This is a genomic window from Kitasatospora sp. NPDC048662, from assembly GCF_055587065.1.
On sequence record NZ_JBVJHA010000003.1, the window covers coordinates 73,616 to 183,581 of the forward strand.

The following is a 109,966-nucleotide window of genomic DNA, read 5'->3' on the forward strand; positions in this document are numbered from 1 at the left end:
GGGCCGCCGCAAGCTGGCAGAGTCGGGCATCGCCCCGCCGACTCCCGGGGGCCTCCTGACGCTCGGCCCGACCCGGCTGGCCGTGCCCTGCCCGCAGTGCGGTTCCACCGACACCGAGGAGCTCTCCCGGTTCGGCTCCACCGCCTGCAAGTCGCTGTGGCGGTGCCGCAGTTGCCGCGAACCCTTCGACCGGATCAAGGAGATCTGATGGCCGCCCGCCGCCCGCAGTTCCACCCGCTGCCGATCGGCAACCTGGAACGGCTCTGCGAGGACGCCGTCGCGGTGACCTTCGACGTACCGCCCGCGCTGGCCGAGGAGTTCACGTTCAAGCCCGGCCAGACGCTGACGCTGCGCCGGATCGTCGACGGGGTGGACGAGCGCCGCTCGTACTCGCTGTGCTCGCCGGTCGGCGGGCCACTGCGGATCGCCGTCCGCGAGGTGCCCGGCGGGCTGTTCTCGCACTGGCTGGTCGGCGAGGCCGCGATCGGCGAGATGGTCGAAGTCCTGCCGCCCAGCGGGGCGTTCACCGCCGACCCGGCCGAACCCGGCGAGCACGTGCTGATCGCCGCGGGCTCCGGCATCACCCCGATGCTGTCCATCGCCGGCTCCGTGCTGGCCGGCCACCCCGACTCGCGGGTCACCCTGCTGTACGGCAACCGGCGCAGCGACACGGTGATGTTCGCCGACGAGCTGGCCGATCTGAAGGACCGCTACCTGGGCCGGTTCCAGCTGGTGCACGTGCTGTCCCGGGAAAGCCGGGACGCCGAACTGCTCAGCGGCCGGCTCGACCCCGACCGGGTCAAGGCGCTGCTGGAGGCGCTGGTGGACGTCCCCGCCGTGGACCACTGGTGGCTGTGCGGGCCGTTCGGCCTGGTGGCGGACGCCAAGGCCCTGCTGGCCGAACTCGGCGTCCCCGCCGGGCGGGTGCACCAGGAACTGTTCCACGCCGAGGACGAGCGGGCCGAGGAACGCCACCTGGAACCCGTCCCCGACGCCGGGGCCAGCGAGGTCACGCTCGTGCTCGACGGCCGCTCCAGCACCCTCGCCCTGCCGCGCGACCGCTCCATCCTGGACGGTGCCCAACGCGCCCGCCCCGACCTGCCGTTCGCGTGCAAGGGCGGTGTCTGCGGCACCTGCCGCGCCCTGCTGTGCGAGGGCAAGGTCGAGATGCGGCGCAACTTCGCGCTGGAGGAGTCCGAACTGGCCGCCGGCTACGTCCTCACCTGCCAGGCCCGCCCGGTCTCCGACCAGGTCACCGTGGACTACGACCGGTAACTGCCGTCAGACGGCCGCGGATTGAGTGGCCGGTTGGGCGGCGGGTTGAGTGGCCGGTTGGGCGGCGGGTTGAGCCGCCGCTCGGTCGCGCAGCAGGTGGACGACCTCGTTGACCGCTGCGCGGCCGGCCCGGTTGGCGCCGACGGTGGACGCCGAAGGCCCGTAGCCGAGCAGGTGGATACGCGGGTCGTCGGTGACGCGGGTGCCGGTCATCCGGATGCCGCCACCCGGGCCGCGCAGGGCGAGCGGCGCAAGATGGGTGAGCTCGGCGCGGAAGCCCGTCGCCCAGATGATCACGTCCACCGCCAACTCCCGGTCGCCCCAAGCGACTCCGTGCTCGGTGAGGCGGTCGAACATCGGGCGGCGGTTCAGCACACCCAGCGCCTCGGCCCGGCGGTAGGCGACGCTCGGGCCGAGACCGGTGACCGAGACCACGCTGCGCACCGGCAGGCCCGCAGCCACCCGCTCCGCCACCTTGGCGACCACCTCGCGGCCGAACTCCGGGGTGAACGGCCCCTGGTGGACCACCGGCGGGGTACGCGTCACCCACACCGTCTCCGCGACCTCGCCCACCTCGGACAGCACCTGGATCGCCGAGGCCCCGCCACCGACCACCAGCACCCGCTGCCCGGCGAACTCCGCCGGGCCCCGGTAGTCCGCGTAGTGCAGCTGCCGGCCCGCGAAGTGCCCCGGATAGCGCGGCAGGAACGGCCGCGTCCAGGTACCGGTGGCGTTCAGCAGAGCTTGGGTGACCCAGCTGCCGGAGTCGGTCTCCACCAGCAGCCGCCCGTCCGGCCGGTCACGCACCGCCAGGACCTTCACCGGGCGCACCACGGGCAGGGCGTGCTGCGCCTCGTACGCGGCGAAGTAGCCGGGTACGGCGACCCGGGCCGGGGTGGCCGGGTCGGTGGCGGGCAGTTCGAAATCCGGCAGGTCGTGGAAGCCGTGCACGGTGGCCATCGTCAGCGACGGGGAGCGGTGCGCCCAGGCGCCGCCCGGGGCGTCGTCCGCGTCCAGCACCACGAAGCCGGTGTACGGGGCGAAGCCGCGACGGTGCAGGTGGTAGGCGGCGGACAGGCCGGCCTGGCCCGCGCCGATCACCAGCGCGTCCACCTCGCGGGGTTCAGCGGCGGGGGGCTCGGTCGTTGCACCTTGAACAGTCACGACCGTGAAACATCGCCCCGCGGCCGGGTGTTCCCGTTCCCGGGCAGCAGGCGCAGGGCGGCGGCGACCAGCGCCTCGGGGCCGTCCGGGCGCAGGTCCAGGAACAGCCGGGGCTCGGTGAGTTCGAGCTCGATCAGCGCGGGCGAGCCGTCCGGCAGGCGCACCACGTCGACCCGTGCGTAGAGCAGCTCCGCGCGCTGCGGGACCGCCGCCAGCACCTGCTCGGCGAGGGCGAGTTGGTCCTCGGCAGGCTCGCGGGCGACATCGGCGAAGCCGCCGCCGAGCATCGGGCCGCGGCGCACCGCGTGGCTGAACTCCCCGCCCAGGTACAGCAGCGAGGTCTCGCCCTCGTCCTCGACCATCGGCAGGTACGGCTGCACCATTGCGGTGCGGCCGACCGCGGTGAGGGCGGCGACGTGCGCGTGCGCCTCGGCGCGGTCGGTGGTGCGCAGGGTGTCGCGGGCGCCGGAGGAGACGGTCGGCTTCACCACCAGCTCCGGCCAGTCGGCGCCGGTGAGTTCCTCGCCCGGGGCGACCCAGACGGTGGGGACGATCGGCACCGCGGCGCCTGCGAGATCGCGCAGGTAGGTCTTGTCGGTGTTGTGCTCCAGCACCGGCACCGGATTGGCCAGCCGGGTCAGCGCGGCCGTCCGGCGGGACCAGGCGAGGAAGGCGTCGCGGTACAGGATGTAGTCCCAGACGCTGCGGATCAGCACCAGTTCGTAGCCGCTCCAGTCGACCGCCGGATCGTCCCAGACCGCCGCCTCCGCGGGCACCCCCGCCCGGGCGAACGCGGCCAGCACGGGAAGCATTTCGACGTCGTCCACGCCCCGGCAGGTGGCGTACGCGACCCTCGCCGGGCCGGGGTGTGCGGGAACGGGAGGCAGAGGGGTGCTCACGGGTGCTCCATGCGGTGCGGGGACGGACCGGCAGCGAGGCTCTTACGCACCCGTGAGCAGTGTCAACCGTATTACCGACTGTCAGGCAATATGACCACTCTGTGGCTGAGTTGGGCCGGTGGTCGAGCGGCTCGACGACCGACCCGGGTCGATGACCGAGCGGCTCGACGGTTGACTCGGGTCGGTGGTCGAGCGGCCCGATGGTCGAGTCGGGTCAGTGGCCGGACGGGATCCGGTCGAGTCGGGTCAGTGGTCGAGTGGCTCGATGACCGCCGCAGTGCCGTACGCGCACACCTCCGTGCCCACGTCGGCAGCCTCCGTGACATCGAAGCGCATCATCAGGACGGCGTTGCCGCCGCGCGCCCTGGTCTGCTCCACCAGCCGCTCCATCGCCTGGTTCCGGGTCTCCACCAGCGTCTTGGTGAGGCCCTTCAACTCGCCGCCCATCAGCGACTTCAGGCCCGCGCCGATCTGCGAGCCGAGGTGCCGCGAACGCACCGTCAGGCCGAACACCTCGCCGATCACCCGGACCACCTTGAAGCCGGGCACATCATTCGTGGTGACCACCAGCACGCCGCCGGACGGGTCCTGCCCGCCGCCGAAATCGTTCAGTTCACTCATGATTCCCACCTTCTGTCACGCTTCGGTCGGAACGCCAGCACGGCACACCGGGAAAACGCTTTCCCCGCCATCTCGGCAGGCCGCCAGGCCGCAGGATCGATCGGGATCGGGAGAGCCGATGGACATCGGACCCCCTGGTTTGTCAACCTGGTGCCATGGGCGAGCGAAGCGATCATCCACACGGGCCTGGCGCGGCGGAGGACTCCGGCGCGCAGGAGATCGAGGCCACCGTGGTGCTGGGCATCCGGATCACCGACTGGCCGGCGCTGCGGGCCGCCGCACAAGCGGCCGTCGAGGACCTGGACTTCGCCGGGATCGACCCCGAGGACCAGCGCCGCCAACTGTTGCGGGAAGTCACCGAAGACCCCAACGCGGCCCTCGGCGCCCTGCTCCACCCCGACCGGCTGGTCGCCTCCATCCCCGGCATCGAAGCCCTCGGCGGCACGCTGGAGATCAGCGTCACCGACGACTTCGCGCCCGACTTCGCCGAACTCTTCCCCCTGGACGACGCCGGCGACACCGGCGACTGGACCCTCACCCCGCGCACCGCGTGCCTGCTGCACACCCAGCTGATCGGCCTCTCCGACGCCGCCTACGAAGACCTCGACGAACACGGCGACGACCCCGTCACCGTCGTCGACGAAGCCGACTGGAGCGTCTTCGGCCGCCTCCAGCAACGCACCTGGAACCTGCACCGCGGCTGGCGGCGCGCCTTCGCCCGGGCCTTCGACGACCTCGCCGACGACCTCGCCCTCGGCGAATGGCCACTGCCCCGCAGCCTCGCGGAGGACGTCGCGCTGCGCCTCGCGCTCGCCGAAGCCCGCGCGCTGCTCGGCTCCCAACCGGAGTCCGTGGCCGACATGATGGGCGACCTGCCCGCCGACCTGTACGACTACGACTGGGACGGTTGCACCGACGAACTCTTCGGCGTCTACGGCCCGGAGGAGACCTCCGACGACCTGGACGCCGGGCAGCGGATCGACCAACTCCTCGCCGCCACGCACCCCGAGGGCTGGTTCCTCGGCTACCAGGACGCCGAGGAACGCGACCCCGGGCGGGGCTACCGGCGCTGAACTGGCATGCTGGTGGGGTGAGCTCACCCATCGACGTGCCCGGCGAACTTCCCTCGTCCGCTCCCGCTGTTCTGCCTGCGGTCGGCGGGCACGCGGAGGACCGCGACTCCCACGAGCAGTACGTGCTGCCGCTGGTGGTCCGGCTGGAGAAGGCCGAACCGCCCGGCCGGACGGACGCGCTGGAGACCTCGGCGCGGGCCGTGCTCACCCTGCTGTCCGACCCGCGGGTCACGGCCGGCGACGGCGAGTGGGCGGAGCGGGTCAAGGCCTGGGAGGACGCCCGGATCCGCAAGGTGGTGCGGCGGGCCCGCGGCGGCGAGTGGCGCAAGGCGAACGACCTGCCCGGCATCACCGTCACCGGCGAGAGCGCCGAGGTACGGGTCTTCCCGCCGATCCCGCTGGACGGCTGGCCCAAGGAACTCGCCAAACTCCAGGTCTCCGGCACCGAACTCGACGACACCACCCCGCCCGGCCCCGCACCCGAGGGCGTCCCCGTGCTGTGGCTCAACCCCGAGTTGCGGATGAGCGCCGGCAAGACCATGGCACAGACCGGCCACGCCGCCCAGCTCGCCTGGTGGGAGCTGGACGACGCACAGCGCAAGGAGTGGGCGGAAAGCGGTTTCCCGTTGGCGGTCAGGATCGCCACCCCCGCCGACTGGCCCGCCCTCACGGACGGCCGGCTCCCGGTCGTCCGCGACGCCGGCTTCACCGAGATCGCCCCCGGCAGCTGCACCGTGGCCTTCGAAGGCGGCGAACGCTACTGCCCCACCCCGCGCCTCCGGCGCCCGTGAGCGCACCACGCTGACCCCAACACGGCACTGTGGCGGGTGAACCGTGCGTGTTTCCGGAAGTCACGTGTCTCCGGCGGGACTTGAGGGGTCGGGATGAGGTTCCCTACGTCAGGCAAGAGGGGCGGTTGTCCCTACAGCGGCGTGCCGGCAAGCGTCGGCGCCCGGCTGGAGGCGGAGGCTGGTTGTTCCCGTCGCCAAGGTTGTGGCGCCCCAGTTGGGACCATCCCCGTGCGTGGGGAGCAGGGAATGTGGACCGGTCGTCTGCCCTGACGGGGGGCCGGGCAGACGGAGCAGCGGGGCCTCAGGTGTCGAGCTCGCGGGTGATCTTCGAGCGGGCGGGGGCCCAGATGCCGTCCGGCAGGAAGCCCTCCTCGCCGACCCGGTCCAACTGCATCGCGACGTAGTGCGCCGAAGCGTCGCAGTCGTCGTCCGCCTCGTCGAAGAACGTGATGCTGTCGGGAGCCAGGTGGAAGTTCCAGTCCGGGTTGTGGTCCGACTTCTCTGCGACGACTCGTCCCTGGACGTGGACTTTCGACGTCTCGAGTCCCGCCAGGACGGCCCGGGCCTGCTTGATCTTCTGCTCGTCGTCGAGTCGGAACACGAACTCGTCGTCGTTCGGTGCTGCTTGGAGACCGAAGCGGGAAGCCGCCATGGTGTGCCCCTCCGAGAGTTTGAATCAGCCGTATTCCGCGACGACGGTGGCCGGGACACCGGCCATGTCCGCGCCGATCCGCGGGCTTCGTCGGACGGGCAGGACGTTCCCGGTCCGGTTCGTCCCGGTGGCGGACTGCCGTCGGACCCGGACACTAATGCAGCGGAGGTCCCGGGATCGCTCATTGGCCCAGAACATCACCCGGAAGGCGGCGCCGAGAAACGGGGCCATCGGAATCCGGAATGCCGCCGGTCGGCCCGGCACAGTCACGGGACCGACCGCAACGCCTGTGCGGCTCCCAGGAGTACGGGGTTCAACGCCGCGCAGCGTGCGTCATGTGCCCGGGGCGTGAGCCGAGGCCCATCAGGTCGAGAGGTTGGTTCACCGACCGCACCACGCTGTCACCGGCTTTCGGCAGCAGCATGTGCTCAGGTGATTCGAACGGGGCGGCCCCGCGCGTCGGTTGGCGATCCGGCCGGATGAGGCCGGTCAGGATTGACCGGCCTCGTTGCCCGGTCAGCCGGTCTTGGCCGGTCGCGACTCGGCGATTGCGAGGGCGGCGATGGCCACGAGCATCAGCAGTGTGCCGATGACCGTGGCCGTGGTGAGTTGCTCACCGAGGAACAGCACGGCGAGTGCCGCCGCGCTGACCGGCTCGATGAGCATCACCACCGAGGCGGTAGCGGCCCGCACAGCGGCCGCTCCGGCGAAGTACAGCGGGTACGCGAGTGCGGTGGTGACGGTGGCGATGTAGAGCATCAGCAGCACGACGTGGCCCGGGTGGGCGGTGTGCGGTACGAGACCCTCGGCCTGGGCGAACGGCAGCATGGCGGCGGCACCGACGGCGAATGACCCCACCGTGAGGGTGCAGGGGTCCTCGCCACCGCCCTGACGTCCGGTCCACCGGCCCAGGATGGTGGAGACGGCGTACCCGGCGGCGGACAGCAGCGCCATTCCCACGCCGACGGGGTGGACGGCCCCGGCCTGGTTGCCCAGGACCAGGATCGTCAGGCCGGCCAGCGCGCCGGCGACGGCGAGCAGCCCGGCACGTCCGATGCGCTCGCCCAGGAACAGGCGCCCGCCGGCGGTGGTGAACACCGGGGCGGCCCCCAGCGTGACGATGGTGCCCACCGCCAGGCCCGTGTCCTTCACGGCGGCGAAGTAGGCGGTCTGGAAGACGGCCAGGCCGATGCCGGTGCCCACGAACAGCAGGGCGCGGCGGCCCGGCGGTTGCGGGGTCCGCGGTGTCTTGAGCGCAGGACGGAAGGCACGGGCCGCGAGCAGCAGCACCACGCCGGTCAGGAAGCGCCAGAACGAGACGGCCATGGGCCCGAAGTCGCTGGATTGGTAGACGACTTCCACGGCGGCCCCGGTAGTACCCCAGGTGACGCCGGCGAATGCCAGACAGGAAAGGCCGCGGCGCACGGATCGGGGCGCCATCACGGGGGCAGAGGTCGTTGCGACAGCAGTTTTCGACACGAAGGATCTCCGGAGGGAGCGGATGGTCGTGGTCTCGCGTCTGCGGGCACAACCAATCAGCGCGTCGCGGCCGTTGGCCCAGCTACGCGCCGGTGTCGATGGCGACCCGCCTCAGAGGACGGGCGGCGAGAGAACTGCTGCGAAAGACATGGCCTCCACGTTACGGCACCGCAGGTAGGCCTCTGCACCAGTTGCGGCCACACCGCCGTATCACCGCAGTACCGGGCCGGAATCGAAGACAGGGCGGCCGGAATGGTGAGGTCGGCGGTTCACCTCACGAGATCGGCCTGCCTGGCGAGGGACGATGGGGTGTTGCGGTACTGGCCCGGTGCGGTGTCGAACTCGCGCTTGAATGCCTTGGCGAAGGCGTACTCGGAGGTGTAGCCGGCACGTTCGGCGACCGAGCGCAGGGGCAGGGCGGTCTCGCGCAGGGTCCGGGCCGCCGTGGTCAGCCGCCACCAGGTGAGGTAGGCGAGAGGCGGGGAACCTACCGTTGCGGTGAAGCGCTGGGCGAAGGAGGAGCGGGACAGGCCCGCGTGTGCGGCGAGGGACTGGACGGTCCAGGGGTGTGCGGGATCGCGGTGGATGGCGCGCAGCGCGGCGGCGACCGCTGGATCGCGCAGGGCCGCTCCCCAGCCGGTGCCGGTGTGCTGGGTCTGCTCGTCGTGCCAGGTTCGCAGGATCAGCAGGAGCAGGACCTCCAGGAGTGCGGAGACGACCGAGGAGCTTCCCGGCAGCGGTTCGGTGGTGAGTTCGCGGTCCAGGAGGTTGACGGCGCCGCGCAGTGAGGCGTTCGCTCCGGCGTGTGCCCGCAGGTGGACGACGTCGGGCATTTCGGCGAGGAGGGGGTGGATGCGGGACCGGTCGAGGCGGTAGGCGCCGCAGAGCATGGTGGTGCCGATGCCCCGGAGTGCGGGTTCGGTGTCGCGGGTGACGGGTTCGGCCGGGCGTGCTGGGCCGGCGGCGGTCGGGGGCGTGTGCCGGGTGTCCGTGATGGCGTGCCCGAGTTCGCGAGGCAGGAAGGCGATGTCGCCGGAGTCGAGCCGGATCGGTTCGCCGCGTGCCGGGAGCAGCCAGCAGGAGCCCTGGAGAATCGCGTGGAAGCCCGCACCGTCCTGCGGCTGGAAGCGGGTGCCCCAGGGTGGGGTCAGGTGGGTGCGTGATGCGTGGGGGACGCCGGTACGCATAGCGGCCACGGCGTCGCTCAGTACGTCCATCGTCTCAACGTACCGGCCGACTTGGCCGGGTCGGTCCGGCTGGACGATCGGACATCGAGTGCGGATCTTCGAGCATGGGAACGTGCCCCGCGGGTTCCTACCGTGGTCGTCGAGCGGACAGGCCGTCCGCTCGGCATGAACGCGGGAACAGAATGTGGGGCAGGTGGCATGAGGATTGCCGTGTACGGTGCGAGCGGGTTCACCGGAGGACTGGTCGTCGCCGAGCTGTACCGCCGGGGCATCACACCGGTACCGGTGGGCCGCAGTCGGGAACGTCTTGACGCCGCGGTGGTGAAGGCCGGCGCCGAGGGGGCCGAGGTCAGGATCGCCGATCTGGCTGACCACGATGCGCTGGTCGCCGCGTTCGCCGACTGCGACGCCGTGGTCAACTGCGCGGGCCCGTTCACGCCGTGGGGAGAGCCGGTGGTCAGGGCAGCGATCGCCGCCGGGACCGCGTATGTGGACACCACGGGCGAACAGGGCTATCTGAAGCGGGTTTTCGACGAGCTGGGCCCGGTCGCCGAACGTGCCGGGGTGAGCGTGGTCCCCGCGATGGCCGATGACGGTGGTCCCGGCGACCTGATCGCCCGTCTGACAGCGGCCCGCGTGAGCGGCCCGATCGACGGCCTGTTGGTCGCCGACCTGCGCCGGGCCGGCGGCGAGGCCTCGCGCGGGACGGCCCGTTCGATGGCTTCGGTCTTCGCCCAGGGGCCGCTGGAGTATGCCGACGGCGTCTGGCGGCCGGCCGCCGGCTGCCCGGTGGAGTCGGTCGTGCCGCCGGGCGAGACCGTGGCCGTACCCGTGACGGCCTTCGCGCTGCCGGGTGTGGTCACCGTTCCCCGCCATGTGACCGCCCGTCGGGTCCACAGCGCCATCCGGGCCGACGTGGCCGCGCTGTTCGCCTCGCTGACCCCGGAGGTGATCGACAGCGTTCCGGAGATGGTCTCGGACGAGGCCAGGGCGAACGGCCGGTGGCTGATGATGGCCGAGGCCACCGGCCGTGACGGAGAGATCGCCAGGGGATGGGTGACCGGCCCCGACGGGTACGGCCTCACCGCGGTGATCGCCGCCGAGGGTGCCCGCCGTCTCGCCGCGGGAGGTACGCCTCCGGGCGTGCTGGCACCCGCGCAGGCCTACGACGCGGCAGACTTCCTCGACTTCCTGGCGCCTTACGGGGTCGGCTGGCAACTGACCTGAGTGTCGGCGGGGTTTGGTGCCCAGAAGTGGGTGCGGTGTTCGTTCAGGAAGGCATCGAGCGTGCGGGGCGGCCGGCCGAGGATATCGGTGACGGTGCTTGTGGGGAACTCGGGCCGGGCGATGGCGAGTTGTTGGATCTCCACGACGTGGTCGGCGAGCCAGCCGGGCAGGCCGGCCTGGTGGACGAGATTGTCGCGCAGCTCGTCCGGAGCGAGGTCGATGTACTGGATCCGGCGGCCGGTCAGTTCGGTCAGCCGGGCGGCGAGGTCGGGGTGGGAGACGGCTTTCGGTCCGGTCAGCGTGTAGGTGCCGCCCGCGAGGTGGCGCCGGGTGAGCACGGCGGCCGCGACATCGCCGATGTCGCGGCAGTCGATGTAGTTGCAGGGCGCGTCCCGCATGGCGCCGAGGACGAATCCCTGGGCCACGGCGGGCGCGAGGCGCAGCAGGTTCTGCATGAACGCGTAGGGGCGCAGCACGGTGCCGGTGAGTCCGGAGGCGTGCAGGTGTTCCTCGACGGCGTGGTGTCCGCGGGATATCGCGACGGGTGACCCGGGCTCGGCGGCGGGGGCGGAGAGCTTGACGATGTGTCCGATTCCGCTGTGGGCGGCGATGTCGATGACGCGGGTTTCGAGTTCGACCTGTGCGGGGCTGTTGGCCATGGCAAGGAAGAGCTGGTCGGCGCCCGAGAAGGCGGTGCGCAGCGAGTCGGGGTCGCCGGCGTCGGCGTACCGGACCTCGACGTGCCGGTCGTGCGGGCCGGCGGCGCCGGGGAGCGGTCGGTGCGGGGTGCGGGTGAGGGCGCGGACGGGGACCTCGAGGGCGCGCAGGCTGTGGAGCAGGGCGGTCCCGGTGGTTCCGGTCGCTCCCATGACAACGATCATCGGGTGTCTCCTCGGTGCTTGGTGGCGTCTGCGGCAGCCGGTGCCGCCGGGGTGGGGTCGGTGCGTTCGGGCGCCGGTGCCCGGGTGTCGGGGCCGGTCACGGCCGGGCTTTCGCGAGGGTGCCGCGCCAGCGCAGGGTGACGATGGTGGTGGCGAGGACGGCGGAGACGGGCAGGTCGATGCGCAGTCGCCGCAGCCAGGGGGCGGCGTGGACCGAGGTGCGGGCGGGCAGCCACTCGGCGGCGAACCATCCCAGCGCTGCCGCCACACCGGTGGTCGCACCGACGAGCAGCGCGGTCAGGACGACGCGCGGCAGGGTCGTGGTCCAGCGTCGCGGCTGCCCGCCGTGCCGCAGCCAGGCGCCGACCAGGAACGCCACCACCGCGGAAGTGCCGGCGATGGAGGTGCAGGCCGCCACTGTCAGGTCCGCCTGTCCGGTGACGACTCCCGCGGTACCTGCCATCAGGGCGGGGGCGGCGTAGGCGGTCACCACCTCGCGCCACAGCGTGAACGGCCGGGCGGCCGCCCGGCTCGGGCCGGTTCTGTCGTTCGTTGCGGGCATCTTGGCCTCTTCATCTCGTTGGAGTCCGAAAGGCGAAAGGTGTGGCCGGGTCGTTGACGGGCCTTTCGCGGCAGGGTAATTAGTTGGCTAATTACTGCCTCGTGAAAAGGGCTCCCGTCCACGGGACGGGAGCCCGGGCCCGGTGGTCGGCCGGGTCAGTCGGCGGTCAGGGCCGAACTGCCGCGCACGACACGCGCGAGCAGGTCCAGGAACACCGTGCGTTCCTCGACGGTGAGCCCTGCGACCATCGCCTCCAGTCGCCCGAAATGCTCGGGCGCCATGTCGCGCAGGCGCTGCGCACCGCGCGCGGTCAGGACCGCGACCGTGCCGCGCCCGTCCTCGGTGGACGGGCGCCTGGCGATCAGGCCCTCGCGCTCCAGGCCGTCCAGCAGGCCGGTGACCGTGGCCCTGGAGACATCGAGGTCGGCCGCAAGTTGCGAGGGGGACTTCTCTCCGCCGTGGCCTTCGAGGTCCGAGAGCAGCCGGTAGCGGCCCGTCGACAGCCCGAACCTGGCGAAGTGGGCCTCGGCCGCCCGGCCGACCCTCGCACCCGCGGAGATCAGCCGCACCGCGACCAGTACCGCCTGCGGGTCCGTCTCCAGGCCGTAGTGCCGCAGCTGCCATCCGGCCTGCTCCAGTGTGGGCTGCTCGCCGTCGGCCTCGTTCCTCGTCATGCAAGTAATATGGCGGCTAATGACTTGAGGTGTCAAGGCGCTGCGATCCCCAGGCGGATGGTGGGGCGATCGGCAGACGAGGGCGAGGGCCGCGCGCTGCGGGGAGGAGGGGACGTCGACACCGCGGTTGCTCCTGGCCCGGAGTGCGCATGGGCGTGGGGAGGGATGCCAACGCCCGATCATCGGGGGCGAGTTGTGTCCCATCGATGGGTGTGGCGCCCGGTGTTCTGGCACTCTGGTGCACGGCATGTCCGAACCGGTCCGGTCAGGAGAGTGTTCGATGGCAGCGAGGGAGCAGGAACCCGCCCAGTACGACGCCATCGGCGAGCGGTACGCCGACTTCAAGCGCAACCACGGCGGCTCGCCCGAGGAGCCCGCGGTACGCGCCCTGCTCGGGGATCTCGCGGGAGCCCGGGTCCTCGACCTGGCCTGCGGGTTCGGCCGCTACACCCGGCTGGCCAAGGAGCTCGGTGCCGCGCACGCCGAGGGGGTGGACGTCTCCGCGGAGATGGTGGCGCTGGCCCGGGGAGAAGAGGCGCGGAGCCCTGTGGGGGTCGTGTACCACCAGTACGACGCGGCCGCGCTGCCGGTGCTGGGCGTTTTTGACGCGGCGGTGGCCGTCTGGCTGTTCAACTACGCCGAGGACCCCGGGCGGATGGCCGACATGTTCAGCGGCATCCGCGCCAACCTCGCCCCCGGCGGCCGCCTGGTCGCGGTGACGGTCCACCCCGGTTACGACCCGGCCGACCCGGACCGGCAGCCCGTCGGGGCGTGTGTGACGGCGGCCCGGCCCGTACCGAGGGGCACCGCTCTCGTCCTGGAGTTCCCGGTCGAGCCACCGGTCGTGCTGGCGTTCACCCGCTGGGACGCGGACGTCTACGAGAAGTCCGCCCGCCAGGCCGGTTTCACCGACCTGACCTGGCACCCCGTCCGGAATCCGGCGTCGGAGCTGCCGGGAGGGGAGGATCCGTTCATCGTCGCCCTGGTCTGCGCCTGACCGGACGGGCGGGCGGCTGCGGCCTGTGCTCACGGGGCCTGTGCTCATCGGCAGGGGGGCAGGGTGGGGCGGTCCTCGGTGCGGACGGCGGGGAGCCAGGGGCAGCCTGGCTCAGGCGCCGGACTGCGCCAACGGATTTGATGCGCCCGCGAATCCGGGCGCGGGGCGGGCGGGCAGCGGAGGGGCGGGCAGTGGCGGGGCGTCAGATCAGGGGCGGGCGGCCGAGGCGGGTGAGGTGCCACACGGTGTGCCAGCGCATGGGGCGGCGGGGTGGGCAGGAGGTGCGGAGGCCCTCGGCGAAGCCGGCGAACCAGGAGGCCAGGCCGGGGAGGGAGCGGGTGCGGGCGAGGGTGAGCAGCAGCCAGGTGGCGAGGTAGAGGGGGACGAGGGCGGCGGGGAGGCGGCGCTTGGCGAGCCAGACGCGGTTGCGGGCCGTGTAGCGGTAGTAGACGGCGTGCCGGGCCGGGGAGGTCTTCGGGTGCTGGAGGACCACCTGCGGGTCGTAGTGGATGGTCCAGCCGTCGTCCAGGGCGCGCCAGGCGAGGTCGGTCTCCTCGTGGCCGAAGCGGAACTCGCCCGCCCACAGGCCGGTTCGGCGCAGCATCGGCACCGAGAGGGCGTGGCCGCCGCCGAGGAACGCGGTGACCAGGCCGGCCCGCATCGGGTCGGACGCCCGCAGGCGGGGGACGTGGCGGCGCTGGGTCTCGCCGTGCTCGTCCGCGATCCGGAACGCGACGATCCCCAACTGCGGCTGCGCGGCGTACCGTTCGGCGACGCGCCGGAAGACGTCGTCGGCGATCAGCAGCCCGTCGTCGTCCAGCTCGATCACCACGTCGATGTCGCCGGCGTCCAGCAGCGCCTGGAGGCCGACGTTGCGCGCCCCCGGGCAGCCCGGGTTGTCGGTGAGGGGGAGTTTCTCGATCCCCGGCCGCACGACCTCGGTGAGCGGGCAGGCGCTGCCGACCAGCACGACCCGCTGCGCGGGGAGGGTCTGGCGGTCCACCGAGTCGAGCAGGGCGGCGAGTTCGCGCGGGCGGTTGCCCATGGTGACGATCACGACGCCGATCCGTGGTGCGCTCATCAGCTGGACTCCGGTGCGGGGCGGGCAGGTTCGGCCCCGATGGTAGCGCGGTGCGGGAAGGGCGATCAGTCGTCGAACGCGCTTGCGGAGGTGAGCTGTTCGAGGAAGGTGCGGAGGTCGGGGGCGAGGGCGAGTTCGGTGCCGTCCTCGGCGTCGAGCCAGGTGACGGAGGGTTCGCCGTGCGGGCCGCAGACGCGGTAGTCGAGGGCGATCCAGTAGTGGCCGTCGCCGCACAGCAGGACCACGGGCGAGGGCAGCTCCCACTCGTCGATCAGGTACGGGGTGTCGAGCAGCGAGAGCGCGTCCGGCCGGTGGCCGATGCCGAGCAGGTGGTCGAACGGGACGTGGTCGGTGCTCCAGGAGGTGGGTCGCCGGGTCGGGAAGGCGGCGAACGCGTCCGCGATGCCGCCGCCGTTGCGATGGCGCAGCAGGGCGAGCAGCTCGGCGGGCAGGGTGACGCCGAGCAGGTGTTGTGCGTCGGCGACGGCGTCCTCGGTGAGCGGGGGCTGGGTGAGGGCGAGGGAGTTGTCCGAGAAGAGGTGCACCGGGGCAGGATCTCAGGCCGGGTACGCGTGGGTCCGGGTGGCCTTGACGGCGGCCCAGACGCGGGTGCCGGGGGTGAGGTCGAGGTCGGCGGCGGCGGTGGGGGTGAGGTCGGCGGCGAGGGGGAGCGGGCCGGTGAGGTCGACGCGGAAGCGGTCGCCGTGGAGGTCGAGGCCGGCGACGGTGCAGGGGTAGAGGTTGCGGGCGCTGGTCTCGGGGCGGTGGCGGTGCAGGGTGACCGCGTCGGGCGGGAAGGCGACGAACGCGGGGCCGGTCAACTCCTCGTCAGTGGTGAGGACTTGGCCCTCGGGGAGGGTGACGTGGCGGCCGTCGGCGGTGCCCTGGTACAGGTTGAGGCCGACCAGGCGGGCGATGTAGTCGGTGCGCGGCCGGCGGGCGACCTCCGCGGGGCGGCCGGTCTGGACGACCTGGCCGGCCTCGATGACGACGAGGCGGTCGGCGAGCACCATCGCGTCCAGCGGGTCGTGCGTGACGAGGACCGCGACGGCGTCGAACTCGGCCAGGTGGCGGCGGAGTTCGGCGCGGACGTCGAGCCTGGTGCGGGCGTCGAGGGCGGCCAGCGGCTCGTCCAGCAGCAGCAGGCGGGGGCGGACGGCGAGAGCGCGGGCGAGGGCGACGCGCTGGGCCTGGCCGCCGGAGAGCTTCGCGGGGCGGCGCCCGGCGTGCTCGGCGAGGCCCATGCGTTCGAGCCAGGGCAGTGCCTCGGCGCGGGCGGCGGCGCGGCGAAGTCCCTTGCAGCGCAGGCCGAAGGCGACGTTGTCGAGTGCGGACAGGTGGGGGAACAGCAGGTAGTCCTGGAAGACCACGCCGATCGGACGCTGCTCGGCGGGAAGGAAGACGCCGGCGGCGGGGGAGTCCCACTCCGAGCCGTCGAGGGCGAGCCGGCCGGAGGTGAGCGGGAGCAGCCCGGCGAGGGCGCGCAGCGCGGTGGACTTGCCGGCGCCGTTCGGGCCGAGCAGGGCGAGGACTTCGCCGGGCTGCGCGGAGAACGCGACGTCGAGGGTGAAGGTGTCACGGGCGACGCACAGGCGGGCGTCCAGAGCGGCGGTCACGGGGTGGACATCCAGCGGTTGCGCAGTCCGGCGAGGACGGCGACGGAAACGGTGAGCAGGATCAGGCTGAGCGCGATCGCCGCCTCCGGATCCGACTCCATGGCGAGGTACACGGCCAGCGGCATGGTCTGGGTGCGGCCCGGGAAGTTGCCGGCGAAGGTGATGGTCGCGCCGAACTCGCCGAGCGCGCGCGCCCAGGCGAGCACCGCGCCCGCGCCGATGCCGGGGGCGACCAGCGGCAGGGTGACCCGGCGGAAGGCGGTGAGCCGGGACGCCCCGAGGGTGGCGGCGGCCTCCTCGTAGCGCGGGTCGGCGGCGCGCAGCGCGCCCTCCACGCTGATCACCAGGAACGGCATGGCGACGAAGGTCTCGGCGACCACCACGCCCGCGGTGGTGAACGGGAGGGTGATGCCGGTCGCCGAGTCCAGCCAGCGGCCGACGATGCCGTTGCGCCCGAGCACCAGCAGCAGCGCGACGCCGCCGACCACCGGCGGCAGCACCAGGGGCAGGGTGACCAGGGCGCGCAGCAGCCGGCGGCCGGGGAACTCGGTGCGGGCCAGCAGCCAGGCCAGCGGGACGCCGAGCAGCAGCGAGACGCCGGTGGCGGCGGTCGCGGAGATCAGCGACAGCCGCAGCGCCTGCCAGACCTCGGGGCCGGTGAGCAGCGCGGGCAGCGCGCTCCACGGGGCGCGGATCAGCAGCCCGAGCAGCGGCAGGACGAGGAAGGCGAGGCCGAGCAGCGCGGGCAGCAGCAGCGCGGCGGGGGGACGAGTGGTCCCCCGGGGCCGCCGCCGGCCCCGGGGGTGTGGTGCGGTGGTGGTTCGGGGAGTGCTCACGGCACCTGGAAGCCGGCCTCGGTGAGCACCCGGCGGGCGTCCATGGAGTTCAGGTAGCCGAGGAACGCCGCCGCGCCGTTGGCGTTGGGCGCCTTGCCGAGGGCGACGACCGGATAGTCGTTGACGGCCTGCGCGGCCTCGGGGAACTCCACGCCGTCGATCTTCGCGGCGTCCGCCTTCACGTCGGTGCGGTACACCAGCGAGGCGTCCACCTCGCCGAGTTCGACCTTGGTGAGCGCGCCCTTGACGTCCTGCTCGTAGGTGGCCGGGGTGAGTTCCACCCCGGCGGCCTTCAGCGCGGTGGCGGCGGCCTCGCCGCACGGCACCTCCTTGGCGCACAGCGCGGTCTTCGCGCCGCCGAGGTCCTTCAGACCGGCGATGTGCTTCGGGTTGCCCTTGGCGACGGCGATCTCCAGCGTGTTGCGCACGAACACCCTCGGGTCCTCGCCGGTCAGCTTGGCGTCCGTGACGGTCTTCATGGTGGCGGGGCTGGCCGCGGCGAACACGTCCGCGGGCGCGCCGGAGACGATGCTCCGGGCGAGAGCCGAGGAGCCGCCGAAGTTGAAGCTCACCTTGGTGCCCGGGTAGGCGGCCTCGAAGCGCTTGCCGAGCTCGGTGAAGGACTCCTTGAGCGAGGCCGCCGCGAACACCGTCACCGTGCCCCCGACCTTGGGGGCGTTCTGCGCCGAGTTGTTCGACGGGGAGTTGTTGGCGGTGCACGCGGTCAGCGCCGCCGCGAGGGCGAGCACGGCGGTGGCGGCGAGGAGACTTCGGGCGCTGCGCATGAGTGGATTCCCCTGCTGGTGAGGCGGTGGCGGCGACGGTCGGGGGCCGATCAGCCGATCATAGTGCCGCAACTGCGGGGCTCAACAGGCGGACCCCCTCGCACCAGCGAGCACAAGCCGAACTCAAGGGCCGCATGTGCCACACCTCATGCGCCATGTCCGGCCAGTGATCACGACTCTCGCCATGTTCCGCCGCCCGGGAGATACTGACGAAGTGTCAGCGAACCCCTGCCGTCCGGGGTTCGCCCGCCGACGGAGGGGGAAATCCATGACCGCGACCACCCGCGTGCCCGGCCCGGCCGGACTGCCGCTGATCGGCTCGTTGCTCGACCTCAAGCGCAACCCGCTCGCCACCTACGTCGCCGCCCAGCGCGACCACGGCGACGTGGTGCGCATCCAGGCCGGCCCGCCCGGGCTGCGCGGCGAGTTCTACCTGGTCACCTCGCCCGAGGGCGCCCAGCAGGTGCTGGCCACCGAAGCGGCCAACTTCCGCAAGGACAACGTCTTCTACGGCGAGATCCGGGGCAGCTTCGGCAACGGCCTGCTCACCTCCCAGGACGAGGACTACCTGCGCCAGCGCCGCCTGGTCCAGCCGCTGTTCACCCGCCGCCGGGTCGACCGGTACGCGGACGCCATCGGCATCGAGGCCGAATCGCTGGTGCGGCGCTGGGCCGCCGCCCCCGGCGCGACGGTGGACGCCGCCGACGAGATGTCCCGCTTCGCGCTGCGCACGGTGGCCCGCATCCTGTTCGGCCAGGACGTCGAGCAGGCCGTGGAGACCGTCCACCACGCCTTCCCGATCCTCGGCGCGTTCGTCCGCGACCGCGGCTTCGCCCCCGTCCGGCTGCCCCGCGAATGGCCACTGCCCGGCCACCGCAGGGCACTTGAGGCCGAACGTGCGCTGTACGCGGTGTGCGACGGGATCATCGCCCGGCGCGCCGCGGAGGGCGACACCGAGGAGCGGGACGGGGAGGACCTGCTCGGCCTGCTCGCCAAGGCCCGCGACGAGGACGGCAACCAGCTCGACGCCACCGAACTGCGCGAACAGGTGCTGATCTTCCTGCTGGCCGGACACGAGACCACCGCCACCTCGCTGACCTTCGCCCTGCACCTGCTCGGCAAGCACCCCCAGCAGCAGCGCCTCGCCCATCAGGAGGCCGCCGAGCTGCTCGCCGACGGGCGCCGCCCCACCGCTGCCGACTACACCCAACTCCCGTACATGACACGGGCGTTGAAGGAGGCGATGCGCCTCTACCCGGCCGCGCCCTCGGTCGGCCGGCGGGCCGTCAAGTCCGCCGTGGTCGGCGGCGTCGAGATCCCGGCCGGCGCGGACGTGCTGATCGCCCCGTACGTGACGCACCGCCACCCCGGCCACTGGGAGGACCCCGAGCGCTTCGACCCCGACCGGTTCACCCCCGAGCGTGAGGCCGCCCGTCACCGCTACGCCTGGTACCCGTTCGGCGGCGGCCCGCGGGCCTGCATCGGCCAGCACTTCTCGATGCTGGAGTCGGTGCTCGCGCTGGCCGTGCTGCTGCGGGAGTTCGAGATCACCGCCGTGGACACCGAGGTTCCGCTCGGCCAGGGCATCACCCTGGAGGCGCGCGGCCCGGTGCGGCTGAAGCTGACGCCGCGCGGCTGACCGACGCGGGACCGCCCGCCCCCGGCAAGACGCGGGGGCGGGCGGTCCGAAGGCCGGGTGGGGTCAGACGGAGTTGTGCAGCGCCACCAGGCAGAGGGTGACGGGGTGGGCGCCGCTGTCCCGGACGAGCCGGTTGTCGCTCTCGGGGTAGGCGTCGCAGGCGTCATCAGCGGTCGAGGTGGATCGGCCGACCACCTTGGAGTCCGCGTTCGCGGCACGGCAGTCGACCACGACGATGAAGGCGCGGGTGGAACTGCCGGCCTGGTGCAGGCAGTCGCCGACCTTCACGTTCGCCGGGTCGGCGGCGCTGGAGGTGGGGGCCGGGTAGGGGCTGACGTTCACCCGGGTCGGGGCGGGGCCGGAGCCCGTGTCGCGCCAGGAGTGGCCGCCGTTCCAGACCAGCGCGGAGACCAGCAGCACCGGCAGCAGCAGGCCGAGGATCTCCACCCGCTGCCACAGCGGACGGCCCACCGGCATCGGGGTGCGCGGCGCGCCCGGCAGCGGCGCGGGCAGCCGGCGGACCGCGGACCAGGCCCCCAGGTTGCTCAGCATGGTGATCGGGTTGATCAGCAGCGAGCCGATGCCCCACCAGCCCTGCCACAGGCTCTTCGAGGTCATCCGACGCACCGTCGCCAGTCCGCAGTCGCGGCAGAACGGGCCCCGCAGCTTGAGGAAGCGCATGAGCACCACGAAGCCCTGGTGGCCACGGACCGTGGTCTCCACGGCCGGGACCGAGCCACAGAAGCAGCAGAACGGGCCGTGGAGCTGCGCCAGCGGGGCGGAAGCGGTCTCGGCACCCGGAGCGGCGAACGCGGGAGCGGCGAACGCGTCGGTCGGCGGGGGCGGGACGGGATTGGACACGTAGATCCTCGAATTGATGTTCCAACTGGAAAGTACGCGGAGAGTAGCGGGTCGGGCCGACAGCCCGCACCTCGGAAAGGTTTCGGCGCCGCCGGACCGTGCTGCGGGCATAGGCCGCGGGCCCATTCGAGCACATCGCACCCACGGCGCGTGGTGCTTTTCAGATCTTCTGGTGACCATCTATCAACTCTGGGTAGCGTCCAGCGTCCCCGGATCAACAAGAGCCCTGGCACCCAGGAGCCCCGGACCAACAAGAGCGCGGGCGAGCGCCGCCGGGCACTCGCGGGAGGCAACCCATGGGATCGATGGACCACTTCAGTGTCGGCTGGCTCACCCCAGTCCTCTCCTACGCGATGGCCTGCGTCGGCGCGGCCCTCGGCCTGCGCTGCACCCTGCGCGCGCTGTCCGCCACCGGCACCTCCCGCCGCAACTGGCTGCTCACCGCCGCTGCCGCGATCGGCTCCGGCATCTGGACCATGCACTTCGTCGCCATGTTCGGCTTCGCCGTGGACGGCACCGAACTGCGCTACGACGTACCGCTGACGGTGCTCAGCCTGCTGGTCGCGATCGCCGTGGTCGGCCTCGGCGTGTTCCTCGTCGGCCACGGCCGCCACCGCGGCCGCAGCCTGCTGCTCGGCGGCCTCACCACCGGCCTCGGCGTCGCCGCCATGCACTACCTCGGCATGGCCGCCGTCCGCATCCACGGCGAACTGCGCTACCAGTTCGGCACCGTGGCGCTCTCCGTGCTGATCGCCGTCGCCGCCGCCACCGCCGCGCTCTGGGCCGCCGTCACCATCCGCAACATGTACGCCGCCGCCGCTGCCTCGATGGTCATGGGCATCGCCGTCAGCTGCATGCACTACACCGGCATGGCCGCCGTGCACGTCCACATGGAACCCGCGCGCACCGGCCTCGGCGGCGCCACCGCGATGCAGTTCGTCTTCCCGCTGGCCGTCGGACTCGGCTCGTTCCTGTTCCTCACCGCCGCCTTCGTCGCACTCTCCCCGACCGCCCAGGAACGCGCCGCCTACCGCGAGGCCGGCGAACTCGCCGTCGAGGAACTCGGCGCCGACGAACTCGGCCGCGCCGCCTGATCGGCCGCCAGCGCCACCCCTCAGCCCAACGCGACGTCCCCGGACCCCGAAAGGCCGCCCCATCCATGCGCCCACCCCGAGGCACCTCCCGCAGCGGACCACCCGCCCCCGGCGCCCCCCGCCGGCCCGCCCGCAACCGTTCCGGTGCGCCCCGGCGCGGCGCCCACGCCGGACCGCCCGCCGACGAAACGCCGCTGCCCGCCGCCCCGTTCACTCGCCCCGGCCTGCGCCCGCGCACCGTCCGGGCCAGGATCGTCGCCGTCCTGATGCTCCCCGTGGTCGCGCTGATGGCCCTGTGGTCGTTCGCCACCGTCAGCACCGCGGGCGACGTCTGGGACCTGCTGCGGATCAAGAACATCGAGACCACCCTGCGCGCCCCCCTCGACCGCACCGTCACCGCCCTGCAGGCCGAACGCGCCGCCGCGGGCCAACTCCTTGCCACCCCGGGCCCCGACGCCGTCCGTGACAGCGAACTGCGGGCCGCCGCCCAGAACACCGACAACGCCGCCGCCCCGCTCACCCTCGCCCCCGGCTACAACCGCGCCGACGCCGAAGGGCTCGGCAGCGAAACCGCCGACCGCCTCGACACCCTGGCCCGCGCTGTCGCCGCCCTCCCCGCGCTGCGCCGGCAGATCCTCGGCCACGGCGCCCGCTGGGACGACACGTACAGCACCTACACCACCGCCGTGGACAACGCCCTCGCGGTGGCCGGCTCGCTCACCGCCCTGCAGGACCACCGGGTCGCCGCCGACGCCCGCGCGCTGCTCGAATTCGCCCGCTCCCGCGAACAACTCGCCCGCGAGGACGCCCTGTTGCGCGCCGCCACCCGGGCCGGGCGACTCGAGGACACCCAGTACCGCACGGTGCTGCAGGCCGCCTACGCCCGCGCCCAGTTCGAGCAGGCCGCCGCGCCCGACCTGCGCCCCGCCGACCGGGCCGCCCTGGCCACCGTCACCAACGGCACCGACTACCAGGAACTGCGCCGCTACGAGGAAGCCGTCACCGCCGCCGGCGATCCGCGCGCCGCGCTCGCCGCCGTCCCCGCCGAGCGCTGGAGCACCGTCGCCGCCACCACCGCGCACGAACTCGCCGCCGTCGAACAGCAGGCCGGGGAGACCGCCGCCGGACGCTCCGACCCCTACGCCCTCGGCCTGTTCACCACCTCCGGCGCCACCGTGCTGCTCGGCCTGCTCGCCGTCCTCGCCTCACTGCTGATCTCCGTCCAGATCGGCCGCGGCCTGGTCGCCGAACTGCACGCCCTGCGCAACTCCGCCCTCGAACTCGCCGGACGCAAACTCCCCGCCACCATGCGGAGGCTGAGGTCCGGCGACGAGGTCGACGTGGACACCGAGGCGCCGCTGCGGGAACACGGCGGCGACGAGATCGGCCAGGTCCACCAGGCCCTCGACACCGTCCAGCGGGCCGCCGTCACCGCCGCCGTCGAACGCGCCGAAGTGCTCTCCGGCGTCTCCGGCGTCTTCGTGAACCTCGCCCGCCGCAGCCAGGTCCTGGTGCACCGCCAACTCACCCTGCTGGACGCCATGGAGCGCCGCACCGAGGACCCCGCCGAACTCGACGACCTGTTCCGGCTCGACCACCTCACCACCCGGATGCGCCGCCACGCCGAAGGCCTGATCATCCTCTCCGGCGCCACCCCCGGCCGCGCCTGGCGCAAACCCGTCCCGCTCACCGACGTGGTCCGCGCCGCCGTCGCCGAAGTCGAGGAGTACGCCCGGATCGACGTCCACCGCCTCCCGCACGCCGCCGTCACCGGCCCCGCCGTCGCCGACCTCACCCACCTGCTCGCCGAACTCGTCGAGAACGCCACCGGATTCTCGCCCCCGCACACCAAAATCCACATCCGCGGCGAACAGGTCGGCACCGGCTACGTGGTGGAGATCGAGGACCGCGGCCTCGGCATGGGCCCCGAAGCCCTCGCCGACGCCAACCGGCGGATCGCCGCCAGCGACCAGGTCGACCTGTTCGACAGCGACCGGCTCGGCCTGTTCGTGGTCAGCCGGCTCGCCAAGCGGCACGGCGTCAAGGTCGCGCTCCGGCCGTCCGCGTACGGCGGCACCACCGCCGTTGTGCTGCTGCCGACCGAGCTGCTCGACCTGCGCGCCGCCGAAGCGGACCACCTCGCGCCCGACGGATTCGCCGAAGTGGCCTATCCCGCACGGCCGTTGATCCCGCCGTCGGTGCCCGTGCCCGGGCCCGGGCGGGCCGCCGCCACCGCGCTCGCCGAACCGCCCACGCCCGCGCCGTTGTTGCCGCCCGCGCCACAGCTGCCGTCCGCGCCGTCGCCGGCGCTGTCCGCCGACGGGGACGACCAACTCCCGCGCCGGGTACGGCAGGCCAGCCTCGCACCCCAACTGCGCGAGGCCCCCGAAGCGGCCCGGCCCGGGCTGCGCCCCGCCGCACCCGCCGAACGTGACCCCGAGCAGGCCCGCACCGCGATGGCCGCGTTCCAGCGCGGCTGGGCCCGCGGCAGCGCCCCCGACCCCCGTCCCTTTGAGCGAGGAGACCGTTCCCGATGATCGGCACCGCCCACCACACCGGCGAACTCAACTGGCTGCTCGACGAGTTGGTCACCCGAACCGCCCAGGTCAAGTTCGCCGTGATGCTCTCCGCCGACGGCCTGTCGATGGGCAACTCCACCGGCCTGGCCCGCGAGGACACCGAGCACCTCGCCGCCGTCGCCTCCGGCTTCCACAGCCTCGCCAAGGGTGCCGGCCGACACTTCGACGCCGGTCAAGTCCGGCAGACCATGGTCGAGTTGGAACGCGGCTACCTGCTCGTCGCCGCCGCCGGCCAGTCCTCCTGCCTCGCCGTCTTCGCCGGCCCGGACGCCGATCTCGGCCTGGTCGCCTACGAGATGGCCCGCCTGGTGCGCCGGGTCGGCGAACACCTGCACGCCGCCCCACGTGAACTCCGGGAAGGGTGAACCGAGTTGGCCTACCCCCCGCGCCACTACCTGCCCGGCTCCCGGTTCGGCTACCCGCCGCCGCCCGACCGCCCCGTCCAGTGGTACGACGAGGCCGCCGGTCCGATGGTCCGCCCCTACGCGCTCACCAAAGGCCGCACCCGCCCCGGCCAGCCCTTCGACCTGATCGCCCTGGTCGTCACCGACGTCCCCGACCCGGCCGCCTTGCCGATCGGACCCGAACAGACCGCCATCCTCCACCTGTGCCGGGGCAACGCGCTGTCCGTCGCCGAGATCGCCGCCGACCTCGACCTGCCGCTCGGCGTGGTCAGGGTCCTGCTCGGCGACCTCCTCGACGCCGAACACATCCGGGTCAGCCGCCCCGTCCCCCCGGCCCTGCTCCCGCACGAGCACATCCTTCAGGAGGTCATCCATGGACTTCGCGCGCTCTGACACCGACCTCGCCCTGAAGATCCTGGTCGCGGGCGGTTTCGGTGTGGGCAAGACCACCCTGGTCGGTGCCGTCAGCGAGATCAAACCGCTGCGCACCGAAGAACAGCTGACCGCCGCCGGCACCCACATCGACGACCTCGGCGGCGTCGAGGGCAAGACCACCACCACCGTCGCCATGGACTTCGGCCGGATCACCATCCGCGAGGGCCTGTCCGTCTACCTCTTCGGCACCCCCGGCCAGGACCGCTTCTGGTTCCTCTGGGACGAACTCGCCCAGGGTGCGCTCGGCGCCGTGGTCCTCGCCGACACCCGCCGCCTCACCGACTGCTTCCCCGCCGTCGACTTCTTCGAGCACCGGGGCATCCCGTTCGTGGTCGCCGTCAACCACTTCGACGGCACCCGCGCCTTCCACCCCGAGGAGGTCGCGCGGGCGCTCGATCTCGATTCCGGCACCCCGGTGGTGCTGTGCGACGCGCGCGAGCGGGGATCCGGAAAGACGGTGCTGATCAACCTCGTTGAGCACGCCGGGAAGGTGCACGCGGCCAGAGTGCTGGCGCAGACCGGTAGTTGAGACCCCGGTCGGCCGGGTGGGTGTCGCACCGGGGCCGGTTCGATTCGCGGGGACCTCGCCGCGGGGCCACCCTGGACGAGGGGCACAACGCCGTAGCGCGGGCCGCGACTTCCGCGGACGTGCACCGAATAACCGGCTGTAACCAGGAGGACGGCATGACCAAGGCCAAGGACATCATGCATCCGGGTGCTCACTGGATCACCAAGAGCGACAATCTCCTGCACGCCGCCCAGCTGATGCGCCAGCTGAACGTGGGTGCGCTGCCCGTGGGCGACGAGACGAACAGCGAACGGCTGTGCGGGATCATCACCGACCGTGACATCGTGGTGAAATGCGTCTCGCAGGGCCTCAACCCGGCCGACTGCAAGGCGTCCGAGATCATCGAGGGCACCCCGCGCTGGATCGACGCGGACGCGGGAATCGACGAGGTCCTGCGCGAGATGGAGAGCCACCGCATCCGCCGGCTCCCCGTGATCGACAACAAGCGGATGGTCGGCATGATCAGCGAGGCGGACCTGGCCAGGCACCTTCCGGAGAACCAACTCGCCGAGTTCGCCGAGCGCATCTACGCGGCGAGCGCGGGGTAGCGGCTGCGGCGACCCATGCGGCGGCGGGGCGCCGGTGACACGGCGCTCGCCGCCGCTGGGTGGTTCCTCGACTTCGGGGGCGGGCCGGGTGCTCCCGCCCTCGTGGACTGCCTGAACGTGAGGTAATTCGTGGACGGCGGCCGGGGCCTGTGGGCTAGCATGACCGCCATGTTCCTCATCCGTGACTAGGACCCCGCACGGCGACCGCCCACCACGATCGGTGGCGCGGTGCCTTCGGCGTCCCTGTTCACCGGCGTGCTTCTGCGGTGCGCCAGGCTCTTTCGAGGAACTTCACGATGTCTTCGTCCTATGGGGCTGTTTTGCGCACCCCCGGCGCGGCCCGGCTGTTCGGCGCGGCCCTGATCGGCCGGCTCTCCTACGGCACCGTTTCGCTGTCCCTGCTGCTCGCCGTCGCCGCCACCACCGGCTCGTACGCGCGGGCCGGTTGGGTGATGGCGGTGTTCTCCACCGTCAGCGTCCTGCTGTTCCCGGCCCGGGCGGGAATGGTCGACCGGTACGGGCCGCGTCGTGTGCTGCCGCCGATGGCCGCCGGGTACGCGCTCACCCTGCTCGGACTGGCCGCCGCGACGTGGCAGTCCGGCACCCCGTACCCCGTCCTGCTGGTACTGGCCGCGGCGGCGGGCGTGTTCGCCCCGCCGCTCGGGCCGGTCACCCGCGCACAGTGGAGCCGGTTGGTGACCGACCCCGAACTGCGGCGCCGGGCCTACAGTTTGGACACCGTCGCGGAGGAACTCCTGTACGTCACCGGCCCGTTGCTGGCCGGTGTGCTCGCGACGGCAGCACGCCCGGCCGTCGGCGTGCTGCTCAGCGCGGCGCTCGTCCTCGGCGGGACGCTCGCGCTGGCGGTGTCCGTCCCGCGTGAGACGGCGGCCGCCGGTGATGCCAACTCGACGGCTGTGGAGGGGAGTTCGCACACCCGTGGCCTGCTGTCCCGGGCCCGCCAGCCGCTGGCGGCCGCCGCCGGGGCCGGGGCGGGGCTCGGGGCGTTCGGCCTGCTGGCCGTGGTCTTCGCCGGCCGGCACGGGCGGGACGCGGACGTCGCGTGGGTGGAGGCCGCGCTCGCTGCGGGAAGCGCGGTCGGCGGTCTCGCCCTGGGCGCCGTCAACTGGCGTGCGACGTCCGGGAACCGGCTGACCATCCTGACCGCCGTCCTCGGCACCGCGCTCGCCCTCGCCGCGCTCGCCCCCTCCGTCCCCGTCCTGGCGGTCATTGCCGCGATCGCCGGACTGGCCGTCGCCCCGACCCTCACCACCGCCTACCTGCTCACCGACGAGATCGCCCCGCCCGAGCAGCGCACCCGGGCCGGCGCCTGGGTCAACACCGCATTCAACGCGGGCGGTTCGGCGTCCACCGCACTGGTCGGCCTGCTCACCGAGCGGCTCCCGCTGCCCGTCTGCCTGCTGCTCGCAGCCGCGCCCGTGCTGGCCGCACTGGTCGCGGCCCCGTCCTGGCGGGTGTTCGGCAGCGGGCGCACGGTGCCGGTGGAGGGCTGACCGTCCGGCAGTGCCGGAGGGGGCAGTATCGGAGAGGGCGGTACCGGAGGCGGCAGGGGCGGAGTTCGGCACAGCCGGTCCCGGCCGTGAGGCGTTCGCCGGTCTCGTGGCTCTCGCCCGGCCTCTGCTGCCTGACCAGCAGGGCCGTCTCCCCGGGTTCGCACCCTCGGAGACGGCCCTTGCGGTGGGTCCGGCCGGTCGAGCAGCTGCGATCGGGCCGCAGGATGGTCCGGCCCGGCACGGGTTTCGGCGAAGTGACAAGTAGCAGGCGGGGCCGGGGACTTCGCCGGTTTGGCGGGCGGCGAAGTCGGCGGGGGCCTTCTCGGCAGCTTCGGGGTGCGCCTCGCGTTCGGCGTGCTCGGCCAGTGCCCGGTAGATGCTGGCCACCGAGGGGTTGCGCCGCTTGCGCTTGCCGGTGGGGATGATCAGGGCGGGCTGGACCTGCTCGACGGACTCGCCGTTCGCGCGGCGAGGCAGCACGGTGTGCAGCATGTCGTCGGTGATGACCGGCGGTCGGCCGCCGTGATTGCCCTTGCGAGAGGCGGTATCGAGCCCTTCCAGCGTGGACTCCCGGATGTTCTCCCGCTCGGCGCCCTGCGGGGAAAGGCAGTTCAGCCGGCGCGCGGAGTCCACTCCGGTGGCGTCCACAACCGGGCCTTGGCGCTGCCGACCTGGATCAGGGTTCCGGTGTGTCGATCCTGACGGGCCGGGCGGAATCCGTCGATCGTGAACACCTGCTGTCCGCTGGTGATGTCGACGGCCTGCAGGCCGGTCTCGTCGGCGATCAGCAGGTGCTCTCCGTCGGTGAAGAAGCCGAAATCGCCGACCGGCCAGGGGAACGTCGCGACCGCCTTGATCCATCGGACGTCCGGCGAGCGCGGTTCGATCGAGGTGGGGTCGAGGACGTGGACGGTGCCGCTGCCGGCATTGTTCCGGTCATACACCGCGATCCGCCCGTTGTTGATCCACACCACCGGCCAGTTCCACTCCGAGACCTCGGGATACACCGCGTAGCTGGGCCCGTCCTCGCACTCATACGGGTTGTCGTGCAGCCAGGCGGCCAGGCTCCACACCGCCGGCATCCCCCAGGGCTGCCACACCCAGCCGCCGTCGTAGACACGAGTCCCGTCAGGACTCAGCGACAGCGCGCCGTGGAAGTAATCGTGGTCGTACTCCGCATCTTCCTCATCTCTGCCCGGGCTGTCCCGTGCCGTAAGCACCTCGCCGGACGCGAGATCGGTGACATCCAACCGGTTCCAGTCAGTGCGATGGACGACAACCGGCCGGCCACCGTGTTCGGCGAACGCCAACGCGAACGGGACGGTTTCACAGCCGTAATCCCCGCCGTCCAACGTCAACGCCGGCGCACCGGTGGTGAGATCGACGACGGTGCCGTACCGGCCGCGGTCCTGAACCACCGCCGCCCAACGGCCACATCGAGACACATGAAGCCGCAGTCGAACGCCGCCACCGTATGCGGACGCCGGCCTCTCCTCCCGACACCGGGCCACGTCCTGCACCTCGCCGGTCATCGGCGTCCACCGCGCCAGCCGTCCGTCCCCGGACAGCACCAGCCACGCCGGCCCCGCGTCACCGAGGGCCGCCGGCAACGCCGCCACATCCACGACCGGCCGCAGCGCGTCGGGAACTGCCACGTCCACCGTGATCGCCGCCATACTGATCCCCTCCGTGCGCCCGTGTGACCCCCTGCGGCAACGTGAACAGCAGTGATACGGCACCGTATTGGCAAAGTCGGTGAGCGCCGCGATGCCGGTCTCGGCGGTGACGTCGGCACGGATCTGGTCCATGTCGGGCTCATTCTCGCGCAGGTCCGCCTCGGTGCCGCCAGCGGGAAGCCCCCTTCCGGTCCTCAAGAGTCCGCCCTGGCGTCCTTTCTCGACAAGGGCCGCACGTGCCGCAGGAAGGCGTCAGCCGTTCTCATCTGCGACCTGCCGCAACGATCACGACAGCCGCGGACATGCGGGGAGGAACCCCAGGTCACCCGGTGCGATGCACCGCCACACCACACTCGCTGACGCCCGGGAGAACGGCAGAAGTGCACGCCGCTCCGGTGAACGTCCGTCCTCCCAGGCAAAGGCGCTTTGGCGCCGTACTGGCGGGAGGCCGAGGCATCGCACCTGACAAACCCGGCGACGCCGGCGGTCGTCGCCGGGATACTGGGCGCCCATGGATGAAGTCGAAGTCGTCGTCGCCCATTCCGAGCGGGTGACTCTGCGCGTCGGTGAGGTGTTCCTGAAGGTGGACGCCGATCAGGCGCGCATCGACGCCGAGGTCGAGGCGATGTCTCTCGCGCCCGTCCCGACCCCGGAGATCCTGTGGCGCAGGCCGCCCGTGCTCGCGCTGGCTGCTCTTCCGGGGAGGACGCTCGGGCGTCTCGGCGGGCCGTCCACCGGGTCGCGGGCGGCGTGGGCCGCGGCGGGTGCCGCCATCCGGACGCTGCACGACGCGCCGCTGCCGCCGAGACCGGGGCGGGCCGGGCGGAGCGTCGTCGCGCTGGCAGCGGAACTCGACGCCGAGTGCGAGTCGCTTGTGACGAACGGCGTTCTGCCCGCCGACCTGGTCACCCGCAACCGCCGGGTCGCCGAGGCCGCGCTCCGGCCGTGGACTCCGGCGTTCACGCACGGCGACCTGCAGATCGCGCACGTCTTCGTCGAGGGCGAGGAGGTCACGGGCATCATCGACTGGTCCGAGGCGGGCCGGGGCGATGCCCTGTACGACCTCGCGACCTTCACGCTCGGACACGAGGAACACCTCGACGACGTCCTCGCCGGCTACGGCACCGACGTCAATCGCGAAGTGATCCAGGCGTGGTGGTCGTTGCGGAGCCTGCTGGTGGTCCGCTGGCTGATCGAGCACGGCTTCGACCCCTTCGCGCCGGGCTGCGAGGTCGACGTACTGAGATCCCGGGTGTGAGACCGTGCCGTACCGCCTCCACGCTCGATCCGTGTGCCGAAACGCTCGATTCGATCGTCCCGGCCCGCACTTCCCGTACCGCGCGCATCACCCCGGCCGAGGCCGAACTTCTCGCCGCCACGCAGCTCGGCACAGCCGGGTGTGCCGAGCCACTGGGCAGCCAGCAGGACGCCAACTTCCTTCTGCGCGACCCGCGCGACCCGCGCGACCCGCGCGACCCGCATGACTCGCATGACCCGCGCGACCCGCACGGAGCCGTCCTCGGCGTTCTGAAGATCGCCAACCCGGCTTTCGGCACCGTCGAGGTCGAGGCCCAGGACGCCGCCGCCGAGCTGATAGCCGGGGCGCACCCCGAGCTGCGCGTGGCCACCGTGCTGCGCCACCCCGACGGCGCCCCGCGCCGCGCCGTGGTGGACGCCGGGGGCGGGACGGTCACGGCCCGGGTGCTGCGGCATCTGCCCGGCGGGGCGCTGTCCGGCCCGCGGCACCTGTCGGCGGCGACCGTCGCGGCGATGGGTGCGATCGCCGGGAAGGTCAGCACCACGCTGCGGGACTTCCGGCACCCCGGCCTCGACCGCGTTCTGCAGTGGGACCTGCGGCATGCCGACCGGGTGGTGGCCCGGCTCGCCGGGCACATCGCGGAGCCGGAGCGGCGGGCCGCCGTGCTGGCGGCGACCGCCGAGGCGTGGTCGCGGGTCGAGGCGGTGGCCGCCGAACTGCCGGTGCAGGCCGTGCACCTGGACCTCACCGACGACAACCTGATCCGCCGCCCCGACAGTCGCCTGCCGATGCCCGACGGGATCATCGACTTCGGTGACCTGACCACGAGTTGGGCGGTCGGCGAACTCGCCGTCCAGCTCTCCTCGATGCTCCACCACGACGGCGTCGAACCCCACCAGGTGCTGCCCGCGGTCCGGGCCTTCCACGCGGTCCGGCCGCTGTCCGCCGCCGAGGCCGGGGCGCTGTGGCCGCTGGTGGTGCTGCGCACGGCCGTTCTGGTGGTGAGTGGGCGGCAGCAGGCGGCCGTTGACGCGGACAACGCCTACGCCACGGCCGCGCTCGACCGGGAGTGGCGGATGTTCGAGCAGGCCACCAGCCTGCCGCCGGCCGTGATGACCAACCTGGTGCAGGACGCGACGGGCTTCGCCCACCGGCCCGTCCCGGTGGCCCCGCCGACGCACCAACTGCTGGGCGGAATCGACGACTTCACCGTCCTCGACCTGTCCACCGACGCCGATGCGATGGACGGCGGCGCCTGGCTCGAAGCCGGGGCCGAGGACCGGGCGGCAGCCGCCGCGCTGACCCGGGGTGCGGCGGCCGTCCGCACTCCGTGGGGCGGCGCACGGCTCTCCCGGACGCCCGCGCTGTCCGCCGTCTCCCCGGCCACCGTCGCCACCGGCGTGGACCTGTGGCTCGGCCGGACCGCCGTCGCGCAGGCGCCCGAGGCCGGTCGGGTGCTGGAAGCCGGGCCGGGCAGGCTCGAACTCGCCTACGGGCAGCGGGTGTTGGCGCTGTCCTTCGCCGCAGGCGTCCATCCGCTGGTGACCGCGGGCGCGGAGGTCGGCGCGGGTGAGGAGCTCGTCCAGCTGCCGGCCCGCGCCGCCGTCCACCTCGCGCTGTCCGAGGCCGAAGGACCGGCCGTTCCGCCGCTGGTGCGCCCCGAGTACGCTGCGGGCTGGTTGCCGCTCACCGCCGACCCCGCCCCGCTGCTGGGCCTGGCCCCCGAGCCGACAGCCGAGCGGAGCGACCTGTTGGAGCGGCGCGGCGAGGTGTTCGCGACGGTGCAGGAGCACTACTACGCCGCGCCGCCCCGGATCGAACGCGGCTGGCGCCACCACCTGCTGTCCACCGACGGCCGCTCGTACCTCGACATCGTCAACAACGTCACCCCGCTGGGCCATGCGCACCCCCGGGTCGAGCAGGCGGTGGCCCGGCAGTTGCGGCGGCTGAACACCAACTCGCGGTTCCACTACGCCTCGGTGGTGGAGTTCACCGAGCGTCTCGCCGCTCTGCTGCCCGCGCCGCTGGACACGGTGTTCCTGGTCAACTCCGGCTCCGAAGCGGTCGATCTGGGCCTGCGACTGGCCATCGGCGCCACCGGGCAGCCCGATGTGATCGCTCTCCGCGAGGCCTACCACGGGTGGACGTACGCCTCCGACGCGGTGTCCACCTCCCTCCAGGACAACCCGAACGCCCTTGCCACCCGGCCGAGTTGGGTCCACACGGTGGACTCGCCGAACCCCTACCGGGGCCGTCACCGAGGGGCCGACGCGGCCCGCTACGCCCCCGGGGCGGCGGCGGTGATCGACGGCCTGGCTGCTGCCGGGCGCCCGGCCGGGGCGTTCGTCAGCGAGACCTTCTACGGCAACGCCGGGGGAGTGGCGCTGCCGGACGGCTACCTCGCCGAGGTGTACGCGGCGGTCCGCCGGCACGGCGGCCTGGCCGTCGCCGACGAGGTGCAGGCCGGGTACGGCCGGCTCGGGCACTGGTTCTGGGGGTTCGAGCAGCAGCAGGTCGTTCCCGACATCGTCTGCGTCGCCAAGGCGATGGGCAACGGGCACCCGCTCGGCGCGGTCGTCACCACCCGGGCGATCGCCGAACGGTACCGCGAGCAGGGCTACTTCTTCTCCTCCACCGGTGGCAGCCCGGTCTCCAGCGTCGTCGGACTGACCGTCCTGGACGCGCTGCGCGACGAGGACCTCCAGGGCAACGCCGTCCGCGTCGGAGGCCACCTGAAGCGCCGGCTCCAGGCGCTGGCCGACCGTCACGGGATCGTCGGCGCGGTGCACGGCTCGGGCCTCTACCTCGGTCTCGAACTGGTCCGCGACCGTGGCACCTTGGAGCCCGCCACCGAGGAGACCGCCGAGCTCTGCGAGCGCATGCTCGACCTCGGCGTCGTCGTCCAACCCACCGGCGACCACCTCAACATCCTGAAGATCAAGCCTCCGTTGTGCCTGGACACCGCCGCCGCGGACTTCTTCGCCGACGCCCTGGACCTGGCCTCACCCAGCTCGGCCACGCGGGCTGACCCCCACCCTCAACCCCCGCCCTCCCCGAACTCCCTGGAACGGTACAGATGTTGGACACGATCGTCGTCGGCGCGGGAATCGCCGGCCTCACCGCCGCCCGGCTGCTGCACGCCGCAGGACAGCGGGTGGTCGTGCTCGAAGCCCGGGACGATCGCGTTCACGCCCGCCCTGCCGGACGCCGTCGCCGGACCGATCGCCCGGCTCGGCATGGGCGCGTTCAACAAGGTCTTCCTCCGCTTCCCGGAGCGGTTCTGGCCGGAGGGCGTGCACGCGATCCGGCAGCACGGCCGGGCCGGCGTCCCCTGGCACTCCTGGTACGACGTCTCCGCGGTGAGCGGCGAGCCGATGCTGCTGACCTTCGCCGGCGGCGACTGGGCCCGGGAGATCGAGCAGCGGACCGACGAGGAGATCGTCGCCTCGGTGCTCGACGCCCTGCGCGGGATCCACGGCGACGGCGTCCCCGACCCCGTCGGGCACTGGATCACCCGCTGGGCCTCCGACCCGCTCGCCCTCGGCTCGTACTCCTACGTGGCCGTCGGCTCCCGCCACGAGGACCACGACGCGATGGCCGAACCCGTCGACGGCGTCCTCCACTTCGCCGGAGAGGCCACCTACGGCCACGAACCGGCCACCGTCCACGGCGCCCTGCTCTCGGGCCACCGCGCCGCCGAACGCATCCTCGGCACCGAGCTCCCGCTGACCGGCCTCACCCGCGCCCTCCGTCCCGTTCCACCTGGCGACCCGGCGGCCGTCGCTGCCCGCCGCGAAGGACGATCGGCCCGCCCGACCACCGAGCCGGGCCCGGCGTGACGCTCCGTCACCGTCGCGTCGGCGGGCCGGGCTCCGGGAGCGGTCGTACATTGAGCGGATGATTGTCGACAACGGGACGGGGCCGGTGCGGCCGGCGCGGTACGGGTGGGGGCCGTCCGGGCAGTGGCTGGCCGCGCGGGGGTGCTGGGGGGAGCTGCTGGAACGGTTCCGGCTGGCCAGGGCGCTCGGCGATGCGCTGGCGGGGCCGCTCGGGCACCTGGTGGCGTACGGTGCGCCCGCCACGGTCGCGGCGCGGCTGTTCGACCCCGACGGCGGGCCCGGTGCGGCGGCGACGGAGGGCGACCACGATGCCGGGCCGCTGTGGGAGGTGCTCGCCACCCGCCACCCCTGGCCGGTGCTGGCCGCGCTGCCGCTGCCGCCCGCGATCCGCCGCCTGGCCGCGCACACCCGCGCCCTGCTCGGGGACGAGACGCCCGGCGGGGACACGGGAGTGCCGTACCGGCTGCGCCCGTGGGAGGACAGCGGGTGGGAGCGGGACACCCGGGTCCGCGAGTACCTGCCCGGCGGCGGCGCCCGGCGCGCCCTGCACCTGGCGCCGCCCACCCGGGAAGGTCTCGGCGTCCTCGAACTCCCGTCCCCCGGCGCCCGGTTGACCGGGCTCCCGGCAACCGCTCTGCTCGCCGGACTGTCCGACTGGACCACCGCCGTGTGCGTGCGCGGCCGCGCCACCGACGCCGCCGCGCAACTCGCCGCCGGGCCGGACGTCACCGGCGGGCCGCTGCCGTTCGCCGCGCTGTACCCGGCGCTGGTCCATCTCGGGTCCGCCCACCCCGACCGAGGGGCGGCCCAAGGGCGGCTCGCCGTATGGGAGTTGCTCACCGCCATGAGCGGCCCGGGCGTGGCCGGCATCGACGCGCTGGTGGCCCGCCTGCACTGCCTGGCCTGGACCGAACCGGGCGACGACCTCCGCCATCTGCACCTCGCCCTGGAAGACCCCGCCACCGGCCTCGCCTGGGCCCTCTCCGGCACCACCCCCGACCCGGCCTGACCTGCCGCCCGGCCTGACCTGCCGCCCGGCCCGTGGTCGGGCCCGCAGACGGCGACGCCCCCGCCGAGTCCGGGCGAACCCGGAACCCCGGCGGGGGCGAACGGTGCGAAAGGCGTCGGCCGTCAGACGGCCGGCTCCGCCAACGGGGCCTGCGCCTGGGCGGGCAGGTGGGCGGTCTCGGGCGCGCCCGCGTTCTCCTCGTAGGGGAGCGCGCCGGTCAGGACGGCGTTCATCCGCTCGCGGTCGAGTTCGCCGGTCCAGTGTCCGATCAGGACGGTCGCGGCGGCGTTGCCCGCGAAGTTGGTGAGGGCGCGGGCCTCGGACATGAAGCGGTCGATGCCGACGATCAGGCCGACGCCGTCGACCAGCGCGGGCTTGTGGGACTGGAGACCACCGGCCAGGGTGGCCAGGCCGGCGCCGGTGACGCCCGCCGCGCCCTTGGAGGCGATCACCATGAACACCAGCAGGGAGAGCTGCTCGCCGATCGACATCGGCTTGTCCATCGCCTCGGAGATGAAGATCGAGGCCATGGTGAGGTAGATCGCGGTGCCGTCGAGGTTGAAGCTGTAGCCGGTCGGCACGGTGATGCCGACGACCGGGCGGCTCACTCCGAGGTGCTCCATCTTGGAGATCAGCCGGGGCAGCGCGCTCTCGGAGGAGGAGGTGGACAGGATGAGCAGGAACTCCCGGCCCAGGTAGCGCAGCAGGCTGAAGATGTTCACCCCGGCGGCCAGCCGGAGCAGCAGGCCGAGGACGACGACCACGAACAGCACGCAGGTCACGTAGAAGCCGATCATGATCACGGCGAGGCTCTTCAGCGCGGCCGTGCCGGTCGCGCCGACCACCGCGGCCATCGCGCCGAACGCGCCGATCGGCGCGACCCACATGATCATCGACATCACCCGGAACACCAGCTTCTGCAGGTGCTCGACGCCGCGCAGGATCGGCGCGCCCGCCGGGCCCATGCCCTGCAGCGCGAAGCCGACCAGCAGCGCCACCAGCAGGGTCTGCAGGACCTGGCCCTGGGTCAGCGAGGACACCAGGGTGGTGGGGATGATCCCGAGCAGGAAGTCGGTGCTGGACGAGGCGCCCGCCGCGGCCTGCGCGTGACCGGACTTCGCCAGCGCCGACGTCAGGTGCAGCCCGCTGCCCGGCTCCAGCAGGTTGCCCACCAGCAGACCGATACCGAGCGCCACCGTCGAGGTCAGCAGGAAGTAGCCGAGCGCCAGGCCGCCGACCCGGCCGACCTTCGCCGCCTTGGTGACCGAGCCCACACCCAGCACGATGGTGCAGAAGATGACCGGGGAGATCATCATCTTGATCAGGTTGACGAAGCCGGTGCCGACCGGCTTCAGCTCCACCGCGAACTTCGGCGCGACCAGACCCACCACGATCGCCGCGATCACGGCCGCGATCACCGCCAGGTACAGGTAGTGGGTCCGGTCCGCTCTTCTGGTCTGCTTCCCGTTCGTGGTGGGGGTCATCCGCTCGGCTCCTTCGCCGTAGGCTCGTTCTCGTCGCGCCACCGGGGGGAGCGGACGCGACCGGCCCGTTGGGTGGCGGGCCGCGCACGACTATTCGCTCCGCCGTGAGGGACGTCACGATTGCGGTCATAGAGTTCATGGGTAACCCCCACAAGCGTCGCGACAAGCCCGTGACCGGGCACACTGGTCGGCATGCGCCCGAACAGCCCGCCCGCCCCCGCGGCCCGCGCCGCCCGCCCCCGCCGGCTCCGCAGCCTGGCCGGACGGCTGTTCGCGATCCAGGTGGTCATCGTCGGGGCCGTGGTCGCCGGCGGTGCCGTGCTCGCCTACCTGTTCACCGCCGCCCGGGCCGAGGACACCGCCCGCCACGAGGCCACCGCCGTCGCCCAGTCCGTCGCCGACGCCCCCGCCGTCCGCGCGGCCGCCCTCGGGCCCGACCCCAGCGCCGTCCTCCAGCCGTTCGCCGAGCAGGTCCGCGCCGACACCGACGTGGACTTCGTCACCGTCATGGACCCGCAGGGTATCCGCTGGACCCACCCCGACCCGGCGCAGATCGGCCGCCCCTTCCTCGGCCACATCGACCAGGCCCAGCAGGGCCGCCTCCAGCAGGAGACCTACACCGGCACCCTCGGCCCGTCCGTCCGCGTGGTCGCCCCCGTCCAGGACGACCAGCACCACGTGGTCGCCCTGGTCAGCGCGGGCATCACCGTCGACAACATCTCCGCCCGGCTGCGCACCCCCCTGCTCGCCCTCACCGGCATCGCGGCCGGCGCCCTCGCCCTCGGCGCCACCGCCAGCTACCTGGTCGCCGCCCGGCTGCGCCGCCACACCCACGGCATGGACGCCGAGGAACTCGCCCACCTGTACGACTACCACCAGGCGACGCTGCACTCGGTGCGCGAAGGACTGGTGCTGCTCGACCGCGACCACCGCGTGCTGCTGTGCAACGACGCCGCCCGCGAACTGCTCCAACTCGACGAGGATGCGGGTGAACTGACGTTGCGTCAGCTCGGTCTGCCGACTTCACTGACGCAGGCACTGGAGTCCGCCGAACCGGTGCGCGACGAGGTGCACCTGACCGCCGAACGCGTACTGCTGGTCAACACCTCGCCGATCGGACCCGGAATCGGCAGCGTGATCACCCTCCGAGACCACACCGAACTCCAGGGCCTCACCGGCGAGTTGGACACCGTCAAGGGCATCGCCGCAGCGCTCGACGCACAGGCTCACGAAGCCGCGAACCGGCTGCACGCCGTGGTCTCGCTGATCGAACTCGGCCGCCACCGCGAGGCCGTGGAGTTCGCCACCACCGAACTCGCCCTCGCCCAACGGCTCACCGACCAGGTGGTCGGCGCGGTCGGCGAACCCGTGCTCGCCGCCCTGCTGCTCGGCAAGGCCGCGCAGGCCTCCGAACGCGGCGTCGAACTCCACCTCACCGAGGACAGCCGGATCGACGACGGCGTCCTGCCCGACCGGCTCACCCCGCGCGACCTGGTCACCCTGCTCGGCAACCTGATCGACAACGCCGTGGACGCCGCCATCGAGAACGCCGCCCACGCCGCCCCCGAGGTACGCGTCACCGCCCGCACCGACGACGGCCACCTGCTGCTCCGGGTCGCCGACACCGGCGCCGGTGTGGACCCCGCCGCCGCCGACGAGGTGTTCCGGCGCGGCTGGACCACCAAGCAGCACGGCCGCGGCCTCGGCCTCGCCCTGGTCGCCCAGACCGCCCGCCGCAACGGCGGCGACGTCCGGCTCGGCGAGGCGACCACACACGACGGCGAGGACGTCCACCCCGGCCACCAGGACATCCACCCCGGCGAGCCGTGCGGCGGCGCCGTGCTCACCGTCCGGATCCCGCTCCAGCGCCCGGCGGTGAACGCGTGACCGGCCACCTCGGGCAGCGGCCGATCCGCGTACTGGTGGTCGAGGACGACCCGGTCGCCGCCGACGCGCACGCCCGCTACGTCGCCCGCACCCCCGGCTTCACCGTCACCGCCACCGCACACTCCCGCGCCGAAGCCGTCCGCGCCCTCGACCGCGCCCGGGAGGTCGGCAGCCCCGTCGATCTGATCCTGCTCGACCTCTACCTCCCCGACGGCCACGGCCTGCACCTGTGCGCCACGCTGCGCGCCGCCGGTCACAGCGCCGACATCATCGCCGTCACCTCCGCCCGCGACCTCGCCACCGTCCGGCAGGCCGTCACCGCCGGCGTCGTCCAGTACCTGCTGAAACCGTTCGGCGCCGCCGCCCTCGGCGACCGCCTCGGCCAGTACGCCCGCTACCGGGCCAGCCTTGGCCGCGAGGGCGAGGCCCTCGGGCAGGAGGAGGTCGACCGGGCGCTCGCCCTGCTGCGCGGCACCGACCGCACCAGCCTCCCCAAGGGGCTGACCGCCACCACACTGGAGACCGTCGCGGCCGCGCTGCGCACCGCCCCCGAGGGCCTGTCCGCCGGCGCCGCCGCCGAGGCCACCGGCGTCTCCCGGATCACCGCCCGCCGCTACCTCGAACACCTGGTCACCACCGGCCACGCCACCCGCGAACCGCGCTACGGCCAGGTCGGCCGCCCCGAGCTCGGCTACCGCTGGAAGAGCGAACAGCCGTAGGGGTCAGGCGAGTCCAGGTCAGGCGATTTCGGGTCAGGCGCGTTCGGGTCGGGCGCGTTCAGATCAGGCGCGTTCGGGTCGGGCGCGTTCGGCGAGGACCAGGAAGCGGTCCGGGTCGTCGGTGTAGGACAGCGGGTTCCAGCCGGCGGAGGTGAGCAGGGGGAAGAGCCTGTCGCGGGCCCGGAGGTCGTCGGGGGTGAGGGCGCGGCCGTGCCGGGCGGCGAGGGCGGTGCGGCCGACGGGGTGGTACAGGGCGAGCCGGCCGCCCGGGCGGGTGACGCGGGCGAGTTCGCGCAGGCCGGTCGCCGGGCCCGGCAGGTGGGAGATCAGGCCGGCCCCGAAGACCAGGTCGGCCACGGCGTCCGGGAACGGGAGCCGGGTGCAGTCGGCCTGCAACAGGGCGGCGTTGGCGCGGTGCGCGGTGGCCTGCGCCAGCATCTCCGGCGTGAGGTCAAGGCCGAGGACGGTTCCCGACGGCCCGACAGCCGCGCGCAGCAGTGGCAGCGCGCGGCCGGTGCCGCAGCCCGCGTCGATGACGAACTGGCCCTCCGCCAGGCCGGTTTCGGCGATCGCGGCGGCGTAGCGCGGACTGTCGTCCGGGAACTTGCCGTCCCAGCCGACGGCGCGCTCGGCGAAGAAGGCGCGGGTGGCGGCGAGTTCGCGGGCATGGGCGTCACGCTTCGGAGTCTCCATGGCGGCAGGGTACGTGGGGCGTACTCGGGTGGCGGCCGTGACCCGGGGGCGGGCGGGCTCGTTGACATGGCGGGTGCGGAAAGCGGTACGTGCTCACTCGGACGGGTGATCAGAAGGCCTTGCGGGCCGTTCGGTGGAGCCCCGGGAGTAAAGTTAGGCTTACCTAACCATCCAAAGGGAGCTTCGCTGTGACCCTCACCGTCGGCACCTCCGCCGCGCCCGCCGGCGACGCGATCCTGCGCCGCCAGCGCATCCGCGAGTCGGCCGCCCGCACCTACGCGCGGTCCTTCCCGATCGTCCCGGTGCGCGCGAACGGCATGACCGTGGAGGGCGCCGACGGCCGCCGCTACCTGGACTGCCTCTCCGGCGCCGGCACCCTCGCCCTCGGCCATAATCACCCCGTGGTGCTCGAAGCGATCCGCCGCACGCTGGACAGCGGCGCCCCGCTCCACCTGCTCGACCTCGCCACCGCCGAGAAGGACGACTTCACCACCGCGCTGTTCGAGAGCCTCCCCGAGAAGTTCGCCGCCAAGGCCCGGATCCACTTCTGCGGCCCGGCCGGCACCGACGCCGTCGAGGCCGCCCTCAAGCTCATGCAGACCGCCACCGGCCGCCGCGGCGCACTCGCCTTCACCGGCGCCTACCACGGCATGACCGCCGGCGCCCTCGCCCTCACCGGCAACACCGCCGTCAAGTCTCCGCTGCCCAGCGCCGGCGAGGTCACCCGGCTGCCCTACCCCTACGCCTACCGCTGCCCGTTCGGCATCGGCGGCGAGCGCGGCGCGGAGCTGGCCGCGGCCTACACCGAGCGGCTGCTCGACGACCCGTCGGGCGGCGTGCTCCCGGCCGCCGCGATGATCCTCGAACCCGTCCAGGGCGAGGGCGGCGTCGTCCCCGCCCCCGACGGCTGGCTGCGCGAGATGCGCCGGATCACCGCCGAACGCGGCATCCCGCTGATCGTCGACGAGGTGCAGACGGGTGTCGGCCGCACCGGACGGATGTGGGCGGTGGAGCACAGCGGCATCGAACCGGACGCGATGGTGCTGTCCAAGGCGATCGGCGGCAGCCTCCCGCTCGCGGTGGTCATCTACCGCGAGGAGTACGACAGTTGGCGGCCCGGCGCCCACACCGGCACCTTCCGCGGCAACACCCTTGCGATGGCGGCCGGCGCGGCGACGCTCCGGTACGTCGCCGCCAACGGGCTGGCCGCCCGTGCCGAGACGGTCGGCGCCCGGATCGCCGCCCGCCTCGACGGCGCCCGTGACCGCCTCCCGGTGATCGGCGACGTACGCGGCCGCGGCCTGATGACCGGCGTCGAACTCGTCGACCCCGCAGGGGAGCCGGACAGCTGCGGCGCCCGCCCCGCGAACCCCGGCCTCGCCGTCCGGGTGCGCGAAGCCTGCCTCGCCCGCGGCCTGATCGTCGAACTCGGCGGCCGCCACGACGCCGTCCTGCGGCTGCTCCCGCCGCTCACCATCACCGACGAGCAGGCCGACGCCGTCCTCGAACGGCTCTGCGACGCCATCGAGTTCGCCATGCGAGAGCCCGCCGTCGCGCGTGGGTAGTTGATCTCGCATCACGTTCTGTTGCTGGTCGATCGGTTGGAAGTGGAAGAGAAGTGAGTGGGTTAACCGAACTCTCCGGCGGCGTGGCCGGGCCCGAGGCGCTGCGGCCGCTGCTCGCACAGGTGTTGGCGGCGCTGACCGCCGGAGCGGTGCGGCGGGGCGGGCCGGTGGTGGCGGGCGAGCCGATGGCGGTGGGGGAGGTGGTGCGGGAGGCGCTGGCCCGGGCCCACGGGCCGGGCGCACTCGGGCAGTTGGTCGAGCTGCTGGCGCACGGCGCGGCCGACCCGGCCGACCCGGCCTGCGCGGCACACCTGCACTGCCCGCCGCTGGCCGTCGCGGTGGCCGCCGACCTCGCGGTCAGCGCCCTCAACCCGTCCCAGGACTCCTGGGACCAGGCTCCGGCAGCCACCACCCTGGAGAGCGAACTCCTCGCCGAACTCGCCCAGTTGGTCGGATTCCGGCCCGATCGCGCGGCCGGCGTGCTGACCACCGGCGGCACCGAGTCCAACCTGATGGGCCTGATGCTGGCCCGCGACCAACGCCTCGGCCCGGACGTCGAGTTGAACGGCATCCCGCGCGGCGTCCGGCCCCGGATCCTGGCCTCCGAGGTCGCCCACTTCTCCGTCCAGCGCGCCGCCGCACTGCTCGGCCTCGGCGAACGCGCCGTCCGCGCCGTCCCCGTGGACCGTCAACTGCGCATGGAACCCGAGGCGTTGGCCGACGCGTTCGCCGAGGCCGGCTGGGAGGGCGCCACCCCGATCGCCGTGGTCGCCACCGCCGGCACCACCGACACCGGCGCCATCGACCCGCTGCACGAGGTCGCCGACCTCGCCGCCCGCCACGGCACCTGGCTGCACGTGGATGCCGCGTACGGCGGCGGCGCACTGTTCTCCGACCGGCTCGCCCCGCTGCTCGACGGGATCGACCGCGCCGACTCGATCTCCCTCGACTGGCACAAACTCGGCTGGCAACCCGCCGCCGCCGGCGTCTTCCTGGTCCGCGACGCCCGCACCTACGCCTCGCTCGCCCGCCGCGCCGTCTACCTCAACCCCGCCGACGACGAGGACGCCGGCTACCCCAGCCTGCTCGGCCAGTCGCTGCGCACCACCCGCCGACCCGACGCCTTCAAACTCGCCGTCACCCTGCGGACGCTGGGCCGGGACGGGCTCGGCGCACTGGTCGACCGCTGCCACGACCTGGCCCTGCGGGCCGCCGAACTCGTCCGCGCGAACCCCGAGTTGGAGCTGCACTGCGAACCGGTCCTGACCACCGTGGTGTTCCGCTACGCGGCCGCGGACAGCGACCACGTCAACGCGGAACTGCGCCGCCACCTGCTGCGCACCGGCCGGGCCGTCGTCGGCCGCACCGAACTCCCGGGCACCGGCCCCGGCCGGGTGCGGCTGAAACTGACCCTGCTCAACCCGCACACCACCGAACGGGAGCTCGATTCGCTGCTGGCGGCCGTGGTCGAGAGCGGACGGGCGGTGCAGAAGCGGTAGGGCGGGTCAGAAGCCCTTCAGCAGGATCCCCCGCAGCGTCTCCCACTGCTCCGGATCCGCCGCCACCAGCAGGCCGTTGGTGCCACCGGGCGGCTCGGGCAGGTACGGGGAGCCGTCGAAACGGGCGGAGCGGCCGCCGGCCTCGGTGATCAGCAGCGAACCGGGGGCGTGGTCCCAGGGGAGAGTGCGCCAGTACAGGAGGAAGTCGCGCTCACCGGTGGCGACCAGCGGATACTCGATGCCGGCGGCTCTGCGCCCGGGATCGAGCGGGCCGAGCGCGCGGGCGTTGTCGAGCAGGTGGTGGCTGGTCGGCGGAGCGAAGTAGCGCGTCTTCAGGATGCCCGTCCACGCCTCCGGCGCGGTGGTGACCTTCTCCCGCACCAGCCGCTCCCCGTTCCGCCAGGCCCCCGCGCCGAGTTCGGCGGTGTACGCGGTGCCGGAGCAGGGCTGCCAGATCCAGGACGCGACGGCCTGTCCGCTCCGCACCAGCGAGGCCATCACCGCGAACGCGGGTTCCCCGGCGACGAAGTTCTTGGTCCCGTCCACCGGGTCCACCAGCCAGACGGCGGGCTCCTCCAGCAGCGCCCGGGCCAGCGCCGGATCGGCCGCCACGGCCTCTTCCCCGACCACCGGGACGGGCAGCAGCTCACGCAGGCGCCGAGTGATGATCCGCTCGGCGTCCCGGTCCGCGACGGTGACGAGATCGCCTGGAGCCTTCTCCATCACCTCACCCTCGGCCAGCGCCCGAAACCGAGGCTCGACCGCCTCCGCCGACGCCTCCACGAGGATCTCGGTGACCTTCTCCATCAACACGCCCGCGCTCCCTTCACCGCCCTCCACTCTCCCATGCCCGGGTGTGACGGGTGATGCGCAGGTGGCTGGTGGGACAAGGTGCGGGCGGCGGTGGGCACCGCGTGCGCGGATTCTGCCCGCCGGGTTCGACCCGCTTCGGGTGGGCGGAGCGTGGTGGTCGTCGTGCTGCCCTGGTGGTGTGTCAGGCGTGCTGGGGCCAGCGGGGGTGGTGGTGGTCGATGACGTAGTGGTGGTCGTGGCCCCAGGCTCCGGTGGCGCCGTCGAGGGGGTGGGCGTCGCGGAGGTGGGGGTGGTCGCGGGGGAGGTCGGTGTGGGTGTGGGGGAGGGTGTCGGGGTCGTGGCGCGGCCACAGGGCGCCGGCCGCGAGGGCGGCGGTGAGGGAGATCGCGCCGAGCACGAGGGCGGTCGTGGGGAGTCCGGCTCCGGCGGCGAGCCAGCCGGCGAGGGGGTAGGTGAGCAGCCAGCAGGAGTGGGAGAGGGAGAACTGGGCGGCGAAGGCGGCGGGGAGGTCGGCGTCGGCGGCGGAGCGGCGGATGACGCGTCCGCCGGGGGTGAGGACGGCGGAACCGGCGGCGCCGATCAGGGCCCAGGCGGCGAGGAGGGCGATCCAGGTCGCGGTGCCGGGCGCGGCGGCGGTGATGGCGGCCGTGGCGGTGAGGACGGCGGGCAGGGCGAGGGCGGCGGGGAGCATGACGGCGCGGTCTCCGGCGCGGGCCAGGAGGCGGGGCAGCAGGAGGGCGGCGAGCATGGAGCCGGCTCCGTAGGCGCCGAGGGCGAGGGAGACGGATCCGGCGGGGCGCCGGAAGTGCTCGCGGACCACGACGACGGTGTTGACGAAGACGATGGCTCCGGCGGCGGCGACTGCGAGGTCGAGGGCGATCAGGGCCCGCAGGCGGGGGGTGGCCCGGAACAGGCGGGAGCCGAACATCGCGTTCCGGTAGCTGCCGCCGGTGCGTCCGGTGGGCGGGGTCTTGGGCAGGACGGCGGAGACGACCAGGGCGGCGGAGGCGAGGAAGCCGGCCATGGTGCCGGTGAACAGCCAGTTGTAGGAGACCCAGGTCAGCAGGACGGCGGCGAGCGCGGGGCTGAACAGGGACTCCAGGTCGTAGGCGAGACGGGACATGGACAGGGCGTTGGTGTAGTCGCGCTCGGCGGGCAGCACCTGGGGAATGGTGGCCTGGAAGGTCGGGGTGAACGCGGCGGAGGCGGCCTGGAGCAGGAACACCGTCAGGTAGATCTGCCAGACCTGGGTGACGAACGGCAGGGCGAGGGCGACGCCGGCGCGGGTGAGGTCCATCGCCACCATCAGCGCCCTGCGCGGTATGCGGCCGGCGAGCGCGCCGGCGATCGGGGCGATGGCGACGTAGGCGACCATCTTGATCGCCAGCGCGGTGCCCAGGACCGCGCCCGCGTTCGCCCCGGCGATGTCGTAGGCGAGCAGCGCGAGGGCGACGGTGGCCAGGCCGGTGCCGATCAGGGCGACGACCTGGGCGGTGAACAGGTGGCGGTAGGTGCGGTTGCGCAGCACGGAAAGCATGGCCCGTCCCGGCTCGAAGGTGGCCCGACCATCTCATCGTAAACAACATGTACGCATAAATGCACATGTTGCCTGCGGTCGGGCGGCCGGAACTCCCGCCGGGCAGGGGGTCAGTCGTGCGGGGGAAGGGCGGCGATCTGGTGGTCGGCGACGTTCAGCGCCTCGTCGACCAGGCGGCGCAGGTGGCCGTGGCGCAGGGAGTAGACGACGTGGCGGCCGTCCCGGCGGGTGGTGACGAGTCCGGCGAGGCGGAGTTTGGCCAGGTGCTGGCTGACGGAGGGGCGGGCGGCGCCGGTGGCCTCGACCAGGGTGGTGACGTCGGCCTCGCCGCGGCCCAGGCGCTCCAGCAGCGCGAGGCGGGTGCGGTCCGCGAGGAGGGAGAGGACGGAGGCGGCGGCGTCGAGGCGTTCGCCACCGGTGTGCTGATGCGAGTGCGATGCATCTGCGACCTGCGCGCGGTTGTCCATCTGCTCATCGTAGGGCCCTTCCCGGGATGCGCGTGTGCGCACACGTGGTGAGGACGGGCTGCCCGCCGTGCCCCGACCGGTGCAGGGCACGGCTGCGGTGTCCGCAGCGTGGCCGCGCGTGCCTGCCGAGGGCCCGGGCGCCGCCCGCCTCGGCGAGCGGGGATCAGGTCTCGTTCAGGCGGTCGTACTCGGCGCGGACGCGGCGGTCCATGGCGAGGGCGAACTGGGCGTCGTTGACGGCCCGGGCGAGCGGGCGGATGCGGTGGATGCGCTCGGTGAGGCGGGCGGCTTCGGCGGGGGTGAGGTCCTGGACGTGGGCGAGGGCGCCCAGCAGCCGGTCGCGGATCAGGGTGACGAAAATGTCGGCCATCGCGTCGGCGTACTCGCTGGCGTGGCGGCTGACCTCCAGGACGGCGGCCAGCGGCACACCCTCGTCCACCAGGGCGACGGTGGCGTCCATCAGGCGGCGGCTGATGTGGGTGATGCCGTCGGGGTCGACGGTGATGAAGCCCTGGGCGAGGGACTCGGCGGTGTTGGCCTCGGTCAGCTGGTCGCCGAACGCGGCGCGCAGTTCGTCCCAGCTCAGATGGACGGGCGTCTCGTCGGACCAGGGCGCGACCAGCGCGGCCTGAAGGCCGATCAGTTCGGCGACGTCGCGGCCGTCCTCGCCGGCGCCGATCAGTTCGGCGATGCCGCCGAGCGCGTGCCCGCGTTCGAGCAGTTCGCCGATCAGCCGCAGCCGGGCCAGGTGCTGGGGGCCGTACCAGGCGATCCGGCCGGCCTTGCGGGGTGGTGGCAGCAGGCGGCGTTCGCGGTAGAAGCGGACGGTGCGCACGCTGATGCCGGCCGCCTCGGCGAGTTCGGCGATGCGGTACTCGCGCGGGGGCTCGCGGTCCTGCTGGATCTCCGCCACGCCGGTCAGCATAGGGCCGGGCCGGGACGGGCGGACACCCGCGCAATCCTCGGCGTCGGCGCTATTCCACTCAGTGTCAACAAGGGCTACTCTGCCAAACGCGCCAGTGATTACTGGCAGCATCCAGGGCTCCATCCCCTCAGCACGCAGCGGCAGTTCAGCACCGCACCGGCCCGTGCCGTTCCCCACCCTTGCCAGGAGGACCCGCCCATGGCACCCCGCACCAAGAAGCCGCCCGTCCCTGCCATGCCGCAGCCGGACCCCGTGCCGCACGTGCGGGTCGCCGTCGTCGGCTCCGGCTTCGGCGGCCTCGGCGCCGGCGTCCGGCTGCGCCGCGCCGGGATCACCGACTTCGTGATCCTGGAACGCGCGGACTCCATCGGCGGCACCTGGCGCGACAACTCCTACCCGGGCTGCGCCTGCGATGTGCCCTCCCACTTGTACTCGTTCTCCTTCGCGCCGAACCCCGAGTGGCCCCGGGTGTTCTCCGGACAGCCCGACATCCGCGCCTACCTGGAGAAGGTCGCCGACACCTTCGGGTTGCGCCCGCACCTGCGGTTCGGCGCCGAGGTCACCGAACTGCGCTGGGAGGAGGAGCGCACCCGATGGCGGGTCACCACCCGGGCCGGCAGCTGGACCGCCGACGCCGTGGTCTCCGCCGCCGGCCCGCTGGCCGACCCGCAGATCCCCGACCTGCCCGGCCTGGACAGCTTCCCCGGCAAGGTCTTCCACTCCTCCCGCTGGGACCACGACTACGACCTGGCGGGCAAGCGCGTCGCCGTGATCGGCACCGGCGCCTCCGCCGCCCAGATCATCCCCGCCATCCAGCCCACCGTCCGCAGCCTGACGGTCTTCCAGCGCACCCCGGCCTGGGTCCTGCCGCGCGCCGACCGCGAAGTGACCGGCGTGGAGAAGTGGTTGCACAGCAAGCTCCCGCCCAGCGGACTTCTGCGCCGGTCCGCCCTGTTCGTGATTCGCGAGCTCCAGGTGGACGCCTTCGTGCGCCGTCCGCAACTGCTCAAGCTGGTCCAGCAGGTGGCGCTGCGGCACATGCACAAGGCGATCGCCGACCCGGCGCTGCGCGCCAAGCTCACGCCGGACTACCGGATCGGCTGCAAGCGCATCCTGCTCAGCAACACCTACTATCCGGCGCTCGCCGCCCCCAACACCGAGGTGGTCGCCTCCGGCCTGCGCGAGCTGCGCGGCAACACCCTGGTCGCCGCCGACGGAAGCGAACACCAGGTCGATGCCGTGGTGTTCGGCACCGGATTCCACGTCACCGACCTGCCGATCGCGCAGCGGGTGTACGGCATCGGAGGCATGGCGCTGGCCGAAGCGTGGAAGGACGGTATGGAGGCACTGCGCGGCTCCACCGTGCGGGGCTTCCCCAACCTGTTCTTCCTGATCGGCCCGAACACCGGGCTCGGCAACAACTCGATGATCCTGATGATCGAGTCCCAACTCAACTACCTGATCGACGCGCTGACCACGCTGGACTCCCTCGGCGCCACCGCCATGCAGCCCACAGAACGGGCCCAGCGGCAGTGGAACCTGGAACTCCAGCACCGGATGAGCCGCACCGTGTGGACCACCGGCGGGTGCCGCAGCTGGTACCTCGAAGAGGACGGCAAGAACACCGTGCTGTGGCCGGCCTCCACCAGCGCCTTCCGCCGTGCCACCCGGCACGTCGATCTCGCCGAGTACGAACTCCTCAAGCGCACAGCCCCGTTGGGCGACGCGCTCGACCCCGAGGCGGTGCCCGTATGAGCCCCCGTATCCCCGCCGACTGCGTGCTGCCCGACCCGGCAGCCGTCCACACCGTCCGCTCCGCCGACGGCGCCGAACTGAGCGTCGAGGAGTACGGACGCGAGGGCGCGCCGCTGCTCGTGCTCGCTCACGGCTGGACGTGCGCGACCACGTTCTGGGCGCCCGTGATCAACCGGCTGGTCGCCGACTTCCGGGTCATCGCCTACGACCAGCGCGGCCACGGCCGCAGCCCCGCGCCGGCCGACGCCGCCGGGTACGGCACCGACAAGCTCGCCGACGACCTCGAAGCGGTGCTGACCGCGACCGTCCCCGCCGGGCGGCGAGCCGTGGTCGCCGGCCACAGCATGGGCGGCATGACCATCATGGCGGCCGGCGGACGCCCCGAGGTGGCCTCCCGCACCGCCGCCAACGTGCTGGTCAACACCGGCCCCGGCGAACTCGTCGACGAACTGACGGTGCTTCCGCCCTTCGTGCGCGGCCGGGCGCTGCGGCGCATGCTGAGCCGCCCGGTGCTCCAGTCCCGGCTGTCGCTCGGCTCGGTCAACGGCATCAGCCGGGCCGCCCTCAAGTACGCCACCATGGGCCCCGCCACGCCCGCCGACCGGGTCGAGGCCTGCGCGCAGGTGGTGCACGCCTGCCCGGCCAAGGTGCGCTACCAGTGGGCGGTGGTGCTGGACGTGCTGGACGTGCACGCCGGGCTGGCCCGGATCACCGCGCCGACCGCCGTCGTCACCAGCAGCAACGACAAACTGACCCCGCCGGTGCACTCGCACCGGATCTTCGCCGCCCTGGCCGACCCGCGCGGCCTGCTGGAACTCCCCGGCGCCGGCCACATGAGCCCGGTCGAACGCCCCGCCGAGGTCGCCGAGGAGATCCGCCGGGTCGCCGCGCTGGTCGCCGACGACCTGTCGGCGGACGCCGTTGCGTTCAGCGGTGCCGAAAACAGCGGTGCCGAGAACATCGGTGCCGAGAACATCGGTGCCGAAAGCACGGCCGAGGTCGCGAACACCAGCGCTTCGGACCACCCGTCCCCGACCGCCACCGTGGAGAAGACCGCATGACCCCGCCGCTGTCCTCGCAGGTCGTCGTCATCACCGGAGCCGCCCGCGGCCTGGGCGCGCTGATGGCCCGCAAGCTCGCCGACCGGGGCGCCAAGGTCGCGCTGGTCGGCCTGGAGCCCGCCGAACTCAAGGCCGTCGCCGCCCAGTGCGGCGAACACGCCTCCGCCTGGGAGGCCGACGTCACCGACCTGGACGCGCTGACCGAGGTGGCGAACCGGATCAAGGACCGCTACGGGCGGATCGACACCGTCGTCGCCAACGCCGGCATCGCGCTCGGCGGGCCGATGCAGGACAGCGACCACCGGGCCTGGAGCCGGGTGATCGAGGTCAACCTGCTCGGCTCCGTCGCCACCGCCCGGGCCTTCCTGCCCGCGCTGGTCGAGAGCCGCGGCTACCTGCTGCAGATCGCCTCGCTGGCCGCGCTCACCCCGGCCCCGCTGATGTCCGCCTACTGCGCTTCCAAGGCCGGCGTCGAGTCCTTCGCCCACGCGCTGCGCGCCGAGGTCGCCTACCAGGGCGTCAAGGTCGGTGTCGGCTACCTGAGTTGGACCGACACCGACATGGTGCGCGGCGCCGACGAGGACGCGGTGCTGCGGCAGATGCGGGCCAAGCTGCCCTGGCCCGCCAACAAGACGTACCCGATCGGCCCGGCCGTGGACCGGCTGGTGGCCGGCATCGGCCGCCGCTCCGCGCACGTCTACGCGCAGGCCTGGCTGCGCGGCATGCAGCCGGTGCGCTGGATGATGCCCGGCCTGATCGCCGCGGTCGGCTCCCGCGACGTCGCCAGGCTCGCGCCCGAGCTGAAGGCCACCGCCGCCACCCGGCTGCGGCCGGTCGGTGCGGGTGGGCAGGCCGATCAGGACGCCCGGGCCGCCAAGATGGAGTAATCACAGAATGACGGGCGGACAATCGGCTTTGGAGAGAGGCCGATTGTCCGCCCGTCACATTCGGACCGTCACATTCAGACCGTCATGGACAGACCGTCATACCGGAAGCGGTGCGGGTCAGGTGCCGTGCACCGACAGCTCGTACAGCGAGTACCCCCACTGGGTGGCCCGCGCCGTGCCGTGGAAGCGCACGTACCGGGCCGCCGTCGGCGCGAACGAGGCGGTGTCCTGGCCGCCGTCGCCCGCCGTGGTGGACCAGACGGTGCGCCAGGTGCTGCCGTCCGTGGACACCTCGATCCGGTAGCCGGTGGCGTAGGCGCGCTCCCAGTCCAGCGTCACCCGGTCCACGGTGTGCACCGCGCCGAGGTCCACGGACAGCCACTGGTCGTCGCTCCAGTCGCTGGCCCAGCGGGTGGACCGGTCGCCGTCCAGCGCCCGGCCGGGCTGGTAGGAGGTGAACGGGTTCCACTCCGAGGAGCTCGCGCCGGCACTCGCCGTTCCGGTCGCCAACTCCCGCCCGGGGGAGTAGTGCTCGGTGGCCCGCCAGGTGGTCAGGTAGGACTGCGCGCCCTTCATCAGATCGTTCACCACCTCCTGCCCGCCACTGAGCCGGATCTGCTCGATCCAGTCGGGCAGCAGTCCGGCGTGCGCCATGCCATCGGTGTTGACGTCCCAGGTCCGGGAGCCGGTCACCTGACGGTCCAGCACCGAGCCACCGTCCGCGCTGCGGAACGGGTACGTCACCGCGTTGGGCGCGCCCGCGCCGACCGGGCCCGGCCAGCCGCCGACACCGTTCAGGTCACTGCCGTAGCCGTAGCCGACCCCGTACGTGTCACGCAGCGCCTTGGTGCGGTTCGCCTCGGCCACGAACCCGCTCGCCTCGTGCGGGTACTGGGCGGCGAACCCGCCCAGCTTGTACAGGCGTTCGGTCCAGTTGAGGTCCATCCAGCTGTGGCTGGAGAGCACCCCCGGGTAGGCCTGCGACTCCAGGATCTCGAACGCGCTCTTCGCCGCCTTGACGCTCATGTGGTCGACTTCGAGCATCATGTGGCGCTGCATCATGCCGCGCAGCGCGTAGTCGCCGAGTTCGGTCAGCCCCCGGGTGTTGCACTGGGCGGACGTGGAGTACGTGGGCAGGCTCACTCCGGCCGGCAGCATCCCCTGGGCCTGCGCGGTGGGCAGCCCGATCGGATTGTCGTGCTGCGGGCCGGTGCACTGCTCGGTGGTCCAGAACGTGCCGGTGGACAGGAACTGCCCGGCGTTCACCGCCACCCCCGTGCCGCCCTCGTCGAACCGCACGCCGCACAGCGCGTTGTCGAACTTGTGGCACAGGAACATGCTGCGCACCCCGAGCGCGTACAGCTCGTCCAGCCCGCGGTCGATCGCGGCCCGGTCGCACTGCGGCACGTCCAGGATCTGCTTGCAGCCGAACGGCTCCGAGGTCTCCACCCCCAGCACCACCGCCAACTTTCCCTGCTCGACCACGGAACGGGCCTGGTCGGAGTCGGTGACGATGCGGAACCAGCCCTTGCCGGGCCCGCCGTACATCGTGTCGATGTACGCCTGGAGTTCGTAGGACTTGCGGGCCTCGGTGCGGATGGCGTCCATCTCGTCGCAGCCGCGGTCCTTGTACGGGTAGATCGAGCACAGCAGCCCGTTGGTCACCAGGTCGTTGACCAGCACCCGCTCGCCGCCGCGCCAGGCCCGCTCCACCCAGGCGTAGTAGTCCTGCTGGTGGCTGAGCGAGTTGTGGGCCGGCCAGTCGGCGAAGGTCGGCCAGCCGACCGGGTCGTGGTGGCCGTTGGCCCCGCCGGTGACGTTCTCGAACAGGGCGAGCGAACCGTCCGGGTAGTGCTCCGGGCAGTCCTTCAGCGCGTCCGCGGCGCCCTGCGGGGAGAACGCGGCGCCGCAGATCACCCGGCCGCCGAAACCTTCGGCGGACATCAGGTGGTTGTGCGCGTCGACGAAGCCGCGGACACTGCCGTCGGCGGCCGTGCCGCGGAACGGCTCGCCCGTGACATTGATCTGCGAGTCCGGCGCCGGCCGGGCGGTGGGATTCCACCACCCGTCGGCGGCACGGGCGTTGGGGCCGGGAACGGCGCCGCCGACGATCGCGGCCGCGAGCAGGAGCAGCGGCAGCAGACGGGCGAGGACGTTCCTGGCGCGATGGTTTCCGATCATGGGCACCTCTCGGCTCGGGGAGGCGGCGGTTTTTCCCGAGAATCCCGAGCTGTTGACACCCCGTCAATAGATCGGACGAAATTACTTACCGGTCAGTATCTGGCGAGTTCGAGGCGATTTGTCGATAGGTCACCCTGTGCGGACACGCTTCGGGCCCGCCCCGTGGGGAGGGGGCGGGCCCGGGAGAGGCGAAGGCGCGCCGGCGCCGTCAGGACCACCGGGGTCGGGGACGGGCCGGGCACGCGACTTCTATCCAGAACGGGTGAAGCTGAACAAGCATCAGTTCTCCAGGGTGAGGCGGACACCGCGTGGGTCGGCGGCGATGCCCGAAACCGTAGGTTGATAGGACTGGTGCCATGCCGGGGCGCGCCGCCCACCCCGGGGACGTCGCTCGAAGGGCCGACCGGGCCGCGCTCGCAAGATCCACGCCGGATCCGGCTACCGACCGGTACGGTCGGGTCCATGACCACAGCCCTCATCACCGGCGCGACCGCCGGCATCGGTGCCGCCTTCGCCCGCCGCCTCGCCGCCGACGGCCGAGACCTGGTGCTGGTCGCCCGCGACACCGAACGCCTGCGGGAGTCCGCCGACGAACTCGCCGCCCGCTACGGCGTCCAGGTCGAGACGATCGCCGCCGACCTCGCCACCGACACCGGCATCGGCTCCGTCGAGGACCGACTGCGCGACGACACCCGCCCCGTCGACCTCCTGATCAACAACGCCGGCTTCGGCAACCGCGGCGCGTACCTGGACGTCCCCGTCCAGGACGAACTCGACATGCTCAAGGTTCACATCGAGGCCGTCCTGCGCACCACCACTGCCGCCGTCCCCGGCATGCGCGAACGCGGCTTCGGCGGGATCGTCAACCTGGCCTCGGTCGCGGCGTTCGTCCCGCGCGGCACCTACGGCGCGACCAAGGCGTGGGTGGTCAACTTCACCCTCGGCATCGCCCGCGACCTGGCCGGAAGCGGAGTCCGGCTCCAGGCGCTGTGCCCCGGCTTCACCCGCACCGAATTCCACCAGCGGGCCGGCATGGGCACCTCCGCGATCCCCGCCTGGGCCTGGCTCACCGCAGACCGCGTCGTCGACGAATCCCTGCGCGACCTCGCCCGCAACCGCCCACTGTGCGTACCCGGCAAGCGGTACAAGGCGGCGGTGACGGCGGCCCGAATTCTTCCGCTGGGCGGGCTGGGGAAGCTGTCCACCACGGCGGGACGCGACTACCGCAAGCCGTAGCCGGGGGCGCGAGCCGGCGGGCGCGAGCTGGCGGGCGCGAAGACAGGGGCGCGGGGAACTGCGAGCTGGCGGGCGCGAAAACAGGGGCGCGGGGAACTGCGCGACAAGCGCACACCGCGTCCGCGAGGTCGCGATCAAGTGCAAGTCATTGTCCTGCGTCGCGATCTTGCGGAGGTGGTGCGTTCCCCTTCGCGCAGTTCCCCGCGCCCCTGGGTGTGCTCTCCAGGGAATTCCCGGAAGGTTAGTTTTGCTAATGGTGAGCGAAGCTCGTTAAGCTCGCAGTGTCCTGTCCGCCGACCACCTGGAGGTCTCCGTGCGACTGAACCGGATCGACTGGACGCCGCCCGAAGGGGAGGAGCGGCAGCCGGCGCAGGTGAGGAGGATCCTGCGGTTGTTCCGGCCGTATGCCGGGCGGCTGGGCGTGGTGGGGTTGCTGGTGGCGGCGTCCGCGGTGGTGTCCGTGGTGACGCCGTTCCTGTTGCGGGCGGTGCTGGACGTCGCGATTCCGGAGCGGCGGACGGGGCTGCTGACCCTTCTCGCGTTGGGGATGATCGCGGCGGCCGTGGTCACCAGCGTCCTCAACGTGCTGCAGACGCTGATCTCCACCACCGTCGGGCAGCGGGTCATGCACGACCTGCGCACCTCGGTCTACCGGCATCTGCAACGGATGTCGCTGGCGTTCTTCACCAGGACCCGCACCGGCGAGGTGCAGTCCCGGATCGCCAATGACATCGGCGGGATGCAGGCCACCGTCACCGGCACCGCCACCTCGCTGGTGTCGAACCTGACGGCGGTGATCGCCAGTGTGGTCGCGATGGTCGCGCTGGACTGGCGGCTCACCATTGTCTCGTTGCTGCTGCTCCCGGTGTTCGTGTGGATCAGCCGCCGGGTCGGCCGGGAGCGGAAGCGGATCACGGGGGAGCGGCAGCGCCAGCTCGCCAAGCTCTCCTCCGCGGTGCAGGAGTCACTGTCCGTCAGCGGCATCCTGCTGGGTCGCACGATGGGCCGCTCCGCCTCGCTGACCAGCGAATTCGCCGAGCAGAGCGACGAGTTGGCGGCCCTGGAGGTGCGTTCCAGCATGGCCGGCCGGTGGCGGATGTCGACCATAGGGATCGTGATGGCCGCGATGCCCGCGCTGATCTACTGGGCGGCGGGCCTGGCCACCGCGACCGGCGCGCCGATCGTCTCGCTGGGCACCCTGGTGGCGTTCGTGTCGCTGCAGCAGGGCCTGTTCCGTCCCACCGTCAGCCTGCTGTCCACCGGCGTGGACGTGCAGACCTCGCTCGCGCTGTTCCAGCGGATCTTCGAGTACCTCGACCTGCCGGTGGAGATCGACGAACCCGAGCACCCCGTCCAGCTGGAACGGATCCGCGGCGACGTGCGGTTCGAGGACGTCGAGTTCCACTACCAGGCCGGGCAGGACCGCCCCACCCTGGACGCGATCGACCTGGCCATTCCGGCGGGCGGCTCGCTCGCGGTGGTCGGTGAGACCGGCTCCGGCAAGTCCACGCTGTCCTATCTGGTGCCGCGGCTTTACGACGTCAGCTCCGGGCGGGTGCTGATCGACGGTGTGGACGTGCGCGAGCTGTCCTTCGAGACGCTGACCCGGGCGGTCGGTGTGGTCTCCCAGGAGACCTACCTGTTCCACGCCTCGATCGCCGACAACCTGCGCTTCGCCAAGCCCGAGGCCACCGACGAGGAACTCGTCGCCGCCGCCAAGGCCGCCCAGATCCACGACATGATCGCCGAACTGCCGGACGGCTACGACACCTTGGTGGGCGAGCGCGGCTACCGCTTCTCCGGCGGCGAGAAGCAGCGCCTGGCGATCGCCCGCACGGTGCTGCGCAACCCGCCGGTGCTGATCCTGGACGAGGCCACCAGCGCGCTGGACAACCAGACCGAACTGGCCGTCCAGCAGGCCCTGGACGCCCTCGCCGAGGGCCGCACCACGATCACCATCGCGCACCGGCTGTCCACCGTCCGGGACGCCGACCAGATCGCCGTCCTCGACCACGGCACGCTCGCCGAACTCGGCACCCACGAGCAGCTGTTGGCCCGCGACGGCCGCTACGCGGCGCTGCTCAACCGGGAGGGCGTGGTGCCGGTGGCCGCCGTCTGACGGCCTGCCGGGAGCGGGTCAGGCGGCCTTCGGGGACTCGTTGTACTGCTCGGCCAGCTCCTGGCCCGAGAGGGCGTGGATGGCCGCCATCACCTCGTCGGTGACCTGCCGGCGGACCTTCGCGGAGCGGGCCTGGCCGTGCAGGGCGTCGAAGCGCAGCGGCTCGCCGAACTTGACGGTGATCCTGCGCAGGCGCGGGATGCGGCTGCCGACCGGGAGGATGTGCTGCGAGCCCTCCAGCGCGACCGGGACGACCGGCACGCCGGCGGTCAGCGCCAGCCAGGCGACGCCGGTCTTGCCGCGGTACAGGCGGCCGTCCAGCGAGCGGGTGCCCTCCGGGTAGATGCCGAACGCCCGGCCGGAGCTGAGGATCTCCAGCCCCTCCTCCAGCGAGGCAGTGGCGGCCCGGACGCTGCCGCGCTCCACCGGGACGGCGTTGATCACGTGGGTGAAGAAGTACCGGGAGACCGCGCCCTTGAGGCCCGTGCCGGTGAAGTACTCGGCCTTCGCCAGGAAGAACACCTGACGCGGCGCGGCCAGCGGGATCACCACGCTGTCCACGAACGACAGGTGGTTGCTCGCCAGGATCACCCCGCCCTTGCGCGGCACGTTCTCCAGGCCCTCGATGGTCGGCCGGTAGAGGGCGCGTGCGAGCGGCTTGAGCACGAGCTTGGTGACGAGGTCGATCAACTGGCCCTCCCTGGCCGAAGGTCGGACCGCCCGGGGCCCAAGGGCAGTGCCCGCCGAGGGGCGAGGCACGCGGCTCGGACGGAGGTCGGACCACTGGGTTCGAACCGCAGACTACGACATCGCACCGGCCGCCCGTCCACCACCCGGCGTCATCACGCCACTGCGATCCTCGTCACGCCCACCTGGTGGGAAAGCCCGCGCCCACCAGGTGAGACAACCGCCGGCGCTACTTGCGGACCGGGAAGATCCGGCTGACCACGCGCTCCGCGGCCCGGCCGTCGTCCCACGGGCAGAACCGCTCGCGGAAACGCTGCCGGGCGGTCGGCTCCGGGTCGCCCGCGAGCAGTGCCTCGGTCAGCGCGTCCTGCTCGGTGGCGACCGCGCCCGGCGGCTCCTTCATCAGGTCGAAGTAGACGCCCCGGACCTGCTGGTACTCCTCCCAGTCGGGGGCGTACACGGCGATCGGCCGGTCCAGCACCGCGTAGTCGAACATCATCGAGGAGTAGTCGGTGACCAGGGTGTCGGCCGCCAGGTACAGGTCCTCCACCGAGGGGTGGTCGGAGACGTCCAGCAGCCGGGCCGAGCCCGGGAGCGCCGTCAGGTCGCCCGCGCCGCCGTCGTGGAAGTAGTGGGTGCGCACCAGAACCGTCCACCCGGAGCCGAGCCGTTCGGCCAGCGCGGGCAGGTCCAGCAGCGGCAGGTAGCCGCCCCGGGACTCGCGGTGGGTCGGCGCGTACAGCACGGTGCGCTGCCCGGGGGCGATGCCCAGCTCGCGGCGGACCTTCGCGCACTCCTCCGTGGTGGCGTGCACCAAACGGTCGTTGCGCGGGTAGCCGGTGTCCAGGGTCTGGTACGTGCCGGGGAACGCCCGGGCGAAGTGCTCGCTGGTGTGCGGGTTGGGGGAGACCAGGTAGTCCCAGCGCGCCACCGCCTCGCGCAGCCGCTCGAAGTCCATCCCGTCCGCCGCGATCGGGTGGTCCCGCAGGTCCATCCCCATCGCCTTCAGCGGCGTGCCGTGCTGGGTCTGCACATGCACCGTGCCGGTCCGCTTCGCCATCGTGTGCGGGAAGTTGACGTTGTTGACGAAGTACTTGGCGGTGGCCATCGCCTTCAGGTACGCCGGGGTGTTGACGATCACGTACGGCACCCCCTCGGGCAGCGTCGCGGCCCGCGCCGCGTTCTCCACCACCCACACGCCGCGCACCTGCGGGGCCAGCTCCCGGGCCTTCTCGTAGATCGCCGCCGGGTTGCAGGCGTACCCGCGATGCCAGTACGCCGCGTACACCGCCAGGTGCTCGTCTATCGGAAGCCGCCGGAACGCGTTGTACGCGGTGAACCGGGCGCTGCTGCGCATCGCCTTCTTCACCCCGGGCGCCACCGCCCTGGTGCCGCGCTTGACGGCACCCGGCAGGCGGCCGCCGCGGCGCAGCTCGGCGTAGGCGCGGCGGGAGCCGCGGGCGGCCAGCCGGTACTGGATGCCGCGCACGCCGGACGGGAAGCGGTAGCCGGCCGGGCGGTGCTTGGCGAAGTGGCCGGTGATCCGGGCGAAGAACTCGGCGCGCAGCTCGACCGGGACCAGCCCCGGGGAGTCGTAGATGGTCAGGGCCTGCTTGACGGTGCGGTCGAAGACCAGGGTGCGCAGCTTGTTCGCCCGCTCGTTGCGGTCCAGGAAGGCGAAGATCGCGTCGTACTGGGCGAAGGCGTCGGCGTGCTTGGCGGAGGCGGTGGCGGTGATGGCGCCCGGGCGGCCGCGCCGGTAGCGGTAGCAGGGGCGGTCGAGGTAGACCAGCCGGTCGGCGGCCAGCAGCAGCGGGTAGGTGACGGAGATGTCCTCGTAGTACCCGCGGCCGAAGTGCACGTCCAGGTCGAGCAAGTACTGCCGGCGCATCACCTTGTTCCACACCGCGAGCACCGAGTTGAACAGCGCCGGGTGCTCGGCGGCGGTGCAGCCGGAGACCAGCGGGGAGCCGGCCAGCACGTGCCGCCAGGGGTTCGGCTCCTCGCCGCCGTCGTGGTAGACGTGCGTGAAGTCGGTGAGCAGCACGTCGGCGGGCAGGTCGCGGGTGGTCTCGGCGCGCAGTTCGGCGAGGATCGCGTCGATGGTGCCCTCGGGCAGCCAGTCGTCGCTGTCGACGAACCAGACGTAGGTGCCGGTGGCCTCGGCGAGGCCGGCGGTGCGGGCGCCGCCCAGGCCCTGGTTCTCCGCGAGGTGCAGGACCCGCATCCGGGGGTCGCCGGCCGCGTGCGCGTCCAGCAGGGCGCCGCTGCGGTCGGGGGAGCGGTCGTCCACCGCGATCAGTTCGACCTCGCCGGGGGCGGCACCGTCGGCCCGGAGCGAGTCCAGGCACTGCGGCAGGAAGCGCTCCACGCCGTGGACGGGCAGAACGATGCTGAGCAGGGGTGGCACGTGCGTTCACTCCGCGAAGGGATTGGGTGGCTCCGGCAGATCGCCCGGTCCCCGCCCACTCTACCGAGCGCCTACGGGCAGGCCCCGGGCGCGGCCGGACCACGGCACCCCGGGTGCGGGTGGCCGGGGTCTGCCGCGGGCGGCGCTCACTGCCAAGAACGCGACCGCCGGTGCCGCGCCGTGTCAGCGGCGGCACCGGCAGTCCGGTTGGCGGTCCGGCCGACCCTCAACGGCCGACCGCCGGTCCGTGCACCACACCGGAGTCGGGCCGCCGCAGCGTCGAGACGGCCGCGAGTGACTCTCTGTGGTGCCGGAAGCCTGTCATGTGATGAGCAGGTGATTCATTCATACTCGAACTCATCCGACCGGGTAAGGGGTGGGTGAGGCCCGTGATCCCGTGTCGATACAGATATTGCTTGGAGGTTCCGGCGGCGTCAATCCCTCGTATGTGTTCAATTTCTGAACTCTTGAGGCCGCCGCGACGCCTGACGCCCGGTCATGCTTGGATGGTGCACCATCAACCGATGCGCAGTCGTGACCGGGAGCGCCGTACTTCGGTGAACGTCGGTTCCGTTCGCACGATACGGTGGCAGAACACCAGGACGGTTGTGTGAAGGCCGTCATAGCCGGATAGTCTTCGCCTCACGGCCCTGGCGCCTCGTAGGGGTGGGAAACAGATGGAACAGATTCAAGTGCGGACGCGGCCCCGGGTGCCCGCGATCCAGTGCGGCATGGGCACCACCGGCCGCCGGATCGACCGGCACCTCGCGGTGCTCGGCGCCCCCGCGCTCTCGGCGATGGACACGGCGGAAGCACTCGGCCTGATAAGAGAACTGACGCCACGTGGACCCAGCGTCCCCGTCGCGGTGCCCCGGCGCTCCGTGCGGGTCTCGCTGATGGCCCCGCTGCGCCGGCTCAAGCGGAGCATGTTCGGCAGCCGCGGCTGAGCGCACCGACGTGAGGACGGGCGGCCCGGCCGCTCGTCGCCACGAACCCGACGGACCATGGGTCCGTCGGGCTTTCGGCGTTCCCGCGCGCGGTCGGTGAAGCCCTGGCGCACGCTTGCGAAAGGCTGGCGCACCCTGGCGGGGGACCTTGCGGTCGGGTGGCGTTCGGCGGCCGCCCCTTCGGGCGGGGCCACAAGATCGGCCAGGATGGCCCCATGTCCGACACCTTCCACACCACCACCTTCGACATCACCACCGGCCGCCGGGAAGTCGCCCTCGACATCACCGACCGCTGCCACGACTTCCTGCGGGACGTCGCCGGCGGGCGCGACGGCCTGCTGAACGTCTTCGTCCCGCACGCCACCGCCGGCATCGCCGTCATCGAGACCGGCTCCGGCAGCGACGACGACCTGCTCACCACCCTGCGCGAACTCCTGCCCGCCGACGACCGCTGGCGCCACCGCCACGGCACTCCCGGCCACGGCCGCGACCACGTGCTGCCCGGGCTGGTCGCCCCGCACGCCACCCTGCCGGTGGTGGGCGGGCGACTCGCCCTCGGTATCTGGCAGTCGGTCGTGCTGATCGACACCAACGGCGACAACCCGGACCGCACGCTGCGCCTCTCGTTCCTCGGCTGAGCGGCCGTCAGAAGGAGATCGACACCCCCTGGACGCGGTGGTTGTCGTTGAGCCCGCCGGTGGCGCCGGTGAAGCCGACCAGGACGGTGGCCGGAACGGCCACGGTGGTGTCGATCGCCGGCCGGCCGTCCACGGTGACCTGGACGCGGCCGCCGGTGACCTGCACGTCCACGGCGTGGGTGCCGGTGCGCAGATTGCCCACGTCGGTGGCGGTCGCGGCGTAGCTGAGCGCGTCGCCGTGGCCGCCGGTGGCCAGGCCGACGAAGTTGGCCGAGGGGTCGTTGGCGTTCTGGGACGTGTCCAGGGTGACGGCGAGGCCGCGCAGGCCGGAGTAGCCGAGCCCGCCGCCGCCGTCGCCGAGCGAGTGCGGTGTCTCGTGGGCCGCGTCGAGCAGGACGAAGGCCAGGCCGTCCGCGCCCGAGCCGCCGCCGATGACGGCCGTGAAGTGGGCGTGCAGCTTCGCGGAGGGCACCGCCATGTTGCACAGGGCGGATCCGGTCTGGTCGTTGATGGTCTCGGTGAGCACGATGTCGTTGCCGGAGATCCCGGCCGTGCCGTTGAACGTCCAGCCGCCGGAGTTCGGCGGGGAAACGCTGCCGCTGGTGACTCCGGTGCCGGTGAAGGGGACGGGCTGCTTGCCCTGGTCGTCGTCGCCGGTGAGCACGAACTGACCGGAGGCCGGGCCGGGGGCGGTGGGGGCGAAGACCACCGCCTGGTGGATCCGCTGCTCGGAGCCGAGCTGCATGCCCTCGGTGATCGGGTCGGGGGCGGCGAAGGGCGCGGTGGGCGGTGCGGCCTTGGTCACGTTCAGTGTCACGTTGCCGGTGTTGCTGATCTCGAAGCTCTTGCCGAGCGAACCGCCGACCGGAACCTGGCCGAAGTCGAGCGAGGTCGGACTGATCGTCAGGTGCGGGGCGCCGACGACGGCCGTACCGGTGAGCGGGACGGTGACCGAGAGGCCGTCCGCTCCGGTGACGACGAACTGCGAGCTGTCGCCACCGGCCGGGCTCGGGACGGTCGGCGCGTAGGTGACGGACACGGCGACTGAGACGCCCGGGTCGAGGGTGGAGCCGGCCGCGGGCAGGCCGGTGACCGTGAACGGGGGCGAGGGCGGTGTGGTGCCGGCGATCGTCTCGGGCACGGTGCCGGTGTTGGTGATGGTCACGCCGGTCGTCATCGAGGCCTGGGTGGGCAGCTCGTCGAAGTCCAACGACGACGGTGACGCGGCGAAACCGGGCTGGGTGCCGGTGCCGTGCAGGTCGAAGCCGACGGTGTCGGCGGCGCCGCTCGTCGTCACGGCGAAGGAGAGCGTCCCCGTCGCTCCGCCGGGCCCGGTCGGTGCGAAGCCGACCGGGACGGCCAGAGTGGCTCCGGTGTTCAGGGTGACCGGAAGGGCCGGGGGCGTGGCACTGAAGGGCGCGGTGGTGGTGATCGCCGTGACGGTCACACTGCGCGCCGCGGTGACCGTCGCCGTGGCGTTGCCGGTGGCGCCCACCGCGACCTGCCCGAGGTCGACCGGACTGCCCGTCAGGGCTGCCTGGGACGGGCTGCCGAAGGCGACCAGATGGCCGTCGCTGGTGCCGACATAGACCCGGCCCGAGCCGACGCCGACCTTGGAGAACTTCACGGCCGTCCCGATCGGCGCCGACCAGCGCAACTTCAGGATGCCGTTGACCGGCACCGCGTCGTACGCGCGCAGTTGCGCATTGACGCCGTCGCCGCCGTCGGCGCAGACGATCCAGACCAGCGCCGAGCCGGAGGTCGTACCGTCGGACGTCACGATCGGCGAGCCCGGGTAGTGGCCGATCCCGGCGCTGCTGGTGCCCGCATTGGCCAGGACGGGCGTGCCGGTGCCGTCGACGCCGTACTTGAGCGCGCGGAGGCGGCCGGCGTTTTCCTTGATGTTGTTGTCGTTCTCGGGGACGTAGACGTATCCGCCGTCGCCGCCCCAGACCGCCGGGTGGCCCCAGACACCGAAGAACGGCCCCGCGACGGCCAGCGCTCTGTCCGAGCCGCCGGGCCCTTGGCCACGACCGCCCAGATCGTCCCGGTCGAGGAGGAAGATCCGGCCGTCCTTTCCGACCTGGACCAGCAGATTCGGGTGGGCCGCGGTGCCGAACGGCGGCGAGGGCAGGGCGACCGGGCCGCCGGACCCGAGGTCCCGGTCGTTCAGGTCCAGCTTGTCCGCGTTGGCGGGGCTGAAGAAGTCCACCGGAGTGAGCTGCCCGTTGCTGGACAGGTGGACCACCGAGTGGCCGAGGTGGCCGGGCGGCTGCTTGCCCGGGCCGGGCGCCGGGAAGACGCCGTTGCCGGTGGAGAAGAAGATCCGGCCGGGACCGTCCGAGACCAGGCCGCCGCCACCCATCCAGACCCCGGCCTCCGAGTTGCTGGCCGCGTTCTCCGTGGCCCACATGCGCAGCGCACCGGTCGCCGTCTTCACCCCGACCACGTAACCGATGTATTCGTCCAGGTCGCAGTGTGCGCCGAAGCCGAAGAAGACCTCGCCGTCGAGCAGCAGCAGGCCGGTCCGCTGCATCGCGCTGAACGCCTTGAACACGGTGTTCGGGTTGTTCGACGGGGAGCCCTGGATCTTGACCGGCCAGCCCGGGGGTTCGTGGCCGGTCGCCACGTCCAGGCTGTGCAGGTACCAGTGCGGGCTGTGGTCGTTCGGGCCGTCGTTGACCTTGGTGGTGAGGTAGACCCGCCCCGACGAGGCGTCGTACACCGGGGTGCCGGTCACGCCGATGTTGGGTTTCAGGTCGCCGCAGCCGATCGCGGAGGACGGCCAGGCGGGGCCGAGTGCTGTGGACCAGAGAACCGCACCGGTGACGGCGTGGATGCCGTAGACGTTGTTGTTCTCGGTCGCGACCACCACGGTGGACCCGATGACCAGCGGCTGGGCGTAGACCTGCCCGTCCACGGCCGTCGAGAACAGCTGGCCGAAGCTGCCGGCACTCACCTTGCTGGGCGCCAGCTGCGGCTGGCTCGCGTCCCAGCCAGTGCGCATCGGATTGAACGAGACGGTCGGATCCTGGGCGATCACGTTCTGCGGCATTGTGTGCTTCCTCCTCCGTATCGAGCGACTGCCCGGCGAGGTGACGGGAGCGTCCACGGCCTGCTCACAGCCGCAGCTCCATGCCGTCACCGGCGACCTCCACGCCCTCGGCCGCGAGCTCCTTGTGCTGCTCCGAGTCCGGGTCGGTCAGTGGGTTGGTGTTGTTGAGGTGCGTGTAGAGGCGCCGCGCGCCCGGGTGGGAGCGCAGCCGCCGCAAGGTGCCGTCCGGCCCGGCGATCGGCAGGTGGCCGAAGGCGCGGGCGGTGCGGCGTTCGCCGGTGACGTGGCGCAGCTCCTCGTCGCTCCAGAAGGTGCCGTCCAGGAGCAGGCAGTCGGCGCCCGTCAGGAACGCGTCGAAACCGTCCGGCCAGTCGGCGAGCGAGGGCGCGTAGACCGCGCAGGCTCCGGTCCGGGTGTCCGTGAAGCGGTAGGCGAGGGCCCAGGGGCCGGGCGCGTCGTAGTGGGCGGCGTAGCGGGGCCGCTTGTCGCTCACCGGGAAGGCGGTGACCGTCAGCCCGCCGTCGAGACGGAGCCGCTGGTCGAACCGGTGCCAGCGGGAGGTGCCGTAGCAGGCCAGCAGGCCGCGCAGCGGGAGGACCTCCCCGAGGCTGTGCCAGACCGGTGTCGGGGCGTGGATGTCCAGTTCGGCGCCCTCGCGCAGGGCCAGCAGGCCGGTGATGTGGTCGAGCTCGCCGTCGGTCAGCAGGACCCCGCGCAGCGGCGTGCAGCGGGTGCCGTCCGGCGGGGTCAGCCCGGATGCGGCGAGCAACTGGACGCGGAGGTCGGGCGAGGCGTTCACCAGGTACCAGGCGTCGTCGGAGCAGCTGATGGCGAGGCATTCCTGCGTCCGCCAGGCCTGCGGGCCGGCCGCGCGGGCCCGGGAGCAGGTGGGGCAGGCGCAGTTCCACTGGGGCAGGCCACCGCCGGCGGCGGTGCCGAGTACGCGTAGCCGCATGATGGCTTCCCTCTCTCGGCTCAGGCCCCGCGTGGCACCAGAGGCTCGGTGGGGTCCGGCTCGCCGCCTCGGACCGGCTCGGTGCCTCGGACCGGCTCGCCGGCTCGGACCAGCTCCGTGACGAGCGCGTGATGCGGCGAGAGGCGGCAGACCGGGTCGGTGGCGGCCGGGTCACCCGTGAGCTGGAAGGCCTGGCAGCGGCAACCGCCGTGGTCGATCTCCTTGCGCTCGCAGCTGCGGCAGGGCTCGGGCATCCAGTCCGTGCCGCGGAAGCGGGTGAACGCGGGGGAGTCGAACCAGATGTCCGCCAGCGGGCGGTCGCGCACGCCCACCACGCCGAGCCCCGGGATCTGCGCGGCGGCGGGGCAGGGCAGCACGTCACCGTTGGGCGCGACGGTGAGCTGGCGGCTGGCCCAGCCGTTCATGCAGGGCTTGGGCCAGGTCTCGTGGTAGTCCGAGACGACATAGACGATCTGCAGGGTGCCGGCCAGGCGTTCGCGGGCGGCCGTCACCGCGGCCTCGGCCGCCGCCAGTTGGGCACCGGTCGGCAGCAGCGCCGCGCGGTTGCGCAGGGCCCAGCCGTAGTACTGGGTGTTCGCCAGTTCGAGTCGGTCCGCGTGGAGCTCCGTCGCCAGGTCGATCAGGGCGGGGACGTGCTCGATGTTGCGCCGGTGCAGCACGACGTTGACCGTCAGGGGCAGGCCGGCGGCCTTGACCAGACCGGCGGCGGCGAGCTTGCGCGCGTGCACGGGCCGGCCGGCCAGCGCGTCCGCCGGAGCGGCCGTCGCGTCCTGGATGCTGAGCTGGACGTGGTCGAGGCCCGCGGCGGCCAGCTCGGTCAGCCGGGCCGGGGAGAGCGCCTGCCCGCCGGTGATCAGACTGGTGTACAGGCCCAGCCCGTGGGCGTGCGCCACCAGTGCGGGCAGGTCGCGCCGGAGCAGGGGCTCGCCACCGGACAGGTGCACCTGGAGCACGCCCAGGGCCCGGGCCTCGGTGAGGACCCGCCGCCACTCGGCCGGGCTCAACTCGTCGGCATAGGAGTCGAGCGCGACCGGGTTGGAGCAGTACCCGCAGCGCAGCGGGCAACGGTAGGTCAGTTCGGCGAGCAGGCCGAACGGCCGGCCCGTCCGGTCGCCGTCGGGGAGTGCGGGCGGCTCGGCAAGGGGCGGCGTCGCCGGTGTCTCGGGAGGGGCGGGTGTCTCGGGAAGGACGGCTGTCTTGGGAAGGGCTGCCGGAAGGGGCGGGCGGGCCGGGCCGGTCTCCTCCAGCAGGTACTGCTCGGCCAGCGAGGCGAGGAAGGACCGCACCTCGTCCGGTCGCACCCCGGAGTACTCCCGCTCCAGTTCGGCGAGGATCGCCGCCGTGCCGGTGGCGCCGTCGCAGCGCGCCAGCACGGCAGCGGCCGTCTCGCCGAGCAGCAGCACGCCCTCCGGGTGCAGCAGCACCGGGACGGACCGCACCTGGTCGTGGCCGAGCCGGACGCCCCGGCGCAGGCGCCAGGGACCGTCCGCCCTCGTGGTCATTCGTCAGCCCGCCGGGGTCGCGCGCTCGATGGTGTCCAGCATCGACCAGAGGACGTCGCACTTGAAGGAGAGCGCGTCCAGGGCCGCGTCCTGCTGCTCACGGCTCGTGCAGTATTCGGTGACCAGGTCCAGCGCGTGGGCCGAGTCGGCGTCGGCCACGGCCGGACGCTGCTCGAAGTACCGGAGGCCGGCGGGATCCACCCACTTGTAGTGGGTGCGCAGGGCGGCGAGCCGTTCGCGCATCAGGTCCGGGGAGAACAGCTCGGTGAGCGAGGCGGCGACGGCCTCGATCCATGGCCGGGTGCGCGCGAAGTTCACGTAGGCGTCCGTGGCGAAACGCACGCCCGGCAGGACATGACGCTCGTCCAGCACCTCCTTCCGGCTGAGCCCGGCGGCCTCGGCGAGGGCGAGCCAGTCGAGGTTTCCCCCCTGGTCGGGGGCGGTGCCGTCCTGGTCCGCGAGGCGCTTGACCCAGCGGCGGCGCACCTCGGGGACGGGGCAGTTGGCGATCACCGCCGCGTCCTTCTGGGGCAGCCACTTCTGGTAGTACCAGCGATTGGCGATCCAGGATCGCAACTCCGGCTCGCTCAGCCCGCCCTGGTGCAGCCGCAGATGGAAGGGATGGTTGTGCCAGTAGTTCTCGGAGTGGGCGTGCAGGGCCGCGGTGAACTCCGGGACGGTACGTGCCGTTCGGTCCGTCATGGTCGCTCGCTACCGTCGGCCCGCATACGCCGTGACCTCGTGCGCGAGCTCGATGCCCTGCGCGGCCGGCGGCGACCAGGACCGCCGCAGGTCCGTGTCGGGCGGCGGCTCGGACGGCGCCGTGCGCGGCGGGTCGGCCGGGCCGGTGGGCGGGTGGGCTGAGGTGGTGGTGGCGTTCGGCTGGTTCGTCATGCAGCACCTCGGAGGTGATCACGATGGGATGTGCACGGTCGGTTTTCAGGATCGATCCGCGCCCCGACCCGCGCAAACGGTGCACGGGGTGGGACCTGTGCATGTCAGGGTGCGGATCGTCCGGTGTCACTGATCCCCGGCCGGCTGATCCCTGACTGTTGGACCGGCGGGCCCCGGAGGGCGGGGACGTACCCTGGGCGCATGGCGGAGCAGCGGTCGGAGAGCAGGAGCACCGGGCAGCTCTGCGAGGTGTCCGCCGATCCCGAGCAGGCCCGGCGCGGGCTGCTGCCCGGCGGGCCCGGTGAGCGCGCCGCGTGTGTGCTGTGCGGCGGGGAGACCGAGTATCCGGCCGAGACGCCCGGCGCCACGCTGTGCCCGGTCTGCACCTGGCAGCAGGCCCAGCGTGCGGCGTGCTCCGGCTGATGATCCGTCAGACAATCGGTCAATGACCGTTTCTGCGCCGAGTGACCGGCCTGTCGCCGGCCTGTTGGAGCGCCCCGACGCCACACTCGCCTTCGAGACCACCGGCAGCGCCGGCCCGTTGGCCGTGCACGCGCACGGCTCGCTCTCCAGCCGGGCCCACGAGCGGCGCGCCCTGCTGTTCGACTGGACGCCGCTCACCGCGACCCACCGCCTGGCCCGCTACGACGCGCGCGGCCACGGGCACTCCACGGGCCGGCCCGTACCGGCGGACTTCAGCTACCCCGTGCTCGCCGAGGACTTGCTGGCGCTCTGCGACCACCTCTCGCCCGACGCGCCCGTCACCGCGCTCGGCGCGTCCATGGGCACCGCGACGGTTCTGTGGGCCGCGCTCGCCCGACCCGAACGGTTCGACCGCCTGGTGCTGGCCATCCCCGCCGTCGCCTGGGAGGCCCGCGACCCGCGACGGTCCGGGCTGCGAGCTGCCGCGGACCTGGTGGAGCGGCGCGGCACGGGCGCGCTCAGGGCCGCCGCGAAGATCGGCGGACCGCCCGCCGTGCTCGCCGAAGTCCCCCAGTACACGACCGAGTTCGACGCCGCAGAGCACCTCGCGCCGTCCGTCCTGCGGGCCGCCGCCGAAGCCGACCTGCCCGCCCCGGACCGCCTCCGCGACCTCCCCCACCCCACCCTGATCCTCGCCTGGCCCACCGACCCCGTCCACCCCCTCCCCACCGCCCACACCCTCGCCGCCCACCTGCACACCGCCACCACCCTTGAGGACATCAGGAGTTGGGGCCGAGTCGCGGCGAACTTCCTGGCGGCACCTGCGAGGTGACTACCGGATGCGCAGCTGGCGGTCCCCGAAGTCGGCCACCAGACGGAGCTGCCCGCCGAGTGCCTCGATGTACTCACGGAGCGTGCCGAGGGAGGTGCTTTCGAGCTCGCCGCGCTCCAGCCGCGAGACGTTCGGCTGGGTGACGCCGATCATTTCCGCAACCTCGGTCTGGGTCAGGTCCTGCTCGCGACGGATCTCGGCGAGGCGGTAGGCACGTACCTCGGCGTCGAGCTTGGCGCGGTGCGCCGCCACCCTGTCCTCGTCGGTGACGACCTGGGCCCGGACGTCCTTCCAGGATCTGGCCATTGCTACTCGCCCTCCTTGAGTGCGTCGAGGTGCCGGTCGAATCGGGCATCCGCGATGGGGATGTTCTTGTCGTACCACAGGTGCCACTGCCCGGACTTGTCGCCGGCCACGAGGAGGATGGCTTCCCGCTCCGGATCGAACGCGAACAGGATGCGGATCTCACTCTCCCCGCAGGCCCGAGGGCGGAGTTCCTTCATATGGTGGTGTCTGGACTGCTTGATCCGATCGACGAGTGGTCGCCCGAGCGTCGGGCCTTGCTCCGCCAGCATGTCGATGGCCGCGGCAACCTGATCGGCTACCTCGGGCTCGCTCTCGCTCAGCCCGACGAACCAGGCGTCGACGGCTTCATGCAGTGAGACTTCCCATGTCACGCGAGAAGTATGCGGTTCACGTTATATGCGCTGCAAGTTATGTCCCGGGCCGGTGCCGGGTGGGGCCTCAGGGGGCGTCGTGGGTGGTGTGGTGGGTGGTGGAGCCGTGGCGGTGTTTGCGGATGAGGAGTTGGGCGGGGATGCGGGTGCGGAGGTCGGCGACGTGGCTGACGATGCCTACGGCGCGGTCGCGTTCGCGGAGGGAGTCGAGGACGTCCATGACTTCCTCGAGGGCGTTTTCGTCGAGGGTGCCGAAGCCCTCGTCGATGAAGAGGGTGTCGAGGGGCATGCCGCCGGCCTCGTCGGTGACGACGTCGGCGAGGCCGAGGGCGAGGGCGAGGGAGGCGAAGAAGGACTCGCCGCCGGAGAGGGTGGCGGTGTCGCGTTCGCGGCCGGTCCAGGCGTCGACGACGTGGAGGGAGAGGCCGGAGCGTTTGGTGCCGGACACCAGGCCGTCGCTGTGGACCAGGGTGTAGCGGCCGCCGGACATCTTCAGCAGGCGCTGGCTGGCCGCGGCCGCGACCTGTTCGAGGCGGGCGGCCAGGACGTAGGACTCCAGGCGCATCCGCAGGGCGTTCTCGGCGGGGGCGCCGGCCAGCAGGGCGGCGAGGCGGCTGATCCGGGCGTGGGCGTCGAGGACGGGGGCGAAGGCGGCGGCCAGGGCGGTCAGGTCGTGGGTGATCCGGGCCAGGGCGGCGACCCGGTCGGTGGCGGTGCCGTGTGCGGTGTCGGCGGCGCGCAGGACGGCCGTGGCGTGCTCCTCGGCGGCGTGCGCGGAGGTGGCGTCCGCCGGGGGGAGTTCGGCGGCCGCGCGCAGGTCCGGGTCGGCGAGGCGGGCCGCGGCCTGTTCCAGGGCGGCGTCCAGCTGCTCGAACCGCCGTTGCAGCGCGTCGCGTTGGTGGGCGGGGAGTTCGGCGGCGGCGAGGGCCGACAGGTCGGTGAAGCCCGCGTCGGTGGCGGCCCGTTCCAGGGCGTCGGTGGCCTCGGCGAGCCGGTGGGTGGTCTCGGTGGTGGTGCGGGCCGCGTCCAGGACGGCCGTGACGGTGCCGGCGAGGGCGTCCACGGCGGCGGCGCGGGCCGCGACGGAGGGGGCGTCGGCCCGGGCGGCGGCGATCCGTCCGGCCAGCGCGTCGAGTTCGGCCGCGACGGTGCCCAGCCGGTCCGCGAGGACGGCGCCGCGCTCGCCCGCCTGCCGCAGCCGCTCGTCGCGGGCCCTGCGTTCGTGTTCCAGCCGCTCGACCTGCTGGCCGAGCGGCACCAGCTGCTCCGCGGTGTGCAGCGCGGCGCGTCGATCGGCATTCAACTCGTCCAGGGCGAGGGACAGTTCGGCGACCGAGCGGCCGCCGGAGGCGGTCTCGGCGGCCGCGGCGTCCACCTGGAGGGTGCTCAACCGGCGCTTGGCCGCGTCGAGTTCGCCCTCGGCCGTGTGCTGGGCGGCGCGGGCGCGCTGCTCGTCGGCGGCGGTGACCTGGTCGGCCGAGGGGCGGGCCGGGTCCGGATGCTCGGGCGAGCCGCAGACCCGGCAGGGCTCGCCGGCGGCCAGCTGGGCCGCCAACTCGGCGGCCATGCCCGCGAGTCGACGTTCCTGGAGGTCCAGGGTGCGGGCCCGGGCGTCCAGGGCGGCACCCGCCAGCGTGTGGACCTCCGCCTCGGCGGCGGCCAGAGCGGACAGCAGCCGGCGGTGGCGCCGGGCCGCGCCCTGACGGATCGTCAAGTCCTCGTGCTGGGCGTCGAGTCGGGCGAGGAGGGCATGGGCGTCGCGGGCCGCGTCGAGATCGACGTTCAACTGCTTCAGCTGGTCGTCGAAACCGGACAGCCAGTCCTGCGACTCCTCCGCCAGGTCGTCCGCCCGCTTCTGCTCGGCGGCCAACTCGGCACGCTCAAGCAGAAGATGGGAATGCCGCTGCTCGTCCGCGCGGGCCTCCGCCAGGCGGGTCGCCTCGGTGCGCAGGGCGTGCTCCGCCGAGGCGAGCGGGAGCTCGCCGAGCAGCCGGGCGGCCCACGGTGCGGCGGACCGGGCGGCAAGCTCGGCGGTGTGCGCGGACTCGGCGGTGGTGGCGGCGGTGTGGGCGGCCAGTGCGCCCCGGTGCAGGGCGCGCAGGGGGGCCAGGGTCTCGGCGGCCAGGGCGAGCCGCAGGCGGGCCCGGTCGGCGGCCGACTCCTGGGCGGTGGCGGTGAGTTGGAGATGCCGGTCGAGCGCGGAGCGGTAGTGCTGCTGACGGTCCGCCAGGGTGCGCTGGGCGTCCAGGTGTGCGCGGGCCCGGGTGCGGGCCGACTCGGCGGCGCCGAGCGCCAGTGCCGTCGCGGTGACGCGTTCGGCGGCCGTGCCGCGCAGCATCGCCGCCCAGGCCAGCACCTCCGAGGCGGAGGCGTTCTCGCCGGGCCGGTGCGCGGCGGCGTCCTCCGCGAGCGGACCGGCCGCCTCCTCGGCGCGGGCCGCCAGGTCGCGCAGCTTCTGCCGCCCGGCCTGCACCTCGTGCTCCTGGCGCAGACGGCGCTCCGCCGTCCACCGCTCCAACTGCTCGAAACGGCCGGTGTCGAACAACTTGCCCAGCAGCTCGGCGCGCTGCTTGGAGTCCGCGCGCAGGAACCGCGCGAAGTCGCCCTGCGGCAGCAGCACCACCTGGCAGAACTGGTCCCGGCTCATGCCGAGCAGCCGGGTCAGCTCCTCGCCGGCCTCCTGGTGCGAGCGGCTGACCGGGACCCAGCCCGGCTCGCCCTCGCCGGCGTCCGCCGCCCATTCGCGCAGCAGCGTCTGCGCCTTGTCCTGGGTGAAGCCCGAACCGCGCTTCTTCGGACGGAGCTGCTCCGGGCTGCGGGTGATCTCCAGCCGGCGCCCGCCGAGCGTCGCCTCCAGCACCACCTCGGTGCGCCGCCCCTGGTCGGCGTGGTCGCTGCGCACGCCGTTGCTCCTGCGCGACCCCGGCAGCTCGCCGTACAGCGCGTAACAGACCGCGTCCAGCACACTGCTCTTGCCCGCGCCGGTCGCCCCGCGCAGCAGGAACAGGCCGGACGCGGTGAGCCGGTCGAAGTCGATCCGCTCCGTGGACGCGAACGGGCCGAACGCGGTGACGGTGAGCTGGTGCAGTCTCATCGGGCAGTCCCCTTCGAGCGGTTCATCGGCCGTTCTCCTCGGCGCGGTCGGCGGCCGTGCGGCGCACCGACTCCAGGCCCTCCAGTAGCCATGCCTGCTCGGTGTCGTCCAACTCCCGCCCCGGGCGGACATGGGCGACGAAGCCCTCCACCACCTCCTGGTCGCTGCGCCCGCTGACCCGCTGCGCGTACGACTGCGCCGCGGCCTGCTCGCCGCCCTCGGGGTCGAACAGCAACTGCAGGGTGTGCGGGAAACGGACCCGCAGCCGCTCCATCGGATCGACCGGCCGGACCGGGTCGGTCAGCGTGGCCTGCACCCAGGCGCCCTCGGCCCACTCGTGCTCGTCGGCGGTGAGCAGCTCGTCCAGGCGGCCGCGCAGTTGGGCCAGGGGCCGGGGCTGCGGACAGAAGATCCGGGTGGCCTCGACGGCACCCTCCGCGTCCAGCTCGACCAGCCACATCGACTTGCGGTGGTTCGTCTCGGAGAACGAATAGGCGAGCGGGGAACCCGAGTAGCGCAGATGCGGGGCGAGGGTCTGGCAGCCGTGCAGGTGCCCGAGGGCCACGTAGTGCACCCCGTCGAACACCCCGGCCGGCACCGACTGCACGCCGCCCACCGCGATGTCCCGCTCACTGTCGCTCGGCGTGCCGCCCGTCACGAACGCGTGCGCCAGCACCACGCCCCGGGTGCCCGCCGGACGCGCGGCGAGGTCGGCCCGGACGGCGTCCATCGCCGCCGCCAGCACCTGCTCGTGCCCGCCCTTCGCCAGCCCCAGCCGCTCCCGCACCAACGCGGGCTCCAGGTACGGCAACCCGTACACCGCGACCGGCCCGTGCCCGTCGGCCAGCAGCACCGGCTCGGCGAGCGCGGCCGGATCGGTGCGCAGGTGTATGCCGGCCCGCTCGATCAGCCGGGAGGCGACACCCAGGCGGCGCGCCGAATCGTGGTTGCCGCTGATGAAGACGGTCGGGATGTTCCGCTCGGCCAGCCGCCACAGCACGTCGTCGAACAGCGCGACGGCCTCCAGCCCCGGCAGCGCCCGGTCGTACACGTCACCCGCCACCAGCACCGCGTCCACCCGCTCGGCGACGGCGGTGGCCACCAGATGGTCGAGGAACGCGCGCTGCGCCTCGTGCAGGTTCTCGCGGTGGAACGACCGGCCCAGGTGCCAGTCCGAGGTGTGCAGCAGCCTCACGCCGAAGCTCCCCGCAGCATGTCTGTCACTCCTCGTCGCTTTCCTGTGGTTCGGCCGGTACCGAGTATCACAGGTACGGGTGACAGGCCGGGATCGGAGAGGCGGCAGAGGCCGGTGGGACAGGTGGGACGGTGACCCGACCGGCGGCCGGGGCTGTTCATCGGTCGGGTGTTCGGGGAAGATCATCGGGTGGCGAAGGTGGCCGCCCGGAGTGCGGAGGGAGTGGCATGGGCATCGAGTACAGCCCGGAGATCTCCGAACTGCTCGGGCTGGTCCGGCGCCGACCGAATGCCGGGTGGCCCTGGCACCCGGGCGTCGCGGTGCCGGAAGGGCTGCCGGTGAAGCAGTCCTGGGGCTGGCTGTTCGCCCCCGACGGCCGGGTGCTCACGCTGGTCAACCCGCGCGACGGCATCGTCAGTCTGCCCGGCGGCTCGCTGGAGGTGGAGGACGCGGGCGACCCGGGGGCGACGCTGGCCCGGGAGGCGGGGGAGGAGGCCCAGGCGAGGATCGGACCGCCGGTGTACCTCGGCTACCTGTACGACCGGGTCGGCTCGGCGAACGGCGGCCACGAGTGCGCCCGGGTCCGGATGGCCGCGGCGCTGTACGGCGCGGGCCCGTCCGCGCCCGACCCGGCCTCCGGCCGCCACTACCGGCGCCTGCTGGTCGCCCCCGGCCTGGCCGTCGAGCTCCTCGGCTGGGGCGCGGCCGGCCTGCAGCAGGCCCGTGCGGCGGTGGCGGCGGCGGTCGCGGTGCTGGGGGTTCCGGGGTCGGCGAACGAGACGATCGAGGAACTGCCGCTCGGGGGCTGCCGGTTGCGCTGAGCGGGCCGGCGCCCGGCGGGTCGGTGTGATGTGTCAACTGGTTTTGCTGCCAACCGAGTTGGCGGACTCGCCGGGTAGCATCCGCGACATGACGGATATTCAGGAGTTCGACGCACGCGCACTGAAGGTCACCCGGGCCGTCGTCGACCGCGTCGCGGCCGACCGGCTCGATCGCCCGACCCCGTGCGGGGACTGGACACTCGGGCAGCTTCTCGCGCACATGACGGGGCAGAACCACGGCTTCGCGTTCGCGGCAGGCGGTGAGCTGCACGGGCGCGAGGTCTGGCGCGACCGCCCGGTCGGCGGCGATCCGGCCGGGGCGTTCGCCGCGTCGGCGGTGGCAGTGACCTCTGCGTTCGGCGAGGAGGGCGTGCTGGAGCGGGAGTTCTGGCTTCCGGAGGTGCGCGGCGGGCAGTGGTTCCCGGCCGTTCAGGCGATCGGCTTCCACTTGGTGGACTACGTGGTGCACGGCTGGGACGTCGCCGCCACTCTCGGGGTCGGGATCGAGTTCGACGCGGACGTGCTGGCGGCCGCACTGGCGGTCGCCGAGCAGGTTCCCACCGGGGCCGCCCGCGAGGGGGAGGGCGCCGCGTTCGCGCCCGCGCTGGACGTGCCGGCCGGGGCCGAGGTGCTGGACCGGATCCTGCTGCTGCTCGGTCGCGACCCGAGCTGGTCCGCGCCGGGGCTCACCGGCTGACGGGTGTTCAGGGCGCGGTGGGCCGGTGCCGCCCCCACGGGGGTGGGGCGGCACCGGCTCGTCGGTCGGGGCGTGGAGTGGTTCGGGTCAGCGGGTGCCGGTGATCCGCTTCCGGCCGACGAGGACGATGCCGTCGTTGGTGGTGACGACGCTGCTGGCCGGGGTGCTGCCAGTCATGCCGAGGGTGGCCTTGGCCGCATGACGAATGGTCCTGTTCATGATTACTCCCTTGCCCGAAATGCCCACCGCGCCGGTCGGTGACGAGCGCGGCCAAAACTGGTCGTCGGGCGGGAAGAAAGCCGGTTGTCGGCGGTGATCCACCTCGCGCTGTCGGGGTTTCCCCGCGTTCGGTGCGGCTTGCCGCCGTGTTGTGCGGAATTTACGCGCGTATATGTCGGAATCCCGGGCATGGGCCGCGCGACCGGGGCCGTTGTGTGGCGTGGATCACATCCCGCGAGTGGTTCGGTCGGAGCAAGGGGGGGATCGCGCGCGGGAGTTGGGGCAGGTATGGCGGCAATGTGTGCGAAGCGGGGAGTCGCAGGGGCGGGCTTGTCCGGAATTCTGCTTCCGATCGCTTTCGGCTGGTTCGAGGGTCTCCTCCGGGGCGGGGGAGCTGTTCGATCCGGAGCTGCGTTTCCGGGTGGCGGGGTCGGTTTCCGGAGTCGCCGGCGATCGAATTGTCGAGGCGCGGAATTTCCGGGAATTCCGGTGGGAATTTGCGAATTCTGCGGCGGGTGAGTAGGTGGACTTCGCCGGATGGACGATTGCGGACGGTGACGAATTGGCCCCGGGGTCGGGGGCGGCGCTCGTCGGCGTCGTCCGTCGGTGACCGGTCCGGCCAGGGCACTCTTCGTGGCGGTGGAGGGTGGGGCGGGCGGGGAGGTGTTGTGCGCCGGTGCGGTGCCCCGGCAGCCGGGTACGCAGTGTCACGACCCCGTCGCGTACGGAGATGGGGCGTGAGTTGACGGTGCGTCAGGTGAAAAATTGGGCGATCGGACGTTCGGGAGGGGGCTGGAGGGAATTTCCGCAGCCCAGGTCAGGGGTGGGTCTTCGCGCGTAGCGAGTTCTGGGTGTCCGTTGGATGAGAGTTCGTCAAATTCTTTGGCATGACCGCTTCCCCCCGAGGCTACTGGCTGGTATCCAATGTGTGGCCTGCGTCACCCATGGAGGAAACATGACTAGAGTCCGTGCCGTCACCGTCGCTCTCACCGCGGCGGCCCTGTCCATCACCACCCTTGCCGCCGCCACCCAGGCGAGCGCCGCCGGCGTCAACTACGTGGCGCTGGGCGACTCGTACTCGGCCGGTGTCGGATCGGGCAGCTACACCAGCGAGAGCGGCAGCTGCAGTCGCAGCACCAACGCCTACCCGTACCTGTGGAAGAACGCGCACGCCCCGACCTCGTTCAAGTTCGTGGCCTGCTCGGGTGCGACGACCGATGACGTGCTCGCCAACCAGATCAGCTCGCTGAGCTCCTCGACCAGCCTGATCTCGATCACCATCGGCGGCAACGACGCGGGCTTCGCCTCGACCATGCAGACCTGCGTGCTGAGCAGCGACGCCTCGTGCCTGAGCGCGGTGAACACGGCGAAGAGCTACGCCAACAACACGCTGCCGGGCAAGCTCTCCAACCTGTACGCGCAGATCAAGGCCAAGGCGCCCAACGCGCATGTGGTGGTGCTGGGTTACCCGCACCTGTACCAGGTGCCGGGCAGTTGCATCCTCGGCATCTCGGACACCAAGCGGACCGCGATCAACAGCGCGGCGGACACCCTGGACACGGTGATCTCCAAGCAGGTGACGGCGGCCGGCTTCACCTTCAAGGACGTCCGGTCGATCTTCTCCGGCCACGAGATCTGCGGTTCCTCGTCCCAGTGGCTGAACAGCACCACGCTGCCGATCAGCGACAGCTACCACCCGAACTCCTCGGGCCAGGCGTACGGCTACCTGCCGAGCTTCTCCGCGGGCGCCTGATCCTCGGAGCGGGTGAGTGGGGCGTCCGTGCGGGACGCGTGAGCCGGTGTCCGGGCCCATGGGAGGGGCCCGGACACCGGTGTTCGTGGACCGCCACGGACTGACGATACGTCAGCCTTATGTTCGCGGTGCCGGTTCAGTGCAGGTGGTCGGTGAGTGCGGCGGGCGTCAGGCCGGCCGCGCGGGCCGCGTCCAGGGCGCGCCGGAGGTCGCTCGCCAGGGTGTCGGTGAAGTGCAGGATGATCACGTCGCCGGGCTGGAGCGGGCCGCCGTGGTAGACGTTCGCGGCGCCGGAGGTGAAGTCGGCGGTGGCGGTCAGCAGGTACCTGATGCCGCAGTTCGCGGCGGCCTGCCGGGAGTTGGCGTCGAAGGCGAAGAACGGCGGCCGGAGGATGGTCGGCGTGGTGCCGTAGCGGGCGGCGACCGTGTCGCGGGCGTCGCAGATCTCGGCCTGCTGCTCGGCGAGCGACAGGGTTGTCAGGTCCCGGTGCGAGACGGTGTGGTCCTGGAGGGAGGAGCCGGGCGCCGCGGTGATCCGGCTGAAGTAGTCCGGTTCGAAGCCCTCCGGCATGGGCAGTGGGAACGCGGTGACCGGCAGCTTGTGGTCGGCGATCAGCTGCGCGGCCTCGGGGGTGCGGAACCAGCCGTCGTCGATGGTCAGGAAGACCACCTTGTCCGAGGTCGGCGCGTTCCAGGTGGCGTACGCGGGGGCCGGGGTGTCGCCGGTGACGCTGACGTCGTCCACCGTGATCGGGCCCCGGCCGTACCAGCCGTGCGCGTACAGCTGCACGGAGGTGGTGGTGGCGCCGGTGGTGAAGGTGGTGGACAGCTGCTGCCAGCCGCTGCCGGTGGACGCCGTCCAGGCCGGCGGGACGTCGTGGCCGGTGCCGGTGGCGCCGATGAAGGCGTACGAGCCGTGCACCCAGGCCCGGTACGTGTAGCTGGTGTTGGGGCGCACCGCGAGGGTCTGGACGCACTGGCCGGTGGAGTCGGCGGAGGCCGGGGTGATGGCCAGCGCGGAGCTGCCGGTGCGGGCCGCGGTGGTGACGGCGCCCTCGCCGGTGGCGCAGTGCCAGCCGGGGATCGAGCCCCAGTCGGCGAGTGGGAGGGTGGGGATCTCGAACCCGGGGTTGGTGGCGAGATTGACCGTGGGGGCCTCGGCGGCCGCCGCCCGGGCGTCGGCGTGCGCGGCCGGGGCGGTGGCGAGGGCGGCCAGCACGGTGGCGGCGACAGCCGTCGCGAGACGGCGGCGTGCGGAACTGGGCACGGATCAACTCCAGTGTGGGGGAGGAGAGAAGACGTGACTCCCGGAGGGGGCGGGGGTCGGTCGCGGCCCTGCCGCACCGGGCCAGGTGCACACAATGGACTGGACCAATCCTGGCGGTCAAGGGGGACGTCGGAGATCGGTCAACGTTCGTTGGGCCCCGTCAGGTGATGGTCCGTCAGCGTCCGGAAGAGGACGGTCAGCCGGCGTACAGCTCGTCGAGGTCCCGGGCGTAGCGTTCCGCCACGGCTGCTCGGCGGATCTTCAGCGAGGGCGTCAACAGGCCCTCCTCCAGGGTGAATTCGCGTGGCAGCAGCCGGAAGGCGCGGATCGACTCGGCGCGCGAGACGGTGGTGTTGGCGGCGGCCACGGCCCGCTGCACCTCCTGGTGCAGCTCCTGGTCGGTGAGCGCCGCCGGAATGTCCAGCTGCGGGCGGCCGCGGGACTTGAGCCAGTGCGTGAGGGCCACCGCGTCGAGGGTGATCAGGGCCGCCAGGTACGGCCGGTTGTCGCCCACCACGAGGCACTGGGCGATCAGCGGGTGCGCCCGGACGCGCTCCTCCAGGATCGCGGGGGCGAGGTTCTTGCCGCTGGAGGTGACGATCACCTCCTTCTTGCGGCCGGTCAGCGTCAGGTAGCCGTCCTCGTCCAGCGAACCGAGGTCGCCGGTGGCCAACCAGCCGCCGTGCAGCGCTTCCTGGGTGCAGCGCGGGTGGTTGAGGTAGCCGGAGAACACGCCGGGGCCGCGCACCCACACCTCGCCGTCCTCGGCGATCGCCACCGCCGCGCCCGGTATCGGGCGGCCGACGGTGCCGAACCTGGGCCGGTCCGGCGGATTGGCGGTGATCGCGGCGGAGCTCTCGGTCAGGCCGTAGCCCTCGTACACCGTCATGCCCGCGCCGGCGAAGAACAGCGCCAACTCCCGTCCCAGCGTGGACCCGCCGGAGATCACGGCCCGCACCCGGCCGCCGAGCACGGCCCGCACCCGCTGGTACACCAGGCGCTCGTACGCGGCGTGCCGCAGCCGCAGCGCGGGGGACGGGCCGGGGCCCTTGCGGTGCGCCCGGCGCTCCCAGGCGGTCGCCCACTCGATCGCGACCTGCTCGGCCTGCAGGAAGGTCTCCAGCCGGCCGGACGCCTCGGCGGCCTCCCGGGCCCGGCGGTGGATCTTCTCGAAGACGTACGGCACCGCGTGCAGGAAGGTCGGCCGGAAGGCCGCCAGGGCCGGCAGCAGGCTGTCCGCGGCCAGCTTGGCGTGATGGCCGATCCGGATGCCGCCGCGGATCGCCGCGATCTGGGCGAGCCGGCCGTACACGTGCGCCAGCGGCAGGAACAGCAAGGTGGCGGCCTGGTCGCCGCCGGTGTCGTCGAACACCTCCGCCCAGCCGTGCAGTACCGCGTCCGCGACCGCCGCGAAGTTGCCGTGGGTCAGCAGACAGCCCTTCGGGCGGCCGGTGGTGCCCGAGGTGTAGATGACGCTGGCCAGGGAATCCGGCGTCACCCCGACCCGCTGACGGTGCACCAGGGCGTCCGGCACCCCCTGTCCGTCCGCCGTCAACTGCTCCACGCAGCCCCGGTCGAGCTGCCAGATGCCGGTCAGGGCCGGCAGCGCGTCGCAGACCGCGCCGACCGTCATCGCCTGGTCCTCGTCCTCGACCACGCAGGCCACCGCGGAGGTCTCGGCCAGGATCCAGCGCACCTGTTCGGGCGCCGCCGTCGGGTACACCGGTACCGGGATCGCGCCGACCGACCAGAGCGCGTAGTCGAACAGCGTCCACTCGTAGCGGGTGGAGGACATCACCGCGACCCGGTCGCCGTAGCGCACGCCGCGGGTGAGCAGGCCCCGGGCCAGGGCCAGCACCTCGTCGCGGAACTGAGCGGCCGTCACCGGCTGCCAGGCGCCGTCCGCCCAGCGGGACAACTGCACCAGCCGCGGTTCGCGCTCGGCCCGGTCGAACACCGAGTCGGCCAGCCCGCCGGTCACGGCCGAGCTGCCGAGCGCGGGGCTGCTGATCTCTCGCACGGTACCCCCGTTCCGCCGATCCCCGCCCCCGGTCGCACCGGCGGAGGGCGGCATCGGCGAAGCTACCCGATCGACGCGGCGCTGCCCAGAGTCACCGCCCGGCGACACCCCGCACCGGGCACAGTGCCGCAGGTCGGGGCACTGAAGGGCGCGGGCGCGGAAATTAAAGGACGATACGGACACCACACGATCACGATGCAAATTCACCCTACGAACGGACGGTCAGTAAGTAGTAGGCTCGCGGCTCTCGCACCCCTCCGTACCTCTTGACGCCCACCCCTGCCCCCGGCCGCTCGTGCCCGGCGACCACACCGACCGAGGACCACCAGAGGACCCACATGCGCCTGCGCCGCAGCTCGATCCGCGCGAGGATCATCGCGCTGCTCCTGGTGCCCATCGTGGCGCTCGGCGGCCTGTGGGCCTACTCCACACTGATCACCACCAGCGGCGTGTGGAGCCAACTCGACCTCAGCACCACCTACAAGAGCTTCGGCGACCCCGCCGACCAGTACGTCGAAGACCTGAGCATCGAACGCACCGCCGCCGTGCTGCACCTCGCCGACCCCACGAGCAAGGCCTACGCCGACTCCTACCTCAAGTCCCAGACCGTCACCGACCGGGACCTGCAACTGCTGCTCTACCAGGCAGGCAGCCGCGACGCCGAAAAGCTCACCGGCGACCAGCGCGCCCGCCTCCGCGACCTCATCTCGGCCGCCGACGAACTCGCCGCCGTCCGCAGCCAGATCCGCCAGCACCAATCCAGCTGGGACGGCGCACTCAAGGACTACAGCGGCCTGATCGGCCCGGTCTTCGCCTTCCGGTCCTCCTTCGTCGCCAAGGAGAGCGGCGCCCTGCCCCGCCAGGGCACCCTCCTGGTCGAACTCAGCCGGGCCACCGACTACCTGGCCCAGGAGACCGCCGCGATGCGCGCCCTGCGGGCCGGCAGCACCGCCACCGCCGCCGACACCCGCAAACAGCAGGTCGCCCTGGACGCCATGCACGCCCAGCAGACCCTGTTCCGGGTCTACGTCGCCGAACTCGACCCGCAGGACGAACACGACTACACCGAACTGCGCAACAGCGAGGCCTGGCGGGCCCTCACCCTCGCCGAAACCGGCTTCGACAACGCCACCGACCGGGGCGCCGAAGTCCGCGGCGGCCCCGTCGACAACTGGGGCGACAACGCCGACCGGGTCCTCGCCGACATCGCCGCCATGAACGCCCGCCTGGTCGCCAAGACCGGCGACCAGGCCCACGCCTACGCCGTCAACTCCCTGCTGCGCGGCGCCATCGCCGGCCTGGTCGGCCTGCTCGCCGTGGTGCTGTCCATCGCCGTCTCCTACCGCATCGGCCGCCGCCTGGTGCGCGAACTCATCGGCCTGCGCAACGCCGCCGCCGACCTGTCCACCAACCGGCTGCCCTCCGTGATGCTCCGGCTGCGCCGCGGCGAAGAGGTCGACGTGATCGCCGAAGTCCCCCAACTCGACTTCGGCGCCGGAGAGATCGGCCAGGTCGGCCGCGCCTTCAACGAGGTGCAGCGGGTCGCCGTCGAAGCCGCCGTCGAACAGGCCGAACTGCGCCGCGGCGTCTCCGCCGTCTTCGTCAACCTGGCCCGCCGCTCCCAGGTGCTGCTGCACCGCCAGCTCACCCTGCTCGACACCATGGAACGCCGCACCGAGAACCCGCGCGAACTGGAAGACCTGTTCCGGCTCGACCACCTCACCACCCGCATGCGCCGCCACGCCGAAGGCCTGATCATCCTCTCCGGCGGCTCGCCCGGCCGCGCCTGGCGCAAGCCGGTCCGGATGGTGGACGTGGTGCGCGCCGCCGTCGGCGAGGTCGAGGACTACGCCCGGGTCATCGTCCGGCCGTTCCCCGGCACCGGGCTGCTCGGCTCCGCCGTCGCCGACGTCACCCACCTGATCGCCGAACTCGTCGAGAACGCCACGGTATTCTCCCCGCCGCAGACCCAGGTCACCGTCCAGGGCGAGGTGGTCGCGCACGGCTTCTGCCTGGAGATCGACGACCGTGGCCTCGGCCTGAACGAGCAACACCTCGGCGAGGTCAACCAACGCCTCGCCGTGGAGCAGGAGTTCGACCTCGCCGACACCGACCGGCTGGGCCTGTTCGTGGTCTCCCGGCTCGCCCGTCGGCACGGCATCCGGGTCCACCTGCGGCCCTCCCCGTACGGCGGCACCTCCGCCGTGGTGCTGATCCCGCGCGAACTCCTCGCCGACGCCGCGGAGATGGCCCCTGACGGAGCCCGCCCCGCCGACGACGCCACCCACCGCCGGGCCACCGGCACCCCCGAACCCGGCCGCGCGCACGCCGCCCCCGCGCACGCCGCCTCCGCGAAGGTGCTCGGCGGGCCGCGACCGTCCGCCGCCGACCCTTCGGCGAAGCCGGGAGGGCTGCCGCGACGGCGAACTCCCGGGCAGGGTGAGGTTACTGACGCTGCGTCAGGAACCGGGCGGCACCGGCGTACGGTCGATCCTGCTCCTGCGGAGGCGCCTGTCACGCCGTCCGCCGCGCCCGTCACGCCGCTCGCGCCGGTGGCCGGGGGGCTGCTGCCGCGCCGGGTCCGGCAGGCCAGCCTCGCGCCCCAACTGCGGGCCGGCGCCGGCCCCGAGAGTCCCGAACCGGCCCGCGAGCGCAGCCCCGAGGAGGCCCGCTCCGCGTTCGCCTCCTTCCAGCGCGGCTTCGCCCGCGGCCGCGGCGACCGGCTGCAGCCCGCCTCGCTGACCGTCGTGCGCTCCGAGCCCGACCCGGCCGGGCCCGGTGCCGAGCCGGCTCGGCCGGTCGCGCCGCCGTCCGGCCGACCGCCCCGGCTGCGGGTCGCGCTCCCCTCCGCGCCGGTGCCGCCCGCGCTGCCGGCCGCCCCCGTCCGCTCCGTCCCACCGGCGCACCAGCCGCCGGATGCACCGCCCGCACCAGCAGAAGGAACCGAATCATGACCGCAACAACTCCGCCGTCCGGGAGCCTCGACTGGCTCCTCAACGACCTGGTCGGCCGCGTCGCGACCCTTCGGCACGCGGTGATCCTGTCCAGCGACGGCCTGGCCACCGGCGTCTCCAGCGGCCTCGGCCGGGAGGACGCCGAGCACCTGGCCGCCGTCGCCGCCGGCTTCCACAGCCTCGCCAAGGGCGCCGGCCGGCACTTCCAGGTCGGCGGCGTCCGGCAGACCATGGTCGAACTGGACGAGGCCTTCCTGTTCATCACCGCCGCCGGTGACGGCAGCTGCCTGGCCGTGCTCAGCGACGCCGAATCCGATGTGGGCCAAATCGCCTACGAGATGGCACTGTTGGTGAAGCGCGTCGGCGAGCACCTGGCCGCCGAGCCGAGGACCGACACCACGCCGCCCGGGAGATGACCGATCAATGAGCGAGCCCGAGCCGACCGAGCCGACCGAGGCCACCGCCCCGGCCGGCCCCGGCGGTGAGACCGCGGACCAGACATCGGCCGACGACACGCCGATCGACCTGTTCGCGCCCCGCACGCCGGTGGACAACCGCTGGTTCGACGACGACGCCGGACCGATGGTCCGGCTGTTCTCGATGACCAGAGGACGCGCCCGGCCGGTCGACGACGGCCTGTTCGACCTGATCTCGCTGATCACCGCCGCCGGGCAGTACCTCGCTCCCGGCGGCGTCCCGGCCGACCTCCCGATCGGCCCGGAGCACCACGCCATCCTCCAGCTCTGCTGCGAAGAACCCCTCAGCGTCGCCGAGTTGGGTTCCTACACCGACCTGCCGGTCAGCGTGGTCCGGGTGCTGCTCGGCGACCTCCACGACGCCGACCTGATCAGCGTCACCCGACCCTTCCAGCTCGCCCAGCAACCGGACGAGCGACTGTTGCGAGACGTGATCAATGGCCTTCGTGCACTCTGACGCTTCGTCGATATCCGCGACCCGCAAGGCCCCCTGGGCCGCCAACGCGGTCAAGATCCTGATCGCCGGCGGCTTCGGCGCGGGCAAGACCACCCTGGTCGGCGCCGTCAGCGAGATCCGGCCGCTGCGCACCGAGGAGACGCTCAGCGAGCGCGGCCGCCCGATCGACGACACCGCCGGCGTCGAGGCCAAGCGCACCACCACCGTCGCCATGGACTTCGGCCGGATCGACCTCAAGCCCGGCCTCGCCCTCTACTTGTTCGGCACCCCCGGCCAGGACCGCTTCTGGTTCGTCTGGGACGAACTCGCCCGCGGCACCCTCGGCGCGGTCGTGCTCGCCGACACCCGGCGGCTCGCCGACTCCTTCCCCTCCGTCGACTACTTCGAGCAGCGCGACATCCCGTTCGTGGTCGCCGTCAACTGCTTCGAGGGCACCGAGGTGTACGCGCCCGAGGACGTCCGCGCCGCGCTCGACCTGCCGGAGAGCGTGCCGGTGCTGCTGTGCGACGCGCGGCGGCGGGAGGACGGCAAGGAGTTGCTCATCCGACTGGTCGAGCACGCCGCGGACCGGGTTGGGGTGCGACTGTAGTACTGGGCGCCTATTGGCGTTTTTGCAGGTCAGGGCGTCGGTGTCCGGATGGTGGATGGTTTCGGTCTTGGCCTGCGGACCAGTGGGTACAGTGGGTTGCCTTTCGGGCACCTGGCGTGGAAGTCTCGTATCCGGGCCCGCCGTTCGGTGCGGGTTCCTGACACGTACCGGGGGAGGAGCAGCGCCATGACCGCAGTGGCCCGCGCCTCCGCTCTCCCCGTGCTGACCGTCCGCCGGTACATCGACCACGGTCTGATCTACAGCGCCTGCTGTCGCTGACGCACCGTCACCACCCTTGCCGCATGGGCGTGGTGGCGGTTCTGTGCGTCCCCACCGACCCGTCGTGCTCCGGAGAAGCCGTCCTGTGAACCCTCGCGTTCTTCTCGAACCGTTCTGGCCCTCGCGCCAGGCCCACCACTTCGACCAGACCTGTCGGCGCGTACCCCGCGTCTCCCGCCCGCCGCACTGACCGACCCGTCAGCCCCGGCGCGCCGGAAGCGCAGACGACGACCACCCACCGACCGTCACGCGCGAAAGAGCCCTCGAATGTCCTACGCCGCCACTGCCGCCGCCACCGCGACCCCGCACCTGCGAGCGGTCCGCACCCTGTCGAACCACCCCCGCGACGCCGAGTACCGCCGGGTTGCTCCGGCCCCGGCCCCCATGACCCGGCCCGCGCCCGTCATCGCCCCCGAGAGCCTGCTGGCCGGCCTCAAGGACGGTGCCGCCGTCGTCGCCGCGCTGCCCCAATCCGTGCTGCCGCAGGGCCTGTTGGCGCAGCTCGGGGCCGGCGCGAACGCTCCGCTGGTCGGCTACCTGGTGCTGGTGCCCGCCGAGAAGGTCGCTCCCGTGCCGGTGGCTGTGCCGGCCGCCGCTCCGGTTCGGCCGTTCACCCGCCCTGCCGAGAGTGGCATCTCGGTGGACCTCGACCGCCGCAACGCGTACGTCGACGGTTCCCTGCTCGACCTCACGTACTTGGAGTTCGAGCTCCTGGCCCACCTCACCGAGCACCCCCACCGCGTCCACACCCGCGACCAACTCGTACACACCGTCTGGGGTTACGGCCACGTCGGCGACGGCCGCACCGTGGACGTGCACGTCGCGCGCCTGCGCCGCAAGCTCGGCGCCGCCTACCGCGACACGATCGTCACGGTCCGCCGGGTCGGCTACAAGTACGCGCCGGTGGCCTGACGCGCTGGTGCGTTCCTGCCGCGCCCCGGGGTGGGTCGCTGTCCCGGGGCGCGGGCGGTGCGCCCGGACTCCCGCCTACAATGCCGGGGTTCGCCGGAGTGCGGCCTCCGGCCGTCGAGATCACCTGATGAGGGGCCGTATGACCCGCCCGACCACCGGAATGCTGCACCATGTCGAGATCTGGGTACCCGATCTGGACCGCGCGGTCGCTTCCTTCGGCTGGCTGTTGGAAGGCCTGGGGTGGACGGTGTTCCAGAGCTGGAGCCGTGGCCGCAGCTGGCGGCTCGGGACGGCCTACCTGGTCCTCGAACAGTCGCCGGCACTCACCGCGGACCAGCACGACCGGTGCCGGCCCGGGTTGAATCACCTGGCGTTCCACGTCCAGGGGCGGGACGCGGTGGCGGAGTTGGCCGCCGAGGCCGCGCAGCACGGCTGGACCCTGATGTTCCCCGACCGTCACCCGCACGCCGGTGGCGAACAGACCTTTGCGGCCTACCTGGAGAACGCCGACGGGTTCGAGGTCGAGCTCGTCGCCGTCGAACCGGAACGGTCGGACTTCGGGATGGGCGAGGGGAGTTGAGGTCGGGTTCGGCCTCGCGGCGAGCCCGCCACTAGCCTGACCTGGTGGAACTCCTCGATCTCGACCCTGCTCAGTGGGCGCACCTCTGCAGCGGTCCCGACCACTACCCGGGTGGTGGGGTGGACATCCCCGAGGTGCTGCGCGGGCTGGCGGCCTCGACGGACCGCGCGGAGGCCCGCAGATGGGCCCACCGCCTGTTCGACCTGGTCTACCACGGCCACTCCGGCGGGTACTTGCTGCCGGCGGAGGCCGCGGTGCCGCACCTGATCCGGCTCGGGTCCTGCGGACCGGCCGGGGTGCGGGCGGTGGCGCTGGGGTTCCTGGTGGACCTCGGCACCGGCGGGTGGTCCTATGCGGAGAGCTGCCCGGGAAGTGAGGATCTCGCGTGCCGCACCTCCGCTGCGGTCCGGGCGGGACTGCCGGTGTACTACGCGCAGTTGGAGTCGCCCGAGGCGATGGTGCGCTCGGCGGCGTTCGTGCTGATCACCGTTCTGGAACACGAGGCCCTGCTGGAGCTCAGGGGCGATGCGCGCATCGCGGTGCAGACCGGGCCGCCGATCACGTCGGCGCGCTACCGGGCCATGGTCGAGCGGCTTCACGAGCAGGACTGGGATCCGATGGTTCGGCGGTACTTGGGGTTGGCGAAGGTGGATCCGCTGTTCGGCCAGGGCGAGGAGTACTTCGGGGTCGAGTACCTGTACTGAGTCCCGCACGGGTCCGGGATGGTGCGGGCCGTCCGTGCACGCGGCGACCGGCCCGTGCTGGACGGGAGCACGAGTCCGTGTTGGACGGGAGCACGAGGACGGGCGGGGGCACTGGGAAGCCCCCGCCCGCCCCTCGGGTGGTCACATGTTCGCGATCTCGTTCACGAGCCAGGAGCCGAGTTCCTCGGTCATGGTGGTGTGCCCCTCGTTGCGGCCGGCGCAGAGGAAGGCGTCGAGGGCGCTGTCGTCCCGAGTGACCGGGCGGTAGAGGGCCTGCTGGTCGCTGATGTCACCGGCGGCGACGGCGCTGATGGTGGGGATGAAGCAGGACGTGGTGATGATCTCCGGGTCGACCGCGTTGCCGAGCAGGGTCATCAGGAGGGCGGCCAGGCCGAAGCTGCCGGTGTCGCCCGCGGCGGACGGCAGGACGAACAGGCCGCCGGGGGCGCCGTCGATGTCGGGCAGGCCGTTGGTGCGGACGGCGACCGGCTGGCCGCCGGCCTTCTGGAGGCGGGCGACTTCGTGGTCGCCCTGGGCCTGGGTCTTGAGCCAGGTGTCGGTCAGGGTGTCGCCGTCGCACTTCGCGGCGGTGGTGCCGGGCTTGACGCCGTTGTCGGCGCCGGTGTCCACGCCGTTGGCGACACCGATCGTGCGGAGGGTTCGCGGCCAACCGCCGACCTTGTCGAGGGCCGTGAGGAAGGCCGTCCGCTCGGGCGCCTCGCCGGGGGTGCCGGTGAGCTTGTCGAGGTGCCAGCGGGCCATCTGCTTGGCGGCGGTGCTGTTGAGCAGACCGGAGAACTGGCGCAGCACCGGCCCGAGTTCGGGGGTGTCCCCCCAGTTCTCGGTGGCGAAGTGGGTGAACGCCTGGAGGGCGACGGGGAACCACGCGCCCTGGTGCGGGGTGTCGTAGGAGAGGTAGAGGGCGGTCTCGTGGTCGGGCATATTGGGGTCGTTCTCCATCTTCGCCAGCGCGTAGCGGGTGATCAGTCCGCCCATGCTGAATCCGCCCACGACCAGCTTCGACCGGCCGACCCGCTCGGCGAGGGCCCGGCGAATGCAGTCGATGGCGGTGTCGGCGTTGGCGGTGATCGACGCCGTCCGGTCGTTGTAACCGAGGATGATCACGTCGCGGCCGGTGGCGTGGAGTTCGGAGACGAAGCGGAAGTTGCCGTTCTCCTCCAGGCCGTTCCAGAGCTGGTCGAGGCTGCTCTTCCCGCCGGAGAAGCCGTCGGAGAGGATGACCGGCCGGACCAGCTGGCGGCGGTTCAGCGGGCTGTAGTACACCCAGGCCGTTCCGCCTTCGAGGGACCACTCCTCGTGCGGTTCCGGTGCGGCCGGAAGGGCGGAGCGGGCCCCGGGGGCAACCGGGCCGAACGTGTCAACGACGGGTGCGGACATGGGTAGTTGACTCCTTGTGAGGTCGCAGGCCCGCCGAGCGGCGGTTAATGAGGGACCTTATGGAGCGGGGCAGCACCAACACGGGCGGTGGGCACGTACGTTCACACGAACGTGGCCACTTTCGCCCGTGATGGTGTGGGGGCGCGTGAGCCTGGGCAGGGTGACTGCCTTCACGTGCCCCGTTGCTGGTCAGCGCGGCGGGCGGATGGCGTCGATGATGCGGGTCCAGTTGTCGCTGCCGTGGCCGTGGTCGAGCGCGTGCCGGTAGTGGGCCTGCACGGCGCGGGGGAGGGCGAGGTCGAGGCCGAGGGTGGTGCTGGTTTCGACGATGTGGTCGGCGGTGGCGCCCATCATGGTGACGGTGCTGAGGTGGCCGGGGTGTTCGCCGGCGTCGAGGGCCGTGCCGGGAGTCTCTTCGACGGCCCGCAGGATGGCACCGATCTGGTCGGCGGAGGCGAGCAGTTCGGGCAGGCCCTCGGCGGCCTTCATCCCGGCTGTCTCCAGCATCGCGGTGGCGTGCATCAGTGCGGACAAGGTGGTGAGGAACACGGCGAGTTGGGCCTGGTACATCATCTGGGCGAGGCCCAGGTCCGGGCCGAGGTACTTGGGTGTGCCGAGCAACTCCAGGACGGCGGTGTGGCGTTCCATCAGCTGCGGGTCGCCGCTGTAGTAGACGTGGGCGGCGGGCGTTCCGACCATCGGCGCGGGGACCATGACGCCGCCGGTGAGGAAGTCCGCGCCGTGCCCGGCCGCCCAGGAGGCCGCCGCGCGGGAGCGGTCGGGGGTGTCGGAGCTGAGGTTGACCAGCGTGCGGCCGGCGAGCGCGGCGGTGGAGTCGTCGAGGATGTCGTGCATGGCCCGGTAGTCGGTGAGGCTGAGGATCACCAGCTCGCTCGCCTCGACGGCTTCGGCGGGCGTCGCGGCGAGCGTCGCGCCGGCGGCGACGAGGTCGGTGGCGCGGGCGGGGGTGCGGTTCCAGACCGTGACGGGGTGGCCGGCGGCGAGGAGGGTGCGGGTCATGGCCTGGCCCATTGGGCCGAGGCCGATGACGGTGACTGCGCTGAGCTTCTGCTGTTCGTTCACCCCTCCATGCTCGGAGAGTGCCGTTAGTCTCGGAAGTACCCACTATTTTCTGCGGTACTTACCTTTTAGTAAGGGGGATCGGGGATGGCCAAGGCGCCCCGGCAGGGCCCGTACATCTGCGGCATCGACGCCGCGCTCGACGTGGTGAGCGGCAAGTGGAAGGGCCTGATCCTCTGGGAGCTCGACACCCACGGCGTGTGTCGCTTCGCCCAACTCCGGCGCGCGCTACCGGGGGTGAGCGAGAAGATGCTGACGCAGCACCTGCGCGAACTGGAGGAGGACGGGCTCGTCCACCGCGAGGTGTACGCGGAGGTGCCGCCGCGGGTCGAGTACTCGTTGACCGAGCAGGGGCGCACGCTCAACCAGGCGTTGCGGCCGCTCGGTGCGTGGGGCACGGAGCGGGTGCGCCGCGACGGCCTGGGGACGGTCGAGATTCCGGCGGAGCGTCAGCAGTGGCAGGAGATGTCCAGTACCACGACCTCCGGGTCCAGTGCGTCCACGTAGGCCTTGGCTTCGTAGAGGTGGCCGTCCGGTCAGCGCTCGTCGAGGTGGCCGTCCGGTCAGCGTTCGTCCGGGGGGAGGAGGAGGACGGCGAGGGCCCGGGCGCAGGTGCGGGCCTGGGTGAGGGCGTGGGGGAGCGTGTCGAGGGTGAGATGGGCGGGGGTGGAGCGGAGGGCGAGGGCGAAGCGGGCGGTGGGGGTGGAGTCGAGGACGGGGACGGCTAGGGTGCGGACACCGGGGGCGGACTCGCCGTCGTTGAGGGCGTAGCCGCGTTCGCGGGTGAGGGCGAGTTCGGCGTCGAGGGCGGCGGGGTCGGTGAGGGTGCGGTCGGTGTAGGCGGGGAGCCGGGCGGGGAGCGGGCTCTCGGCGGGGGAGGGCCAGGCCAGCAGCACCTTGCCGAGGGCGGTGGAGTGCAGCGGGCGGCGCAGGCCGAGGCCGGTGGAGGGCAGGACGGAGCCGCCGACCAGGATGACGGCGTGCGGGCCGGAGCGGATGGCGAGGTCGGCGGTGGCGCCGGTGCGGCGGGCGAGCTGGTCGAGTTCGGGGCCGGCCAGGTGCAAGCCGCGCTGGTGGAAGGTGAGTTGGCCGAGCTCGGCGACGGCGGGGCCGAGCCGGTAGCGGGCGGTGCGTTCGTCCTGGTCGAGGAAGCCGGTGACGACCATGGTGCGGGCCAGGCGGTGCGCGGTGGAGACGGACAGGCCCATTCTGCGGGCGAGTTCGGAGGCGCTGAGGTCGGGGCCGTTGTCGTGGAAGCAGTGCAGCAGGCCGAGTGCCCGGTGCACTGCCTGGGCGCCGGCCGGCGGTGACTGCAGGGTTCCGGGGCTGGCGGGCATCGCGCACCTCTTCGGGATTGGCTCATATGGGGTCAACTGCGGTGGGATTTCCAGGATATGGGCGTGATAGCCAACAGAGCATGTCGGCGGTGTTGCGGCGGTGCACCCTGTGTGAACAGCTGATCCCATGATCTGGCAACGCTTGATCCGCGCCCCGGCGTCGTGGAACGCTCGGTCCATCGGCGGACAGACCGCCACCGGCCCCGTCGGCCGGTCCAGCAGGAGGGAGCGCGCCGTGACGACCCACCGGCCGCGCCCCTGCTGTTGTCGCTGAGCGCTCCCCCGAACTCCCCCTTCCCGTCGCACTGTTCCCACTGTGTGGGATTTCTGTGCGTTTTCCCAGCATTCCGGAGCCCCGCCATGAGCCCCGTACCTTCCGTGCCCGGCGCACCCCCGTACCCCGACACCCTGTGGTTCACCCGCTGCCCGGTGCCCACCGCCACCGGTATCGCCGCCGACCGGGGCTGGCTGGCCGAGGAGTTCGCGGCCGACGGCATCGAGGTGCGTTCCCTGCAGGACGCCCCGCCCGAGGTCGCCGCCGACCACCACTACACGCACGCGCTGACCGCGCTGTTCCGCGAGGGCGGCAACGTGCCTGCGCTGTGGGCGCGTTCGCGTGGCGAGCGGACCCGGCTGATCGGCCTCACCTGGATCGAGGAGCGCCAGACCGTCCTGGTCCGGGAGGGCAGTGACATCCGCTGCGCCGAGCAGCTGCGGGGCGCCAGGCTTGCGGTGCCCCGGCACCCGATCGGTATCGACTTCTGGCGGGCGATGGCGCTGGCCGGCCACCGAGGCGCTCTCGAATCGGCTCAACTCGGCCTGGAAGACGTCGAGTTGACGGAGGTCGCGGCGGAGCCGGGCGGCGAGCAGTGGGCGGCCGAGCTGGCGGCGCTGCGGGACGGCCGGGTGGACGCGGTGTACGTGAAGGGCGCGCTGGCGGTGGAGGCTGCCCGCCGGTACGGCGCGGTGCCCGCCGTGGAGCTGGACGCGCTCGCCGACCGCCGCCACCGGATCAACAACGGCACCCCGCGGCCGATCACCGTGCACCAGCAACTACTGGACGAGCACCCCGAGTTGGTGGCCCGGTTCGTCGCTGTCCTGCTGCGGGCCGCCGACTGGGCGGCCGGGCGGCCGGCCGAGGTGGCGCGGATCCTCGGCGCGGAGACCGGCGCCGGACCGGACGGCGTCGCCGGGGCGTACGCCGGGGGCGGGCACCGCACCCTGCACCTGGACCTGTCCGCCGAGCGCCTCGACCTGCTCGCCCAGCAGGAGCGGTTCCTGCACGCCCACGGCTTCCTCGCCGACCGGGTGGACGTCCACGCCTGGGCCGACCCCGCCCCGCTGGCCGCCGCCCGCGCCCTCGTCCCCTGAAGCCCGTCCCTGACGCCCCCCACGCCCTGTGATCCAAGAGGAGAGACCCATGCGCAGCACCATCCCGCGCACAATCACCGCCACCGTCATCGCGGTCGCCGCCGCCCTCGTCCTCTCCGCCTGCGGCTCGTCCGGGCCCGGGGCCGATGGGAGCACCGACGGCAAGGGCGGCGAGGTGGCGCTCCGGGTGCCCGACCCGGGGAACTCCGGGTTCCTGGCGAAGGGGAAGAAGGACGGATCGCTGGACCGGGCGCTGGCGGCCGTGCACGCCAAGGTGGTGTGGACGGGCAGCGCCGGGCCGTTCGCCCCGGCCGCGCAGGCGCTGAACGCGGACCAACTGGACGTCGCCCAGGGCTCGATCACCTCGGCGATCGCCGCGCTCGCCCAGAAGCCCGGCTTCGAGCTGTTCGCGCAGATCGCGCCGGACGAGGCCGGCGAGGGCATCCTGGTGAAGAACGGCTCGCCGATCAAGGAGGTCAAGGACCTGATCGGCAAGAAGGTCGCGGTCTCCCGGGGCGGCACCTCCGAGTACCTGCTGCTGAAGGCGCTGGAGAAGAACGGCATCCCGGCCGACCAGGTGCAGCGGGTCTACCTGCGGGCCGACCAGACCTCCGGGGTGTTCAACTCCGGCCAGGTGGACGCCTGGGCGACCTGGGGGGCGTTCTCCATTCCGGCGATCGCCAACACCGGCGCGCACCTCCTGGTGGACGGCAAGGCCATCGGCAGCGACAACTACGCGGTGTGGGCGGTGCGTTCGCGCTTCGCCGAGCAGCACCCGGAGGTGGTGAAGGCGTTCTACGGCTACCTGCACAAGAACGGCGCCAAGGAGAAGGCCGACCCTGCCGCCTACCTGAACGTGTTCACCGACGCCGGCCCGACCGCCGTCAGCCCCGCCGAGCAGCAGATCGCCGTCGAGTTCGGCCGGCAGCGCGCCGTGGACTCGCCGATCACCGAGGCCGACAGCGCCCGCTTCGCCGTGGTTGCCGCGTTCTACGCCGACCAGGGCGTCACCAAGGCGAAGGTGGACGTCAAGCCCTATCTGATCAACATCAACTCCCTTGGTGGGGCCGCGAAATGAGCACCACCACCGCCACCACCGAACAGGCGCGGGCCGCCGGGCTGGTCGCACCGCGCGCCCGGACCACCGCCGATCGCCCGCGTGGCGTCTCGCTCGCCCTGCGCACCCTCGGCCCGCTCGGACTGCTCGCCGCCTGGCAGGTCTCCTCCGCGACCGGCGTGCTGACCCCGGACGTGCTCGCCTCGCCCGGCCAAGTCGTCCAGGCCGTCGGCGAGTTGTGGGGCAACGGGCAACTGACCGCCGCGCTGTCCACCTCGCTGGCCCGGGCCGCGCTCGGCCTGCTGTTCGGGGCGGGCGCCGGGCTGGTGCTCGGCGTGATCACCGGATTCTTCCGGCTGGGCGAGGAACTGCTCGACTCCGCCGTCCAAGTGCTGCGCACCGTCCCGTTCTTGGCGCTGGTGCCGCTGTTCATGGTGTGGTTCGGCATCACCGAGACGGCGAAGGTCGCGCTGATCGGCGTCGCCACTTCCTTCCCGATGTACGTCTCCGCCTCCGGCGGCGTGCGCAGCACCGACCGCAAACTCGTCGAGGCGATGCGCAGCTTCAGCCTGTCGCGCTTGGCGGTGGTCCGCGAGGTCGTGCTGCCCGGGGCGCTGCCCGCACTGCTGTCCGGACTGCGGCTGTCGATGACGCTCAGCGTGATCGCGCTGATCGCCGCCGAGGAGATCAACTCCACCGAGGGGATCGGCTACTTGATGGCCCAGGCGCAGAACTTCTCGCGCACCGACGTGCTCGCCGTGTGCATCCTGATCTACGGCCTGCTGGGCCTGGCCGCCGACGGTGCGGTGCGCGTCCTGGAGCGGCTGCTGATGCCGTGGCGTCCCGTCAACGGCCGGGCGGTGGTGGGGCGATGAGCACGCCCGCCGTTCATGTCCGGGGCCTGCGACGGGTGTTCGGCACCCGGACCGTCCTGGACGGCATCGACCTGGACATCGCCCGCGGTGAATTCCTCGCCCTGCTCGGCGCGTCCGGCACCGGCAAGACCACGCTGCTGCGCATCCTCGGCGCACTCGACCGGGCCGACGGCGGAACCGTTCTGGTGCCGCCGGCGCGGACGGTGGTCTTCCAGGAGCCGCGACTGATCCCGTCCAAGCGCGTCCTCGGCAACGTCACCGTCGGCCTGCCGCGCGGCGCCGCCACCCGGGAGACCGGCCGGCGGGCACTCGCCGAGGTCGGCCTCGCCGGACACGCCGACGCCTGGCCCAGCACCCTGTCCGGCGGCGAGGCGCAGCGCGCCGCGCTCGCCAGGGCCCTCGTGCGCGAACCCCAACTGCTGCTGCTGGACGAGCCGTTCGCCGCCCTGGACGCGCTCACCCGGCTGCGCATGCAGGACCTGGTCGGCGACCTGTGCCGCCGCCACCGCCCCGCCGTCCTGCTGGTCACCCACGACGTCGACGAGGCGATCCGCCTCGCCGACCGGGTGGCCGTGCTGCGCGACGGCGCACTGGTGCGGGACGAGACGGTGGCCGTCGAACAGCCCCGCGACCCCGCCGACCCCGCCTTCGCGGCGCTGCGCCGCGAGCTGCTCGCCGATCTCGGCGTGCACCAGGAGACCAAAGCCCACCACTGACTGACGCACCGTCAGCTAGCAAGAAGAAGAGAGACCACGCCCATGACCGTCACCGTCGGTGTGCACCGCTCCAACCCGTCCCTTTCCCACCTGGCCCGACTCGACTACCTCCAGCAGGAGTTGGCGCCGCTCGGTGAACGTGCCGAGTTCCACCACTACGCCGACGGCACGAAGACCGGAGGCTACCTGGCGGACGGCACCATCGACTTCGGCGGGACGGGCTCCACCCCACCGATCACCGCGCAGGCCGCCGGGCACAACATCGTCTACACGGCGGTGTCCGCGCCCCGGCCCGACCACGGGGCGCTGCTGGTCGCCGCCGACGGCCCGATCGGCTCGGTCGCCGACCTGAGGGGCACCACCGTGGTGCTCGCCATCGGCTCCTGGCAGACCCACCTGCTCGCCAAGGCCCTGCACCAGCACGGACTTTCGTACCGCGACGACCTCACTGCCGAACGCCCCGCCGGGGACGAGGCCGAGCGGCTGCGCAGCGGCGCCATCGCCGGCTGGATCGCGCAGGGCGCGGAACTCGCCGCCGCCCGCCGCACCGGCGGGTTCCGCGAACTGATCCGCACCACGGACGTGATCACCGACCGCTCGGTGTTCTTCGCCCGCCGTGAACTCGCCGTCCAGCGGCCCGAGGTGATCGCCGCGATCGTCACCGCCCTGCAGCGCGCCGACCACTGGGCCGCCGCCCACCCCGAGGAGGCGGCCGCGATCGCCGCCGCCGACCAGGGCGGCGAGACGGCCGACTGGCACACCGCGCTGAGCGCGCTGCCCTGGCAACTGGAGCCCGCCACCGCCGAGTTCGTCGCCGAGCAGCAGGAGGCCGCCGACATTTTCCACCGGGTCGGCTTCATCGACCGCCCGGTCACCGTCGCGGACATTCACCTGCCCGCCCTGGAGCAGGCCGTCGCCGACGCCATCTCGCGTGCCGCGAAGGGGAACTGAGCACCATGGCCACCGAATTCCTGTGGTACCTGATCCCCCGCGAGGGCCACTACCCGTGGGAGCCCGAGGGCCGCCGGCCGGTCGACCTCGGCTACCTCCAGCACCTCGCCGCCACCGTCGAACGACTCGGCTACAGTGGCGCGTTGCTCGCCACCGACCAGTACGACGTGTGGACGCTCGGCTCCGCGCTCGCCGCCGCCACCGGCCCGGGCTTCCAGCCCCTGCTCGCCGTCCACCCCGGGCTGATCGCGCCCACCCTGCTCGCCAAGATGGCGCTGTCCTTCGAGCACCTGCACGGCGCCGGCCGGCTCCGCTTCAACGTGGTCAACGGCTCCACCGGCCAGCTGCGCGAGTACGGTCTGCACGTCGAGCACGACGACCGCTACCGGCTGTCCGCCGAATACTGGAGCCTGGTCAAGCGCCTCACCAGCGGCGAAGTCTTCGACCACGAAGGCGAGTTCTACCAGCTGAAGAACGCCGGCGCGTCCCTGCGCGACCTGCCGCCGCTGCGCGAAAGCCACATCCCGCTCTGGTTCGGCGGATCCTCCCCGGCGGGCATCGAGGTCGCCGCCGAACACGTGGACGTGTACCTCACCTGGGGCGAACCCCCGCACCTGCTCAGGGAGAAGCTGGAGAAGGTCCGCGAACGCGCCGCCGCGCACGGCCGCACCCTGCGGCTCGGCCTGCGCCTGCACCTGATCGTCCGCGACACCGAGGAACAGGCCTGGGCCGCCGCCGACCGCCTGCTCGACGTCACCAGCCAGGCCACCTACGCCCGCCAACTCGGCGGCGCGCAGGGCGAGGACGGCATCGGCTGGCAGCGGCAGTTCCGTCAGCACGGCGGCCGCGTCCCGGCCCGCGCCCGGGAACTGGAGGCCCACCCCAACCTGTGGCCCGGCATGAGCCTGTTCCGGCCCGGGCCCGGCACCGCCGTGGTCGGCTCCACCGAACAGGTCGTGGAGCGGCTGCGGGAATTCCAGGAGTTGGGCGTCGAGACCTTCATCCTGTCCGGCAACCCGCTGCTGGAGGAGGCCTACCGGGTCGCCGAGACCGTCCTGCCGCAGCTGCACTGACACCGAACGGGCGGGCGGCCGACTCTCCCGGGCCGGCCGCCCGTTCGTCCGCACCGATCAAGCGATCAAGCGCTCAGGTGCTCAGGCGGTCAGGCGGTCAGGCGGTCAGGCGTTCAGGCGTTCAGGCGTTCAGGATCAGCCGGTCGATCTCCGCCAGCTCCGCGGCGGTGAGCGGGCCCGCCGCCAGCCCGTCCAGGTTCTGGTCCAGCTGCCGCACACTCGACGCGCCGACGATCACCGACACCACCCGCTCGTCCCGCAGCACCCAGGACAGCGCCAGCTGCGCCAGGCTCTGACCGCGCCCCTGCGCGACCTGCGCCAGCGCCCGCAGCTGCGTCAACTTCGCCTCCGTCAGCGCCTCCTGCTTCAGGAAGTGCCCCACCGACATCCGCGAACCCGCAGGCACCTCGCCGCTCAGGTAACGGTCCGTCAGCAGACCCTGCGCCAGTGGCGAGTATGCGATCAGCGCCGTCCGCGTCTCACCCACCGCGTCCAGCAGCCCCTGCTCCGGCTCCCGGTTCAGCATCGAGTAGCTGGCCTGGTTCAGCAGACACGGCGTGCCCAGCTCGCGCAGGATCGCCACCGCCTCCCGGTGCTGCTCCGCCGGGTAGTTCGAGATCGCCGCGTACAGCGCCCGGCCCGAGCGCACCGCCGTGTCCAGCGCCCCCATGGTCTCCTCCAGCGGAGTCGACGGGTCCCAGCGGTGCGAGTAGAAGACGTCCACGTAGTCCAGACCCATCCGCTCCAGCGACTGGTCCAGGCTTGCCAGCAGGTACTTGCGCGAGCCGCCGTCCCCGTACGGGCCCGGCCACATGTCCCAGCCCGCCTTCGACGCGATGAACAGCTCGTCCCGGTACGGGCGGAAGTCCTGCGCGAACAGGTAACCGAAGTTGCGCTCCGCACTGCCGTACGGCGGGCCGTAGTTGTTCGCCAGGTCGAAGTGCGTCACCCCGCGGTCGAACGCCCGGCGCAGCACCGCGCGCTGCACCTCCAACGGCTGGGAGTCACCGAAGTTGTGCCACAGCCCGAGCGAGACGGCGGGCAGCTGCACGCCGCTGCGCCCGGCACGGCGGAAGGTCATCGAGGCATAGCGGTCGTCCGCGGCGAGGAAGGTCATACCGGCATCCTGCCAGGTGAGCGCGGTGAAGGGGACCAACGGCCCTCCCGCCGGACCCGGTGCCGACGTACCCTGAGCGGGCGCGAGCAGCACGAGGAGGAAGCCGTGGCACTGCCGGACATCACCACCCGGGCCGAGCTGGAGTCCGCCCTGCGCCGCTTCTACCGTGCCGCGTTCGCCGACCCGCTGCTCGGCCCGGTCTTCACCGAGATCGCCCGCCTCGATCTGGAGTCGCACCTGCCGCGGATCACCGATTTCTGGGAGAGCGCCCTGCTGCGCACCGCCTCCTACCGGGGCAACGCGCTCGCGCCGCACGCCGCGCTGCACGCGATCAGTCCGCTCCATGCCGAACACTTCGGCCGCTGGGTCCAGCTCTGGCGCGCCACGCTGGACGGCCGGCACGCGGGCCCCGTCACGGAACGCGCCAAGGCGCAGGCCCAGCGGATCGCCGTCGCCATGCTCCGCCGCCTCGGCGAGGGCGACACCGCAGGCGGCAGCGGCGGCTTCGTCCCGCTGTCCGCCGTTCGCCTCGCCTCCGGGGTGTGAGCGACCACCCGCCGCAGAGGCGTGGTTCTCCTCCGGTGAGCCGGTCGCGAATGGTCGATCAGTACCGACCCCAGGTCACGTCCCAGTCCGGGTCGCCCTGGTTCTCGTTCGGCGCGGTCACCGAGGCGCCGGTGGCGAGGGCGCTGCCGGTGGCGTGCGAAGAAGGCGCGGAAGAGATCCCGATCAGCACGGCGATGCCGGTGGAAAGCAGACCGACGAGAGCGGTGCGGGCCATGCGGGTGGCGTTCACGGAAGTCTCTTCTCTGTGCGAACTGCGGTACGTGGTAACTGAATTGCCCGGTCAACCGGTCGGGGATTTCCGGCGTCGGATTCGGGTCTGTCTTTGCTGCTCCCCTGCCGACGGGCACTACTTTGGCCCCCGCCGGGGGCGCATGGAAGAGCTGGAGGGTGGACGGATCATGCAGTGGCACAAGTCGTCCACACCTCCCCCCGGGCCGCAGCAGCACCCCGGTGGGCGGTGACGGCGGCGAATCCGCAGGTGGGAGCTCGTGCGGGGGCCCGGGGAGAGGTTTGGCGGCGGCTTGGAGCCGACGCGGACGCAGCGGGCGGACCCGCTCGGAGCGCAGGTGGTGGACGGTTGCGGCCAGCCATCGCATAGGCTCGGCGCACGATGGTGCGGATCACTGTGCTCGGGGCACTCACGGCGACCTTCCCGGACATCGCCGACCGGCTCTCCGCCCGCCTCTGGCTGGTCGTCCTGCTCGGCCGCCACAACTGGTGGCTGCCGCGCTGGCTCGACCGTCTCCTCCCGCAACTGCGGATCGAGCACGGCGAGGGCCCGCCCGCCCCTGCGAAGCAGCCGCAGCCCGCTGCCGTCTGACGTCCGGCCGGCCCGCCCCTCGGGGCGGGCCTTGCTGCGTGCGAGTGGCCGCGCCGCGTGGTCCGCTCCGCCCCCGCTCCGGCCGTGCTTACCGTGGGCGCATGAGCGTACGAGTGGAACGTGTGTACGAGGCGCCGAACGGTGGAGTGCGGGTCCTGGTGGACCGGCTGTGGCCACGCGGCCTGAAGAAGGAGGACGCCCAGCTGGACCGCTGGGCCAAGGAGCTCGCACCGTCGACCGAACTGCGCCGCTGGTTCCACGGCCCGCACAGCGACTACGAGGAGTTCGCCCGACGCTACCGGGCCGAACTCGACGCGCCGCAGGTGCAGGGCGAGTTGGACGAACTGCGGGAGCTGGCGGCGAAGGGGGATCTGGTGCTGCTGACGGCGGTCAAGGAGCCGTCGCACAGTCATGTGTCCGTGCTGCTCGAGCGGTTGGAGTCGTAGGTCCCCCGTCGCCGCCCGCCAGGACGCCCTCCGCATGTTCAAGGTGCGTTGATCCGCCGCGAGTTGTCGCCCGTTACGATCTCGCCATGACTGCGGACGGACGGATCGAGGAAGCGGAACTCTGCTACGAGCGGGCCGTGTTCAAGGGTGACAGCGGCGCTCTCGAACCTGCCGAACGCGGGCTGGACGGAGTCGAGGCCGACCTCGCACTGGCCCGAGGGAGGCTCATCCACGCGCGCTTCATGGACGAACGGGTGGAGGACGCCCGGGAATTGGGGCTGTTCGAGCGGGCCGCCGAGCTGTACGGCCGGCTCGGCGACGAACGCGGCGAGGGCGAAGCACTGTTCTGGGTGGGCACGTTCCACCAGGTGGTGCGGGACGACAACGAGACGGCGCTGCCCGCCCTCCGGCGCGCCCGGGAGCTGGCCGCCCGGGCCGGGGACCGGCTGACCCTCTCGTACGTGCTGCGGCACCTCGGCATCGCCGACCACATGGCCGGTCGACTCGACTGCGCCCGCGCCCACCTTGAGGAGTCCACCCGGCTGCGCCGCGAACTCGGCTTCCTGCCGGGCGTGGCCGCCAACCTGATCGGCCTCGCCTTCCTCGCCTCTCAGCAGCAACGGCGCGAGGACGCCGAGGAGTTGCTCGCCGAGGCGGCCGAACTCGCGGAGAAGAGCGAGGCGTTCGGCGTGCAGCGGTGGGTGGCGGGCGCTCGTGCGGATCTCGGCCTGGCGTGAGCCGTTCGTTCGCCGCGCCGGGGACGGTCTTCGCCGGGGCGAGGTCTCCGGCGGGGCAGGGGCTCCGGGCGGGGCGAAAGGTCAAGCCCGGTAGGCCGGTTCGGGGTCAGATCTCGGCGGGCTCGGGGTGGGGCAGGAAGCGGCTGAGCCGGTAGCTGTCCGGGTACTCGCCGCGGCCGCAGAGCTCGTCCAGCCGGACGGTGGACCAGTCGAGGTCCGGCTCCGTCCGGCCGAGCTCGCGGAGGTAGGCCTTCCACTCGCCGGCGTCCTGGGTGGCGAACAGCACCTGCCAGCTCCCCGCCTCCGGCGCGAAGCGGTCGGCGAACTGCTGGGCGAGCTCCCGTTGCTTGCGCTTTCTCTTCTTCTGGCCTGGCACCAGCTCGGCATTCCCGGCGACGGGCAGTTGGGCAAGCCGGATTCGTGCTGGTGTCCGTTCTCCCGTGCAGCACCAGGCTGTTCCCGTGCGACTGCGTGCCGGCCCGGTTCGTGCGGCGGCACCTCGATGGCTGACTCGCTTGTTCAGTGGGGGAGTTGCTGCTCCCCGAGGGTGCGCAGGTGGCGGGCGAGGGCGGTGCGCTGGGCGGCGGTGAGGCCGTTGGTCAGCTCCGCGTCCACGGCCTCGGCGGCCTCGGCGCAGCGGGCGAGCAGGTGGCGCCCTTCGGGGGTGAGGGTCAGCACCTGGCGGCGACGGTCCCCGGGGTCGCGGACGCGCTCGACCGCGCCGAGCTCCTGCAGTTGGTCCGCGAGGGCCACGATCAGACTGGGCGCGACACCCAGGCGGGTCGCCAACTCCTGCTGCGACGCCGCCGATTCGGCATCCAGGGCCGCCAGCAGGCCCGCGTGCTTGGGCTTGATCCCCAGCCGCTCCACTCGTCCCGCGAAGCGGTCGGAGGCGAGAGCACCGAGGGTGCCCAGGTTGAAGACCACCGTTGCGCGCAGCGCCGCTGCTCCCTTGACATCGCTCACGGCCCGAATGGTACCGTCCTCGCATCGTTCACGGCTCGAATGATTCAGGGGGAGATCGAATGACTGCCGGAATGACTGCTCTGCTGGGGGCCAACGCGGTGGCGGCACTGCTCAGCGCCGGATCCAGCGTGGCCGGGGCGATCCGCCCCGGCCTGGTGCTGGCCGCGAACGAGCCGATCACCGCCGGGACGCGCCTCTACGCCCGGGCCTACACGGTCCGCGCCGTCCCGCTCGGGGTCGTCACCGCGCTGGTCCTGGCCGCCGGTTCGCGCGCCGCAGCCTGGCCGATCCTGGTGGTGGCCGGGCTGGCGCAGGTGGGCGACACCGCGATCGGCGTCCGGCAGCGGAACATCGGCATGACCATCGGCGCCGGCGTGGCCGCCGTCCTGCACCTCGTCACCGCCTGGTGGCTGGCGCGATGAACGGCGTCGGACCGTTCGACATCCTGGCCCTCGCCGCCGAACTGGCCGTCTACGCCGCCGCCGCACACTGGGCCTGGACCCGCCCGGGCCACCGCGCCGTCCGGTCGGCCACTGCCCTCGGGTCGGTCGCCCTGCTCGCCGTCCTCTGGGGCCAGTTCGCCGCACCGACCGCCGCGCACGCCCTGCACGGCCCGGCGCGGGTGGCGTTCGAGATCTGCTGGTTCGGCGCGGGCGCCTCTGCTGCGGCGGTCGGGAGTTGGAGACGACGGAAGGCCAACGCCCCGTCGGGGGTTGGACGTTGGCGGATTGGCCTGCTTGGCGCCCGAGTCCGGCCGCAGTTGTGTCCAGGCAGGGAGTGTTGGGCGGCGGCCGGAAGTAGTCATCCGGACCGAACCAGGGACGTCACACCCCGGGCCGGTCGTCCGGCGATGGGCCCCGCAGGCCCGGCGAGGCGCCGCGCGGGCCGGCTGCCCGGGGTGTCGGCCGTGCCTGAGAGGCTCTGGTCCGTGCTGATCAAGGGATACGGCCTTGGGCCGCTTGTCGTGGGTGAGTGGCTGCTTGAGCGTGCCGGGTTCTGGTCCAACCACCTGCTGCCCTGGTGCCGGTGTGCCCCGGGGGAGGTTCGGGCGGTGCCCGAGTGGTTCGGTGACGACGGTGCCGACACTGACGCCCTGTCCGAAGTGCTGCTGGAGGAGCGGGCGTGGCCGACGTTTCGCGTTCCGTTCGGAGGCGGTCACAGCGCCGTCGTTGTCCACCGGAACCTCCTCGGTGACTACGGGGTCGACTACCTGCTGACCCACCCGGATTGGCCGCGGGCGGAGGACCTGTCCAGCTATGACGGCGACTGGTCCGGTCCGGGCCTGTCCTGGCACGACATCGTGCACATCGCCGAGACGCCCGACCTGGCTGCGCCCGGCGTGCACGACACCGAGGCCCGACTGCTGCTCCTGCTGCCGTTGCTCGCCGAGGACGAGCTGCCCCCGGAGGCGTCGGCACGGGTGAGCGCCGCGCTCGCGGACGTCGGAGCACCCGAGGGCTCCGTTCAGGAGGCGGCCGGCCGGCTCCTGCGGAACAGGCGGCCGAAGGCGAGGCGTGCCGAGTCCCCGCTGAGCGGCGGCAGCTGCCACACCGGTCCGGGCTCGGACGAGTCGGCGGTTCTGTGGGCGCTCGGCCTCACTCGATCCCAGAGCGATGCGCTCGCCGGTGCCCTGGGAAGTGGGCTGCTTCCGGCGTCACCGCAGTGAGTGGCAGAGGGCCGGCTGCCGGAAACGGTGATCACCCATGCGGTGTCCCACGGGCAACTGGAACGCCTGCGGGCCTGGGAGGAGCCCGAGTCCCGGGAGCCGAGACGGACCGGCAGGGACGGAAAGCGGTTTCCGTGCGGCCGGGGGCAGCGGCCTGGCCCCCGGAGGGAAAGCGCTTTCCGTGGGGCGGGCCGTCCTTGCTTGGCCGGGTGGTGCGGGGCGGCGCATGCTGGAAGGAACGACCGGGGTCCGAGGAGTGTGCGATGGAGATCAGGGGACCCAGTGGGGTGATTGCCGGGGTTGACGGGTCGGCGCCCGCGAACGAGGCTGCCGAGTGGGCGGCCCGGGAGGCCGAGCGGCGGGGGGAGGGTCTTCACCTGGTGCATGCCGTCAACACGGGGACGGTCACGCTCTCGCCGCGTACCGGGACGACCGTCACGGACTTGATCCTGCGCGAGGCGGAGGAGCTGTTGGAGTCCGTCCGCTCGGGGCTGGAGGCCGCGCACCCGGGGCTGCGGATCACCGGCGATGTGGTGCCGCGCGATGCCGCGGAGGCGGTGCTCACGGCCGCGGAGCATGCCGGTCTCGCGGTGCTCGGCACGCGTGGGCACGGCGGGTTCGCGTCCTTGCTGCTCGGGTCGGTGAGTCTGCGGGTGGCCGCGCACGCGGCCTGTCCGGTGGTGGTGGTGCGCGGGACGGAGTATCCCGACGGGCCGGTGCTGGTGGCCGTGCACGACGAACGGGACGCCGCCGCGCTGCGGTTCGGCTGCGAGACGGCCGCCCGGCGGGGCCTGGTGGTGCGGGCGCTGCACACCTGGTCGCCGGTGGTGGCGGATGTCGGGCGGATGGCGCCGATGGTGGACGAGCTGGGGGAGGAGAACCAGCTGCACGAGCAGTTGCTGGTGCGCACCTGCGAGCCGGTGCGGGAGGAGTTTCCCGCCGTCGAGGTGCAGTCCCAGCAACTGGCCGGCGGCACGGCCGCGACCCTGGTCGAGGAGTCCCGCACCGCCGCGATGGTGGTGCTCTCCCGGCACCAGCCGGCCCCGCGCTTCGGTCTCCGGCTGGCCACGCCCGTGCACGCCGTCCTGCATCACGCGCAGTGCCCGGTGGCGGTTGTGCCGGTGTGAACCGGCCTCGGCGGCAGGGGAGTCGGTTCCTCAGTTCGGTTCGGTGAGCGGCCCCGTCAGGTGGCGGAAGGCGGTCTCGGCGAGGTCGGCGGCCCCGGTCGGGTCGGTGTCGCCCGCCGCCCAGGCCTCGACGGCGACCCGCATCGCGGCGTTGGTGGCGGCGGCCAGCAGGCGGACGTCCAGGCTGTCGGCGGGCAGGGAGGTGCGGGCGGCCAGGACGGGTCGCAGGGCGGCCTCGGCCTCGTGCTGGGTGCGGTGCCAGACGTCGCGCAGGGCCGGGTCGCCGGGCATGGCGCGGAGCAGGCCGCGGGTCCAGGCGAGGGAGGCGGCCGGGCGGCCGGGGGCGGGGTCGAGCGCGCCGCGGGCGGATTCGACCAGGGCGGGCAGCAGCGGGGTGGCGGGCGTGGTGGCGGCGAGCAGCTCGATCCACTGGCGGGAGCCGTCGGCGAGCAGCGGGGCGACGGCGTCCTCCTTGGTGCGGAAGTAGCGGTAGAAGGTGCGCAGTGAGACGCCGGCGGTGTGGGCGATGTCCTCGGCGGTGGTGCCCTCGGCGCCGCGTTCGGCGAACAGGCGGGCCGCGGTGAGGGCGATCTCCTGCTGGGTGGCGGCCTTGCGGCGCTCGGTGAGGGAGAGCGCGGGGCGTTCGGGTTCGGCCATGGTGTGGTCCCCCGGGCGGGTCGGATGGCGAAGGAGCTCGGGCGGTACTCAGGGTAGCGGCCACGGCGTCACGGGGTGCACTCGTGACACAACGTGCCATATTGGCGTGCCGTGCACAGGGGGCGATCGGCGAGGGCTTCGCCGGGCCCGAGACGGTGGCCGGCGTGATCGCGATGCTCGCCTCGGACGACGGCGCCTTCGTCACCGGCACCGAGATCCGCATCGACGGCGGCACCCACGCCTGAGGCCGGGTCAACCGGCCGCAAACACCTGTCCCGCCCGTCCCGTCCGCTGTGCCGGCCCGCTCGTTCGTGCGCGGGCGGGCGGGACGGAACTGTCCGGGTGAGCGCCGGCGTCCTCGCTTCAGCGTGCATACTTAGCCGGCACGTTCGGCACGGCCGCGCCGAGCCCGTATGCCACCGGCTCGTGGACGCGGCGAGGGGAAGACACGGGGATCACGGCCATGGGGCTGACCAGCACCACACTGCTGCTGTTCACGATCGAGATTGCACTCGTGGTGCTGGGCGCCACCGTCTGGTGGTGGCCCGCGCTCGCCGAGCGCCACTGGCGGGCCGTCCTCGGCCGGATCGGCATGCTGCTCGGCAGCCAGCTCGCGCTGCTCGCGGTGATCGGCCTGCTGGTGAACAACTACTTCTCGTTCTACAGCAGTTGGAACGACCTGCTGGGCACCGGCAAGGACGGCCCGGTCTCCGTGAAGGCCGCCGCCGCGCCCGCCGCCCCGGTCGGGGCGACCGCCGCCCCCAGCCCCAGCGCCGAGCCCGAGCCCAGCAACCTGCCGATGCTGGCCGCCGAGGAACTCGGCAAGGAACCCGTCAACACCACGGTCGGACGCGACCCGCAGAAGGTCGGCGAGATCCGCTCCGTGCGCATCCCCGGCGCGCGCACCGGCCTGAGCACCGACGGATACGTCTACCTGCCCCCGCAGTACTTCCAGCCCGGCAACGAGCAGCGGAAGTTCCCCGCGGTCATCGCCATGACCGGCTTCCCCGGCGATGCCAAGGCGCTGATCACCCGCTTCAACTACCCCGGCGTCGCGCTCGACGAGATGCGGGCCGGCCGGATGCAGCCCACCGTCCTGATCCTGATGCGCCCCTCGCCCGCGATGCCCGCCGACCCCGAGTGCGAGAACGTCCCCGGCGGACCGCAGGCCGAGACCTACTTCGCCAAGGACGTCCCGCGCGCGATCTCCGCCACCTACCGGACGGCGACCGGCCCCGCCGCCTGGGGCGTGATGGGCAACTCCACCGGCGGCTACTGCGCCGCGAAGCTCGCCATGCGGCACCCCGAGGTGTTCGCCGGCGGCGTCTCCATCTCCGGCTATCTGAAGGCCGCCGAGGACGTCACCACCGGCGACCTGTTCAAGGGCAGTCAGCAGCGCCGCGACGAGGCCGACCTGCTGTGGCGCCTCCAGCACCTGCCGATGCCCGCCACCGCGATCATGCTCAGCGGCGCCGAGAAGGGCGACGGCGACTTCCGCAAGGACGCCGACGCCTTCACCGCCGCCGCCAAGGCCCCGATGAGCACCGGCGTCGCCTCCGTCCCCGAAGGCGGCCACAACTTCACCACCTGGATCAAGCTGCTCCCCGCCGGCTTCCAGTTCCTCTCCGCCCACCTGAAGGCGTGAGCCGGGGGCCCGGGGCGGGCTCAGAACGTGGCGGGCTCAGGCCGGGGTGAGGGTGCCGGTGTGGAGTTCGCCGACCCGGCCGGTCTCGCCCTCCCAGGTCCAGAAGACCTTGACGGTGAGGGAGTTGAGGTCCATGACGTGGCTGACGGTGATGCCGCTGCGCTCGGTCCAGGAGACGAACCAGATGCCCGGGGCGATCGCCGCGGCGTGCAGCGCGACGTCCTCGTACTGGCCGGCGGACTCGCCGAGGCCCTCCCAGCGCAGCCGGGTGCCGTCCGCGGAGTAGGAGTTGCGGAAGGCCGCGCCGTTGTCGACCTGGAAAAGATAGGTGCGGCCGGCGTAGCCCGGCAGAGCGGCGGTCATGTGTGGGCGGTCCTTCGGCGGTCGGTGCGGTGGGCGGGTGCGGCCGGCGTGGCCGCACCCGCCCCAACCTATCGGACCTGGGTGGCGACCGGGGGCCCGATCAGCAGGCGAAGTCGACGCGGCGGAACGTCGCGTAGTGGTCGGCCGTGTAGTAGTCCTCGTGGAAGACCTTGCCGGTGATGATCCGTCGAGTGCCGCGGGTCGGGCTGCCCGGGGTGATCACGGTGTACTCGTGGTAATAGCCGAGCGACTTGGCGGGCAGGACGCCCTCGCGGTTCTGGAAGACGACGCCGTCCTGGGAGTACGGGAAGGGCCCGCCGGCGTCGATCAGACGGATGGTGTCACGGCCCTGGCTGGGCAGCGCCGAGTAGCAGATGTTCCCGCTGACGGCCGCGTGCGCCTCGGTGGTGGCCACGGCGGTGGGGACGAGGGTCAGCAGGCCGAGGGCGGCGACCGGGAAGACACGGTTCTTCAACGCGCGGAGAGTCATTCGCATGCCAGCAGTGTGACGCCGTGTCAGCCGCCCCCGTTGCCTTGTCGCGAACACTTCACCCGAGGGTCATGGCCGGAAAACCCGGACGACGCGCGGCGTTCCCGACACCGATTCGCGGCGCGCCGGCGCCGGACTTGTGGCGCACCGACACCGGCCGGCCCCGCGCCCTGTGGCTCTGACACATGGGTGGCCGCGCGCGCCGCCCCTAGTGTGACCTGACCCACAGTCGGACCGCCGACCGGCCGGCCACCCCCACGTGGCCGGCCCGCCGCGGTCATTCGTCAGTTGAAGGAGGACCAGGTGCGCCACCCGCTCAGGTCCGTGTTCACCGCCCTGTTGGCCGGCGCGCTGCTCGCGCTCGGCCTCGCCCCCACCCAGGCCGCCGCGGCCACCGCCGTCCCCTCCTACCTCACCCAGGAAGCCGTGTTCAACTCGCCCGGCAACGGCTGGGCGCAGGTCGAGCGCTACCGGGACGGCACGTCCGGGTTCACGCAGGAGCAGTACCCGTCCGACGGGCGCGGCGACCAGGACGGTGCGCGGGTCACGTACTTCGGCGGCGTGAAGCGTCCGTTCTCCGGCCGGTTCCTGCTGTACAGCGCGCAGGGCTGGAACACCGCCACCGGAACGCCCGTGCTGCTGGTGCACGGCGCCAACGACAACGCCGACCGGGCCTGGGCGAACCCCGGCGAGACCGGCAACTGCGGCGCGTCCAGCTGCCCGAGCACCGGCATGGCGCAGGCGCTGGCGGCGTCCGGCCACCGGGTGTTCGCGATCGGGTTCGCGCACAAGCAGGGCGACAACCTGATGCAGGCCCAGGCCGTCGGCGACGCCATCGCCGTGATCAAGGCCCGCACCGGCGCGGCCCAGGTGGACGTGGTGGCCTGGAGCAAGGGTGAGGTCGCGGCGCGGTCCTACGTCTCGTCCGTGAAGCCGAGTTGGGGACGCGCCTACGCCGGCGACGTCCGCAAACTGGTGACCCTCGGCGGCCCCAACGGCGGCCTGGACTACACCTACGCGCACGGCTGGGCGTTCTCGCTCGCCACCTGGCCGGCCTGCGGCGGCACCGCCAACGCGCCGTCCCCGCACCTCTACATGACCTGCTACGGCACCTACACCTCGCAGCCCTGCCTCGGTGTGCTGCCCACCGGCGGCTACGACTGCTTCCCCGGCCAGCGCCAACTGCTCGCCCGCTGGGACGGCCCCTACGGCGTGGACGCCACCATGCAGGACTGGTGGACCACCTACTACGGCGGCCAGGGCTTCTACACCTCCGGCCAGGGCATCCAGGCCGCGATCGACGCCGGCTCGCTGATCAAGCCGCTCCAGCAGGCGGGCGTTCCCGCCGCCGTCCCCACCTACCTGCTGGCCGGTGGCTCGGCGGACATCCCCGGCATCCTGAACGAAGGCCGCGGCCCGAGCGACGGACTGGTCTTCACCGCCAGCGCGCTGGACACCACGGGCATCGGGAAGGTCGGCGGCACCGCGCTGCTCAACGGCCTCAACCACATGGAACTGGCCTGGGGGAACGCCGCGGTGAGCCAGGTGACGGCCTGGCTGGCATGACAGCAGGGACGGCGGCACCCGCTCCGCCGCCGCCCCCGGCCGCCGGCCAACGAGCGTCCGGCAGCGCGGCCTTGCGGTCTCGGGCGTCCGCACTACAGTGCCAGGCATGACGACGTCCCTGCTTACCCTCGTCCGTGGCCACCATGCCGTTGCCGACTACCTCTGCTGGCCCGGTGAACTCGACTTCACCCGCACCGAGCACGTGGAACCGGTCCACCTGGCGAACGGCCTCACGCTGGAGCCGTTCGCCGGGGACGGCGCGGGCGGGACGTACTTCTTCTGCGGCGAGGGCGGCGAGGGGCGTCCGATCCTGTTCGCCGACTCCGAGGGCGGCGCCGCCCTCATAGCCGTCGGCCTGCCCGAGTTGCTGCGCCTGCTGCTGGCCGCACCCTGGTGGCGCGACTGCCCGAACTGCACGGCGGAGGAGAGCGAGGAGGCCGCAGCCGAGTACCTGGAGGACGAGCCCGCCCTGCTCGCCGCCCGCGAGGCCGTGGCCGCCACCCTCGGACTCAGCTACCCGACCGCCGCCGAGGCCCTCGCCCGCCTGCACGTGACCGCCACCGGCATCGGCCGCGAATTCGACCTGATCCACACACCCGAGGGCACGGCGTACCGGATGCTGATCGGCTGAGACGCTCGGCGGTGCCGGTGCGCTGCCTGCGGGAGTGAACACCCGGGTCGGCGCCCACGGGCTGGAAAGTGAGAGAGTGCCTCGTGCCCAAGAGACAGTCACGCGTCGGCCTGATCGACCTCCTGCTGTTGCTCGTGGCAGCCGTCTGGGGCTCCACCTACCTGGCAGCGAAGGAACTCGTCACACCCGCCACGGTTGTT

The 109,966-nt window shown here is 72.7% G+C and carries 106 protein-coding genes and 2 pseudogenes (2 of these 108 cut by a window edge); 61 read left to right on the forward strand and 47 right to left on the reverse strand.

Going from position 1 to position 109,966, the window contains the following annotated elements; translation table 11 throughout:
• Nucleotides 1-208 carry the 3' portion of a 1,2-phenylacetyl-CoA epoxidase subunit PaaD gene (gene paaD, locus ACZ6R9_RS10880; protein WP_380484551.1) on the forward strand. 275 nt of this gene lie to the left of the window's left edge, so the window shows 208 of its 483 coding nt (coding positions 276-483); its start codon lies beyond the left edge, outside the window; it ends in the stop codon at nt 206-208.
• Complete coding sequence (gene paaE, locus ACZ6R9_RS10885; RefSeq protein ID WP_465537816.1) at nt 208-1,275, forward strand: 1,2-phenylacetyl-CoA epoxidase subunit PaaE; 1,068 nt, start codon at nt 208-210, stop codon at nt 1,273-1,275. The genes paaD and paaE overlap by 1 nt, the downstream gene beginning before the upstream one ends.
• 6 nt (nt 1,276-1,281) lie before the next feature.
• On the opposite strand, the gene ACZ6R9_RS10890 is transcribed toward paaE, so the two are convergent.
• From ACZ6R9_RS10890 to ACZ6R9_RS10900, 3 genes are all read right to left on the reverse strand, one after another.
• Nucleotides 1,282-2,388 (reverse strand): NAD(P)-binding domain-containing protein, encoded by a 1,107-nt coding sequence (locus ACZ6R9_RS10890; RefSeq protein WP_465537818.1) that lies wholly within the window; start codon nt 2,386-2,388, stop codon nt 1,282-1,284.
• A 47-nt stretch (nt 2,389-2,435) separates the two neighbouring features.
• Nucleotides 2,436-3,338 (reverse strand): ATP-grasp domain-containing protein, encoded by a 903-nt coding sequence (locus ACZ6R9_RS10895; RefSeq protein ID WP_465537820.1) that lies wholly within the window; start codon nt 3,336-3,338, stop codon nt 2,436-2,438.
• A 246-nt stretch (nt 3,339-3,584) separates the two neighbouring features.
• A complete protein-coding gene (locus ACZ6R9_RS10900; protein ID WP_380484559.1) occupies nt 3,585-3,959 on the reverse strand; it encodes a YbjQ family protein in 375 nt (124 codons plus the stop codon).
• Between the two features lie 155 nt (nt 3,960-4,114).
• Here ACZ6R9_RS10900 and ACZ6R9_RS10905 point away from each other — a divergent pair, with 155 nt between their 5' ends.
• Both ACZ6R9_RS10905 and ACZ6R9_RS10910 read left to right on the forward strand, forming a co-directional pair.
• Nucleotides 4,115-5,032, forward strand: a complete 918-nt coding sequence (locus ACZ6R9_RS10905) for a hypothetical protein (protein ID WP_465537823.1) — start codon at nt 4,115-4,117, stop codon at nt 5,030-5,032.
• Between the two features lie 17 nt (nt 5,033-5,049).
• A complete protein-coding gene (locus tag ACZ6R9_RS10910) occupies nt 5,050-5,823 on the forward strand; it encodes a peptidyl-tRNA hydrolase (protein WP_465537825.1) in 774 nt (257 codons plus the stop codon).
• A 301-nt stretch (nt 5,824-6,124) separates the two neighbouring features.
• Here ACZ6R9_RS10910 and ACZ6R9_RS10915 read toward each other — a convergent pair whose 3' ends face one another.
• From ACZ6R9_RS10915 to ACZ6R9_RS10925, 3 genes are all read right to left on the reverse strand, one after another.
• A complete protein-coding gene (locus ACZ6R9_RS10915; RefSeq protein WP_465537826.1) occupies nt 6,125-6,475 on the reverse strand; it encodes a BP74-related protein in 351 nt (116 codons plus the stop codon).
• Between the two features lie 516 nt (nt 6,476-6,991).
• Nucleotides 6,992-7,915, reverse strand: a complete 924-nt coding sequence (locus ACZ6R9_RS10920) for a DMT family transporter (protein WP_380484567.1) — start codon at nt 7,913-7,915, stop codon at nt 6,992-6,994.
• Between the two features lie 308 nt (nt 7,916-8,223).
• A complete protein-coding gene (locus ACZ6R9_RS10925; RefSeq protein ID WP_465537829.1) occupies nt 8,224-9,171 on the reverse strand; it encodes an AraC family transcriptional regulator in 948 nt (315 codons plus the stop codon).
• Between the two features lie 168 nt (nt 9,172-9,339).
• Between ACZ6R9_RS10925 and ACZ6R9_RS10930 the strand changes: the two genes are divergently transcribed.
• Entirely contained in the window at nt 9,340-10,368 is a 1,029-nt protein-coding gene (locus ACZ6R9_RS10930) for a saccharopine dehydrogenase family protein (RefSeq protein ID WP_380484571.1), read from the forward strand.
• On the opposite strand, the gene ACZ6R9_RS10935 is transcribed toward ACZ6R9_RS10930, so the two are convergent.
• The 3 genes from ACZ6R9_RS10935 to ACZ6R9_RS10945 form a co-directional block, all read right to left on the reverse strand.
• On the reverse strand, nt 10,341-11,237 hold the full coding sequence (locus tag ACZ6R9_RS10935) for an NmrA family NAD(P)-binding protein (protein ID WP_465537831.1): 897 nt from the start codon (nt 11,235-11,237) through the stop codon (nt 10,341-10,343). The two genes, ACZ6R9_RS10930 and ACZ6R9_RS10935, sit on opposite strands and share 28 nt — an antisense overlap.
• 109 nt (nt 11,238-11,346) lie before the next feature.
• Nucleotides 11,347-11,811, reverse strand: coding sequence for a hypothetical protein (locus ACZ6R9_RS10940; RefSeq protein WP_465537833.1), 465 nt, complete (start codon nt 11,809-11,811; stop codon nt 11,347-11,349).
• A gap of 155 nt (nt 11,812-11,966) precedes the next feature.
• Entirely contained in the window at nt 11,967-12,485 is a 519-nt protein-coding gene (locus ACZ6R9_RS10945; protein ID WP_380484576.1) for a MarR family winged helix-turn-helix transcriptional regulator, read from the reverse strand.
• Between the two features lie 280 nt (nt 12,486-12,765).
• On the opposite strand from ACZ6R9_RS10945, the gene ACZ6R9_RS10950 reads away from it, so the two are divergent.
• Nucleotides 12,766-13,482 carry a class I SAM-dependent methyltransferase gene (locus ACZ6R9_RS10950; RefSeq protein ID WP_465537836.1) on the forward strand — a complete coding sequence of 239 codons (717 nt, stop codon included), beginning with the start codon at nt 12,766-12,768 and terminating at the stop codon, nt 13,480-13,482.
• Between the two features lie 202 nt (nt 13,483-13,684).
• Here ACZ6R9_RS10950 and ACZ6R9_RS10955 read toward each other — a convergent pair whose 3' ends face one another.
• The 5 genes from ACZ6R9_RS10955 to modA form a co-directional block, all read right to left on the reverse strand.
• Nucleotides 13,685-14,563, reverse strand: coding sequence for a glycosyltransferase family 2 protein (locus ACZ6R9_RS10955; RefSeq protein ID WP_380484580.1), 879 nt, complete (start codon nt 14,561-14,563; stop codon nt 13,685-13,687).
• A gap of 65 nt (nt 14,564-14,628) precedes the next feature.
• Nucleotides 14,629-15,108 (reverse strand): SMI1/KNR4 family protein, encoded by a 480-nt coding sequence (locus ACZ6R9_RS10960; protein ID WP_380484582.1) that lies wholly within the window; start codon nt 15,106-15,108, stop codon nt 14,629-14,631.
• 12 nt (nt 15,109-15,120) lie between these two features.
• Nucleotides 15,121-16,194, reverse strand: a complete 1,074-nt coding sequence (locus ACZ6R9_RS10965) for an ABC transporter ATP-binding protein (protein WP_380484832.1) — start codon at nt 16,192-16,194, stop codon at nt 15,121-15,123.
• The gene (locus tag ACZ6R9_RS10970; RefSeq protein WP_465537838.1) at nt 16,176-17,015 is read right to left on the reverse strand and encodes an ABC transporter permease; all 840 of its coding nucleotides are present in this window, start codon (nt 17,013-17,015) and stop codon (nt 16,176-16,178) included. The genes ACZ6R9_RS10965 and ACZ6R9_RS10970 overlap by 19 nt, the downstream gene beginning before the upstream one ends.
• Complete coding sequence (modA, locus tag ACZ6R9_RS10975) at nt 17,012-17,800, reverse strand: molybdate ABC transporter substrate-binding protein (protein ID WP_380484585.1); 789 nt, start codon at nt 17,798-17,800, stop codon at nt 17,012-17,014. Before modA ends, ACZ6R9_RS10970 begins: the two co-directional genes overlap by 4 nt.
• Before the next feature lie 268 nt (nt 17,801-18,068).
• On the opposite strand from modA, the gene ACZ6R9_RS10980 reads away from it, so the two are divergent.
• On the forward strand, nt 18,069-19,439 hold the full coding sequence (locus ACZ6R9_RS10980; protein ID WP_465537841.1) for a cytochrome P450: 1,371 nt from the start codon (nt 18,069-18,071) through the stop codon (nt 19,437-19,439).
• Nucleotides 19,440-19,502: 63 nt separating this feature from the next.
• Here ACZ6R9_RS10980 and ACZ6R9_RS10985 read toward each other — a convergent pair whose 3' ends face one another.
• Nucleotides 19,503-20,300: an LppU/SCO3897 family protein gene (locus ACZ6R9_RS10985; protein ID WP_380484589.1), complete on the reverse strand. Its 798-nt coding sequence runs from the start codon at nt 20,298-20,300 to the stop codon at nt 19,503-19,505.
• A gap of 296 nt (nt 20,301-20,596) precedes the next feature.
• On the opposite strand from ACZ6R9_RS10985, the gene ACZ6R9_RS10990 reads away from it, so the two are divergent.
• From ACZ6R9_RS10990 to ACZ6R9_RS11020, 7 genes are all read left to right on the forward strand, one after another.
• Entirely contained in the window at nt 20,597-21,394 is a 798-nt protein-coding gene (locus tag ACZ6R9_RS10990; RefSeq protein ID WP_465537844.1) for an MHYT domain-containing protein, read from the forward strand.
• A gap of 65 nt (nt 21,395-21,459) precedes the next feature.
• Nucleotides 21,460-23,931: a sensor histidine kinase gene (locus ACZ6R9_RS10995; RefSeq protein WP_465537846.1), complete on the forward strand. Its 2,472-nt coding sequence runs from the start codon at nt 21,460-21,462 to the stop codon at nt 23,929-23,931.
• A complete protein-coding gene (locus ACZ6R9_RS11000; RefSeq protein WP_380484594.1) occupies nt 23,928-24,338 on the forward strand; it encodes a roadblock/LC7 domain-containing protein in 411 nt (136 codons plus the stop codon). Before ACZ6R9_RS10995 ends, ACZ6R9_RS11000 begins: the two co-directional genes overlap by 4 nt.
• A 105-nt stretch (nt 24,339-24,443) precedes the next feature.
• Nucleotides 24,444-24,770 (forward strand): DUF742 domain-containing protein, encoded by a 327-nt coding sequence (locus tag ACZ6R9_RS11005; RefSeq protein WP_380484834.1) that lies wholly within the window; start codon nt 24,444-24,446, stop codon nt 24,768-24,770.
• Complete coding sequence (locus ACZ6R9_RS11010) at nt 24,751-25,341, forward strand: GTP-binding protein (RefSeq protein ID WP_380484596.1); 591 nt, start codon at nt 24,751-24,753, stop codon at nt 25,339-25,341. Before ACZ6R9_RS11005 ends, ACZ6R9_RS11010 begins: the two co-directional genes overlap by 20 nt.
• A gap of 155 nt (nt 25,342-25,496) precedes the next feature.
• Nucleotides 25,497-25,928, forward strand: coding sequence for a CBS domain-containing protein (locus ACZ6R9_RS11015; RefSeq protein ID WP_380484598.1), 432 nt, complete (start codon nt 25,497-25,499; stop codon nt 25,926-25,928).
• A gap of 296 nt (nt 25,929-26,224) precedes the next feature.
• Nucleotides 26,225-27,442: an MFS transporter gene (locus tag ACZ6R9_RS11020; RefSeq protein WP_465537849.1), complete on the forward strand. Its 1,218-nt coding sequence runs from the start codon at nt 26,225-26,227 to the stop codon at nt 27,440-27,442.
• 611 nt (nt 27,443-28,053) lie between these two features.
• On the opposite strand, the gene ACZ6R9_RS11025 is transcribed toward ACZ6R9_RS11020, so the two are convergent.
• Nucleotides 28,054-29,250: a hypothetical protein gene (locus tag ACZ6R9_RS11025; protein ID WP_465537851.1), complete on the reverse strand. Its 1,197-nt coding sequence runs from the start codon at nt 29,248-29,250 to the stop codon at nt 28,054-28,056.
• 379 nt (nt 29,251-29,629) lie between these two features.
• On the opposite strand from ACZ6R9_RS11025, the gene ACZ6R9_RS11030 reads away from it, so the two are divergent.
• The 5 genes and pseudogenes from ACZ6R9_RS11030 to ACZ6R9_RS11050 all read left to right on the forward strand — a co-directional run bounded on the left by ACZ6R9_RS11030 (nt 29,630) and on the right by ACZ6R9_RS11050 (nt 35,224).
• The gene (locus ACZ6R9_RS11030; protein WP_465537853.1) at nt 29,630-30,376 is read left to right on the forward strand and encodes a phosphotransferase family protein; all 747 of its coding nucleotides are present in this window, start codon (nt 29,630-29,632) and stop codon (nt 30,374-30,376) included.
• Between the two features lie 53 nt (nt 30,377-30,429).
• Nucleotides 30,430-33,404: pseudogene (locus ACZ6R9_RS11035) on the forward strand (aminotransferase).
• 48 nt (nt 33,405-33,452) lie between these two features.
• A pseudogene (locus ACZ6R9_RS11040) lies at nt 33,453-33,522 on the forward strand (hypothetical protein); the annotation flags it as partial.
• Between the two features lie 90 nt (nt 33,523-33,612).
• Nucleotides 33,613-34,215: a flavin monoamine oxidase family protein gene (locus ACZ6R9_RS11045; protein WP_380484607.1), complete on the forward strand. Its 603-nt coding sequence runs from the start codon at nt 33,613-33,615 to the stop codon at nt 34,213-34,215.
• A gap of 58 nt (nt 34,216-34,273) precedes the next feature.
• On the forward strand, nt 34,274-35,224 hold the full coding sequence (locus tag ACZ6R9_RS11050) for a serine/threonine-protein kinase (RefSeq protein ID WP_465537855.1): 951 nt from the start codon (nt 34,274-34,276) through the stop codon (nt 35,222-35,224).
• A 122-nt stretch (nt 35,225-35,346) separates the two neighbouring features.
• Here ACZ6R9_RS11050 and ACZ6R9_RS11055 read toward each other — a convergent pair whose 3' ends face one another.
• Nucleotides 35,347-36,708 carry a cation:dicarboxylate symporter family transporter gene (locus tag ACZ6R9_RS11055; RefSeq protein ID WP_380484611.1) on the reverse strand — a complete coding sequence of 454 codons (1,362 nt, stop codon included), beginning with the start codon at nt 36,706-36,708 and terminating at the stop codon, nt 35,347-35,349.
• 192 nt (nt 36,709-36,900) lie between these two features.
• On the opposite strand from ACZ6R9_RS11055, the gene ACZ6R9_RS11060 reads away from it, so the two are divergent.
• Both ACZ6R9_RS11060 and ACZ6R9_RS11065 read left to right on the forward strand, forming a co-directional pair.
• On the forward strand, nt 36,901-38,595 hold the full coding sequence (locus tag ACZ6R9_RS11060) for a sensor histidine kinase (RefSeq protein WP_465537858.1): 1,695 nt from the start codon (nt 36,901-36,903) through the stop codon (nt 38,593-38,595).
• Nucleotides 38,592-39,314: a response regulator gene (locus tag ACZ6R9_RS11065; RefSeq protein WP_465537860.1), complete on the forward strand. Its 723-nt coding sequence runs from the start codon at nt 38,592-38,594 to the stop codon at nt 39,312-39,314. The genes ACZ6R9_RS11060 and ACZ6R9_RS11065 overlap by 4 nt, the downstream gene beginning before the upstream one ends.
• 63 nt (nt 39,315-39,377) lie before the next feature.
• Here the strand turns inward: ACZ6R9_RS11065 and ACZ6R9_RS11070 are convergent, their stop codons facing one another.
• On the reverse strand, nt 39,378-40,007 hold the full coding sequence (locus tag ACZ6R9_RS11070; protein ID WP_465537862.1) for a class I SAM-dependent methyltransferase: 630 nt from the start codon (nt 40,005-40,007) through the stop codon (nt 39,378-39,380).
• 188 nt (nt 40,008-40,195) lie between these two features.
• Here ACZ6R9_RS11070 and ACZ6R9_RS11075 point away from each other — a divergent pair, with 188 nt between their 5' ends.
• Nucleotides 40,196-41,572 (forward strand): diaminobutyrate--2-oxoglutarate transaminase family protein, encoded by a 1,377-nt coding sequence (locus ACZ6R9_RS11075; protein ID WP_465537864.1) that lies wholly within the window; start codon nt 40,196-40,198, stop codon nt 41,570-41,572.
• A 53-nt stretch (nt 41,573-41,625) separates the two neighbouring features.
• Nucleotides 41,626-43,071: a pyridoxal phosphate-dependent decarboxylase family protein gene (locus ACZ6R9_RS11080; RefSeq protein ID WP_380484621.1), complete on the forward strand. Its 1,446-nt coding sequence runs from the start codon at nt 41,626-41,628 to the stop codon at nt 43,069-43,071.
• A gap of 6 nt (nt 43,072-43,077) precedes the next feature.
• On the opposite strand, the gene ACZ6R9_RS11085 is transcribed toward ACZ6R9_RS11080, so the two are convergent.
• The 4 genes from ACZ6R9_RS11085 to ACZ6R9_RS11100 form a co-directional block, all read right to left on the reverse strand.
• Nucleotides 43,078-43,878, reverse strand: coding sequence for an inositol monophosphatase family protein (locus ACZ6R9_RS11085; RefSeq protein WP_465538256.1), 801 nt, complete (start codon nt 43,876-43,878; stop codon nt 43,078-43,080).
• A 187-nt stretch (nt 43,879-44,065) separates the two neighbouring features.
• Complete coding sequence (locus ACZ6R9_RS11090) at nt 44,066-45,421, reverse strand: MFS transporter (RefSeq protein WP_465537866.1); 1,356 nt, start codon at nt 45,419-45,421, stop codon at nt 44,066-44,068.
• Between the two features lie 110 nt (nt 45,422-45,531).
• The gene (locus ACZ6R9_RS11095) at nt 45,532-45,888 is read right to left on the reverse strand and encodes an ArsR/SmtB family transcription factor (protein ID WP_380484625.1); all 357 of its coding nucleotides are present in this window, start codon (nt 45,886-45,888) and stop codon (nt 45,532-45,534) included.
• A gap of 163 nt (nt 45,889-46,051) precedes the next feature.
• On the reverse strand, nt 46,052-46,801 hold the full coding sequence (locus ACZ6R9_RS11100) for a MerR family transcriptional regulator (protein ID WP_380484627.1): 750 nt from the start codon (nt 46,799-46,801) through the stop codon (nt 46,052-46,054).
• Between the two features lie 210 nt (nt 46,802-47,011).
• Between ACZ6R9_RS11100 and ACZ6R9_RS11105 the strand changes: the two genes are divergently transcribed.
• The 3 genes from ACZ6R9_RS11105 to ACZ6R9_RS11115 are packed head-to-tail and all read left to right on the forward strand — an operon-like array spanning nt 47,012 to nt 50,516.
• On the forward strand, nt 47,012-48,568 hold the full coding sequence (locus tag ACZ6R9_RS11105; RefSeq protein WP_380484629.1) for a flavin-containing monooxygenase: 1,557 nt from the start codon (nt 47,012-47,014) through the stop codon (nt 48,566-48,568).
• Complete coding sequence (locus ACZ6R9_RS11110) at nt 48,565-49,629, forward strand: alpha/beta fold hydrolase (RefSeq protein WP_465537869.1); 1,065 nt, start codon at nt 48,565-48,567, stop codon at nt 49,627-49,629. The genes ACZ6R9_RS11105 and ACZ6R9_RS11110 overlap by 4 nt, the downstream gene beginning before the upstream one ends.
• Entirely contained in the window at nt 49,626-50,516 is an 891-nt protein-coding gene (locus ACZ6R9_RS11115; RefSeq protein ID WP_380484633.1) for an SDR family oxidoreductase, read from the forward strand. The genes ACZ6R9_RS11110 and ACZ6R9_RS11115 overlap by 4 nt, the downstream gene beginning before the upstream one ends.
• Before the next feature lie 117 nt (nt 50,517-50,633).
• On the opposite strand, the gene ACZ6R9_RS11120 is transcribed toward ACZ6R9_RS11115, so the two are convergent.
• Complete coding sequence (locus ACZ6R9_RS11120; RefSeq protein WP_465537871.1) at nt 50,634-52,697, reverse strand: discoidin domain-containing protein; 2,064 nt, start codon at nt 52,695-52,697, stop codon at nt 50,634-50,636.
• 462 nt (nt 52,698-53,159) lie between these two features.
• On the opposite strand from ACZ6R9_RS11120, the gene ACZ6R9_RS11125 reads away from it, so the two are divergent.
• Complete coding sequence (locus ACZ6R9_RS11125) at nt 53,160-53,933, forward strand: SDR family NAD(P)-dependent oxidoreductase (RefSeq protein ID WP_380484636.1); 774 nt, start codon at nt 53,160-53,162, stop codon at nt 53,931-53,933.
• Nucleotides 53,934-54,246: 313 nt separating this feature from the next.
• Entirely contained in the window at nt 54,247-56,052 is a 1,806-nt protein-coding gene (locus ACZ6R9_RS11130; RefSeq protein ID WP_465537874.1) for an ABC transporter ATP-binding protein, read from the forward strand.
• A gap of 18 nt (nt 56,053-56,070) precedes the next feature.
• Here the strand turns inward: ACZ6R9_RS11130 and ACZ6R9_RS11135 are convergent, their stop codons facing one another.
• A complete protein-coding gene (locus ACZ6R9_RS11135; protein ID WP_465537876.1) occupies nt 56,071-56,742 on the reverse strand; it encodes a lysophospholipid acyltransferase family protein in 672 nt (223 codons plus the stop codon).
• Nucleotides 56,743-56,968: 226 nt separating this feature from the next.
• The gene (locus tag ACZ6R9_RS11140; RefSeq protein ID WP_380484643.1) at nt 56,969-59,149 is read right to left on the reverse strand and encodes a bifunctional glycosyltransferase/CDP-glycerol:glycerophosphate glycerophosphotransferase; all 2,181 of its coding nucleotides are present in this window, start codon (nt 59,147-59,149) and stop codon (nt 56,969-56,971) included.
• A 677-nt stretch (nt 59,150-59,826) separates the two neighbouring features.
• Between ACZ6R9_RS11140 and ACZ6R9_RS11145 the strand changes: the two genes are divergently transcribed.
• Nucleotides 59,827-60,096, forward strand: coding sequence for a hypothetical protein (locus tag ACZ6R9_RS11145; protein ID WP_380484644.1), 270 nt, complete (start codon nt 59,827-59,829; stop codon nt 60,094-60,096).
• Between the two features lie 215 nt (nt 60,097-60,311).
• Nucleotides 60,312-60,734, forward strand: a complete 423-nt coding sequence (locus ACZ6R9_RS11150) for a YjbQ family protein (RefSeq protein WP_380484646.1) — start codon at nt 60,312-60,314, stop codon at nt 60,732-60,734.
• Between the two features lie 7 nt (nt 60,735-60,741).
• On the opposite strand, the gene ACZ6R9_RS11155 is transcribed toward ACZ6R9_RS11150, so the two are convergent.
• The 5 genes from ACZ6R9_RS11155 to ACZ6R9_RS11175 all read right to left on the reverse strand — a co-directional run bounded on the left by ACZ6R9_RS11155 (nt 60,742) and on the right by ACZ6R9_RS11175 (nt 67,161).
• Nucleotides 60,742-63,789 carry a choice-of-anchor D domain-containing protein gene (locus tag ACZ6R9_RS11155; protein ID WP_465537879.1) on the reverse strand — a complete coding sequence of 1,016 codons (3,048 nt, stop codon included), beginning with the start codon at nt 63,787-63,789 and terminating at the stop codon, nt 60,742-60,744.
• A gap of 64 nt (nt 63,790-63,853) precedes the next feature.
• On the reverse strand, nt 63,854-64,744 hold the full coding sequence (gene pqqB, locus ACZ6R9_RS11160) for a pyrroloquinoline quinone biosynthesis protein PqqB (protein ID WP_465537881.1): 891 nt from the start codon (nt 64,742-64,744) through the stop codon (nt 63,854-63,856).
• A 20-nt stretch (nt 64,745-64,764) separates the two neighbouring features.
• On the reverse strand, nt 64,765-66,267 hold the full coding sequence (pqqE, locus tag ACZ6R9_RS11165; RefSeq protein WP_465537883.1) for a pyrroloquinoline quinone biosynthesis protein PqqE: 1,503 nt from the start codon (nt 66,265-66,267) through the stop codon (nt 64,765-64,767).
• Between the two features lie 3 nt (nt 66,268-66,270).
• On the reverse strand, nt 66,271-66,969 hold the full coding sequence (gene pqqC, locus ACZ6R9_RS11170) for a pyrroloquinoline-quinone synthase PqqC (RefSeq protein WP_465537885.1): 699 nt from the start codon (nt 66,967-66,969) through the stop codon (nt 66,271-66,273).
• A gap of 9 nt (nt 66,970-66,978) precedes the next feature.
• On the reverse strand, nt 66,979-67,161 hold the full coding sequence (locus ACZ6R9_RS11175) for a hypothetical protein (RefSeq protein ID WP_465537887.1): 183 nt from the start codon (nt 67,159-67,161) through the stop codon (nt 66,979-66,981).
• Between the two features lie 201 nt (nt 67,162-67,362).
• Here ACZ6R9_RS11175 and ACZ6R9_RS11180 point away from each other — a divergent pair, with 201 nt between their 5' ends.
• Together ACZ6R9_RS11180 and ACZ6R9_RS11185 are read left to right on the forward strand one after the other, a co-directional pair.
• Nucleotides 67,363-67,584 carry a hypothetical protein gene (locus tag ACZ6R9_RS11180; protein WP_465537889.1) on the forward strand — a complete coding sequence of 74 codons (222 nt, stop codon included), beginning with the start codon at nt 67,363-67,365 and terminating at the stop codon, nt 67,582-67,584.
• A 22-nt stretch (nt 67,585-67,606) separates the two neighbouring features.
• Nucleotides 67,607-68,416 (forward strand): alpha/beta fold hydrolase, encoded by an 810-nt coding sequence (locus tag ACZ6R9_RS11185; RefSeq protein WP_465537891.1) that lies wholly within the window; start codon nt 67,607-67,609, stop codon nt 68,414-68,416.
• Here ACZ6R9_RS11185 and ACZ6R9_RS11190 read toward each other — a convergent pair whose 3' ends face one another.
• The 4 genes from ACZ6R9_RS11190 to ACZ6R9_RS11205 form a co-directional block, all read right to left on the reverse strand.
• The gene (locus ACZ6R9_RS11190) at nt 68,417-68,722 is read right to left on the reverse strand and encodes an XRE family transcriptional regulator (protein ID WP_380484663.1); all 306 of its coding nucleotides are present in this window, start codon (nt 68,720-68,722) and stop codon (nt 68,417-68,419) included.
• Between the two features lie 2 nt (nt 68,723-68,724).
• Nucleotides 68,725-69,093 carry a type II toxin-antitoxin system RelE/ParE family toxin gene (locus ACZ6R9_RS11195; RefSeq protein ID WP_380484665.1) on the reverse strand — a complete coding sequence of 123 codons (369 nt, stop codon included), beginning with the start codon at nt 69,091-69,093 and terminating at the stop codon, nt 68,725-68,727.
• Nucleotides 69,094-69,160: 67 nt separating this feature from the next.
• Nucleotides 69,161-72,187 carry an AAA family ATPase gene (locus ACZ6R9_RS11200; RefSeq protein ID WP_465537894.1) on the reverse strand — a complete coding sequence of 1,009 codons (3,027 nt, stop codon included), beginning with the start codon at nt 72,185-72,187 and terminating at the stop codon, nt 69,161-69,163.
• Between the two features lie 22 nt (nt 72,188-72,209).
• Nucleotides 72,210-73,382, reverse strand: a complete 1,173-nt coding sequence (locus tag ACZ6R9_RS11205) for an exonuclease SbcCD subunit D (protein WP_465537896.1) — start codon at nt 73,380-73,382, stop codon at nt 72,210-72,212.
• Between the two features lie 227 nt (nt 73,383-73,609).
• Here ACZ6R9_RS11205 and ACZ6R9_RS11210 point away from each other — a divergent pair, with 227 nt between their 5' ends.
• Nucleotides 73,610-74,203 (forward strand): hypothetical protein, encoded by a 594-nt coding sequence (locus ACZ6R9_RS11210; RefSeq protein WP_465537898.1) that lies wholly within the window; start codon nt 73,610-73,612, stop codon nt 74,201-74,203.
• An 88-nt stretch (nt 74,204-74,291) separates the two neighbouring features.
• A complete protein-coding gene (locus ACZ6R9_RS11215) occupies nt 74,292-74,900 on the forward strand; it encodes a TIGR03086 family metal-binding protein (RefSeq protein ID WP_465537900.1) in 609 nt (202 codons plus the stop codon).
• A gap of 87 nt (nt 74,901-74,987) precedes the next feature.
• On the opposite strand, the gene ACZ6R9_RS11220 is transcribed toward ACZ6R9_RS11215, so the two are convergent.
• Complete coding sequence (locus ACZ6R9_RS11220; protein WP_380484674.1) at nt 74,988-75,119, reverse strand: hypothetical protein; 132 nt, start codon at nt 75,117-75,119, stop codon at nt 74,988-74,990.
• Nucleotides 75,120-76,074: 955 nt separating this feature from the next.
• Between ACZ6R9_RS11220 and ACZ6R9_RS11225 the strand changes: the two genes are divergently transcribed.
• Nucleotides 76,075-76,872: an SGNH/GDSL hydrolase family protein gene (locus ACZ6R9_RS11225; RefSeq protein ID WP_465537902.1), complete on the forward strand. Its 798-nt coding sequence runs from the start codon at nt 76,075-76,077 to the stop codon at nt 76,870-76,872.
• A gap of 136 nt (nt 76,873-77,008) precedes the next feature.
• On the opposite strand, the gene ACZ6R9_RS11230 is transcribed toward ACZ6R9_RS11225, so the two are convergent.
• Nucleotides 77,009-78,139, reverse strand: a complete 1,131-nt coding sequence (locus ACZ6R9_RS11230) for a polysaccharide deacetylase family protein (RefSeq protein ID WP_380484678.1) — start codon at nt 78,137-78,139, stop codon at nt 77,009-77,011.
• Between the two features lie 196 nt (nt 78,140-78,335).
• A complete protein-coding gene (locus ACZ6R9_RS11235) occupies nt 78,336-80,159 on the reverse strand; it encodes an AMP-dependent synthetase/ligase (protein ID WP_380484680.1) in 1,824 nt (607 codons plus the stop codon).
• A 338-nt stretch (nt 80,160-80,497) separates the two neighbouring features.
• Here ACZ6R9_RS11235 and ACZ6R9_RS11240 point away from each other — a divergent pair, with 338 nt between their 5' ends.
• From ACZ6R9_RS11240 to ACZ6R9_RS11270, 7 genes are all read left to right on the forward strand, one after another.
• Nucleotides 80,498-83,113 carry a sensor histidine kinase gene (locus tag ACZ6R9_RS11240; RefSeq protein ID WP_465537905.1) on the forward strand — a complete coding sequence of 872 codons (2,616 nt, stop codon included), beginning with the start codon at nt 80,498-80,500 and terminating at the stop codon, nt 83,111-83,113.
• On the forward strand, nt 83,110-83,529 hold the full coding sequence (locus ACZ6R9_RS11245) for a roadblock/LC7 domain-containing protein (protein WP_380484683.1): 420 nt from the start codon (nt 83,110-83,112) through the stop codon (nt 83,527-83,529). Before ACZ6R9_RS11240 ends, ACZ6R9_RS11245 begins: the two co-directional genes overlap by 4 nt.
• 7 nt (nt 83,530-83,536) lie before the next feature.
• A complete protein-coding gene (locus ACZ6R9_RS11250) occupies nt 83,537-84,046 on the forward strand; it encodes a DUF742 domain-containing protein (RefSeq protein WP_380484685.1) in 510 nt (169 codons plus the stop codon).
• The gene (locus tag ACZ6R9_RS11255) at nt 84,027-84,635 is read left to right on the forward strand and encodes a GTP-binding protein (RefSeq protein ID WP_380484687.1); all 609 of its coding nucleotides are present in this window, start codon (nt 84,027-84,029) and stop codon (nt 84,633-84,635) included. Before ACZ6R9_RS11250 ends, ACZ6R9_RS11255 begins: the two co-directional genes overlap by 20 nt.
• A gap of 546 nt (nt 84,636-85,181) precedes the next feature.
• A complete protein-coding gene (locus ACZ6R9_RS11260) occupies nt 85,182-85,826 on the forward strand; it encodes a winged helix-turn-helix domain-containing protein (RefSeq protein WP_465537908.1) in 645 nt (214 codons plus the stop codon).
• A gap of 139 nt (nt 85,827-85,965) precedes the next feature.
• Nucleotides 85,966-86,406 (forward strand): VOC family protein, encoded by a 441-nt coding sequence (locus ACZ6R9_RS11265; protein ID WP_465537910.1) that lies wholly within the window; start codon nt 85,966-85,968, stop codon nt 86,404-86,406.
• Nucleotides 86,407-86,450: 44 nt separating this feature from the next.
• Nucleotides 86,451-87,110: a hypothetical protein gene (locus tag ACZ6R9_RS11270; RefSeq protein ID WP_380484691.1), complete on the forward strand. Its 660-nt coding sequence runs from the start codon at nt 86,451-86,453 to the stop codon at nt 87,108-87,110.
• A 141-nt stretch (nt 87,111-87,251) separates the two neighbouring features.
• Here the strand turns inward: ACZ6R9_RS11270 and ACZ6R9_RS11275 are convergent, their stop codons facing one another.
• Both ACZ6R9_RS11275 and ACZ6R9_RS11280 read right to left on the reverse strand, forming a co-directional pair.
• Nucleotides 87,252-88,508 (reverse strand): esterase/lipase family protein, encoded by a 1,257-nt coding sequence (locus ACZ6R9_RS11275; protein WP_465537913.1) that lies wholly within the window; start codon nt 88,506-88,508, stop codon nt 87,252-87,254.
• 189 nt (nt 88,509-88,697) lie between these two features.
• Nucleotides 88,698-89,591, reverse strand: a complete 894-nt coding sequence (locus ACZ6R9_RS11280) for an NAD(P)-dependent oxidoreductase (protein WP_465537915.1) — start codon at nt 89,589-89,591, stop codon at nt 88,698-88,700.
• 84 nt (nt 89,592-89,675) lie between these two features.
• Here ACZ6R9_RS11280 and ACZ6R9_RS11285 point away from each other — a divergent pair, with 84 nt between their 5' ends.
• Entirely contained in the window at nt 89,676-90,095 is a 420-nt protein-coding gene (locus ACZ6R9_RS11285; RefSeq protein ID WP_380484698.1) for a winged helix-turn-helix transcriptional regulator, read from the forward strand.
• A gap of 56 nt (nt 90,096-90,151) precedes the next feature.
• Here ACZ6R9_RS11285 and ACZ6R9_RS11290 read toward each other — a convergent pair whose 3' ends face one another.
• Entirely contained in the window at nt 90,152-90,925 is a 774-nt protein-coding gene (locus ACZ6R9_RS11290) for an IclR family transcriptional regulator (protein ID WP_380484700.1), read from the reverse strand.
• A gap of 360 nt (nt 90,926-91,285) precedes the next feature.
• On the opposite strand from ACZ6R9_RS11290, the gene ACZ6R9_RS11295 reads away from it, so the two are divergent.
• The 6 genes from ACZ6R9_RS11295 to ACZ6R9_RS11320 are packed head-to-tail and all read left to right on the forward strand — an operon-like array spanning nt 91,286 to nt 96,968.
• A complete protein-coding gene (locus tag ACZ6R9_RS11295) occupies nt 91,286-92,296 on the forward strand; it encodes an ABC transporter substrate-binding protein (RefSeq protein WP_465537918.1) in 1,011 nt (336 codons plus the stop codon).
• Nucleotides 92,297-92,345: 49 nt separating this feature from the next.
• Entirely contained in the window at nt 92,346-93,374 is a 1,029-nt protein-coding gene (locus ACZ6R9_RS11300; RefSeq protein WP_465537920.1) for an NrtA/SsuA/CpmA family ABC transporter substrate-binding protein, read from the forward strand.
• Nucleotides 93,371-94,228 carry an ABC transporter permease gene (locus tag ACZ6R9_RS11305; protein WP_465537922.1) on the forward strand — a complete coding sequence of 286 codons (858 nt, stop codon included), beginning with the start codon at nt 93,371-93,373 and terminating at the stop codon, nt 94,226-94,228. Before ACZ6R9_RS11300 ends, ACZ6R9_RS11305 begins: the two co-directional genes overlap by 4 nt.
• Nucleotides 94,225-94,944, forward strand: a complete 720-nt coding sequence (locus ACZ6R9_RS11310; RefSeq protein WP_465537924.1) for an ABC transporter ATP-binding protein — start codon at nt 94,225-94,227, stop codon at nt 94,942-94,944. Before ACZ6R9_RS11305 ends, ACZ6R9_RS11310 begins: the two co-directional genes overlap by 4 nt.
• Before the next feature lie 42 nt (nt 94,945-94,986).
• Nucleotides 94,987-95,895 (forward strand): ABC transporter substrate-binding protein, encoded by a 909-nt coding sequence (locus ACZ6R9_RS11315; protein ID WP_465537926.1) that lies wholly within the window; start codon nt 94,987-94,989, stop codon nt 95,893-95,895.
• A gap of 5 nt (nt 95,896-95,900) precedes the next feature.
• Nucleotides 95,901-96,968 carry an LLM class flavin-dependent oxidoreductase gene (locus ACZ6R9_RS11320; protein WP_465537928.1) on the forward strand — a complete coding sequence of 356 codons (1,068 nt, stop codon included), beginning with the start codon at nt 95,901-95,903 and terminating at the stop codon, nt 96,966-96,968.
• Nucleotides 96,969-97,089: 121 nt separating this feature from the next.
• On the opposite strand, the gene ACZ6R9_RS11325 is transcribed toward ACZ6R9_RS11320, so the two are convergent.
• Nucleotides 97,090-98,085 carry an aldo/keto reductase gene (locus ACZ6R9_RS11325; protein WP_380484838.1) on the reverse strand — a complete coding sequence of 332 codons (996 nt, stop codon included), beginning with the start codon at nt 98,083-98,085 and terminating at the stop codon, nt 97,090-97,092.
• A 105-nt stretch (nt 98,086-98,190) separates the two neighbouring features.
• On the opposite strand from ACZ6R9_RS11325, the gene ACZ6R9_RS11330 reads away from it, so the two are divergent.
• Entirely contained in the window at nt 98,191-98,631 is a 441-nt protein-coding gene (locus ACZ6R9_RS11330; RefSeq protein ID WP_380484713.1) for a group III truncated hemoglobin, read from the forward strand.
• Between the two features lie 58 nt (nt 98,632-98,689).
• On the opposite strand, the gene ACZ6R9_RS11335 is transcribed toward ACZ6R9_RS11330, so the two are convergent.
• Nucleotides 98,690-98,881, reverse strand: a complete 192-nt coding sequence (locus tag ACZ6R9_RS11335; protein WP_380484715.1) for a hypothetical protein — start codon at nt 98,879-98,881, stop codon at nt 98,690-98,692.
• 381 nt (nt 98,882-99,262) lie between these two features.
• On the opposite strand from ACZ6R9_RS11335, the gene ACZ6R9_RS11340 reads away from it, so the two are divergent.
• The 3 genes from ACZ6R9_RS11340 to ACZ6R9_RS11350 all read left to right on the forward strand — a co-directional run bounded on the left by ACZ6R9_RS11340 (nt 99,263) and on the right by ACZ6R9_RS11350 (nt 100,655).
• Nucleotides 99,263-99,472: a hypothetical protein gene (locus ACZ6R9_RS11340; protein WP_380484717.1), complete on the forward strand. Its 210-nt coding sequence runs from the start codon at nt 99,263-99,265 to the stop codon at nt 99,470-99,472.
• A gap of 101 nt (nt 99,473-99,573) precedes the next feature.
• The gene (locus tag ACZ6R9_RS11345) at nt 99,574-99,918 is read left to right on the forward strand and encodes a DUF488 domain-containing protein (protein ID WP_465537931.1); all 345 of its coding nucleotides are present in this window, start codon (nt 99,574-99,576) and stop codon (nt 99,916-99,918) included.
• Between the two features lie 86 nt (nt 99,919-100,004).
• A complete protein-coding gene (locus ACZ6R9_RS11350) occupies nt 100,005-100,655 on the forward strand; it encodes a tetratricopeptide repeat protein (protein WP_465537933.1) in 651 nt (216 codons plus the stop codon).
• 106 nt (nt 100,656-100,761) lie between these two features.
• Here the strand turns inward: ACZ6R9_RS11350 and ACZ6R9_RS11355 are convergent, their stop codons facing one another.
• Nucleotides 100,762-101,031, reverse strand: a complete 270-nt coding sequence (locus ACZ6R9_RS11355) for a hypothetical protein (protein WP_465537935.1) — start codon at nt 101,029-101,031, stop codon at nt 100,762-100,764.
• 143 nt (nt 101,032-101,174) lie between these two features.
• A complete protein-coding gene (locus ACZ6R9_RS11360; protein WP_465537937.1) occupies nt 101,175-101,621 on the reverse strand; it encodes a MarR family winged helix-turn-helix transcriptional regulator in 447 nt (148 codons plus the stop codon).
• 71 nt (nt 101,622-101,692) lie between these two features.
• Between ACZ6R9_RS11360 and ACZ6R9_RS11365 the strand changes: the two genes are divergently transcribed.
• The 3 genes from ACZ6R9_RS11365 (at nt 101,693) to ACZ6R9_RS11375 (ending at nt 104,414) form a co-directional block, all read left to right on the forward strand.
• Complete coding sequence (locus tag ACZ6R9_RS11365) at nt 101,693-102,043, forward strand: hypothetical protein (protein ID WP_465537939.1); 351 nt, start codon at nt 101,693-101,695, stop codon at nt 102,041-102,043.
• Nucleotides 102,040-103,287: a YrdB family protein gene (locus ACZ6R9_RS11370; RefSeq protein WP_465537941.1), complete on the forward strand. Its 1,248-nt coding sequence runs from the start codon at nt 102,040-102,042 to the stop codon at nt 103,285-103,287. The genes ACZ6R9_RS11365 and ACZ6R9_RS11370 overlap by 4 nt, the downstream gene beginning before the upstream one ends.
• Before the next feature lie 263 nt (nt 103,288-103,550).
• A complete protein-coding gene (locus tag ACZ6R9_RS11375; RefSeq protein WP_380484730.1) occupies nt 103,551-104,414 on the forward strand; it encodes a universal stress protein in 864 nt (287 codons plus the stop codon).
• Nucleotides 104,415-104,444: 30 nt separating this feature from the next.
• Here the strand turns inward: ACZ6R9_RS11375 and ACZ6R9_RS11380 are convergent, their stop codons facing one another.
• Complete coding sequence (locus tag ACZ6R9_RS11380; protein WP_465537944.1) at nt 104,445-105,071, reverse strand: TetR family transcriptional regulator; 627 nt, start codon at nt 105,069-105,071, stop codon at nt 104,445-104,447.
• Nucleotides 105,072-105,154: 83 nt separating this feature from the next.
• On the opposite strand from ACZ6R9_RS11380, the gene ACZ6R9_RS11385 reads away from it, so the two are divergent.
• The gene (locus ACZ6R9_RS11385) at nt 105,155-105,316 is read left to right on the forward strand and encodes an SDR family oxidoreductase (protein WP_465537946.1); all 162 of its coding nucleotides are present in this window, start codon (nt 105,155-105,157) and stop codon (nt 105,314-105,316) included.
• A 218-nt stretch (nt 105,317-105,534) separates the two neighbouring features.
• Entirely contained in the window at nt 105,535-106,716 is a 1,182-nt protein-coding gene (locus ACZ6R9_RS11390) for an alpha/beta hydrolase (RefSeq protein WP_380484736.1), read from the forward strand.
• A gap of 36 nt (nt 106,717-106,752) precedes the next feature.
• Here ACZ6R9_RS11390 and ACZ6R9_RS11395 read toward each other — a convergent pair whose 3' ends face one another.
• Nucleotides 106,753-107,079: a MoaF-related domain-containing protein gene (locus ACZ6R9_RS11395; RefSeq protein WP_380484738.1), complete on the reverse strand. Its 327-nt coding sequence runs from the start codon at nt 107,077-107,079 to the stop codon at nt 106,753-106,755.
• A 100-nt stretch (nt 107,080-107,179) separates the two neighbouring features.
• Entirely contained in the window at nt 107,180-107,569 is a 390-nt protein-coding gene (locus ACZ6R9_RS11400) for a guanyl-specific ribonuclease (protein ID WP_465538257.1), read from the reverse strand.
• Nucleotides 107,570-107,872: 303 nt separating this feature from the next.
• Here ACZ6R9_RS11400 and ACZ6R9_RS11405 point away from each other — a divergent pair, with 303 nt between their 5' ends.
• From ACZ6R9_RS11405 to ACZ6R9_RS11415, 3 genes are all read left to right on the forward strand, one after another.
• On the forward strand, nt 107,873-109,135 hold the full coding sequence (locus ACZ6R9_RS11405) for an esterase/lipase family protein (RefSeq protein ID WP_465537949.1): 1,263 nt from the start codon (nt 107,873-107,875) through the stop codon (nt 109,133-109,135).
• 106 nt (nt 109,136-109,241) lie between these two features.
• A complete protein-coding gene (locus ACZ6R9_RS11410; RefSeq protein ID WP_465537951.1) occupies nt 109,242-109,766 on the forward strand; it encodes a hypothetical protein in 525 nt (174 codons plus the stop codon).
• An 83-nt stretch (nt 109,767-109,849) separates the two neighbouring features.
• Nucleotides 109,850-109,966, forward strand: partial view of a DMT family transporter gene (locus ACZ6R9_RS11415; RefSeq protein ID WP_465537953.1) — the beginning only. Its footprint extends 858 nt past the window's final position; the window shows 117 of its 975 coding nt (coding positions 1-117); its start codon is at nt 109,850-109,852; the stop codon falls past the right edge of the window.

What these genes read in the sequence shown, in the direction of transcription:
- paaE (WP_465537816.1), top strand. Translation starts at nt 208, where the DNA reads ATGGCCGCCCGCCGCCCGCAGTTCCACCCGCTGCCGATCGGCAACCTG.
- ACZ6R9_RS10900 (WP_380484559.1), bottom strand. Translation starts at nt 3,959, where the DNA reads ATGAGTGAACTGAACGATTTCGGCGGCGGGCAGGACCCGTCCGGCGGC.
- ACZ6R9_RS10905 (WP_465537823.1), top strand. Translation starts at nt 4,115, where the DNA reads ATGGGCGAGCGAAGCGATCATCCACACGGGCCTGGCGCGGCGGAGGAC.
- ACZ6R9_RS10915 (WP_465537826.1), bottom strand. Translation starts at nt 6,475, where the DNA reads ATGGCGGCTTCCCGCTTCGGTCTCCAAGCAGCACCGAACGACGACGAG.
- ACZ6R9_RS10920 (WP_380484567.1), bottom strand. Translation starts at nt 7,915, where the DNA reads ATGGCGCCCCGATCCGTGCGCCGCGGCCTTTCCTGTCTGGCATTCGCC.
- ACZ6R9_RS10925 (WP_465537829.1), bottom strand. Translation starts at nt 9,171, where the DNA reads ATGGACGTACTGAGCGACGCCGTGGCCGCTATGCGTACCGGCGTCCCC.
- ACZ6R9_RS10930 (WP_380484571.1), top strand. Translation starts at nt 9,340, where the DNA reads ATGAGGATTGCCGTGTACGGTGCGAGCGGGTTCACCGGAGGACTGGTC.
- ACZ6R9_RS10935 (WP_465537831.1), bottom strand. Translation starts at nt 11,237, where the DNA reads ATGGGAGCGACCGGAACCACCGGGACCGCCCTGCTCCACAGCCTGCGC.
- ACZ6R9_RS10940 (WP_465537833.1), bottom strand. Translation starts at nt 11,811, where the DNA reads ATGCCCGCAACGAACGACAGAACCGGCCCGAGCCGGGCGGCCGCCCGG.
- ACZ6R9_RS10945 (WP_380484576.1), bottom strand. Translation starts at nt 12,485, where the DNA reads ATGACGAGGAACGAGGCCGACGGCGAGCAGCCCACACTGGAGCAGGCC.
- ACZ6R9_RS10950 (WP_465537836.1), top strand. Translation starts at nt 12,766, where the DNA reads ATGGCAGCGAGGGAGCAGGAACCCGCCCAGTACGACGCCATCGGCGAG.
- ACZ6R9_RS10955 (WP_380484580.1), bottom strand. Translation starts at nt 14,563, where the DNA reads ATGAGCGCACCACGGATCGGCGTCGTGATCGTCACCATGGGCAACCGC.
- modA (WP_380484585.1), bottom strand. Translation starts at nt 17,800, where the DNA reads ATGCGCAGCGCCCGAAGTCTCCTCGCCGCCACCGCCGTGCTCGCCCTC.
- ACZ6R9_RS10980 (WP_465537841.1), top strand. Translation starts at nt 18,069, where the DNA reads ATGACCGCGACCACCCGCGTGCCCGGCCCGGCCGGACTGCCGCTGATC.
- ACZ6R9_RS10990 (WP_465537844.1), top strand. Translation starts at nt 20,597, where the DNA reads ATGGGATCGATGGACCACTTCAGTGTCGGCTGGCTCACCCCAGTCCTC.
- ACZ6R9_RS10995 (WP_465537846.1), top strand. Translation starts at nt 21,460, where the DNA reads ATGCGCCCACCCCGAGGCACCTCCCGCAGCGGACCACCCGCCCCCGGC.
- ACZ6R9_RS11000 (WP_380484594.1), top strand. Translation starts at nt 23,928, where the DNA reads ATGATCGGCACCGCCCACCACACCGGCGAACTCAACTGGCTGCTCGAC.
- ACZ6R9_RS11005 (WP_380484834.1), top strand. Translation starts at nt 24,444, where the DNA reads ATGGTCCGCCCCTACGCGCTCACCAAAGGCCGCACCCGCCCCGGCCAG.
- ACZ6R9_RS11010 (WP_380484596.1), top strand. Translation starts at nt 24,751, where the DNA reads ATGGACTTCGCGCGCTCTGACACCGACCTCGCCCTGAAGATCCTGGTC.
- ACZ6R9_RS11015 (WP_380484598.1), top strand. Translation starts at nt 25,497, where the DNA reads ATGACCAAGGCCAAGGACATCATGCATCCGGGTGCTCACTGGATCACC.
- ACZ6R9_RS11020 (WP_465537849.1), top strand. Translation starts at nt 26,225, where the DNA reads ATGTCTTCGTCCTATGGGGCTGTTTTGCGCACCCCCGGCGCGGCCCGG.
- ACZ6R9_RS11025 (WP_465537851.1), bottom strand. Translation starts at nt 29,250, where the DNA reads ATGGACCAGATCCGTGCCGACGTCACCGCCGAGACCGGCATCGCGGCG.
- ACZ6R9_RS11030 (WP_465537853.1), top strand. Translation starts at nt 29,630, where the DNA reads ATGGATGAAGTCGAAGTCGTCGTCGCCCATTCCGAGCGGGTGACTCTG.
- ACZ6R9_RS11045 (WP_380484607.1), top strand. Translation starts at nt 33,613, where the DNA reads ATGGGCGCGTTCAACAAGGTCTTCCTCCGCTTCCCGGAGCGGTTCTGG.
- ACZ6R9_RS11050 (WP_465537855.1), top strand. Translation starts at nt 34,274, where the DNA reads ATGATTGTCGACAACGGGACGGGGCCGGTGCGGCCGGCGCGGTACGGG.
- ACZ6R9_RS11055 (WP_380484611.1), bottom strand. Translation starts at nt 36,708, where the DNA reads ATGACCCCCACCACGAACGGGAAGCAGACCAGAAGAGCGGACCGGACC.
- ACZ6R9_RS11060 (WP_465537858.1), top strand. Translation starts at nt 36,901, where the DNA reads ATGCGCCCGAACAGCCCGCCCGCCCCCGCGGCCCGCGCCGCCCGCCCC.
- ACZ6R9_RS11070 (WP_465537862.1), bottom strand. Translation starts at nt 40,007, where the DNA reads ATGGAGACTCCGAAGCGTGACGCCCATGCCCGCGAACTCGCCGCCACC.
- ACZ6R9_RS11085 (WP_465538256.1), bottom strand. Translation starts at nt 43,878, where the DNA reads ATGGAGAAGGTCACCGAGATCCTCGTGGAGGCGTCGGCGGAGGCGGTC.
- ACZ6R9_RS11090 (WP_465537866.1), bottom strand. Translation starts at nt 45,421, where the DNA reads ATGCTTTCCGTGCTGCGCAACCGCACCTACCGCCACCTGTTCACCGCC.
- ACZ6R9_RS11095 (WP_380484625.1), bottom strand. Translation starts at nt 45,888, where the DNA reads ATGGACAACCGCGCGCAGGTCGCAGATGCATCGCACTCGCATCAGCAC.
- ACZ6R9_RS11105 (WP_380484629.1), top strand. Translation starts at nt 47,012, where the DNA reads ATGGCACCCCGCACCAAGAAGCCGCCCGTCCCTGCCATGCCGCAGCCG.
- ACZ6R9_RS11110 (WP_465537869.1), top strand. Translation starts at nt 48,565, where the DNA reads ATGAGCCCCCGTATCCCCGCCGACTGCGTGCTGCCCGACCCGGCAGCC.
- ACZ6R9_RS11115 (WP_380484633.1), top strand. Translation starts at nt 49,626, where the DNA reads ATGACCCCGCCGCTGTCCTCGCAGGTCGTCGTCATCACCGGAGCCGCC.
- ACZ6R9_RS11120 (WP_465537871.1), bottom strand. Translation starts at nt 52,697, where the DNA reads ATGATCGGAAACCATCGCGCCAGGAACGTCCTCGCCCGTCTGCTGCCG.
- ACZ6R9_RS11125 (WP_380484636.1), top strand. Translation starts at nt 53,160, where the DNA reads ATGACCACAGCCCTCATCACCGGCGCGACCGCCGGCATCGGTGCCGCC.
- ACZ6R9_RS11145 (WP_380484644.1), top strand. Translation starts at nt 59,827, where the DNA reads ATGGAACAGATTCAAGTGCGGACGCGGCCCCGGGTGCCCGCGATCCAG.
- ACZ6R9_RS11150 (WP_380484646.1), top strand. Translation starts at nt 60,312, where the DNA reads ATGTCCGACACCTTCCACACCACCACCTTCGACATCACCACCGGCCGC.
- ACZ6R9_RS11155 (WP_465537879.1), bottom strand. Translation starts at nt 63,789, where the DNA reads ATGCCGCAGAACGTGATCGCCCAGGATCCGACCGTCTCGTTCAATCCG.
- pqqB (WP_465537881.1), bottom strand. Translation starts at nt 64,744, where the DNA reads ATGCGGCTACGCGTACTCGGCACCGCCGCCGGCGGTGGCCTGCCCCAG.
- pqqE (WP_465537883.1), bottom strand. Translation starts at nt 66,267, where the DNA reads ATGACCACGAGGGCGGACGGTCCCTGGCGCCTGCGCCGGGGCGTCCGG.
- pqqC (WP_465537885.1), bottom strand. Translation starts at nt 66,969, where the DNA reads ATGACGGACCGAACGGCACGTACCGTCCCGGAGTTCACCGCGGCCCTG.
- ACZ6R9_RS11175 (WP_465537887.1), bottom strand. Translation starts at nt 67,161, where the DNA reads ATGACGAACCAGCCGAACGCCACCACCACCTCAGCCCACCCGCCCACC.
- ACZ6R9_RS11180 (WP_465537889.1), top strand. Translation starts at nt 67,363, where the DNA reads ATGGCGGAGCAGCGGTCGGAGAGCAGGAGCACCGGGCAGCTCTGCGAG.
- ACZ6R9_RS11185 (WP_465537891.1), top strand. Translation starts at nt 67,607, where the DNA reads ATGACCGTTTCTGCGCCGAGTGACCGGCCTGTCGCCGGCCTGTTGGAG.
- ACZ6R9_RS11190 (WP_380484663.1), bottom strand. Translation starts at nt 68,722, where the DNA reads ATGGCCAGATCCTGGAAGGACGTCCGGGCCCAGGTCGTCACCGACGAG.
- ACZ6R9_RS11200 (WP_465537894.1), bottom strand. Translation starts at nt 72,187, where the DNA reads ATGAGACTGCACCAGCTCACCGTCACCGCGTTCGGCCCGTTCGCGTCC.
- ACZ6R9_RS11210 (WP_465537898.1), top strand. Translation starts at nt 73,610, where the DNA reads ATGGGCATCGAGTACAGCCCGGAGATCTCCGAACTGCTCGGGCTGGTC.
- ACZ6R9_RS11215 (WP_465537900.1), top strand. Translation starts at nt 74,292, where the DNA reads ATGACGGATATTCAGGAGTTCGACGCACGCGCACTGAAGGTCACCCGG.
- ACZ6R9_RS11220 (WP_380484674.1), bottom strand. Translation starts at nt 75,119, where the DNA reads ATGAACAGGACCATTCGTCATGCGGCCAAGGCCACCCTCGGCATGACT.
- ACZ6R9_RS11225 (WP_465537902.1), top strand. Translation starts at nt 76,075, where the DNA reads ATGACTAGAGTCCGTGCCGTCACCGTCGCTCTCACCGCGGCGGCCCTG.
- ACZ6R9_RS11240 (WP_465537905.1), top strand. Translation starts at nt 80,498, where the DNA reads ATGCGCCTGCGCCGCAGCTCGATCCGCGCGAGGATCATCGCGCTGCTC.
- ACZ6R9_RS11245 (WP_380484683.1), top strand. Translation starts at nt 83,110, where the DNA reads ATGACCGCAACAACTCCGCCGTCCGGGAGCCTCGACTGGCTCCTCAAC.
- ACZ6R9_RS11250 (WP_380484685.1), top strand. Translation starts at nt 83,537, where the DNA reads ATGAGCGAGCCCGAGCCGACCGAGCCGACCGAGGCCACCGCCCCGGCC.
- ACZ6R9_RS11255 (WP_380484687.1), top strand. Translation starts at nt 84,027, where the DNA reads ATGGCCTTCGTGCACTCTGACGCTTCGTCGATATCCGCGACCCGCAAG.
- ACZ6R9_RS11260 (WP_465537908.1), top strand. Translation starts at nt 85,182, where the DNA reads ATGTCCTACGCCGCCACTGCCGCCGCCACCGCGACCCCGCACCTGCGA.
- ACZ6R9_RS11265 (WP_465537910.1), top strand. Translation starts at nt 85,966, where the DNA reads ATGACCCGCCCGACCACCGGAATGCTGCACCATGTCGAGATCTGGGTA.
- ACZ6R9_RS11275 (WP_465537913.1), bottom strand. Translation starts at nt 88,508, where the DNA reads ATGTCCGCACCCGTCGTTGACACGTTCGGCCCGGTTGCCCCCGGGGCC.
- ACZ6R9_RS11285 (WP_380484698.1), top strand. Translation starts at nt 89,676, where the DNA reads ATGGCCAAGGCGCCCCGGCAGGGCCCGTACATCTGCGGCATCGACGCC.
- ACZ6R9_RS11290 (WP_380484700.1), bottom strand. Translation starts at nt 90,925, where the DNA reads ATGCCCGCCAGCCCCGGAACCCTGCAGTCACCGCCGGCCGGCGCCCAG.
- ACZ6R9_RS11295 (WP_465537918.1), top strand. Translation starts at nt 91,286, where the DNA reads ATGAGCCCCGTACCTTCCGTGCCCGGCGCACCCCCGTACCCCGACACC.
- ACZ6R9_RS11300 (WP_465537920.1), top strand. Translation starts at nt 92,346, where the DNA reads ATGCGCAGCACCATCCCGCGCACAATCACCGCCACCGTCATCGCGGTC.
- ACZ6R9_RS11305 (WP_465537922.1), top strand. Translation starts at nt 93,371, where the DNA reads ATGAGCACCACCACCGCCACCACCGAACAGGCGCGGGCCGCCGGGCTG.
- ACZ6R9_RS11310 (WP_465537924.1), top strand. Translation starts at nt 94,225, where the DNA reads ATGAGCACGCCCGCCGTTCATGTCCGGGGCCTGCGACGGGTGTTCGGC.
- ACZ6R9_RS11315 (WP_465537926.1), top strand. Translation starts at nt 94,987, where the DNA reads ATGACCGTCACCGTCGGTGTGCACCGCTCCAACCCGTCCCTTTCCCAC.
- ACZ6R9_RS11320 (WP_465537928.1), top strand. Translation starts at nt 95,901, where the DNA reads ATGGCCACCGAATTCCTGTGGTACCTGATCCCCCGCGAGGGCCACTAC.
- ACZ6R9_RS11325 (WP_380484838.1), bottom strand. Translation starts at nt 98,085, where the DNA reads ATGACCTTCCTCGCCGCGGACGACCGCTATGCCTCGATGACCTTCCGC.
- ACZ6R9_RS11340 (WP_380484717.1), top strand. Translation starts at nt 99,263, where the DNA reads ATGGTGCGGATCACTGTGCTCGGGGCACTCACGGCGACCTTCCCGGAC.
- ACZ6R9_RS11345 (WP_465537931.1), top strand. Translation starts at nt 99,574, where the DNA reads ATGAGCGTACGAGTGGAACGTGTGTACGAGGCGCCGAACGGTGGAGTG.
- ACZ6R9_RS11350 (WP_465537933.1), top strand. Translation starts at nt 100,005, where the DNA reads ATGACTGCGGACGGACGGATCGAGGAAGCGGAACTCTGCTACGAGCGG.
- ACZ6R9_RS11365 (WP_465537939.1), top strand. Translation starts at nt 101,693, where the DNA reads ATGACTGCTCTGCTGGGGGCCAACGCGGTGGCGGCACTGCTCAGCGCC.
- ACZ6R9_RS11370 (WP_465537941.1), top strand. Translation starts at nt 102,040, where the DNA reads ATGAACGGCGTCGGACCGTTCGACATCCTGGCCCTCGCCGCCGAACTG.
- ACZ6R9_RS11375 (WP_380484730.1), top strand. Translation starts at nt 103,551, where the DNA reads ATGGAGATCAGGGGACCCAGTGGGGTGATTGCCGGGGTTGACGGGTCG.
- ACZ6R9_RS11380 (WP_465537944.1), bottom strand. Translation starts at nt 105,071, where the DNA reads ATGGCCGAACCCGAACGCCCCGCGCTCTCCCTCACCGAGCGCCGCAAG.
- ACZ6R9_RS11390 (WP_380484736.1), top strand. Translation starts at nt 105,535, where the DNA reads ATGGGGCTGACCAGCACCACACTGCTGCTGTTCACGATCGAGATTGCA.
- ACZ6R9_RS11395 (WP_380484738.1), bottom strand. Translation starts at nt 107,079, where the DNA reads ATGACCGCCGCTCTGCCGGGCTACGCCGGCCGCACCTATCTTTTCCAG.
- ACZ6R9_RS11400 (WP_465538257.1), bottom strand. Translation starts at nt 107,569, where the DNA reads ATGACTCTCCGCGCGTTGAAGAACCGTGTCTTCCCGGTCGCCGCCCTC.
- ACZ6R9_RS11410 (WP_465537951.1), top strand. Translation starts at nt 109,242, where the DNA reads ATGACGACGTCCCTGCTTACCCTCGTCCGTGGCCACCATGCCGTTGCC.